Origin of the sequence: Stutzerimonas kunmingensis (assembly GCF_014764705.1) — a bacterium.
GTDB lineage: Bacteria > Pseudomonadota > Gammaproteobacteria > Pseudomonadales > Pseudomonadaceae > Stutzerimonas.
In genome coordinates this window covers 1-115343 of sequence record NZ_JACXXG010000007.1, presented here as the reverse complement: position 1 = coordinate 115343, position 115343 = coordinate 1, and the positions used below count along the sequence as shown (strand labels likewise).

At 63.0% G+C, this 115343-nt stretch carries 94 protein-coding genes (1 of these 94 running past the window's edge); 42 read left to right on the top strand and 52 right to left on the bottom strand.

Annotated features, from left to right (window positions below):
• The 4 genes from IEG05_RS08530 to nudC all read left to right on the top strand — a co-directional run.
• Nucleotides 1-537, top strand: the 3' end of a protein-coding gene (locus IEG05_RS08530; protein WP_046618963.1) for an Orn/Lys/Arg family decarboxylase. 1716 nt of this gene lie to the left of the window's left edge; only the last 537 of its 2253 coding nucleotides appear in the window; the start codon falls outside the window, past its left edge; its stop codon occupies nucleotides 535-537.
• 180 nt (nucleotides 538-717) lie between these two features.
• On the top strand, nucleotides 718-1530 hold the full coding sequence (locus tag IEG05_RS08525) for a crotonase/enoyl-CoA hydratase family protein (protein WP_046618965.1): 813 nt from the start codon (nucleotides 718-720) through the stop codon (nucleotides 1528-1530).
• Between the two features lie 37 nt (nucleotides 1531-1567).
• Nucleotides 1568-3250 carry a FimL-related protein gene (locus tag IEG05_RS08520; RefSeq protein WP_046618967.1) on the top strand — a complete coding sequence of 561 codons (1683 nt, stop codon included), beginning with the start codon at nucleotides 1568-1570 and terminating at the stop codon, nucleotides 3248-3250.
• Nucleotides 3250-4080 (top strand): NAD(+) diphosphatase, encoded by an 831-nt coding sequence (gene nudC, locus IEG05_RS08515; protein WP_046618970.1) that lies wholly within the window; start codon nucleotides 3250-3252, stop codon nucleotides 4078-4080. The genes IEG05_RS08520 and nudC overlap by 1 nt, the downstream gene beginning before the upstream one ends.
• Here the strand turns inward: nudC and IEG05_RS08510 are convergent.
• Nucleotides 4048-4833, bottom strand: a complete 786-nt coding sequence (locus tag IEG05_RS08510; RefSeq protein WP_046618972.1) for a TSUP family transporter — start codon at nucleotides 4831-4833, stop codon at nucleotides 4048-4050. The genes nudC and IEG05_RS08510 overlap by 33 nt on opposite strands.
• A 194-nt stretch (nucleotides 4834-5027) precedes the next feature.
• On the opposite strand from IEG05_RS08510, the gene IEG05_RS08505 reads away from it, so the two are divergent.
• The gene (locus tag IEG05_RS08505; RefSeq protein ID WP_044315965.1) at nucleotides 5028-5675 is read left to right on the top strand and encodes a hypothetical protein; all 648 of its coding nucleotides are present in this window, start codon (nucleotides 5028-5030) and stop codon (nucleotides 5673-5675) included.
• Nucleotides 5676-5733: 58 nt separating this feature from the next.
• Here the strand turns inward: IEG05_RS08505 and IEG05_RS08500 are convergent, their stop codons facing one another.
• The 4 genes from IEG05_RS08500 to IEG05_RS08485 all read right to left on the bottom strand — a co-directional run bounded on the left by IEG05_RS08500 (nucleotide 5734) and on the right by IEG05_RS08485 (nucleotide 8904).
• Complete coding sequence (locus IEG05_RS08500) at nucleotides 5734-6501, bottom strand: SDR family oxidoreductase (protein ID WP_023445295.1); 768 nt, start codon at nucleotides 6499-6501, stop codon at nucleotides 5734-5736.
• Nucleotides 6502-6556: 55 nt separating this feature from the next.
• Nucleotides 6557-7624: a phosphotransferase family protein gene (locus IEG05_RS08495; RefSeq protein ID WP_046618973.1), complete on the bottom strand. Its 1068-nt coding sequence runs from the start codon at nucleotides 7622-7624 to the stop codon at nucleotides 6557-6559.
• 207 nt (nucleotides 7625-7831) lie between these two features.
• Nucleotides 7832-8146, bottom strand: a complete 315-nt coding sequence (locus IEG05_RS08490) for an SCP2 sterol-binding domain-containing protein (RefSeq protein ID WP_014820131.1) — start codon at nucleotides 8144-8146, stop codon at nucleotides 7832-7834.
• Between the two features lie 59 nt (nucleotides 8147-8205).
• Nucleotides 8206-8904: a histidine phosphatase family protein gene (locus tag IEG05_RS08485; protein ID WP_041013727.1), complete on the bottom strand. Its 699-nt coding sequence runs from the start codon at nucleotides 8902-8904 to the stop codon at nucleotides 8206-8208.
• A 179-nt stretch (nucleotides 8905-9083) separates the two neighbouring features.
• On the opposite strand from IEG05_RS08485, the gene sohB reads away from it, so the two are divergent.
• Nucleotides 9084-10106, top strand: coding sequence for a protease SohB (sohB, locus tag IEG05_RS08480; protein ID WP_041013728.1), 1023 nt, complete (start codon nucleotides 9084-9086; stop codon nucleotides 10104-10106).
• A 13-nt stretch (nucleotides 10107-10119) separates the two neighbouring features.
• A complete protein-coding gene (locus tag IEG05_RS08475) occupies nucleotides 10120-11112 on the top strand; it encodes a YhdH/YhfP family quinone oxidoreductase (protein ID WP_014820134.1) in 993 nt (330 codons plus the stop codon).
• Nucleotides 11113-11381: 269 nt separating this feature from the next.
• Here the strand turns inward: IEG05_RS08475 and IEG05_RS08470 are convergent, their stop codons facing one another.
• The 7 genes from IEG05_RS08470 to IEG05_RS08440 form a co-directional block, all read right to left on the bottom strand.
• The gene (locus tag IEG05_RS08470) at nucleotides 11382-11882 is read right to left on the bottom strand and encodes a DUF934 domain-containing protein (protein WP_041013729.1); all 501 of its coding nucleotides are present in this window, start codon (nucleotides 11880-11882) and stop codon (nucleotides 11382-11384) included.
• Nucleotides 11866-13524, bottom strand: coding sequence for a nitrite/sulfite reductase (locus tag IEG05_RS08465; RefSeq protein WP_023445300.1), 1659 nt, complete (start codon nucleotides 13522-13524; stop codon nucleotides 11866-11868). Before IEG05_RS08465 ends, IEG05_RS08470 begins: the two co-directional genes overlap by 17 nt.
• Before the next feature lie 345 nt (nucleotides 13525-13869).
• On the bottom strand, nucleotides 13870-14085 hold the full coding sequence (locus IEG05_RS08460) for a DUF2970 domain-containing protein (protein ID WP_023445301.1): 216 nt from the start codon (nucleotides 14083-14085) through the stop codon (nucleotides 13870-13872).
• 90 nt (nucleotides 14086-14175) lie between these two features.
• Nucleotides 14176-14625 (bottom strand): 3-phosphoshikimate 1-carboxyvinyltransferase, encoded by a 450-nt coding sequence (locus IEG05_RS08455; RefSeq protein ID WP_046618974.1) that lies wholly within the window; start codon nucleotides 14623-14625, stop codon nucleotides 14176-14178.
• A 24-nt stretch (nucleotides 14626-14649) separates the two neighbouring features.
• On the bottom strand, nucleotides 14650-15966 hold the full coding sequence (locus tag IEG05_RS08450; protein ID WP_046618976.1) for a leucine-rich repeat-containing protein kinase family protein: 1317 nt from the start codon (nucleotides 15964-15966) through the stop codon (nucleotides 14650-14652).
• Between the two features lie 81 nt (nucleotides 15967-16047).
• Nucleotides 16048-17088, bottom strand: coding sequence for an RNA methyltransferase (locus IEG05_RS08445; protein WP_046618978.1), 1041 nt, complete (start codon nucleotides 17086-17088; stop codon nucleotides 16048-16050).
• A gap of 22 nt (nucleotides 17089-17110) precedes the next feature.
• Nucleotides 17111-18259 (bottom strand): MFS transporter, encoded by a 1149-nt coding sequence (locus IEG05_RS08440; protein WP_046618980.1) that lies wholly within the window; start codon nucleotides 18257-18259, stop codon nucleotides 17111-17113.
• A 332-nt stretch (nucleotides 18260-18591) separates the two neighbouring features.
• Between IEG05_RS08440 and IEG05_RS08435 the strand changes: the two genes are divergently transcribed.
• Together IEG05_RS08435 and IEG05_RS08430 are read left to right on the top strand one after the other, a co-directional pair.
• The gene (locus tag IEG05_RS08435) at nucleotides 18592-18891 is read left to right on the top strand and encodes a DUF1883 domain-containing protein (protein WP_003279791.1); all 300 of its coding nucleotides are present in this window, start codon (nucleotides 18592-18594) and stop codon (nucleotides 18889-18891) included.
• 42 nt (nucleotides 18892-18933) lie between these two features.
• Nucleotides 18934-19908, top strand: coding sequence for a DMT family transporter (locus IEG05_RS08430; protein WP_046618983.1), 975 nt, complete (start codon nucleotides 18934-18936; stop codon nucleotides 19906-19908).
• A 13-nt stretch (nucleotides 19909-19921) separates the two neighbouring features.
• Here IEG05_RS08430 and IEG05_RS08425 read toward each other — a convergent pair whose 3' ends face one another.
• The 5 genes from IEG05_RS08425 to metH form a co-directional block, all read right to left on the bottom strand.
• A complete protein-coding gene (locus IEG05_RS08425) occupies nucleotides 19922-20446 on the bottom strand; it encodes an AAA family ATPase (protein ID WP_046618985.1) in 525 nt (174 codons plus the stop codon).
• Nucleotides 20443-21006 carry a nicotinamide riboside transporter PnuC gene (gene pnuC / locus IEG05_RS08420; RefSeq protein WP_191121922.1) on the bottom strand — a complete coding sequence of 188 codons (564 nt, stop codon included), beginning with the start codon at nucleotides 21004-21006 and terminating at the stop codon, nucleotides 20443-20445. Before pnuC ends, IEG05_RS08425 begins: the two co-directional genes overlap by 4 nt.
• 564 nt (nucleotides 21007-21570) lie before the next feature.
• Nucleotides 21571-22662, bottom strand: a complete 1092-nt coding sequence (locus IEG05_RS08415) for an IS5-like element ISPa8 family transposase (RefSeq protein ID WP_023445144.1) — start codon at nucleotides 22660-22662, stop codon at nucleotides 21571-21573.
• A gap of 100 nt (nucleotides 22663-22762) precedes the next feature.
• Nucleotides 22763-23083: a DUF5629 family protein gene (locus tag IEG05_RS08410; RefSeq protein ID WP_014820147.1), complete on the bottom strand. Its 321-nt coding sequence runs from the start codon at nucleotides 23081-23083 to the stop codon at nucleotides 22763-22765.
• A 56-nt stretch (nucleotides 23084-23139) separates the two neighbouring features.
• Entirely contained in the window at nucleotides 23140-26832 is a 3693-nt protein-coding gene (gene metH / locus IEG05_RS08405; RefSeq protein ID WP_191121921.1) for a methionine synthase, read from the bottom strand.
• 162 nt (nucleotides 26833-26994) lie between these two features.
• Between metH and IEG05_RS08400 the strand changes: the two genes are divergently transcribed.
• From IEG05_RS08400 to IEG05_RS08385, 4 genes are all read left to right on the top strand, one after another.
• Nucleotides 26995-29274 (top strand): fatty acid cis/trans isomerase, encoded by a 2280-nt coding sequence (locus IEG05_RS08400; RefSeq protein WP_191121920.1) that lies wholly within the window; start codon nucleotides 26995-26997, stop codon nucleotides 29272-29274.
• Nucleotides 29275-29393: 119 nt separating this feature from the next.
• On the top strand, nucleotides 29394-29978 hold the full coding sequence (gene nfuA / locus IEG05_RS08395) for a Fe-S biogenesis protein NfuA (protein WP_003300421.1): 585 nt from the start codon (nucleotides 29394-29396) through the stop codon (nucleotides 29976-29978).
• Nucleotides 29979-30129: 151 nt separating this feature from the next.
• Nucleotides 30130-31113: a response regulator gene (locus tag IEG05_RS08390; RefSeq protein WP_023445313.1), complete on the top strand. Its 984-nt coding sequence runs from the start codon at nucleotides 30130-30132 to the stop codon at nucleotides 31111-31113.
• 2 nt (nucleotides 31114-31115) lie between these two features.
• A complete protein-coding gene (locus tag IEG05_RS08385; protein ID WP_191121919.1) occupies nucleotides 31116-32072 on the top strand; it encodes a sensor domain-containing diguanylate cyclase in 957 nt (318 codons plus the stop codon).
• A 4-nt stretch (nucleotides 32073-32076) separates the two neighbouring features.
• On the opposite strand, the gene IEG05_RS08380 is transcribed toward IEG05_RS08385, so the two are convergent.
• The 6 genes from IEG05_RS08380 to IEG05_RS08355 all read right to left on the bottom strand — a co-directional run bounded on the left by IEG05_RS08380 (nucleotide 32077) and on the right by IEG05_RS08355 (nucleotide 37000).
• Nucleotides 32077-33177, bottom strand: coding sequence for a DNA topoisomerase IB (locus IEG05_RS08380; protein ID WP_041013739.1), 1101 nt, complete (start codon nucleotides 33175-33177; stop codon nucleotides 32077-32079).
• Between the two features lie 60 nt (nucleotides 33178-33237).
• On the bottom strand, nucleotides 33238-33402 hold the full coding sequence (locus IEG05_RS08375) for a hypothetical protein (protein ID WP_003300414.1): 165 nt from the start codon (nucleotides 33400-33402) through the stop codon (nucleotides 33238-33240).
• A 102-nt stretch (nucleotides 33403-33504) separates the two neighbouring features.
• Nucleotides 33505-34197, bottom strand: a complete 693-nt coding sequence (locus IEG05_RS08370) for a DUF421 domain-containing protein (RefSeq protein WP_191121918.1) — start codon at nucleotides 34195-34197, stop codon at nucleotides 33505-33507.
• 74 nt (nucleotides 34198-34271) lie between these two features.
• Entirely contained in the window at nucleotides 34272-34553 is a 282-nt protein-coding gene (locus IEG05_RS08365; protein WP_014820154.1) for a hypothetical protein, read from the bottom strand.
• Nucleotides 34554-34693: 140 nt separating this feature from the next.
• Nucleotides 34694-34963, bottom strand: coding sequence for a hypothetical protein (locus tag IEG05_RS08360; protein ID WP_003300411.1), 270 nt, complete (start codon nucleotides 34961-34963; stop codon nucleotides 34694-34696).
• Between the two features lie 402 nt (nucleotides 34964-35365).
• On the bottom strand, nucleotides 35366-37000 hold the full coding sequence (locus IEG05_RS08355; RefSeq protein WP_191121917.1) for a methyl-accepting chemotaxis protein: 1635 nt from the start codon (nucleotides 36998-37000) through the stop codon (nucleotides 35366-35368).
• Between the two features lie 262 nt (nucleotides 37001-37262).
• Between IEG05_RS08355 and IEG05_RS08350 the strand changes: the two genes are divergently transcribed.
• A complete protein-coding gene (locus IEG05_RS08350) occupies nucleotides 37263-38093 on the top strand; it encodes an undecaprenyl-diphosphate phosphatase (protein WP_023445318.1) in 831 nt (276 codons plus the stop codon).
• A 93-nt stretch (nucleotides 38094-38186) separates the two neighbouring features.
• Entirely contained in the window at nucleotides 38187-39143 is a 957-nt protein-coding gene (locus tag IEG05_RS08345; protein ID WP_191121916.1) for an alpha/beta fold hydrolase, read from the top strand.
• A gap of 90 nt (nucleotides 39144-39233) precedes the next feature.
• Here IEG05_RS08345 and IEG05_RS08340 read toward each other — a convergent pair whose 3' ends face one another.
• Both IEG05_RS08340 and IEG05_RS08335 read right to left on the bottom strand, forming a co-directional pair.
• On the bottom strand, nucleotides 39234-40823 hold the full coding sequence (locus IEG05_RS08340; RefSeq protein WP_191121915.1) for an ABC-F family ATPase: 1590 nt from the start codon (nucleotides 40821-40823) through the stop codon (nucleotides 39234-39236).
• 28 nt (nucleotides 40824-40851) lie between these two features.
• Entirely contained in the window at nucleotides 40852-41502 is a 651-nt protein-coding gene (locus tag IEG05_RS08335) for a tyrosine-type recombinase/integrase (RefSeq protein WP_224742745.1), read from the bottom strand.
• A gap of 237 nt (nucleotides 41503-41739) precedes the next feature.
• Between IEG05_RS08335 and IEG05_RS08330 the strand changes: the two genes are divergently transcribed.
• The 3 genes from IEG05_RS08330 to IEG05_RS08320 all read left to right on the top strand — a co-directional run bounded on the left by IEG05_RS08330 (nucleotide 41740) and on the right by IEG05_RS08320 (nucleotide 42921).
• Complete coding sequence (locus IEG05_RS08330) at nucleotides 41740-42108, top strand: hypothetical protein (RefSeq protein ID WP_191121914.1); 369 nt, start codon at nucleotides 41740-41742, stop codon at nucleotides 42106-42108.
• Between the two features lie 97 nt (nucleotides 42109-42205).
• Nucleotides 42206-42682, top strand: a complete 477-nt coding sequence (locus IEG05_RS08325; RefSeq protein WP_191121913.1) for a hypothetical protein — start codon at nucleotides 42206-42208, stop codon at nucleotides 42680-42682.
• On the top strand, nucleotides 42682-42921 hold the full coding sequence (locus IEG05_RS08320; RefSeq protein WP_191121912.1) for a hypothetical protein: 240 nt from the start codon (nucleotides 42682-42684) through the stop codon (nucleotides 42919-42921). The genes IEG05_RS08325 and IEG05_RS08320 overlap by 1 nt, the downstream gene beginning before the upstream one ends.
• A 294-nt stretch (nucleotides 42922-43215) precedes the next feature.
• Here the strand turns inward: IEG05_RS08320 and IEG05_RS08315 are convergent, their stop codons facing one another.
• The 3 genes from IEG05_RS08315 to IEG05_RS08305 all read right to left on the bottom strand — a co-directional run bounded on the left by IEG05_RS08315 (nucleotide 43216) and on the right by IEG05_RS08305 (nucleotide 45893).
• Nucleotides 43216-44196: a TAXI family TRAP transporter solute-binding subunit gene (locus tag IEG05_RS08315; protein WP_191121911.1), complete on the bottom strand. Its 981-nt coding sequence runs from the start codon at nucleotides 44194-44196 to the stop codon at nucleotides 43216-43218.
• Nucleotides 44197-44273: 77 nt separating this feature from the next.
• The gene (locus tag IEG05_RS08310) at nucleotides 44274-44627 is read right to left on the bottom strand and encodes a RidA family protein (RefSeq protein ID WP_014820160.1); all 354 of its coding nucleotides are present in this window, start codon (nucleotides 44625-44627) and stop codon (nucleotides 44274-44276) included.
• Between the two features lie 21 nt (nucleotides 44628-44648).
• A complete protein-coding gene (locus tag IEG05_RS08305; protein ID WP_191121910.1) occupies nucleotides 44649-45893 on the bottom strand; it encodes a D-amino acid dehydrogenase in 1245 nt (414 codons plus the stop codon).
• Between the two features lie 121 nt (nucleotides 45894-46014).
• On the opposite strand from IEG05_RS08305, the gene IEG05_RS08300 reads away from it, so the two are divergent.
• Together IEG05_RS08300 and zapE are read left to right on the top strand one after the other, a co-directional pair.
• Nucleotides 46015-46926 (top strand): LysR family transcriptional regulator, encoded by a 912-nt coding sequence (locus IEG05_RS08300; protein WP_191121909.1) that lies wholly within the window; start codon nucleotides 46015-46017, stop codon nucleotides 46924-46926.
• A 41-nt stretch (nucleotides 46927-46967) separates the two neighbouring features.
• The gene (zapE, locus tag IEG05_RS08295; RefSeq protein WP_191121908.1) at nucleotides 46968-48077 is read left to right on the top strand and encodes a cell division protein ZapE; all 1110 of its coding nucleotides are present in this window, start codon (nucleotides 46968-46970) and stop codon (nucleotides 48075-48077) included.
• An 8-nt stretch (nucleotides 48078-48085) separates the two neighbouring features.
• On the opposite strand, the gene IEG05_RS08290 is transcribed toward zapE, so the two are convergent.
• Complete coding sequence (locus IEG05_RS08290; protein WP_106158655.1) at nucleotides 48086-48364, bottom strand: peptidylprolyl isomerase; 279 nt, start codon at nucleotides 48362-48364, stop codon at nucleotides 48086-48088.
• A gap of 175 nt (nucleotides 48365-48539) precedes the next feature.
• Here IEG05_RS08290 and IEG05_RS08285 point away from each other — a divergent pair, with 175 nt between their 5' ends.
• The 4 genes from IEG05_RS08285 (at nucleotide 48540) to gntR (ending at nucleotide 53155) form a co-directional block, all read left to right on the top strand.
• A complete protein-coding gene (locus IEG05_RS08285) occupies nucleotides 48540-49670 on the top strand; it encodes a gluconokinase, GntK/IdnK-type (RefSeq protein WP_191121907.1) in 1131 nt (376 codons plus the stop codon).
• Nucleotides 49671-49721: 51 nt separating this feature from the next.
• Nucleotides 49722-50999, top strand: a complete 1278-nt coding sequence (locus tag IEG05_RS08280) for a TRAP transporter large permease (protein ID WP_191121906.1) — start codon at nucleotides 49722-49724, stop codon at nucleotides 50997-50999.
• Between the two features lie 61 nt (nucleotides 51000-51060).
• Nucleotides 51061-52077, top strand: coding sequence for a TRAP transporter substrate-binding protein (locus tag IEG05_RS08275; RefSeq protein WP_191121905.1), 1017 nt, complete (start codon nucleotides 51061-51063; stop codon nucleotides 52075-52077).
• Between the two features lie 58 nt (nucleotides 52078-52135).
• Nucleotides 52136-53155, top strand: coding sequence for an HTH-type transcriptional regulator GntR (gene gntR, locus IEG05_RS08270; RefSeq protein WP_014596756.1), 1020 nt, complete (start codon nucleotides 52136-52138; stop codon nucleotides 53153-53155).
• 24 nt (nucleotides 53156-53179) lie between these two features.
• Here the strand turns inward: gntR and IEG05_RS08265 are convergent, their stop codons facing one another.
• Nucleotides 53180-54091: a LysR family transcriptional regulator gene (locus IEG05_RS08265; protein WP_191121904.1), complete on the bottom strand. Its 912-nt coding sequence runs from the start codon at nucleotides 54089-54091 to the stop codon at nucleotides 53180-53182.
• A 146-nt stretch (nucleotides 54092-54237) separates the two neighbouring features.
• Here IEG05_RS08265 and IEG05_RS08260 point away from each other — a divergent pair, with 146 nt between their 5' ends.
• Nucleotides 54238-55464, top strand: a complete 1227-nt coding sequence (locus IEG05_RS08260; RefSeq protein WP_191121903.1) for an acyl-CoA dehydrogenase — start codon at nucleotides 54238-54240, stop codon at nucleotides 55462-55464.
• A gap of 100 nt (nucleotides 55465-55564) precedes the next feature.
• Here IEG05_RS08260 and xylB read toward each other — a convergent pair whose 3' ends face one another.
• The 10 genes from xylB to xthA form a co-directional block, all read right to left on the bottom strand.
• Nucleotides 55565-57088, bottom strand: a complete 1524-nt coding sequence (xylB, locus tag IEG05_RS08255) for a xylulokinase (RefSeq protein ID WP_191121902.1) — start codon at nucleotides 57086-57088, stop codon at nucleotides 55565-55567.
• Nucleotides 57089-57099: 11 nt separating this feature from the next.
• The gene (locus IEG05_RS08250; protein WP_191121901.1) at nucleotides 57100-58578 is read right to left on the bottom strand and encodes a mannitol dehydrogenase family protein; all 1479 of its coding nucleotides are present in this window, start codon (nucleotides 58576-58578) and stop codon (nucleotides 57100-57102) included.
• Between the two features lie 106 nt (nucleotides 58579-58684).
• Nucleotides 58685-59788, bottom strand: a complete 1104-nt coding sequence (locus IEG05_RS08245; protein ID WP_191121900.1) for an ABC transporter ATP-binding protein — start codon at nucleotides 59786-59788, stop codon at nucleotides 58685-58687.
• Nucleotides 59789-59826: 38 nt separating this feature from the next.
• Nucleotides 59827-60660, bottom strand: a complete 834-nt coding sequence (locus tag IEG05_RS08240) for a carbohydrate ABC transporter permease (protein WP_191121899.1) — start codon at nucleotides 60658-60660, stop codon at nucleotides 59827-59829.
• Nucleotides 60661-60670: 10 nt separating this feature from the next.
• A complete protein-coding gene (locus IEG05_RS08235) occupies nucleotides 60671-61615 on the bottom strand; it encodes a carbohydrate ABC transporter permease (RefSeq protein WP_017244559.1) in 945 nt (314 codons plus the stop codon).
• Nucleotides 61616-61697: 82 nt separating this feature from the next.
• On the bottom strand, nucleotides 61698-63005 hold the full coding sequence (locus IEG05_RS08230; protein ID WP_191121898.1) for an ABC transporter substrate-binding protein: 1308 nt from the start codon (nucleotides 63003-63005) through the stop codon (nucleotides 61698-61700).
• Between the two features lie 298 nt (nucleotides 63006-63303).
• Nucleotides 63304-64209 (bottom strand): AraC family transcriptional regulator, encoded by a 906-nt coding sequence (locus IEG05_RS08225; protein WP_191121897.1) that lies wholly within the window; start codon nucleotides 64207-64209, stop codon nucleotides 63304-63306.
• 66 nt (nucleotides 64210-64275) lie between these two features.
• Nucleotides 64276-65208 (bottom strand): carbohydrate kinase family protein, encoded by a 933-nt coding sequence (locus IEG05_RS08220; protein ID WP_191121896.1) that lies wholly within the window; start codon nucleotides 65206-65208, stop codon nucleotides 64276-64278.
• Nucleotides 65209-65307: 99 nt separating this feature from the next.
• A complete protein-coding gene (locus IEG05_RS08215; protein ID WP_191121895.1) occupies nucleotides 65308-66663 on the bottom strand; it encodes a substrate-binding domain-containing protein in 1356 nt (451 codons plus the stop codon).
• A 95-nt stretch (nucleotides 66664-66758) separates the two neighbouring features.
• A complete protein-coding gene (gene xthA, locus IEG05_RS08210; protein ID WP_191121894.1) occupies nucleotides 66759-67571 on the bottom strand; it encodes an exodeoxyribonuclease III in 813 nt (270 codons plus the stop codon).
• Between the two features lie 252 nt (nucleotides 67572-67823).
• On the opposite strand from xthA, the gene IEG05_RS08205 reads away from it, so the two are divergent.
• The 6 genes from IEG05_RS08205 to IEG05_RS08180 all read left to right on the top strand — a co-directional run bounded on the left by IEG05_RS08205 (nucleotide 67824) and on the right by IEG05_RS08180 (nucleotide 78000).
• Entirely contained in the window at nucleotides 67824-68459 is a 636-nt protein-coding gene (locus IEG05_RS08205; protein ID WP_191121893.1) for a GNAT family N-acetyltransferase, read from the top strand.
• Nucleotides 68460-68654: 195 nt separating this feature from the next.
• Nucleotides 68655-70337: an autotransporter assembly complex protein TamA gene (locus IEG05_RS08200; protein ID WP_172602809.1), complete on the top strand. Its 1683-nt coding sequence runs from the start codon at nucleotides 68655-68657 to the stop codon at nucleotides 70335-70337.
• A complete protein-coding gene (locus IEG05_RS08195; protein ID WP_191121892.1) occupies nucleotides 70337-74014 on the top strand; it encodes a translocation/assembly module TamB domain-containing protein in 3678 nt (1225 codons plus the stop codon). The genes IEG05_RS08200 and IEG05_RS08195 overlap by 1 nt, the downstream gene beginning before the upstream one ends.
• A gap of 502 nt (nucleotides 74015-74516) precedes the next feature.
• Nucleotides 74517-75860: an alanine/glycine:cation symporter family protein gene (locus tag IEG05_RS08190; RefSeq protein WP_191121891.1), complete on the top strand. Its 1344-nt coding sequence runs from the start codon at nucleotides 74517-74519 to the stop codon at nucleotides 75858-75860.
• Between the two features lie 139 nt (nucleotides 75861-75999).
• Nucleotides 76000-76500: a thiol peroxidase gene (gene tpx, locus IEG05_RS08185; protein WP_045667133.1), complete on the top strand. Its 501-nt coding sequence runs from the start codon at nucleotides 76000-76002 to the stop codon at nucleotides 76498-76500.
• Nucleotides 76501-76812: 312 nt separating this feature from the next.
• A complete protein-coding gene (locus tag IEG05_RS08180) occupies nucleotides 76813-78000 on the top strand; it encodes an NAD(P)-dependent oxidoreductase (RefSeq protein WP_042928202.1) in 1188 nt (395 codons plus the stop codon).
• 103 nt (nucleotides 78001-78103) lie between these two features.
• On the opposite strand, the gene IEG05_RS08175 is transcribed toward IEG05_RS08180, so the two are convergent.
• Complete coding sequence (locus IEG05_RS08175; protein WP_191121890.1) at nucleotides 78104-79570, bottom strand: lipid II flippase MurJ; 1467 nt, start codon at nucleotides 79568-79570, stop codon at nucleotides 78104-78106.
• 281 nt (nucleotides 79571-79851) lie between these two features.
• Between IEG05_RS08175 and IEG05_RS08170 the strand changes: the two genes are divergently transcribed.
• The 4 genes from IEG05_RS08170 to IEG05_RS08155 are packed head-to-tail and all read left to right on the top strand — an operon-like array spanning nucleotide 79852 to nucleotide 88793.
• Nucleotides 79852-81093 carry an MdtA/MuxA family multidrug efflux RND transporter periplasmic adaptor subunit gene (locus tag IEG05_RS08170; protein WP_191121889.1) on the top strand — a complete coding sequence of 414 codons (1242 nt, stop codon included), beginning with the start codon at nucleotides 79852-79854 and terminating at the stop codon, nucleotides 81091-81093.
• The gene (locus IEG05_RS08165) at nucleotides 81090-84170 is read left to right on the top strand and encodes an MdtB/MuxB family multidrug efflux RND transporter permease subunit (protein WP_191121888.1); all 3081 of its coding nucleotides are present in this window, start codon (nucleotides 81090-81092) and stop codon (nucleotides 84168-84170) included. Before IEG05_RS08170 ends, IEG05_RS08165 begins: the two co-directional genes overlap by 4 nt.
• A 28-nt stretch (nucleotides 84171-84198) precedes the next feature.
• On the top strand, nucleotides 84199-87303 hold the full coding sequence (locus IEG05_RS08160; RefSeq protein WP_191121887.1) for an efflux RND transporter permease subunit: 3105 nt from the start codon (nucleotides 84199-84201) through the stop codon (nucleotides 87301-87303).
• Nucleotides 87300-88793 carry an efflux transporter outer membrane subunit gene (locus IEG05_RS08155; protein ID WP_191121886.1) on the top strand — a complete coding sequence of 498 codons (1494 nt, stop codon included), beginning with the start codon at nucleotides 87300-87302 and terminating at the stop codon, nucleotides 88791-88793. The genes IEG05_RS08160 and IEG05_RS08155 overlap by 4 nt, the downstream gene beginning before the upstream one ends.
• Nucleotides 88794-88877: 84 nt before the next feature.
• On the opposite strand, the gene IEG05_RS08150 is transcribed toward IEG05_RS08155, so the two are convergent.
• The 5 genes from IEG05_RS08150 to IEG05_RS08130 form a co-directional block, all read right to left on the bottom strand.
• On the bottom strand, nucleotides 88878-89870 hold the full coding sequence (locus tag IEG05_RS08150) for a TRAP transporter substrate-binding protein (RefSeq protein WP_023445352.1): 993 nt from the start codon (nucleotides 89868-89870) through the stop codon (nucleotides 88878-88880).
• Nucleotides 89871-90017: 147 nt separating this feature from the next.
• Nucleotides 90018-91466 (bottom strand): efflux transporter outer membrane subunit, encoded by a 1449-nt coding sequence (locus tag IEG05_RS08145; protein ID WP_191121885.1) that lies wholly within the window; start codon nucleotides 91464-91466, stop codon nucleotides 90018-90020.
• Nucleotides 91463-94633 (bottom strand): efflux RND transporter permease subunit, encoded by a 3171-nt coding sequence (locus IEG05_RS08140; protein WP_191121884.1) that lies wholly within the window; start codon nucleotides 94631-94633, stop codon nucleotides 91463-91465. The genes IEG05_RS08145 and IEG05_RS08140 overlap by 4 nt, the downstream gene beginning before the upstream one ends.
• 97 nt (nucleotides 94634-94730) lie before the next feature.
• Nucleotides 94731-95960, bottom strand: coding sequence for a multidrug efflux RND transporter periplasmic adaptor subunit MexE (gene mexE, locus IEG05_RS08135; protein WP_191121883.1), 1230 nt, complete (start codon nucleotides 95958-95960; stop codon nucleotides 94731-94733).
• A gap of 313 nt (nucleotides 95961-96273) precedes the next feature.
• Complete coding sequence (locus IEG05_RS08130; protein ID WP_014820192.1) at nucleotides 96274-97191, bottom strand: LysR substrate-binding domain-containing protein; 918 nt, start codon at nucleotides 97189-97191, stop codon at nucleotides 96274-96276.
• Nucleotides 97192-97454: 263 nt separating this feature from the next.
• On the opposite strand from IEG05_RS08130, the gene IEG05_RS08125 reads away from it, so the two are divergent.
• The 4 genes from IEG05_RS08125 (at nucleotide 97455) to ligD (ending at nucleotide 101373) form a co-directional block, all read left to right on the top strand.
• Nucleotides 97455-98471 (top strand): zinc-dependent alcohol dehydrogenase family protein, encoded by a 1017-nt coding sequence (locus IEG05_RS08125; RefSeq protein WP_191121882.1) that lies wholly within the window; start codon nucleotides 97455-97457, stop codon nucleotides 98469-98471.
• A 106-nt stretch (nucleotides 98472-98577) separates the two neighbouring features.
• The gene (locus IEG05_RS08120; RefSeq protein ID WP_191121881.1) at nucleotides 98578-99435 is read left to right on the top strand and encodes an SDR family oxidoreductase; all 858 of its coding nucleotides are present in this window, start codon (nucleotides 98578-98580) and stop codon (nucleotides 99433-99435) included.
• Nucleotides 99436-99489: 54 nt separating this feature from the next.
• Nucleotides 99490-100440, top strand: coding sequence for a non-homologous end joining protein Ku (gene ku, locus IEG05_RS08115; protein ID WP_191121880.1), 951 nt, complete (start codon nucleotides 99490-99492; stop codon nucleotides 100438-100440).
• A gap of 12 nt (nucleotides 100441-100452) precedes the next feature.
• Nucleotides 100453-101373 (top strand): non-homologous end-joining DNA ligase, encoded by a 921-nt coding sequence (gene ligD, locus IEG05_RS08110; protein WP_191121879.1) that lies wholly within the window; start codon nucleotides 100453-100455, stop codon nucleotides 101371-101373.
• A 23-nt stretch (nucleotides 101374-101396) separates the two neighbouring features.
• Here ligD and IEG05_RS08105 read toward each other — a convergent pair whose 3' ends face one another.
• Nucleotides 101397-101561: a hypothetical protein gene (locus IEG05_RS08105; RefSeq protein ID WP_003285031.1), complete on the bottom strand. Its 165-nt coding sequence runs from the start codon at nucleotides 101559-101561 to the stop codon at nucleotides 101397-101399.
• A gap of 356 nt (nucleotides 101562-101917) precedes the next feature.
• Here IEG05_RS08105 and IEG05_RS08100 point away from each other — a divergent pair, with 356 nt between their 5' ends.
• The 3 genes from IEG05_RS08100 (at nucleotide 101918) to glgB (ending at nucleotide 109599) form a co-directional block, all read left to right on the top strand.
• Complete coding sequence (locus IEG05_RS08100) at nucleotides 101918-103930, top strand: alpha-1,4-glucan--maltose-1-phosphate maltosyltransferase (RefSeq protein WP_191121878.1); 2013 nt, start codon at nucleotides 101918-101920, stop codon at nucleotides 103928-103930.
• A gap of 136 nt (nucleotides 103931-104066) precedes the next feature.
• The gene (gene treS, locus IEG05_RS08095) at nucleotides 104067-107393 is read left to right on the top strand and encodes a maltose alpha-D-glucosyltransferase (RefSeq protein WP_023445361.1); all 3327 of its coding nucleotides are present in this window, start codon (nucleotides 104067-104069) and stop codon (nucleotides 107391-107393) included.
• Nucleotides 107386-109599: a 1,4-alpha-glucan branching protein GlgB gene (gene glgB / locus IEG05_RS08090; protein WP_191121877.1), complete on the top strand. Its 2214-nt coding sequence runs from the start codon at nucleotides 107386-107388 to the stop codon at nucleotides 109597-109599. The genes treS and glgB overlap by 8 nt, the downstream gene beginning before the upstream one ends.
• 378 nt (nucleotides 109600-109977) lie before the next feature.
• Here glgB and IEG05_RS08085 read toward each other — a convergent pair whose 3' ends face one another.
• From IEG05_RS08085 to IEG05_RS08065, 5 genes are all read right to left on the bottom strand, one after another.
• Nucleotides 109978-110985 carry a lysylphosphatidylglycerol synthase domain-containing protein gene (locus IEG05_RS08085; RefSeq protein WP_191121876.1) on the bottom strand — a complete coding sequence of 336 codons (1008 nt, stop codon included), beginning with the start codon at nucleotides 110983-110985 and terminating at the stop codon, nucleotides 109978-109980.
• Nucleotides 110982-112226, bottom strand: a complete 1245-nt coding sequence (gene clsB, locus IEG05_RS08080) for a cardiolipin synthase ClsB (RefSeq protein WP_191121875.1) — start codon at nucleotides 112224-112226, stop codon at nucleotides 110982-110984. Before clsB ends, IEG05_RS08085 begins: the two co-directional genes overlap by 4 nt.
• Nucleotides 112223-113026, bottom strand: coding sequence for an endonuclease/exonuclease/phosphatase family protein (locus IEG05_RS08075; protein ID WP_102820131.1), 804 nt, complete (start codon nucleotides 113024-113026; stop codon nucleotides 112223-112225). The genes clsB and IEG05_RS08075 overlap by 4 nt, the downstream gene beginning before the upstream one ends.
• Entirely contained in the window at nucleotides 113023-113868 is an 846-nt protein-coding gene (locus tag IEG05_RS08070) for a DUF72 domain-containing protein (protein WP_414717747.1), read from the bottom strand. Before IEG05_RS08070 ends, IEG05_RS08075 begins: the two co-directional genes overlap by 4 nt.
• Before the next feature lie 370 nt (nucleotides 113869-114238).
• Nucleotides 114239-115159, bottom strand: coding sequence for a LysR family transcriptional regulator (locus IEG05_RS08065; protein WP_191121874.1), 921 nt, complete (start codon nucleotides 115157-115159; stop codon nucleotides 114239-114241).
• Nucleotides 115160-115343 lie beyond the last annotated feature (184 nt).

Sequence of the window (115343 nt, the reverse complement as noted above, 5' to 3'; positions counted from 1 at the left end):
TCCATGGGCATCACCAAGGGCAAGTGGAGCACTCTGCTGACCGAGTTGCTGGAGTTCAAGCGTCACTACGACGCCAATATCCCGCTGGTCGATGCCCTGCCATCGATTGCGCGCGCCGGTGCAGCGGCCTATACGGGTATGGGGCTGCGTGATCTCTGCGATGAGCTGCATGCCTGTTATTGCGAAAACGCCACGGCGCGGGCCATGCGCAGGATGTACACGGCGTTGCCGGAGCCTGCGATGACTCCGGCCCAGGCCTATGACAAGCTGGTTCGCGGCGAGGTCGAAGCGGTGCCGATCGAGGCACTGCAGGGCCGAATCGCGGCGGTCATGCTGGTGCCGTATCCGCCGGGTATCCCGTTGATCATGCCGGGCGAGCGCTTTACCGAAGAGACTCGCTCGATTCTCGATTACCTTCGTTTCGCCCGTGATTTCGCCGAGCGTTTCCCCGGGTTCGATGCCGACGTTCATGGCCTGCAACATGAGGCAGGCGCGGATGGATGTGTGTACACCGTCGACTGTATCCGCGAAGAATGATGCGTCGATGCTCGCCACCGTCTACAACGGCATGAACAGGTCGTCTGGCGGCGTGGTCTGTATCACATCGTCTGCATCGACATTCACTCGTCGTGGTGGCAGTTGTTATAGTTGCCCGCCGTCGTACGGGTTTGCCCGCCACGGCGCTCCCCATGCGCCCTTGCTGTCGAGGATGATAGCGTGACCGAATACAAAGCCTTCCGCGTAGAGTTGGCAGACAAGATTGCCCGCGTCGTGATCAATCGGCCTGAAAAGATCAATGCGATGGACGCTGCGTTCTGGTCGGAAATCATTGATATCTTCAACTGGATCGATGCAACCGACGAAGTGCGCGTAGTCGTCCTCAGTGGCGCCGGTGACCACTTCTCTTCCGGTATAGACCTGCAGATGCTGGCTTCGGTCGGCAGCCAGCTTGGCAACGACGTCGGCCGCAATGCCGAGCAGCTGCGGCGCAAGATCCTCTCTCTGCAGGCATCGTTCAATGCCGTTGACAACTGCCGCAAGCCGGTCATCGCCGCGATCCAGGGTTACTGTCTGGGCGGCGCCATCGATCTGATCTCCGCTTGCGACATGCGTTACAGCACGGCGGACGCGAAATTCTCGATCAAGGAAATCGACATGGGTATGGCGGCCGATGTCGGCACCTTGCAGCGCCTACCTCGCATCATCGGCGATGGCATGATGCGCGAACTGGCCTTTACCGGCCGCACCATCAGCGGCGAGGAAGCGCGCAGCATCGGGCTGGTAAATCGCACCTATGCCGATCAGCAGATGCTGATGGACGCCGTGCTGGAGCTGGCCGGTGACATCGCCAGCAAATCACCGCTCGCCATTCGCGGCACCAAGGAGATGATCCGTTACATGCGCGATCACCGGGTCGACGATGGTCTCGAGTACATCGCCACCTGGAATGCGGCCATGCTGCAGTCGGCCGACATCAAGGTCGCCATCGCCGCTCATATGAGCAAACAGAAGCCGGACTTTGCCGACTGATGCGTCACCACACGTTTGCGCGGGAGGCGCACTAGGCATGGTTACTGGAGCTACTTCACTCGGTCTGGTACGTGACGAACTGTTCGCCACCATGGAAGAAGCCGAGCAGAGCCTCGAGCATTTCATCATCGATCGCAACAACGGCGGCCTGTTGCAGCAGGCCGTGGAGAACCTCAAGCAGGTGCGCGGCACACTCAACCTCATCGAGCTGACCGGCGCCGAGTTGCTCGCGCAAGAAATACTGCAGCTGGCTACCGACATCCCGGTCGGCGCCGGCGAGGACCGCGACGTGCAACTCGCCGCGCTGAGCAACGCGCTCTACGTGCTGCGGCGTTATCTGGAAAGCGTCGATGCCAGCCGCCAGGAAATCCCCGAGCTGCTGCTTCCAGCCATCAACGCGCTGCGCCAAGCATGCGCGCAGCCGCCGTTGCCGGAAAGTTTCTTTTTCAGCGTCCGGCTCGACCATGCCCGTCCTGCGTTGGACGTGCCGGTTCGTTCGGGAGCCGCGCCAGTTGCCGAGGCCCGGCGGCTGCGTCAGATGTATCAGGTCGGGTTGCTCGGCTTCATTCGTGAAGAGAATCTGCCAGCCAGCCTGAAACTCATGGGCCGCGCTTTGACGCGGCTGGATCATCTCTTCGTCGAGTCGCCAGGAGGTCGGCTGTGCTGGATCGGCAGCGCCGCTGTCGAATCGCAACTGGACGGCCAGCTATTGCCGCGCAAGTCGCGCAAGCAGCTGTTTTCCCGTCTGGACCGGGAACTCAAGCAGGTCATTGGCAACCCTGCATACGAGGCGCCACGCAGCCTGCTCAAAGAGCTGCTATACGTCGTCGCGCTGGCGGACACCCATGGGCCTATCGCCAGCCAGGTCCGTCAGGTGTTCTCGCTGGGTTCGCTGCCGTTCACCGACCACATGCTGGAAGATGAATCCCAGCGCCTGGCCGGCCCGGGCCAGGCCGTCATGCGTTCGCTGTCCTCGGCGATCCGTGAGGAACTGGCGAGCCTGAAGGATCTGCTGGATCTGATCGAGCGAGGTACCGCCCAGGCGGAAGCCTACTCGAACCTGCATAACCTGCTCGGGAAGATGGCCAAGACCCTCGGCATGGTTGGCCTTTCATCTGCGGCCAGCACGCTGCAGGCGCAGCTGGGCGACGTGTCTGGCTGGAGCCTGGAGCATGCGCCGGAACCGCATGTCATCCAGCGTCTCGCCGATGCCGTGCTGTATGTGGAGAGCATGGTCGCCAGCCTCGAGCGCGGCGATCGACGCGATAGCAAGCCTCAGGTCGCCCGACCCGGAATGGAAGCGGAAGCCTTTGCCAATCACCAGCTCACCGAAGCGTGCATCGTGGTAATCGATGAGGCGACCGCAGGCCTGGCGCTGGCCAAGCGGGCGATCACCGCTTATCTCGAGTCCAACGGGGAGAAATTGCACCTGGCCAACGTGCCGTTCAGCCTGCAGGCCGTGCGCGGCGGTCTGCGTTTTCTTGAGCAGGAGCGCGCGGCGGACCTGATCGGCGCCTGCGCTGATTTCATTCAAAAGCACATGCTCGAATCGAACCAGATGCCCCCCGAGCAACTGCTGGAAACTCTGGCCGATGCGCTGACCAGCCTGGAGTACTACCTTGAAGGTGGTGCGGTATTGCGACGTGACGACTCGCGCGTGAGCGTGCTTGATCTGGCCAGCGAGAGCGTGCGCGCGCTGGGCATGCCGGTAGCCGCCTGATGAGCTTGCGCTGGCAGGCGGCGCTGCTCGATCCCTCGATGGCAGGAGGCTGTGCGGTGGTGCATTGTCGACAGCAGTTTCTGCTCGATGGCAACGGTGCGCTCTTTCCGCGGGACTGGCTCAAGCGCCTGGATCTGCCGCTGCTCAGCGAACAGGGTCTGGGGCACTTCGACGGAGAGCCGGTGTTTCTTTTCGAACTGGACTTTCCGGCCGATGTACCAGGCGCGCGCTGGCAGGGCCTGCGCCAGTTCATGCAGGAGAACGATCGCGATCTGTTCCGGCTCCTCGGCTATGCCACGCAGATCGGTACCTGGGTCAGCCAGCATCGTTTCTGTGGCAGCTGTGGCTCGCCCATGCAGGCGCGAGCCGGTGAGCGTGCCATGTACTGTCCAGCCTGTGGAGTTCAGCACTACCCGCGGCTTTCACCGAGCATGATCGTCCTGGTCACCCGTGGAGACGAACTGTTGCTGGCGCGCTCACCGCGTTTCGCGCCTGGTGTCTACAGCACGCTGGCCGGTTATGTTGAGCCGGGTGAGTCGGTGGAGCAGTGCGTCGCACGCGAGGTAAGAGAAGAAGTCGGTGTGGCCATTCATGCGCCGCAGTACATCGCCAGCCAGGGCTGGCCGTTTCCCCATTCCCTCATGCTCGGGTTCCACGCGGAATATGCCGGTGGCGATATCGTGCTGCAGCCCGAGGAAATCGAGGATGCCCGTTGGTTCGCCATCGACAACCTGCCGGCGTTGCCCGCGCGCCAATCCATCGCCCGCTATCTGATCGAGCTTTATCTGGCCCGTCGGCTAGGCCACCCCGAACCAGTGTTGCCAGGCTAGCCGCAGACTCATCGCCAGTACTACCAGAATGAATACCGGACGGATGAACCGCGAGCCACCGCGGATCGCCGTGCGCGCGCCGAAGTAGGCGCCTGCCATCAAGGCCAGCCCCATCCCAATGCCCAGCACCCAGGCGACGTGACCGCCGATTATGAATACTGCAAGCGCCATGGCATTGCTGACGAAATTCATCGTCCGCGCCACGCCGCTCGCTCTCAGCAGGTCGAGCGGGTAGAGCAGCATGCTGCTGACCGTCCAGAAGGCGCCGGTTCCCGGGCCGGCTACGCCGTCGTAAAAGCCCAGTGAAAGGCTCTGTGGCCATTGGCGTCTGCGGCCGATGAGCACTGCATCGCTGGCTGATTTGGCCGGCATATGGCTGAAGAGCAGATAGACCCCGCAGGCAGAAACCACTAGCGGCAATAGCTGGTTAAGCCAGCTTGCCGGCATGAATTGCGCGACTACTGCGCCAACTGCGGCGCCGATCGCCGTGCCCGTGAGCGCTCGTCGCCACAGGCCCGGCTCGAATAGTCGGCGGCGATAGAAGGTGTAGCTGGCAGTGGCCGAGCCGAATGTGGCGCACAGCTTGTTGGTGCCCAGCACGAGATGCGGTGGTAGGCCGGCAGTCAGCAGGGCAGGAATGGTCAACAACCCGCCGCCCCCGGCGATGGCGTCGATGAACCCGGCAGTGAAAGCTACGGCGACCAGAATCACCAACGTGGCAGGATCGAGCGCGAGCTCAAGTGCGAAGGGCATGCGGGCCTCAATAGGCAGAACGGCAGCGGAGGATAATGCGACTGGCCACGTCGGCGAAAGAGCTTGCTCGTATGACCGATATCCACGTCCTGATAGACAAGAGTGTCAGCGCGTGATGGCCGTCCCATGCAGATGCTGGCTGCTCTGATTGCTCCTGCGGATAATGTCGCACCCAATTGAAAGGACGCATGGTTATGCAATATCTCGGGCTTGCGATCGTGATCGCACTGCTGGCTGTGATCGTATTGCTGGTCGCGCTGCGCTTGCTACTGGGGGGGCACTGGCTGATGGGATGGTTGCGCGGGACTTGCGGCTTTTTGGTCCTGCTGTTCGCCGGATTGATTGGCCTGATTGGCTACGACGTCAGCACCTACGCTGCGCTGCCTGACAAGAAGCCGCTGGTCACTGTGAGTTTCCACGCCCAGGGTCCGCAGCGTTACGAAGTCAGCCTGGAACAGGGCAACGAGACGCGAACGGTGATGCTGGAAGGTGATCTATGGCAGCTCGATCTCCATCTGCTTCGCTGGAAGAGCCTGGCTGAGCTGATAGGTCTGGAGTCAGGGTATCGACTGGAGCGGCTTTCCGGACGATATCTCGCCGTGGAGCAACAGAACATCGCCCGCCATGGTCGCGTTGTACTGAGCGAGAACCCTCTGGGCGTGGATATATGGGACGCGCTTCAGCTCGAACGCCGCGATCTGCACTTCCTAGAACCGCAAGTGCTGCGTGTCGAGTACATGCCAATCGCCGATGGGGCCGTCTATGCCGTGGACCTGACGCCTACGGGGCTACTGGCGAAACCGGTGAATGCCGCTGCGACCGAGGCACTGAAGAACTGGTGAGCGAGCGCAAACAAAAAAAGGAAGCCGCTTGGCTCCCTTTTTTGTGCGGCGGGAACGATCAGGCCAGATAACCACCGTCGACGTTCAGTGACACACCGGTGGTGTAGCTGGACGCGTCGCTGGCCAGGTAGAGCACCGCACCGGCCATTTCGCTCGGCTGGGCGACCCTGCTCAACGGGATGTGCTGCAGTGCCATCTCCAGGATGGACTCGTTCTTGACCAGTGCTGAGGCGAATTTGGTATCGGTCAGGCCTGGCAGCAGCGCATTGCAGCGAATCCCGAACTGCGCGCATTCCTTGGCGAAGGCCTTGGTCATGTTTATCACGGCGCCCTTGGTGATCGAGTAGATGCCCTGGAAGTTGCCGGGTGTCACACCGTTGATGGAAGCGACGTTGATGATGCTGCCGCCGCCGTGCTCGCGCATCAGCTTGCCGGCTTCGATGGACATGTAGAAGTAGCCGCGGATATTCACGTCGACGGTTTTCTGGAAGGCCGAAACATCGGTATCCAGCACGTGGCAGAACTGGGGATTGGTCGCCGCATTGTTGACCAGGATATCGAGGCGGCCGAACTGTTCGCGGATCTGGGCAAACACTGACTGGATCTGTTCCATCTCGCCGATGTGGCAGGCGACCGGGGTCGCCTTGCCGCCTTCAGCGATGATCGCGTCGGCTACCGCCTGGCAGCCTTCGATCTTGCGGCTGGATACGATTACATGGGCGCCTTGCTGCGCGAGCAGTTTGGCGATGGCTTCGCCGATACCGCGGCTGGCGCCGGAAACGAAGGCGATCTTGCCGTCTAGGTCGAACAGGGTGGTCTTGGACATGGTCGTTCCTCTTTTCTTGTTCGGTCCTGTGGCGTGCCACAGGGTTAGGATAGCTTCAGAGCGTCGATTGCCCGATCACTTGCAGCGCCTTGTGTTCGAGCAACTTGTTCATGTGGATGAATGAGGCGAAACGCTGGTCCTGGGTCTGACCGTGATAGAAGCGGTAGTAGATCTGCTGAACGATTCCAGCCAGGCGAAACAGGCCATAGGTGTAGTAGAAATCGATGCAGGGAATCTCGATGCCGGCTCGTTGCGCGTAGTAATCGACGAAGCCCTGCCGGGTATGCATGCCGGGCAGATGACTCGGTTGGCGACGCATTGCCTGCATTGGCTGGGGATCAGCGGCTTCGATCCAGTAGGCCAGCGTATTGCCCAGATCCATCAGCGGATCGCCGATGGTGGTCATTTCCCAATCCAGTACGCCGATGATCTCCATCGGGTTGTCCGGGTTGAGGATGACGTTGTCGAAACGGTAGTCGTTGTGAATGATTCCCGGCTTAGGGTGATCCGCCGGCATCTTGTCCTTCAGCCAGGCCTTCACCGCCTCCCAGGCGGGCGCATCGGGGGTGATGGCGCGCTCGTAGCGCTCGCTCCAACCCTCGATCTGGCGCTTCACGTAACCTTCAGGCTTGCCCAGGTCGCCAAGGCCGCAGGCCTGATAGTCGACATTGTGCAGGTCGACGAACTTGTCGATGAAGCTCTCGCAGAGGGCACGGGTCTGGTCTTCATCGAGGCTCAGTTCCGGCGGCAGCTCCGAGCGCAGGATGATGCCGTTGACGCGCTCCATCACGTAGAACTCCGCGCCTATCACTGAATCATCGGTGCAGTACACGTACGCCTTCGGGCAGTAGGGAAAGCCTTCGTTGAGCTGATTGAGAATTCGAAATTCGCGGCCCATGTCGTGGGCTGATTTGGCTTTGTGTCCGAAGGGAGGGCGGCGCAAGACCAGATCGCGATCGGGGTACTGCAGCAGGTAGGTCAGATTCGATGCGCCGCCGGGAAACTGGGAAATCTGCGGTGTACCGTTCAGGCCAGGGATATGCGCCTTCAAGTATTGGTCGATGATATCGACCGGCAACTCCTCGCCTGCACGGACGCGGGTGGTTTGATCTGTAAGCGCCATTGTTATCCCTTCTACTTATGTTCGGTGCCCAAGATGATTCAGTAATCTAATGCTCAAGGTTGCGTAGACCAAGCGATGCGCGCTGTTATTGGCCGGAGTGTTGCTGGTTAATCAAGCTCCCTGATTCGTCCGCGTATGAATCGCTGGCATAAAAAAACCGAAGTCTGAGACTTCGGTTCCTTTGCATCTCAGCAATCAGCTTTCGCCTCAGGCTGGGAACAGTTCGCTGAGCTTCATGGCCAGCATCATGTCGCCTTCGGCGCGCAGCTTGCCGGCCATGAAGGCCTGCATGCCGTCGGTTTCGCCGCTAACGATGCCCTGCATGGTTTCGCTGTCCATGATCAGAGTGACGTTGGCGTCGCTGGAATCGCCCTGCTGCAGATCGCAGGTACCATCCTTGACCACCAGGTAGTAGTTTTCGGCATCAGTGATGTTGAACTGGAAGACCAGATCCAGGCCGGCAGCGGCGCTGGGGTTGAACTTCGACTGCATGCCTTTGAAAGTCTCGGCGACGTTGCTCATGAGGGTTTCCTTTTTGGTCGTTATGGGTACACGCAGCTTTTGGCCGCTTGGGGCTGGGCTCATCTATGGGTGACGAGCTCCGGATTCTTCAGGAGTTGCAGGTGCGCATGGCTGTTGAACGAAGCCAGCGCGACATCCCGATCACGAAATTTCAACAGGCTGAGCGAGGTGTTGACGATCTGCCAGTTCATCTCGAACGCCTTGATCGGCGGCACGCCTATGATCAGTTGCAGCAGCGCGGTGATAGTTCCACCGGAGGTGAAGATGGCGATACGGTCGCGTTTGCCGGCTTGATCGAGAACGCGCTCAAGACCACCACGTACACGGTCGAGAAAGTGCTGCCAGCTCTCCAGGTCGTCCTTCTCATGTTCACCGGATATCCAGCGATGCACTACATGGGTGAACAGGCGCTGAAAGTCGGCACGATGATCGGCGGCGTTGCGCAGGATGTGCATCGCATTCGGCTCCACCTGGAGCAGGTCGGGAAGATGCGCGCGGATAACCGCATCGGCGTGAAACTCATTGAAGGCAGCATCGACTTCAAGCTCAGGCTGAGCGCCTAGCCTCGCCAGCGTGGCGCGGGCGGTATTCTGCTGGCGTTCCAGCTCGCCGCTCAGGCATCTATCGAAAGACACATCGAGTTGCGCCAGGTAGTCACCCAAGGCTTCGGACTGGCGATATCCCAGCGGGGACAGCACGTCGTAGTTTTCTGCGCCGAAAGACGCCTGACCATGCCTGATCAGGTAGATACTGCCCATGCTGCTGCTCCGGCCGGCACTGTTTTTCGCGAGGGTAGGGACATCGTTCGGGAGTGTCAACGATAATTCGAACGTTTGTTTGAATCGCTCGCGCTGGCTCAGGTACAGGCCCGCCGGTATGCTGGCGGCATGCCGCCGAAGGTAGTTTGTCGGCGATCGGAACTCATCGAGGGGGATACGTGGAATTTCTTGTCGACTATGCCAGCTTCCTGGCAAAGACCGTCACGTTGGTCGTGGCGATCGTGATCGTGCTCATCGCGCTGGCTTCGATGCGGCGGGGGCGCAGCAAACAGAGTGGTGGGCACCTCGAGGTGCACAAGCTCAACGAATTCTACAAATCCATGCGTGAGCGCCTGGAGCAGGCCGTAATGGAGAAGGACGCGTTCAAGGCATTGCGCAAGCGCGAAGCGAAGGCGGCCAAGCAGAACAGGAAGGCCGAGTCTCCAGCTCGAGTCTTCGTTCTCGATTTCGATGGCGATATTCGCGCGTCTGCAGTAGACAACCTGCGCCACGAGATCACCGCGCTGCTGACCATGGCGACGCCGCAGGATGAGGTGGTGTTGCGCCTGGAAAGTGGTGGCGGCATGGTCCATGGCTATGGCCTGGCTGCCTCGCAGCTGGTGCGCATTCGAGATGCCGGCGTGCCTCTGACCGTCTGTGTCGACAAGGTCGCAGCCAGCGGCGGCTACATGATGGCCTGTATCGGCAATCGCATTCTCACCGCACCGTTCGCCATTCTCGGTTCCATTGGCGTGGTGGCACAGCTGCCGAATGTGCATCGACTGCTGAAGAAGCACGATGTCGATTTCGAAGTGCTGACCGCTGGCGAGTACAAGCGCACGTTGACCGTGTTCGGCGAGAACACCGAGAAGGGCCGCGAGAAGTTCCAGGAAGACCTGGAGACGACCCACGAGCTGTTCAAGAACTTCGTCGCGCGTTACCGGCAGAACCTGTCGATAGATGACGTGGCGACGGGAGAGGTGTGGCTGGGCATTGCCGCGTTGGGCAAGCATCTGGCGGACGAACTCAAGACCAGCGATCAGTATCTCGCCGAGCGCGCTCAGGAAGCGGAACTGTTCCAGTTGCATTACATACAGAAGAAAAGCCTGCCCGAGCGCTTCGGCATGGCGGCCAGTACGGTTATGGAGCACGGCTTGCTGAAAGGCTGGAGCCGGCTGAACGAACAACGTTTTTGGCAATGACAAGGGGAACCGCATGAGCAGCTTCAAGGCACTACAAGTCAGCGAGACGACCGAGGGTCGTTTCGAAACCCGTATCGTCGAACGTACTACCGACGAGCTGCCAGCCGGTGAGGTACTCATTCGGGTGCATTACTCCTCGCTGAACTTCAAGGATGCGCTATCGGCGAGCGGCAATCGCGGCGTGACCCGCTCATTTCCCCATACGCCAGGCATCGACGCCGCGGGTGTCGTGGCTTCGTCCAGCGTCGGTGAGTTCGCCGAAGGCGATGAGGTGATTGTCACGGGCTACGACCTGGGCATGAACACCGCCGGTGGCTTCGGCCAGTACATCCGCGTTCCGGCGGCCTGGGTGATCAAGCGCCCGCAGGGGCTTTCGTTGCGCGAGGCTATGATCCTCGGCACGGCCGGGCTGACCGCGGCCCTCTGCGTCGACAAGCTGGAACAGGCGGGTCTTGAGCCAGGCGAAGCGCCCGTGCTGGTCACTGGCGCGACGGGTGGCGTTGGCAGCATAGCGGTGGCGCTATTGGCCAGTCTTGGCTACAAGGTTGCGGCGGTCACGGGCAAGGCTGATCAGGCGGACTTCCTTACTCGCCTGGGGGCTAGCCAGATCGTCGAGCGCGCCGCACTGCAGGCTGGTGTGGAGAAAGCGTTGCTCAAGGAACAATGGGGCGGGGCGGTGGACACCGTTGGCGGAGACATCCTGTTCAACGTGGTGAAGTCGCTACAGCGCGGTGCCAGCGTGGCCTGTTGCGGCCTTACCGCCGGGACGCATTTCCAGGCCAGCGTGCTTCCGTTCATTCTTCGCGGCGTGAATCTGCTGGGTGTTGATTCGGTGGAGATCCCGCTGGTAGTCAAGGCTTCCATGTGGGACAAGCTATCGCTGCAGTGGAAGCTGGCCAATCTGGACGACCTCTCGCAGGAGGTCGGGCTGGAGGAGTTACCGACGGCGATCGAGCGCATTCTGGCCGGCGGCCAGGTGGGTCGAGTGCTGGTCCGCGTGGACTGAATTCCACACGTGCTGGCTTATCGCCGCGATAGTGGCAATGAATTTCCTCGGCAGCGGTAATTGGCGGAATCTAGCGCCACTCCTGATCGCAACCGAGGAAATGTCTCATGAAGAAGCTCGCCGAGAAGATCAAACAGATCGCTGCCGGAAAAAAGGCCGATGTAGTCACCACGCCGGTCGAACACCCCAACTTCTGGATGTATCAATGAAGCAATGAAAAGCCCGCCAATAGGCGGGCTTTTTATTTGTCGCAATCGACCGGGCTGGTATCAGCTCTGGCGACGGCGGAACAGCGGGCGCTCATCGTCGGCCGCGGCCTGATAGGTCACCGAAAAGTCCTTCAAGCCTTCCAGCGCGTCGACCGGGTCCCGATCGGCGCGAATGGCGAACGCATCGAAGCCGCAGCGACGCATGTAGAACAGCTGGTCCCGCAGCACATCGCCGATGGCGCGGATCTCGCCTTTGTAGCCGTAGCGCTCGCGCAAAAGGCGGGCACTGGAGTAGTGGCGGCCGTCGGTGAAGCTGGGGAAATTCAGCGCGATGACCTGGAAGTGCGCCAGGTCGTCTGCGATGTCCTCGATCTGCTCGTTGGCATCGAGCCAGACCCCGAGGCCGCCGTCGCGGGCTTTCAGCGCATGGGCATGGTCCAGCCAGAGATGCAGCGGCACGATCAGATCGTCGCTATTGCACAGGTCGTCGAGCGTCTGTTCCTTGGGCAGCAGATGCCAGGTCTCGTCGACCAGTTGATCGTTCTTAATGATTCGCTGCATAGACGCGCTCCTTGAAGGGATCAATGCCGATGCGGCGGTAAGTGTCGATGAACTGTTCATCTTCGGTACGCTGCTCCACGTAAACGTTGATGATCTTTTCGATCACATCTGGCATCGAGTCCTGGGCGAAGGATGGGCCGAGGATCTGGCCGAGGCTCGCGTCACGGCCGGAACTGCCGCCCAGCGAAACCTGGTAGAACTCCGCGCCCTTCTTGTCCACGCCCAGAATGCCAATATGGCCGACATGGTGGTGACCGCAGGCGTTCATGCAGCCTGAGATGTTCAGGTCGATGTTGCCCAGGTCGAACAGGTAATCGAGGTTATCGAAGCGACGCTGGATGGATTCGGCGATTGGGATCGACTTGGCGTTGGCCAGCGAGCAGAAGTCGCCGCCAGGGCAGCAGATGATGTCGGTCAGCAGGCCGATGTTCGGCGTGGCCAGACCCAATTCGCGCAGTTCATGCCACAGCTCGAACAGCTTGGCCTGCTCGACATCGGCCAGAATCATGTTCTGCTCGTGGGAGTTGCGCACCTCGCCGAAGCTGTAGCGATCGGCCAGATCGGCGATGGCATCGAGCTGCTTGTCGGTGACGTCGCCGGGCGCCACGCCAGTGCTCTTCAGCGAGAGGGTGACTGCCGCGTAGCCGGGCTTCTTGTGTGCGACCACGTTGCGCTGGCGCCAGCGGGCAAAGCCTGGATGCTCTGCGTCCAGCTGGGCGAGCGCAGCGCTCTGGTCTTCCAGGGCTTTGTACTCCGGATCGACGAAAAACTTGCTGACACGCTGAACTTCAGCTTCGGTCAGCGTCGTCGGGCCGTCCTTGAGATGCGCCCATTCGGCATCGACGCGCTCGGCAAACACTTCTGGCGTGAGCGCCTTGACCAAAATCTTGATGCGTGCCTTGAACTTGTTGTCACGACGGCCATAGCGGTTATAGACCCGCAGGATGGCGTCGAGATAGCTCAACAGGTGCTGCCAAGGCAGAAATTCGTTGATGAAGCTGCCGACGATCGGGGTCCGGCCGAGGCCGCCACCGACCGAAACGCGGAAGCCCAGGTCGCCGGCCTCGTTCTTCACCGCTTCCAGGCCGATATCGTGCACCTCGATGGCGGCCCGGTCGCTGACCGCGCCGTTGACGGCGATCTTGAACTTGCGCGGCAGGAAGGCGAATTCGGGGTGGAAGGTCGACCACTGGCGAATGATCTCGCACCACGGGCGGGGATCGATCAGCTCGTCCTTGGCGACACCGGCGAACTGGTCGGTGGTGGTGTTGCGGATGCAGTTGCCGCTGGTCTGGATGGCGTGCATCTGCACGGTGGCCAGCTCGGCAAGAATTTCCGGCACGTCTTCCAGCTCGGGCCAATTGAACTGCACGTTGGTCCGGGTACTGATGTGCGCGTATCCCTTGTCGTAATGACGTGCGATCTCGGCCAGCTTGCGTACCTGGGTGGAGGACAGCAGCCCGTAAGGCACGGCTACGCGCAGCATCGGCGCGTAGCGCTGGATGTACAGGCCATTCTGCAGGCGCAGCGGGCGGAATTCTTCATCAGCGAGTTCGCCAGCCAGGAAGCGGCGAGTCTGGTCGCGGAACTGCCGGACCCGATCCTCGATGATGTGTTGGTCGTACTGATCGTAAACGTACATAAATGTCCTGTTTTCAGGCTGTCTACAGCATTCGCGCGCACGGCCGCGCACCCATTAAGGGAGGGCGGCACGATACCAGCTCGTGGTTATACGCAAAAGTGATGTTTGGGAATATGTTTAGAACCAAACCAAGCCAAATGGACTTATAACCCGCTGCCCTTGAGCAACGCACAACAGTGGTCTTAACTGCCTCAAAGAAGCTGTCGATATCATCGAACCGCTAGAGGAGAACTTCCGTGAGAAACGAACAGCGCGACAGTGTGGTGGACGCCGCGGCTATCTTCAGTCTGATCATGCTCGCGGTGGGCACCGCGATCTTCTGGGTCAGCCATCAGTAGTAAAAGCTCAGCTCCCAACCAGATAGAGCACCAGTTTCACCAACCCCAGGATCACCAGCACGAACAGAACGGTGAAACCCACGCCGAGAATGATGAAGTGGCTGGGTTTTCCATGGCTGAAATCCCGGGCTCTGTTCTTGCCGCTCTGTACGCCCAGTGCCGCAGCCAGAACGCTGCTCAGCATTTCGCGAAGCGTCAGAGTCTTTTCCTGATCGTCTTTCATTGGTGTCTCGGACATGACTGCCTCCAATCGCGGCTTCTCCGGAGTCTAGTCGAGCGGTACATTCTCGCCGCACGTTGTGGCGGGCTTCATCTAGAGACTCTCTTTGAGCCAGTCCCAAAGTCCCAACGAGAATCCCGGGAAAAGATTGATCCCCAGCGCTGACTTGAGCACGTACAGGATCACCAGCCCTACCAATGCAGAAAACAGCAGGAACAAGGTCGCCAATGCAGCCTTGGCCACCAGCGAGAGATTTTGCTGGGGACGGGTCAGGTTTCGCTTGTTGCGACCGGCGACGATTGCGAAGTAATAGCGGTCGCGCCACACCTTCACCGTCCCGCGCAGATCGACGCGGTGCTTGACCCATGACCGCGCGCCGAACACCCCACGCAGGGCATCGAGCTGCTCTTCGCTGAAGGATTCACGCAAGTGCTCGGGCAGGCGCTGTTTCAAACCACGGATGAACGGGTCCTGATCGACCGCCGCATCCGAGTAGGGTTTAGGGTAGGGCGTATGTTCTTCGTCTGCTTTGGGTGAGTTCATTGCGGGGTCGCTCCGGAAAGCGCGTCAGAGCGCGGCGAGAGTGGTGTGCAACTGACTGAAGTTTGGACGGCCTTCTGGCTGCTCTGACATGCACTGATTCTGTAGCTCGAACAGAGTGTGCCGATGCGAATCGTTTTCGAGGTCTGGGCAGCGTTGCAGCAACTCTTCCAGCAGACAACCGAAAGCGCGCGATTCGATGCGTTGCAGCGCTTGGCCAGTGGCACTCTCCGGCTCGAAGAACGAGGCAGCGCCGAAATCGCTGAGCAGGCATTCGCCCGTTGGATCGACCAGCAGATTATGGGCGTACAGATCGCCATGCAGGATGCCGCGCTGATGCAGGTGAGCGACCGCCGAGGCGGTGCCGCGGGCGATGCGCAGCGCCTGCTCCACGGTAAAGGTTCGATCCTCGGCGTAGCAATCGCGTGTGCAACTGACCAGCGACGGCGGACCAGCCAGCGGCAGGAAGGCCGACTCGACCAGATCCATCAGCAGACCCGGCGTTTGGCCCGGCTGATCAGCCAGCGGCCCGGCAACATCGATCAGATTTGGATGGGCGCCAGCGGATACGCAGGCTGCCATCTCGCTGTGGGGCAGGCCGTCGCTGGTGACATGGCCCTTGAACAGCTTGGCGGCCATTTGCTTGGGCGACTGTCCGCTCGGCTGCCATGCGGCACGGTAGATGATGCCCGACGCACCCTGGCCCAGTTGCTCGTGCAAAACGACTTGTTCGCGCGGGATCGCCGGCAGCGAATGACGAGCGAGCCTCATCGCTTCGCTGGTGTCGCTGAAGGGGTTGCCGGCAGCGGCCAGCCAGCTGAGTCGCGGCAGTGTCAGCACCCAGTCGGGCAGCGCTGGCAGGCGGTTGGCGGCGATGCGCAGCAATTCCAGGTTGACGCAATTGGCCAGCGAATCCGGCAGCGAAGACAGCTGGTTGCCAGCGAGCATCAGTTTCTGCAAGTGGCGGCAATTGCCGATCTCGTCAGGCAATGCCTGCAGCCGGTTGTCGGTGAGGATCAGCCAGCGCAACGCCGATGGCAACGCGGCGGCGGGCAGATGGCGAATCTGATTGGCTTTGAAGCCGATCATCTCCAACTGCTCGCAGTCGCCGAGGCAGTCCGGCACCCCGGTGAAGAGGTTGTCCGAGCAGAACAGAATGCGCAGCTTGCGCAGACGGGACAGGTCGGACGGCAGGCTCTTGAGGCGGTTGCCGGAGAGATTCAGCACTTCCAGCGTATCGGCGAGGGCGAAGATCGCCTCCGGGAAGCTCTGCAGGTCGGCCGAGAGATCGAGGCGGCGTATTCCGGCCAGCTCGCCACGTTCCAGTTGTTCCAATGTGTGCATGCGACTTGCGCTTTCCTTGCTGAGATGGGCGGTGTGGGCGGCGTGAGTATTGCGCTGGGACAGTGACGGGGGCTTGTGGGTTCAGGCCCCACGATCAACGCGTCGCTTGCGATCGAGCACCTGCTCGGCGCGGGCGCGGAGCTGGCCGCACCCGCCGTCGATGTCCTGGCCGGCCGAGTTGCGTACCTTGGTCAGCACGCCGCGACTGTGCAGGTAACGCACGATCTGCACGATGCGCTCGCCATCGGGACGCTGATATTCGTCATCTTCCAGACTGTTGTAAGGGATCAGGTTCATCACCGCGTACTTGCCCTTGAGCAGGCGCAGGATGCCATCCATCTCATCCTGGTTGTCGTTGATGCCCTTGAGCAGTGTCCACTGGTACTGGATCGGGAATCCGGTCGCGCGGGCGTAGGCCTCGCCGAGGTCGACCAGTTCGTCGGGTGCGATCTGTGGCGCGCGCGGCAGCAGGGCCTGACGCAGCGCCGCATCGGTACTGTGCAGGGACAGGGCCAGCGCCGGCTTGACCCGCTGCTGCGGCAGACGCTCGAACACGCGCATGTCGCCGACGGTGGAGAACACCAGATTCTTGTGGCCGATGCCGCCGTCCGTGCCGAGCAGGTCGATGGCTTCGAGCACGTTGTCGAGATTGTGTGCGGGCTCGCCCATGCCCATGAACACCACCTTCTTTACCGGGCGGAAGCGTCGGGCGAGGGCGACCTGGGCAACAATCTCGGCACTGCCCAGCTGACGCAGCAGTCCGCTCTTGCCAGTCATGCAGAACACGCAGCCAACGGCGCAGCCGACCTGACTGGACACGCACAGGCCGTCTCGCGGCAGCAGGACACTTTCCACCATCTGCCCATCGGTCAGCTCCACCAGCAGGCGCGCCGAACCGTCGGCCGCCGGGTGTTCGGAACGCAGCCGCGCCAGTCCGTCGATCTCGGCGCTCAGCGCCGGCAGCCCTGCGCGCACGCTCAGCGGCAGGAAGTCCTCGGCCTGTTGCTGGCGCCGGCCGACATCGAGCGGCAGGCCCTTGAGCCAGGCACGGGTCATTCGCCCGATATGACGGGGCTTGGCGCCGATGTCGGCGAGGCGTTGCTGCAGGTCTGGGATTCGCATAGGGCGCGCATTCTATCCGGGGTCACGCGGTGAAGCGACGGCTGAACGGCACGATGCCGACCAGCAGGACGGCGAGCAGCGCGAAGGCCATGCCCAGCGAGCTGAAATGCGCGACCACGCCCATCATGGCAGGGCCGGCGAGGACTCCGGCGAAACCGATGGTGGTCGCCACGGTAACGGCCAGCTGCACCGGCATACCATCCTGCCGGCTCAGGGACGAAATCAGCACCGGCGAGACGTTGGCGCAGCCCAGCCCGCACAATCCGTAGCCGATCAGCGCCACGGCCCAGTGCTCGGCGGCCAGGCTCAGGCCGATGCCGAACGCAGCGAGCAACCCGCCAAAGGCGATGACGCGGGCCGTGCCGAGTGCATTTACCAGCGGGCCGCCAGCGAAGCGCGCGATGGTCACCATGAGGGCGAAGGCTGCGTAACCCAGGCCGCCCTTGGCCACTTCGAGGCCTTTCTCACCGGTCAGGTAAAGCGCGCTCCAGTCCAGCACGGCGCCTTCGGCCAGATAGACGACAAAGCACATCAGGCCTACGAGTAACACCACGCCTGTGGGGCGCACGAAGGCGAAGCCGCCGCCCGGCGCACGATTCGGCAGAAAGCCGCGGGCCAGGCCGAGGTTCGCCGCAACGATCAGCCCGATCATCAGAAAGCTGCCGATCTCCGGCGCCAGACCGAGGGTCAGCAAGCCCGTGAGCAACAGTGCGCCGCTGATGGCGCCGAGGCTGTACATGCCGTGGAAGTTCGACATCAGCCGGCGGCCGACCGCGGTCTCCACCAGCACCGCCTGAATGTTCATGATCACGTCGATGACGCCCAGGCTGCCGCCGAAGCAGAACAGTGACAGGGCCAGCAACAGCATCGAGTCGGTCAGGGCCATGCCGGCCAGCGCCAACGCCAGAAGCACGACGCTGCACAGCTGCACCGGGCGAATGCCCCAGCGGCTTACCAGCACGCCGGACAGTGGCATCCAGGTCAGCGAGCCGACGCCGATGCAGAGCAGCAAAAGGCCGAACACTGCATCTGTCATCTCTATGCGTTCGCGTACATAGGGCACCAGCGGCGCCCAGACGGACAGGCCGAAGCCGGCCATGAAAAAACCGCAACGGGTTGCGTTGCGCACGATAGGGGCGTCGATCTGAACGGTGTTACGGACCGCAAGCATGGGCGGAATTCCTCGATGAACTGGATTGGCGATGGGTTGAGTGCGCGGCGAGCCGCGTTTCACCACAGGGCCAGCAATCCGGTATCGAAGAGAAACAGCAGTCGGCTTCCCGCGGGCAGGCTTGAAGAGCAGGGGAGTGACGTGCTGGACATGGAAGGAGGGTAGCAGTTGGATAGGTGCACAGAGGATACACAACCCGAGCTACTGAACAACCCGTGCGTAGGCCTGCGCACCATGGTGCGCCTCCCGCGTGGCTCACAACCGGTCCGATTCGACGGGTGTGCATGCTATCGTTGGCCGCTTTGCCGCCATGTGCGCTGTCGGAGCAGTCGATGAAGTTCATACACCAGCGCGAGCACCTCAACGAGGACGACATCGTCGTCATCGAATGCTCGCAGACCTGCAACATCCGCCTGATGAACGATGCCAATTTCCGCAGTTTCAAGAACGGCGGCCGGCACACCTACCATGGTGGGGCGTTCGATAAGTTCCCGGCGAAAATCGTCGTGCCGAGCACCGGCTTCTGGAACATCACCATCGATACGGTCACCCGGCGCCCGATCAGCGTGACGCGCAAACCGAACCTCAGTCACTCGATCAGGGTCATTCGACGGTCCCCCTCGCGTCTGTAATCGCCCCAATGGGCTGCGAGGCAATTCAACGGGAGCGAGCTTTTGAACCGCAGCCACCATCCGCACGCCATCAACACCAGCCTTGGCAACCGCACGCCGGAGACGCGCATGAGCGATAGCCGTGGCGGAACCACCCGCGCGCATCTGGGCATGCTGCTCTGGGCGCTATTTGTCGGGTTGTCGTTCCCCGCGGTGGGTTTGCTCACTGACGGGTTGCCGCCACTGCTGCTGACAGCCATGCGCTTCAGCATTGCGGCATTGGTCCTGGCGCCGCTGGCCTGGAGCCAGAGCGAAGGGCGACCGAGTTGGCGCACGCTGTTGCTATACGCCGCCATGGGGCTATGCCTGGCGGGCTTTTTCGGCACCATGTTCTGGGCGGCCCATCGGGTCAGTGCATTGTCGATGGCGACGCTGTTCGTCAGCGTACCGCTGCTGGCTTACTGCCTGGGCCGCGGGCTTGGTGTCGAGCAGCGAGCCGGCCGTCTGTTGGCTATCCTGGCGCTTGGTGCGAGCGGGGCGCTTGGGCTGGCATGGGCCGAGAACGGCGGCGATTTCTCCGGCATGCAGCTTGGCCTGGGCGAGCTGGGCTTCTTCTTCGGTTGTGTCGCCTCGGCGTTGTACCCGGTGCTCAGCAAATGGGGATTGGCGAACGGCACTTTGCCGCGGCAGGCGGGTTTGCGCACCTTCTGGAGCCTAATCGCCGGCGCGCTGCTGATCGGCCTGATGGGCTTTGTCTGGGAGCAACCGGCGTCGCTGCTGCGCATGAATCTGCTGGATCTGCTGCTGGTGACCTACCTCGGTGTTTTTTCCAGCGCCATGACCTTCTTCCTGCAGCAGCGAGCGACATCCGTTCTCACGCCCGGTGCGGTTACGGCCTACAGTTACCTGGTGCCCTTTGTTTCGATGTTGCTGCTGTTCTTCGATCAGCCGGCGCGCATGGGTGTGCACTGGTTGCCGGGTAGCCTGTTGGTCGTGCTTGCCATCGGCCTGTTGTTACGTCGTGACCGCCAGCCATAGGGCTTGCGGCCAGTCATTCGCCTAGCAGAGCGCGGGTGTGGGCGATCGCCTGCCGCTCGCGGTCGGTCCAGCTGCCACCGAGCTCGACGAAGGGCCGATCCCGCTGCACCAGCCAGCTGCGGCATGCCTCGAAGAACTCCAGTCTTTCGCTGATATCCGGCTGGCAGCGCTGGCCGTCGGCATGCCATTCGATACCCTCGGGCGAGAGCAGCAGGTGCTGGTGGTAATCCCGCGCCAGCAGCTCGTCCTCGAGCCAGGCGGGGCAATCGCCGAACAGCGTATGACTCCAGAGCATGTTGCTCAGCAGATGGGTATCGAGAATCAGCAGAGGCGGTGCCTGAATTCTCGCGGCGTCTTCCCAGTCCAGCTGGCCACGGGCAATCGCTGGAATGTCGGCAAGCGTCGTGTCGCGTTGCGTCTGCTCGATGTAATGGCGAACGTATTCGCCCACCATCACTCCGCCGAATGTGCGCAGCAGCCGCTGTGCAAGCCAGCTTTTGCCGGTGGACTCCGGACCGGTGAGCACCAGCACCTTCATCGCGTCGCCACCCGTGCAGTGCGCCACTCTCGCAGCCCCATGATCGCGAGCCCGGTGAACAGCGCGTAGAGGCCGGCCGTCAGCCAGTAGCCCTGATAGCTGAAGAAGCCAATGAACAGCACATCCACGACGATCCACAGGAGCCAGCACTGCAGGCGCTTGAGGGCCATCCACAGCTGTGCGAGCAGGCTGAATGCGGTGAGGGTGGCGTCGATCCAGGGAAAGGCGGCCTCGGTGAAGCTCGCCATGGCGCTGCCGAGCAGCAGGCTGCCGAGCGCTGCACAGGCAATGCCTATGGCCACCTCACGCGGGCTGGCGCCGGTCACGGGCCTACCGTGTTCGCCTGCGGCACCTCGCGTCCAGGCCCACCAGCCGTAGAGCTGCATCCCAGCGAAAACGCTATGCTGCAATACCTGTGAATACAGCTTGGCGTCGAAGAAGAACCAGGCATACAGCGATACCATGCCCAGCCCGATCGGCCAGCACCACGGGTTCTGACGCACCGTCAGCCATACGGCGATCACGCCGAGTAGCGAGGCGATCAGTTCGAGTGAAGACATGGCGTAAGACCGGCTTTGTGAAAGAGGGGCGCGATCATAGCGGACGTCTCCGCCAATGGCTGCATGTTGTGAGGCGCGCCAGGATTGAACGACGCCGGTATCGGCTGCTCATGGTTGAGGCGAGGGCGCAGCGGGAGGCTGGCCAGGTGTTGAACAATGCCCCGAGGTAATGGAATCGATCCTGAGTGACCCAGGCAATGGCTGGTAGTCGTGGTGGCTTGCGAATATCGGACTGCTTATGAGTGATGCCGGAGCGCGGCACGGCAAGAATCGCAATATTCAATTTCTCCGTGGGCTGGCGATCCTGATGGTGCTTGCTATATCGAACGGCCGCTGATGGAGGGTGCGAACAGTGGCAGCCGCCGGAGAGGGGACGACTGCGAGTTCAATAGCCGTCGCCCGCGCAGGGCGAGGCGGCTAGCAGCCTGTTGAAATTCGCTGTGATGACTGCGAGCACTGCGTTGTAGCGGCAGTGCTCGCGGCCACGCGCTCTTGCTCAGGGCGTCGAGCAGGTGAAGTAGCCCGATTTCACAGGTGCCGGGCGCACCTTCCCCGTCAACGCGCTCATGCCATTGAGCCTGTAGCCAGCAGCTTCGGCAGGCGCACCAGGTTGCTTGCCGCCATGGCCAGCTGGAACAGCGCGTCGACACGCTCAAGTCCGCGTTGCTTCACCTGGCGCAGCCCGGCCGCCGCCTTGAGCCAGCCGAAGTGGGTTTCGATCCAGGCGCGAATCTTCAGGCTCAGACCATAGCCGGCGTGGCGCGTGGTACGGCCATCGATGGCGCTGCGCCGACCATTGGTGTTCTGCGCAACATGGGGTGTCACGCCGAGGGCACGACAGGCGGCCACGAAGTCTGCCGTGTCGTAAGCCTTGTCCGCGGCCAGGGTGCGTCGACGGCGACCACCCAGCTTGCTCAGCATCGCCAGCGCGGCTTCGCGTTCGCCATGGCCACCGGCCAGAGTCACATGAGCACTGCGCACCAGGCCACTGCGGTGTTCCATCAGCACATGCCCCATGTAACTCAGCTGCGCGCCGGTGTTGTGGCTCTTGCGGTACAGCCGGGCATCCGGATCGCTGGTCGAGGCGTGGGTGTCGTTGCTGCGCTTGTGCCCCTTGAAGTCCGGCTGGGCATTGCGCGGGCCGGGGCCCGGGTCGTCTGGCGTATCGTCCTTGGGACGGAAACTCTTCTGAGAGGCCCAGGCTTGCAGCAATGTGCCGTCAACCGAGAAGTGCTCATCCGAGATCAGCCCCTGCTTCTCCGCCAGGCGCACCACCTCGTTCAGAAACTCGGCGGCCACTGCCTGGGCATTGAGGCGGTCACGATTCTTCGAGAAGACCGAGTGATCCCACACCGGATCATCAATGGCCAGGCCGACGAACCAGCGGAACAGCAGGTTGTAGCCCAGCTGTTCCATCAGCATCCGCTCGCTGCGCAGCGAGTAGAACAACTGCAGCAACTGCGCCCGCATCAGCTTCTCGGGGGCGATCGAGGCGCGGCCGGTGTCGGCATACAAGGTGTCGAACAGGGCGCTCATCCGCTGCAGAGCGGTGTCTGCCAGCTTGCGGATGGCGCGCAGGGGGTGAGTCGCTGGCACGAAGTCATCGAGCTTGGCGACAGTGAACAAGGATTCCTGAGTGATATCGGCGCCACGCATGGAAATCGGGGTTCCCGGCAGATTGGAGCCGATATCGTAAACCTTACGCCGCAAAGCCAGACAGGGCGTAGGCGAATTTCAACAGGCTGCTAGAGGTGCGTTACTCGTCCTCGCCGCCGATGGCACTGAGGCACTGCAGTCGATGTGGGCCTTCCAGTAGCCAGCTTTCGCCATCGGGCTGGCGCTGGGCTTCCATGATCTGGTTGTAGCTGAACTGCCACTGGCGGCGTGTGCGGCCGTCGACCAGATCGATCGTCAGCAGGATGTCTTCGCTGGCGAATGGCTGATTGGCTTCAGCCGCGGCGTCGGCATCGTCGAGCAGCGCCTCGTTCAGCGCGAATTGCCAGGCATGCAGGTCGTCGATGATCAGCATGTCGGCGGTTTCGAGTTCGTCGATCAGCAGCGGTGTTTCGGATGACATGGTGCAAGCTCCATTGAGCGGAACGACGGCGGGCGCTCGCGGCGCCCGCCGCGGGATCAGTTGTCGTAACCCAGGTTCGGCATCAGCCAGCGTTCGCTGACGGCGATGTCTTCGCCTTTACGCTGGCTGTAGCTTTCCACCTGATCCTTGTCGATCTTGCCGACGGCAAAGTATTGCGCCTCCGGATGGGCGAAGTACCAGCCGCTGACCGCTGCGGTCGGCAGCATGGCGTAGTGCTCGGTGAGGGTGACCTGGCTGATGCCGTCGGCATCCAGCAGCTGGAACAGCGTGCCTTTCTCGGTATGGTCCGGGCAGGCCGGATAGCCCGGGGCAGGGCGGATGCCCTTGTACTGCTCACGGATCAGCTCCTCGTTGCTCAGTTGCTCATCCTTGGCGTAGCCCCAGTACTGCTTGCGCACCTGTTCGTGCAGCCATTCGGCGCAGGCCTCGGCGAGACGATCGGCGAGCGCCTTGACCATGATCGAGTTGTAGTCGTCGCCCTTGTCCTGATAGGCCTTGGCCAGCTCCTCGGCGCCAATGCCGGCGGTACAGATGAAGCCGCCTACATAGTCGGTGATGCCGCTGTCTTTCGGCGCGACGAAGTCGGCCAGGGACAGGTTCGGCTTGGCGTCCGGCTTGATGTTCTGCTGGCGCAGGTGGTGCAGGGTGGCCAGCTTTTCGCCGCCGTCGCCGTACACTTCCAGGTCATCGTCCTGCACCTGGTTGGCTGGCCAGAAGCCGAACACGGCACGGGCACGAATCAGCTTCTCGTCGATCAGCTTGTTCAGCATGGCCTGGGCATCGCTGAACAGCGCGGTGGCCGCTTCGCCGACCACTTCGTCCTCGAGAATGCGCGGGTATTTGCCGGCCAGGTCCCAGGCGATGAAGAACGGCGTCCAGTCGATGTACTCGGCCAGCGTGCGCAGGTCGATATCTTCCAGCAACTGGCGGCCGGTGAAGCTCGGCCTGACCGGCGTGTAGCTGGCCCAGTCGAACTGCGGCTTGTTAGCGACAGCCTGGGCATAGCTCAGGCGCTCGGTGCGCGCACTGCGGTTGGCGGTGCGCTCGCGGATCATGGCGTACTCTTCGCGGGTCTTGTCGACGAACGCCGGCTTGAGTTCCTTGGACAGCAAAGTAGTGGCGACGCCCACCGCGCGCGAAGCGTCGGTGACGTAGACCACTGCATCGTTGTGGTACTGCGGGTCGATCTTCACCGCGGTGTGCGCCTTGGACGTGGTGGCGCCGCCGATCATCAGCGGCAGGCTGAAGCCCTGGCGCTGCATTTCCTTGGCGACGTGGACCATCTCGTCCAGCGAAGGCGTGATCAGGCCGGAGAGGCCGATGATGTCGCACTTCTCGGCGATGGCGGTCTGCAGAATCTTCTCCGCCGGCACCATCACGCCCATGTCGACCACGTCGTAACCGTTACAGCCGAGCACCACGCCGACGATGTTCTTGCCGATGTCGTGCACGTCGCCTTTCACTGTGGCCATGAGGATCTTGCCCTTGGCTTCCGGCTTGTCGCCTTTTTCCGCTTCGATGAAGGGAATCAGATGGGCGACGGCCTGCTTCATCACACGGGCGGATTTGACCACCTGTGGCAGGAACATCTTGCCGGCGCCGAACAGGTCGCCAACCACGTTCATACCGCTCATCAGCGGGCCTTCGATGACTTCGATGGGGCGCTTGCACTGCTGGCGGCATTCCTCGGTGTCTTCGACGATAAAGGCGGTGATGCCCTTGACCAGTGCATGCTCGAGGCGCTTGTCCACCGGCAGGCTGCGCCACTCTTCGGTTTCAGCCTCCTTCACGGAGCCGTCGCCCTTGTATTTGTCAGCAAGCTCCAGCAAGCCTTCGGTGCCGTTGGCGCTGCGGTTGAGTACCACGTCCTCGACCGCGTCGCGCAGCTCCTTGGGAATCTCGTCGTAGATCTCCAGCTGACCAGCGTTGACGATGCCCATGGTCAGGCCCGCCTTGATCGCATGGAACAGGAATACCGAGTGGATCGCTTCGCGCACCGGGTTGTTGCCGCGGAAGGAGAACGACACGTTGGATACGCCGCCGGAGGTCAGCGCGTAGGGCAGGTTGTCGCGAATGAAAGCGCAGGCCTCGATGAAGTCGACTGCGTAGTTGTTGTGTTCCTCGATGCCGGTGGCGATGGCAAAGATGTTCGGGTCGAAGATGATGTCTTCCGGCGGAAAGCCGACTTCATTGACCAGAATGTCGTAGCTGCGCTGGCAGATCTCGCGCTTGCGTGCGGCGGTATCGGCCTGACCGGCTTCGTCGAAGGCCATTACGACCACGGCGGCACCGTAGCGCTTGCACAGGTGGGCCTGCTGCTTGAACTGCTCGACGCCTTCCTTCATGGAGATCGAGTTGACGATGCCCTTGCCCTGAATGCACTTCAGACCCGCCTCGATCACTTCCCACTTGGAGGAGTCGATCATGATCGGCACGCGCGAGATGTCCGGCTCGCCGGCGATCAGGTTGAGGAAGGTGACCATGGCCGCCTTCGAATCCAGCATGCCCTCGTCCATGTTGATGTCGATCACCTGGGCGCCGGCTTCCACCTGCTGCAGGGCGACTTCCAAAGCCTCGGTGTAGTTTTCCTCGCGGATCAGACGGGCAAACTTGGCGGAACCGGTGATGTTGGTGCGCTCACCGACGTTGACGAACAGCGAGCTGCGGTCGATGGTGAACGGCTCCAGGCCGGACAGGCGGCAGGCCTTGGGGATGTCTGGAATTGCTCGCGGCGGGTATTTGCTGACAGCCTCGGCAATCGCCTGGATGTGAGCAGGCGTGGTACCGCAGCAGCCGCCGATGATGTTGAGAAAGCCGGAGGAGGCGAATTCCTCGACCACCGCGGCCATTTCCGCCGGGCTTTCATCGTATTCGCCGAAGGCGTTCGGCAGGCCGGCGTTGGGATGCGCGGAAACGAAGGTTTCGGCCTTGCTGGAGAGCTCTTCCAGGTATGGGCGCAGGTCCTTGGCGCCCAGAGCGCAGTTCAGGCCCACGGAGATCGGCTTGGCGTGACGCACCGAGTTCCAGAATGCCTCGGTGGTCTGCCCGGACAGGGTGCGGCCGGAGGCATCGGTGATGGTGCCGGAGATCATGATCGGCAGTTCGACGCCTTCGTCTTCGAACACCTGCTGCACGGCGAAGATGGCCGCCTTGGCATTGAGCGTGTCGAAGATGGTTTCGATCAGGATCAGGTCGGCGCCGCCCTCGATCAGGCCGCGCGTGGCCTCGACGTAGTTCTCCACCAGCAGGTCGAAGGTGACGTTGCGATAGCCGGGGTTGTTGACGTCCGGGGAGATCGAGCAGGTGCGGCTGGTCGGGCCGAGTACGCCTGCGACGAAGCGCGGACGGTCCGGCGTTTCGGCGGTCTTGGCGTCGGCCATTTCACGCGCCAGGCGTGCGCCTTCGACGTTCAGCTCATACACCAGCGATTCCATGCCGTAGTCGGCCTGAGAAACCTGGGTAGCGTTGAAGGTGTTGGTTTCGAGGATGTCGGCGCCGGCGTCGAGGTAGGCCTTTTCAATGGCCTGGATGATATCGGGGCGGCTCAGCAGCAAGAGGTCATTGTTGCCTTTGACGTCTTGCGGCCAGTCGGCGAAGCGCGCGCCGCGGTAGTCTTCCTCTTCCAGCTTGTAGCTCTGGATCATGGTTCCCATGCCGCCGTCGAGAATCAGGATGCGCTCTTTGAGCGCTTGCTGAAGGGCCTGAAGACGGGAGCTGCGAGTGGACATGGGGACTACCTGAAAAGCTGGGACAAAAGAGCGCGAATGATAGCAAAGCTGCATGCTTTTTTAGCCTTCGCGCTTTTGCATGAAGATTATTCAGGTTGGCAGGCGTTGGCCGTAACCGGCAGAGGCGAATAGAATGCGCACTCATCTCAAGGCGTTCGATGCATGTCATTTCGTTTCTGGCTCGCTTGCCTTCTATTCCTCTCGTTCACCGCTGCGCGCGCCGAAGCCCTCTCTTATCAGCGTGATATCCAGCCGATATTCACCGCCAAGTGCGTCGCTTGCCACGCCTGTTATGACTCGCCCTGCCAGCTCAATCTCGGCAGTGGTGAGGGTGCATCCCGCGGCGCGAACAAGCTGCCGGTCTACAACGGCGTACGGGTAAAGGCCCAGGAGCCCACGCGCCTGTTTCTCGACGCCGATCACGACGCCGCGTGGCGGCGCAAGGGCTTCAATTCGGTACTCGATGGCGGGAGCAACCAGGCTGCGCTGATGGCACGAATGCTCGAGCTCGGTCGCAGCCAGCCGTTGACGCCCAATGCCAAGCTGCCGTCGGCGCTGGAGATCGGCATCGGCCGGGAAAACACCTGCCCGCTGCCGGATGAGTTCGACCGCTACGCCCGGCGCAACATGCATGGTGGCATGCCTTTCGCCGTAACCGGGCTGAGCGATACGGAGTACGCACTCCTGCAGCGGTGGCTGGAGCAGGGCGCGGCAGTCGAAGCGAGTTCGCCGCCCGAGCCTTCGGCGACCGAGTCCTTGCAGATCGACGAGTGGGAACGCTTGCTCAACACGCCCGGTGCACGCGGCAATCTGGTTGGCCGCTGGTTGTATGAGCACCTTTTCATCGCGCATCTGTACTTCGAAGGGGAGGGAGGCGGTCGTTTCTATCAGCTGGTGCGTTCGCGCACGCCCAGTGGCGAGCCGGTCGACGCCATTGCGACGCGACGGCCGAACGATGATCCGGGTACCCGGTTCAGCTATCGCCTGCGACCGATTACCGACGTGATCGTGCACAAGACGCACATCACCTATCCACTCAGCGCTGCGAAGCTGGCGCGGGTCCGTTCGCTGTTCTTCAGCGGTGACTCGACGGTGGATGCCATCCCCGGTTACGGCGCAGATCACAGAGCCAATCCGTTCAAGACTTTCCAGGCTATTCCTGCCGAGGCGCGGTACCAGTTCATGCTGGATAACGCCGAGTATTTCGTCCGCACCTTTATCCGCGGGCCGGTGTGCCGCGGGCAGATCGCCACGGACGTGATTCGCGACAACTTCTGGGTGTTCTTCCAGGACCCGCAGCACGATCTGTACATTACCGACCGGCGCTATCGCGAACAGACCACGCCGCTGCTGGCGATGCCCGGGCAGTTCGATGAAATGGGCGACCTGCTTGCGTTCTGGAAGAGCTACCGGGTCAAGCGCAACCAGTACGAACAGCTGCGCATGAATGCCTATGCGGGCAAGCCCGCGCAGTGGAAGCAGATCTGGTCCGGCAATGACAATGCATTGCTGAGCATCTTCCGCCAGCATGACAGCGCCTCGGTGCGCAAAGGGCTGATCGGCGAGATTCCGCAGACGCTCTGGTGGATGGACTATCCGCTGCTCGAGCGCACCTACTACCAACTCGTGGTCAATTTCGACGTGTTCGGCAACGTCTCCCATCAGGGCCAGACACGGCTTTACTTCGACCTGATTCGCAACGGCGCGGAGCTGAACTTCCTTCGGCTGCTGCCGGCCGCCTCACGCCACGCCCTCCTCGATGGCTGGTACGAGCAGGGTGGGCAGCTGAAGCTGCTCTTGGCCTACACCTCCATCGACGATTCGACACCCTCGCTGCTGACGCTGAACAGGGCTGATCCGAAGCGCGCGTTCGCTCGAGAGATGCTGGCAAGGTACGCCGGCATCAACGCAGCCCCCGATCCGATCAACCGTTGCCAGGGTACCCAGTGCTACCGCGCAAGGCAGCCCGCGAGCCTGCAAGGGGCCGAGCAGGCGCTCAGTCGTCTGACCAACCGACTCGCCGGAGGCTTGCCGGCGATCCAGTATCTGCCGGAGGCCACGCTGCTGCGCATCGAGTACGGCGGCGATCGGCGTGAGATATACAGCCTGCTGCGCAACCGCGCCCACAGCAACGTCGCCTTCATGTACGGCGAGTCGCTGCGCTGGCAGCCGAGGTTGGACACCCTGACGGTGTATCCAGGGGTTCTCAGTAGCTATCCGAATTTCCTCTTCAATGTGCCTGCCGCCGAGGTGCCGGCATTTGTCGCAGCACTGGAGGAGGTCAGGGCGAGTGATCACCTGGGGCGCCTGGTCGACCGCTGGGGCGTGCGGCGCAGCCATCCGCGTTTCTGGGATTACTTCAACGATCTGACCCGCTATCTCGAAGAAACCGAGCCGCTGGAGGCGGGCGTGCTGGATATGAATCGCTACGAAAACCTCTGATTCGTCGCGAGCGGCAGCTGCGGTCGGAACTCGACCACGGTTAACCCGACTAAAATACTAGGACTTAACCGCGGCAGTGGTTTGGCGTACACTGCGGCGCATGTCTGCGAGGAGTTCCCATGAGCGCGATCACCATTACCGAAGCTGCACACGATTATCTGGCCGACCTGCTCGAGAAGCAGAACACCACCGGCATCGGCATTCGCATCTTCATTACCCAGCCGGGCACCCCGTATGCTGAAACCTGCATCGCCTACTGCAAACCGGGCGAGGAGAAGCCTGACGACATTGCACTGGCGCTGAAGAGCTTCACGGCCTGGATCGATGGCACCAGCGAACCCTTCCTCGAGGATGCACTGGTCGACTACGCGACCGATCGGATGGGTGGCCAGCTGACCATCAAGGCGCCGAATGCCAAGGTGCCGATGGTCAATGAAGACAGCCCGATGAACGAGCGCATCAACTATTACCTGCAGACCGAGATCAATCCGGGCCTGGCCAGCCATGGCGGGCAGGTCACGCTGATCGATGTGGTCGAGGAGGGCATCGCAGTGCTGCAGTTCGGCGGTGGTTGTCAGGGCTGCGGACAGGCGGACGTCACCCTCAAGGAAGGCATCGAGAAGACTCTGCTGGCCCGGATTCCGGAGCTCAAGGGTGTGCGCGACGTGACCGACCACACCAATCGCGAGAACGCCTACTACTGAGCCGAGACAGCCCGACGGAGCAGCACCGCCGGGCCGTTCGGCAGTTTTTAAGGTGAAATGCCACTATTTTGCCTTCATGGTGCGCACAGCGCGCCTTTCCTGCGATAAGCTCTCGTGCCAAGGTTAATCGGGCAACGAGAGCTCGTACCACATGTCTGCCATTTCCCTCTTGATCTGCGATGACTCCGCGCTGGCGCGCAAGCAGCTTCTGCAAGCGCTGCCCGCCGGTTGGCCGGTCGACGTCAGTCAGGCGGCCACCGGCCTCGAGGCGTTGGAGCAGGTTCGCGAGGGTGGCGTCGACGTCCTCTTGCTCGACCTCACCATGCCCGAGCTGGATGGTTATCAGGTCCTCGCGCAGCTGCGCGAAGAACGGCTGCAGTGCAAGACCATCGTGATCTCCGCTGACATTCAGGATGAGGCCGTGCGCCGTGTCCTGGCCCTCGGCGCGCTGGCCTTCATCAAGAAGCCCGCCGATCCGGTGCACCTGCACCAGACGCTGGCGAGCCTTGGCCTGCTGGATGATGTCTCGCCTCTGATCGCTAGGGTCGCCGGGGAAAAGATCGGTTTTCGCGATACCTTTCGTGAGGTGGTCAACATCGCCATGGGGCGGGCTGCCGCACTCCTGGCGCGAGTGCTGGGTGTCTTCATCCAGTTGCCGATTCCCAATGTAAATATTCTCGAAGTCGGCGAGCTGCATATGGCGCTGGCCGATGCGGCGCGCGGCGAGAAGTTGACTGCCGTCTGCCAGGGCTACATCGGTGGCGGTATCGCAGGCGAGGCGCTGCTGCTGTTCCATGACTCCGAAGTGGCCGACATGGCACGTCTGATGCGGCGGCAGGACTACCTGGAGATGGAGATGCTCCTGGATCTGTCGAGCCTGCTGATCAGCGCATGCCTCAGCGGAATCGCCGAGCAGATCGAAGTGGTGTTTTCCCAGGGGCACCCGCAGGTGCTGGGGCAGCACGCATCGATCGACGAGCTGATCCGGCTCAATAGTGCCCGATGGAAGAAGACCCTGGCGGTGGAAATCAGCTACAGCCTGGAAGGGCACGATATCCACTTTGACCTGCTGCTGTTGTTCACGGAAGATTCGGTCGAGCTGCTGACGCGCAAGCTTGCCCACCTGATGGATTGAGCATGAGCAATTCTGCCGAGTTGAACGAGCTTTACTGGTTGCTGGCGATCGTCCAGAGCATCGACGTGGGCGTCGTCGTGCTGGACCGCGACTACCGTGTCGAGGTCTGGAACACCTTCATGGAAAACCGTTCCGGCTTGCAGCCGGAGAATGCGCGCAATCGGTCGTTCTTCACGCTGTTTCCCGAAGTCGATGAAGACTGGTTCCGCCGGAAGGTGGAAAGCGTGATGACCCTCGGTACGCCATCTTTCACCATCTGGGAGCAGCGCCCTTATCTGCTGCGCTTCAAGAACTACCAGCCGATCACCGGGCTGGAAGACTTCATGTACCAGAACACCACGCTGCTGCCTCTCAAGGGCGTCAACGGCAGCATCGACCAGGTGTGCCTGATCATCTATGACGTCACCGATGTCGCCGTGAACCGCCGCCAGTTGCAGGCGGCGAATGCCGAGTTGCAGCGCCTGTCCAGCACTGACCGGCTGACTGGGCTCTACAACCGCGGACACTGGGAAGAGATGCTCCGCCTGGATTACGCCCGTCATCGCCGCTATGACAGCCAGGCGGCTTTGGTCATGTTCGATATCGACCACTTCAAGGCGATCAACGATACCTATGGACATCAGGTAGGCGATACCGTGATTCAACAGGTCGCGGAGCTGATTCGCGAGAATCTGCGTGATTCGGACGTGGCTGGCCGCTACGGCGGTGAAGAGTTCGTGGTACTGCTACCGGATACCGACAAACAGGGTGCGATGACCTTTGCGGAACGCTTGCGGCATGCGGTAGAGAGCCGCGAGGTTCAGCACGAGCAGCACCGCATTCGCTTCACCATCAGTCTGGGTGTTGCGGACCTCAGCGTCCCCACCCACAGTCATGCGCAACTGATCGAATGGGCCGATTCGGCGCTCTATGCCTCGAAGGCGGCCGGTCGCAATCGCGTCACCCTGCATCAGCACTAGCGCTTCAGCCCGCCGCTTTGCGGAGAAAAGCCAGCAACGCGACCTCTTCGGAGCTGAGCCACTTGCGTTTGCGCGCGGCGCGCACATCAGCCAGCTCGCCTGCGCTGAAGGCTTGCAGAATCGCCGGGTGGATGTAGCACTGGCGGCAGACCGCAGGGGTGTTGCCCAGCTGGCTGGCGACCTGCTTCACCGTCTCGACCAGATTCTGCTTGGCGACGGCTTCCGTGGATGCGTCCAGCTTGCGTAGCCGTTCCAGTGCCAGCGCGCTTCCGGCCCAGGTGCGATAGTCCTTGGCAGTGAAGTCGCGGCCGGTCATCTCGCGAAGATAAAGGTTCACGTCGTTGGAGCTGACCGCGCGGCGCTGACCATCTTCATCCAGGTACTGAAACAGCTGCTGGCCCGGCAGCTCCATGCAGCTGCGCATCAGCCTGGCCAGCCGACGGTCGCGCAGGGTGACTTCGTGCTCCACGCCGCTCTTGCCTCGAAAGTGGAAGCGGATCGAGGTTCCTTTGACATCCACGTGACGCGTACGCAGGGTCGTCAGCCCGTAGGATCGGTTGTCCCTCGCATAGCGCGAGTTGCCGATCCGGATCAGGGTCGACTCCAGCAACATGACCACCAGGGCCATGACCTTCTCACGCGCCATGCCGGGTCTAGCCAGGTGTTTTTCCAGATCGCGGCGCAGTTTCGGCAAGGCTTCACCGAACTCGAGCATTCGTTCGTACTTGTCGCTGTCGCGAATCTCTCTCCAACGCGTGTGATAGCGGTATTGCTTGCGTCCACGGGCGTCGCGCCCGGTCGCCTGAAGATGCCCTTGAGCATCCGGGCATATCCATACGTCACGATAAGCGGGTGGAATCGCCAGCTTGTTGATGCGACGAATTTCCTCCTCGTCGCGAATGCGCTCGCCGTTCGGCTCGAAGTAGACGAACTTGCCGCGCAGTCGCCTGCGGCGGATGCCTGGCTGGGAATCATCGACGTAATGCAGGTCCGGCGGCAGTGTTGGGCACAGCAGCGTACCGGTGTCGCCGGTCTCATCGGCAGGAACGGGGCGAGTGCCCTCGGCCAGGGGCACCGGGTCGTCCATCAGGGTGTCGTTGCGCATGTATGACCGTTCCCGCTATGGCCTCGCCGGGGTAGCTACCGGCGAGGCTTTTGGATGGGCTCAACTGTCCTTTTCGTTGCTGTTTCGCATCAGCAATCGAATGGCTGCAACCAGCTCGTCGATGGCTTCGCGATAGAGCTCGGGTTTGGCTTCGGTTTCAGCCTGATCGGCATGTTTGCGCGCGGTGTCGAGGTGATCGTTGATCGATGAATAGTCGCCAAGCATGGTGTGCTCCTGCAGCAGTGAGTAGAAAAGGCGTATCCAGGAAGCGAATTCCGGCGCCTCTAACAACTGACCGGCCAGCAGGATGGCGGTTCTGACCGTGTATCAGCGCGATCTCTGTGTGGAAAGCGCCTTGGACCAGGTTGGATTGGAACACCGCGGGCATTGTTGGCTTTGCTGGCTCTCCAGCGCCTGGGGAAAACCGCAGCGGCTGCAGGCGTACATACCGGCCGCCGGAACCTGGCGGAAGACCGGTCGGTATTCCGGCGGGAGGACGGACAATCCAGGGCGTACCGCGTGGTCCTCATGGAAGAACAGGCTGACGTTGCCATCGTTCTCGAGAATGCCGAGCCTTACCTGGCCGAGGTGCTCGACCCCTTGCTGGCGCAGCTCCATGAAGAACTCATCGGCAGAAATGTTCAGGCTATCGAGGCTACGCAGCTCATAGATGCCATCGCGAATAATGGTGACGGGACGGCCTTCGAGCCAGGCTTCGAATCGCGGGCTGCGATTCATGAAGAACACTGTGAGGCGGTACAGCGCCAGCAGGGTGGCGAACACCGCTGCGACCGGCAGCAACGGCACGTCTTCGTAGAATGAAACGTCGCCCGCGGCGGAGCCGAGGGTCAGGATAATCACCAGCTCGAACACCGAAAGCTGGCGAATGCCGCGACGGCCGCTGACCTTGAGAAAGACGAACACGGCGACGAAGGCCAGCAATGCCCGCAACGCCACTTTGGCGACGAACATCAAGGGAAATTCGTGCAGAAGCATGCGCTGCATGTCAAAGGGGGTCATCTTGAATCGTCCTTCCAGGCGCTCGGTGCGATTTCTTCAAGCTCGGCTTTAGCTGACGCCGACGTCCACCAGGGTCAGCGCGCGGCTGCTATCTCGAATTCCAGGTTAATTCCGTCACCGCTGCCGTCGCCCACCACCGAGCCGGTTGCGGGCTTGTGACTGACGGCTCGACCGTCATAGAAATCGCTCAGGTGTCGCTGTGCGATTTCGCCTATATGCGTGATCAGGCCCGGCATCTGAGCATCTCGCGGCACGATGAAGTGCAGTATCACGGTATGGGCGCCGGGGTCTTGCGGAAGGTCTGCGAGGCCGCAGCTTTGCCATTGATCGTTGACGTACGCTTCTGCACCTTTCATGAGCTTCTCCTGTTTCACGTGTTGCTGTTAAGACCGTCAAACACGCGAATGGATCAGTAGAGCAGTTGGCGTAGCCGAATTCGGGACATGAACAAAGGCCTGGGGCACCGCCGCAGGCCTTTGTTCGTTGCAAGCCATGGTTACTCTGGCATGTGCCAGGGCGACAGATGCGCGCCGTCGCGGCTCAGCTGCGCGCGAGTCTGTTCCAGGGTTTCGCCGAGCTTCACGGGATCGGTGAACACGCTGCTAGACATCTTGCAGCGGCCTAGCAGACGGGCCTCGTCGCGGTCGACGACGGTGATGCTGACTTCACCGTTGCCTTCGGGCAGCGTCCAGGCAACGCACTGGAAGGGCTTGAACGCGCGGTCGGTGATCAAAAGGGCTTCATTGATACGCAGCGGGGTGTGCATGGGGCATGTCTCTCTGTGTGATACCCAAAATACCTGCAGCCAAGCTCGTTGGCGTTGGCCTTACATTGCAGTTGATGTACCCAGAGGACTGACGAGTCACATGCGAGTTCGAAAAAATTTGAAGGGCTTTGCAATTAGCCAAAAGTATAACGTTGACGCCTGGCCGAGGCGGCTTAGTACGTTTGAGCTAACTCCCTGTAAATATTGAAAAACTTCGCAACGCCATGCACAGCGTGAGGGAATCGGCGCGGGACGCAAAAAAATTCCGTGCGACAACCTGTCGCGACGGGAAATGTATCGAATCTCTAAGGGCGTGCTCCGCGATGGAGCATGGGGCGGGGCGCCTGCTTCGTCGAAGTGCCTGCGGCCTGCTCATCTGGCGGGCCGCAGGCAAAGGGTTTATCAGACCTTGAACTGGCTCAGCAGACGATTCAGCTGATCGGCGAGTTCGCCAAGGCGCTTACCAGCTTCACTGGACTGCTCGGCAGCCAGGGTGCTTTCCTGCGCCAGCCCGGCCGCCTGGGTCACGTTCTGGTTGATGTCCTCGACCACGTGGGACTGTTGCAGCGTGGCACTGGCGATGGATGCGTTCAGGCCTGAGAGGTTGCGCAGCGCCTGGGCAATTTCGCCAAGGCTCTCGCCGGCCTGGCTGGCTTGCTCTACGGTGAGCTGGGAGGCGCGATTGCTTTCCATGATCACGTTTACCGCAGCGCCGGAGTTCTTCTGCAGGCGTTCGATCATGCTATGTATCTCGGCAGTCGATTGCTGCGTACGCTGCGCCAGCAGACGAACTTCGTCGGCCACCACGGCGAAACCGCGGCCCTGTTCACCGGCTCGGGCAGCTTCGATCGCGGCATTGAGCGCGAGCAGGTTGGTCTGCTCGGCGATCGAGCCGATCACTTCCAGTACCGAACCGATCTTGGTGGTTTGATCAGCCAGTGACTGAATCACGTCGACGGCCTGGCCGATGGTCGCGGAAAGCTCGTCGATCTGCTGCAGGCTCGTTTCGATATTGCGCTGACCCTGGCCCGCCTGATTTTCGGCGTTGCCGACTTCGCTGGAGGCATGCTCGGCGTTCTTCGCGACTTCCTGTACGGCGTAGGTGACTTCGTTGACGGCGGTGGCGACCTGCTCCATTTGCAGCATCTGCTGCTGGCTCTGCTCATGGGCCTGACCGGAAAGCTGGCTCAGCGAACGGGAGGATTGGTCCAGCGCGCCGGCTGTCTCGAACAGCTGACCGACCACGGTGCGCAGTTTTTGGGTGAAGCGGTTGAAGTCACGGCCAAGGGTGCTCAGCTCGTCGTTGCCGGATACGTCCAGAGTACGCGTCAGATCGGCTTCGCCACTGGCGATATTCGCCATCGCCGACATGGTGTGGCGCAGGGGACGCACGATGCTGCGGATCAGGATCGCCACCAGCACGGCCATGATTGCCGAGATAAACAGGCCGATCAGGGAGAAACGAGTCAGATAGTTCCAGAATTCCTGTTCGACATCGTCCACGTAGATGCCCGAGCCGATGATCCAGCCCCAAGGCTTGAACAACTGCACGTAGGAGATCTTCGGCACCGGATCTGCCTCACCGGGCTTGGCCCACATGTAGTCGACCAGACCAGCCCCGTCCCGCTGGGCGATCTTGACCATCTCGTTGAACAGTTCCTTGCCTTCCGGATCCTTGATCTTCGACAGATCCTGGCCGTCCAGCTTCGGCTGCATCGGATGCATGATCATGGTCGGGCCGAGGTCGTTGATCCAGTAATAGTCCTGACCGTCGTAGCGCAGCAGGCGGATCTGCTCCATGGCCGCCTTCTGTGCTTCGCTCGTGGTCATGGCGCCACTGGTCTCCTGTGCCCGGTAGTACTCGAGCACGCCGGATGCAGCCTCGACTATGTTCCGAGTTGCGTCCTGCTTGCCACGATACAAGTCGGAGCGGACCTGCTGAATCATCAGCATGCCGAGGATGAACAGCATGACGACGGCGACCACGGGGATCAGCCAGAGGCGCTTGCTAATGGGAACGTTGCGCAGCAGATTCATGAATAGGGCTCCTGATGGACTTTCTTATCGTTTTGTTCTGGCTGATCGGTGGGTCTGTCGCGCCGCTGTCGACCTTCTGAATGCGGTCGTTTCGCGGCACCCTGTGTAGCTTTTCGGCCGCCCGTGGCTAAAAATGAGCCCCGTTTCGTTTGCAGAGGAATTTAGTTCTCTCGAACGAGTCAGAACAGCCGGCCAGATGGCTTTCTGACATATACCTTGGTTGCATTGAGTCGCGATGGGCTGCATCGCTTTAGGGGAATAGATGGATCTTTGGGTTGCGATTCAGGCGTTGATTCTGGGCGTGGTCGAGGGTGTAACCGAGTTTCTGCCGGTATCCAGTACCGGTCACCAGATCATTGTTGCTGACCTGATCGGTTTTGGTGGCGAGCGGGCGCTGGCCTTCAACATCATCATTCAGCTCGGGGCAATTCTCGCGGTGATCTGGGAGTATCGGCGCAAGATCCTGGACGTAGTGATTGGCCTGCCCAAGGAGTCTCAGGCACAGAAGTTCACCTTGAACCTGCTGATCGCCTTCATGCCTGCAGTTGTCCTCGGTGTCGCTTTTGCCGACCTGATCCACGAATACCTGTTCAACCCCATCACCGTAGCCACCGCGCTAGTGATCGGCGGTGTCGTGATGCTCTGGGCCGAACGGCGTGATCACACCATTCGTGCCGAAACCGTTGATGACATGAACTGGGCGCTGGCGCTGAAAGTCGGCTTCGCTCAGTGCCTGGCACTGGTGCCCGGCACATCGCGGTCAGGCTCGACCATCATTGGCGGCCTGCTGTTCGGCCTGTCGCGTAAGGCGGCTACCGAGTTCTCGTTCTTTCTGGCTATGCCGACCATGGTCGGTGCGGCGGTCTACTCCGGATACAAGTACCGCGAGCTCTTTCAGCCGGGCGATTTCGCCGTGTTCGCGGTCGGATTCGTCACCTCGTTCATCTTCGCGATGCTTGCCGTGCGGGCGCTGCTCAAGTTCATCGGCAATCACAGCTACGCCGCATTCGCCTGGTACCGGATCGGCTTCGGCCTGCTGATTCTGGCTACCTGGCAGTTCGGGCTGATCGACTGGGCCAGCGCCCAGGGCTGATCAATCGGCGCGATGTCGCGGCCTTCGCCTTACTGATACAGCGCACGCGCGCGCCTGGCTTTGCCATAGTGAGGCCTCCAGTCAGGAGGCCTCATGAACAGTACTGCGGACCATTTCCAGCTCGACCTGAACGGTATATCCCTCAGCCTTTATAGCGCCGGACCCGAAGAGGGCAGGCCTGTTTGGCTGCTGCATGGCTTCCCCGAGTGTTGGTATTCCTGGCGCAATCAGATCGATTCACTGGTGGCGGCTGGTTATCGCGTGTTCGTTCCCGAGATGCGTGGCTACGGGCTCAGCGGCGCGCCAGTGGACGTCTCGGCCTACGATGTGCTGACGCTGTGTGAGGACGTTCGTGCGGCCATGGATCATTTCGGTCACCGGCAGGTGGCGCTAATCGGGCACGACTGGGGCGCAATGGTCGCCTGGCATCTCGCGTTGCTGGAGCCGGAGCGGGTCACCGCGCTGGTGACCATGTCGGTGCCCTTCGCCGGAAGACCGCGGCGGCCCGCGACCGAAATTATGCGCGAAGCCAGCGGTGATCGATTCAACTACATCCTCTATTTCCAGCAGCCCGGTCGCGCCGAGCGTGAACTGGATGCCGACATTGATCGTACCCTGCGCCTGTTGATGTATTACCAGGAAAGGAACCTGTTGCTGCAGAACAAGCCTGCCGACGGCACCTTGTTCGAGGACGACATGCAACCGGGACCGTTGCCCGACTGGTGCTCAGAAGACGATCTGGCGGTGTATCGGCAGACGTTCGCCGAGCACGGTTTTCGCGGTGCGCTGAACTGGTATCGCAACTTCGAACGCAACTGGCAGGTTACCGAGCCGCTGCAGGGGCGCAAGATCACGCAGCCGACCATGTTTTTGATCGGCGATCATGACCCGGTTGGTGAGCTCGAGGCCTACACGCTGAAGAAGATGCCGGAATGGGTGCCGGATCTGGAACGGCACGAACTGGCGCCGTGCGGCCACTGGATTCAGAACGAGCAGGCGGGGAGGGTGAACGCGCTGCTGCTGGACTTTCTCGGCATGCGCTTTACCTAGCTGAAGCACCGCGCCGCGCGTTACCGGGAGTTGCCTATGAATCTGCAGCGCCCTCGATGAAGGCGCTGCGATACGCGGGCAGGGTGAGGATCAGACGATTACGCCCTGGCTGCGCAGGTAGTCGTCGTAGCTGCCGCTGAAGTCGGTCACGCCGTTCTCCGACAGCTCGATGATGCGGGTCGCCAGCGAGCTGACGAATTCACGGTCGTGGCTGACGAAGATCAGCGTGCCCGGGTAGTTCTCCAGCGCCAGGTTCAGTGCCTCGATGGATTCCATGTCGAGGTGGTTGGTCGGTTCGTCCATCACCAGCACGTTGGGCTTCTGCAGGATCAGCTTGCCGAACAGCATGCGGCCCTGTTCGCCACCCGAGATGACCTTCACCGACTTGAGGATCTCGTCGTTGGAGAACAGCATGCGGCCGAGGGTGCCGCGCACCAGCTGCTCGCCGCCTTGGGTCCACTGACCCATCCAGTCGAACAGACTGACGTCATCCTCGAAGTCATGGGCATGGTCCTGGGCGTAATAGCCGTATTCGGCGCTTTCGGTCCATTTGACGCTGCCGCTGTCCGGGGTCAGTTCGCCAACCAGGGTGCGCAGCAGGGTGGTCTTGCCGATGCCGTTCGGGCCGATGATCGCCACGCGCTCGCCGGCCTCGACGGTGAAGCTGAAGTTCTTGAACAGTTCCTTGTCGTCGAAGCCCTTGGACAGGCGCTCGACAGTCACTGCCTGGCGGTGCAGTTTCTTGGTCTGCTCAAAGCGAATGAACGGGCTGATACGGCTGGACGGTTTGACCTCGGCCAGCTGGATCTTGTCGATCTGCTTGGCGCGGCTGGTAGCCTGCTTGGCCTTGGAGGCGTTGGCCGAGAAGCGGCTGACGAAGGTCTGCAGTTCGGCGATCTGCGCCTTCTTCTTGGCGTTGTCCGACAGCAGCTGCTCGCGCGACTGGGTCGCCGCGGTCATGTACTCGTCGTAGTTACCTGGGAACAGGCGCAGCTCGCCGTAATCCAGGTCCGCCATGTGGGTGCAGACCGAGTTCAGGAAGTGGCGGTCGTGGGAAATGATGATCATGGTGCTGTTACGCGCCGTGAGGATCGTTTCCAGCCAGCGGATGGTGTTGATGTCCAGGTGGTTGGTCGGTTCGTCCAGCAGCAGCACATCCGGATCGGAAAACAGCGCCTGGGCCAGCAGCACACGCAGCTTCCAGCCGGGAGCGACTTCGCTCATCGGGCCGAAGTGCTGTTCCAGCGGAATACCCAGGCCAAGCAGCAGTTCTCCGGCACGAGATTCGGCGGTGTAGCCGTCCATTTCGGCGAACTCACCTTCGAGTTCGCCGACTTTCATTCCATCCTCTTCGCTCATTTCCGGCAGCGAATAGATGCGGTCGCGCTCAGCCTTGACCTTCCACAGCTCTTCGTGGCCCATGATCACGGTGTCGATCACGTTGAATTCTTCGTAAGCGAACTGATCCTGGCGCAGCTTGCCCAGGCGCAAGTTCGGCTCGAGCATCACCTGGCCGGCGGACGGTTCCAGATCGCCACCGAGGATCTTCATGAAGGTCGACTTGCCGCAGCCATTGGCGCCGATCAGACCGTAGCGGTTGCCACCGCCGAACTTGACGGAAACGTTTTCGAACAGCGGCTTGGCACCAAACTGCATGGTGATGTTGGCGGTAGAAATCAAGGTGCTCTATCTCGGGGGTTTCAGAGGGTTAGGTTTCGCTTCGGGCCAATTTCGGGGCAATTTTCAATTTTCCCATCTCGTTCCAATCCCCTTCGCCATCGATCCAGCGAGCGTACCGAGAGAGGAGAATTTGTAACGAGTGACCCAGCTGTTTGGCGATGAAGGCAGGGGTCATCCCGGCCATCAGGCACATGGTTGCGTACGTGTGGCGCGCATTGTACGGAGGACGGTAACGAATACCCAGCGCCTTCAGACTCGGACGCCACTGATGATGCAGGTCACTCGTCTGTTGGATGAACTGCTGACCTTTGCTGGGAGGGAAGCAGAAGGGAAACTCTTTGATGCGTCCTGTCTTGCTACTGACTCGCAGTTCGGCGTATGCCTTGGCAAACTCCAGGGCATGCACAGCCCGGTCATTGAGCAGCACGTACCGATCCTTCTTGAGGGCAACCGTACGACGAACCAGCACACGACGCTTCTCCAGCTCGACGGAACCCCACTGCAGTGCAGCGATCTCGCCCAGGCGCATGCCTGTGTAGAAAGCGAACTCGAAGAAGGCAGCGTAAATACCGCTTGGCCAGTGTTCGGTGGCATACAGCTTGTCGATGATCAGATCAGCCTCTTCCTGAGTGAATGGATCGATGGTCTTTTCCTTGGGACGGGGAATGTCCAGATCCATCAGAGAGTTTCATCGATAGTTGTCAGCTACAGCCGATTCCAAGATGGAGTTCAGCTTGTTCATGGCGTAGAGCTTGAAGCTTCCCCGCTATTAAGCTCTGACGAAGAATTTATCTGAGGGTAGATGTCAAAGTAATGGCCATCAGCTACGCTATGCGCCTTGAACTGCCAAGGAGATGATGGCATGCGGTGGATAGCGTTGGTGCTGGGAGTAGGGCTTCTGTCTGGATGTGGCTCGATGATGCAGTCGAACCTCAACGAGAATGGGTATATCCAGACAGCAGCACTGCAGGTTAGTGCTGAAGAGTGCAGCAAGGCAGGACTGGTTGATAACCAGACTGCTGCAGCGGCTTATTACTTCGCTCGAAGCAATACAGCCGGGGTAAATTATGACCAAGCAAAGTTAGATGCTTATACGAACAAGGCTCGCCGGGAGATTATTGCGTCTGAGTCCATTTGCCAGACGCTCGCCCAAGCAGTAGAGGTTCGCAAGATGGAGGAGCAGCGCTTCCGTCAGAATGTTCAGCGAACTTCACCACCAAGTAATGTTCCTGTACAGACGAACTGCAGTACTTATTTCGGACAGACGCACTGTACAACGTACTAAGGCTTCTTTAAACGGCCCCCTAGTTGGGGCCTTTTCTTTTGGTTGCTTATAACTTCCAGCTTAAACTGCGCCAGTTCCCATCCTCCGAGGATTAAATATGGACTGGTTTAACGCACTGAAGAATATTGCAGTTCCGTCTAGCCCCCCAGCACAAACCACCGATTTCTCCACATTGGCCCCTGTTGAGTGGCAACAGCAGGTAGCGAACTCTGCTGGATTCAATCCCCTTGCTTCTGGTGGTGGGGGTGTTCCGTCAACAATGACAACTGACCCTTCGTTCATGCAAAGCATGTTGGGTTATACCAATAAGGACACTGGTGCCCATCAGCAAGGATGGGGTGGTATGGCTATTAGTGGCTTGAGCGCACTCAGTAATTCCTACATGGGCATGAAGCAGTACGGCCTGGCCAAAGAACAGTTCGCCGAAAGCAAACGTCAGTACAACCAGAACTATGCCGCACAACGAACGCTGACCAACTCTCAGTTGGAAGATCGGCAGCGTGCGCGTGTGGCTTCGAATGCCGGTGCGTATGAGTCGGTGGGCAGCTACATTAACCGTAACGGAGTCAAATAATGGCGATCACCTGGCGCAATGTGGATGCACCCAACTTCACCGGGGCAAACCTCCTGATGCGTGATGCGGGCGACCGTATCGGTACAGGCTTCGACGGCTTTCGCAAAGTGTTCGATGAGAACACTCAGAACCAACAGAAGGCCCTGGAGCAAACCAAGAACTACAACACCGGTCAGTTCCTGGATCGCCTGGCTGGCTATCAAGATTTGGCTGCATTGAAAGCAACTATTAAAAACTGATAAGTAAGTCAGTTCCGTCAGCGGTCTGGAGGATGATCCATCTGGACCTAGTACGTAACGCCAGCGATCTGCGTGGTTGTTCTAATGTTAGGAAAGTTGCGGGAGCGTATCGCCTGCGAGAGCACTGCTCGCGTTTCATCAAGAGTAGAAGATGGACGCTTCTTACCTACTACGAGCGCTCCTACAGCAATGTCTGGGTCATGCCGGGTGAGCCGCGCAACCTGAGCGTAAGTCTGTCCGTGGAGCTCTGAATCTGTACATCAGCGGGCGCTGTCGCCCGCTGATGGCAGTGTCTTACAGCCAGCGCTTCTCCTTGTAATAACGCTCGGCGCCCTCGTGCAGCGGCGCAGTCAGCCCGACGCGAATCATGTCTTCGGCCTTTAGATCGGCAAAGGCTGGATGCAGGCGCTTGAACCTGTCGAGGTTGTCGAATACCGACTTGACCAGCTGATAGACCACCTCCGGGTCGGTCTTGCTGGTGGTCGCCAGCACGGCCTTGCCGCCGATCGATGGAATGGCGCCTTCCACGCCCGGGTAGAGCCCTGCGGGGATTTCCACGGCGCTGTAGTAATCGGCCTTGGCCAGCAGGCTGTCGATCTCGGCGCCCTGCACGGGAATGATCCTGGCCTTTACATTGGTCAAGGCTTCCTGGATCGCACCGCTCGGATGGCCGACCACATAGGTGATGGCGTCAAGGTTGTTGTCACCCAAGGCGGAAGCCATTTCCGCCGGTTTGAGTTCCGCGGCCAGGGCGAAGCTGGCGTTAGTCCAGCCCTTGGCCTGCATGACCTCCTCGAAAGTGTCGCGACTGCCCGAGCCGGGCACGCCGATGTTCACCCGCTTGCCTTCGAGTCCGGCCAGATCGGTGATGCCGCTGTCGTTGCGAACGACCACGGTGAGAATCTCCGACTGCAATGAGAACACCGCGCGCAGTTCGACGGCGCCCTCCTTGTCGAAGGGCGCCAGGCCCTGCAGCGCCTTGTGCTGATGGTCGGACTGGATGAAGCCGAAGTCGTACTCGCCTTTGTGCAACGACACGATGTTGGTCACGCTGCCCGCAGTCGAGGGTGCGTTGCATTTGATGGCGGGCTTCACCTCGGCACGATTGAGGAAGCGGCACACCGACTGGCCGGCGGTGTAATACACGCCGGTCTGCCCGCCGGTGCCGATGGTGACGAAGCGCTCCTGCGCCAGCACGCTGGTGCTTGCCAATGCGCTGGCGAGTGCGCCGGCCAGGGTGATGCCCAGCAGGCTGTTACGGATCTGATGGTTCATTGCGGTTCCCTCTTTTGTTCGTATTTTGGGTAGTTGCACTGCGGTGTCGCCGGCGCAGGAACGATAGACCGCTGTAGTCAGGCGCGCGCGGCGATCACCATGATCTCGACCAGCACCTCGGGGGAGGCCAGGCGCGCCTGTACCGTCGCCCGTGCCGGTGCGCAGCCTGCTGGCAGCCAGTCGCTCCAGACCTCGTTCATGGCGGCGAAGTCGGCGTCGATGTCCTTCAGCCAGATCTGCGCGCTGAGCAGGTTTTCGCGACTGGAGCCGGCGGCGGCCAGCAGCCGGTCGATCTTCGCCAGCACCTCGCGGCTCTGTCCTGCGGCATCCAGGCTGCGGTCGTCCGGCACCTGGCCGGCGAGGAACACAAGGTCTGCATGAACGACTGCGGCGGACATTCGCGGATTGCTCTCGATGCGTTGAACGGGCATATCGGTTTCCTCTTTGAGTGGTCAGGCGGGCAGGCTCAAGCCGTCCAGGGAGACAGCGGGTGGTGATCCGGCGATTACGCTGGCGAGCAGGTCGGCGCTGCCACAGGCCAGGGTGAAGCCGAGGCTGCCGTGGCCGACGTTGAGCCAGAGATTGTCGAAATTGCTGCGGCCAAGCAGTGGCGTGCCCTGGGGCGTGGCTGGGCGCAGGCCCGCCCACTGCCGCGCGTGTTGGTAGTCGCCGGCCCCGGGGAAGGTCGCGCCAGCCAGACGTTGCAGGGTGGCGATGCGCTGCTGGTCGAGCCCCGCGTCCCAGCCGGCGATATCCACCATCGCCGCGACGCGCAGCTGGTCATCGAGGCGGGCGTAGACGACCTTGTTGTCGTAGTCGGTGACGTTGGTTTGCGGCACGCGGTCCTGGTCGGCCAGCGCAACGGTCAGGCTGTAGCCCTTGAGCGGGTAGATCGGCAGGTCGATACCCAGTGGCCGAAGCAGCCCGACGCTGCCGGTGCCGGCCGCCACTACCAGATGGTCGATGGCGACTTCATCGCGCCCGAGCATGACCGCGCGGACCCGCTTGCCTTCGGTGCGCAATGCGCTTACCGATTGGCCGGTATGCAGGAGAAACGCAGGCGATGCCCGCAGTCGCCGCAGCAGTTCGGTGCAGAACAGATGGCAGTCGGCAACCTCGTCGCCGGGCGAATAGATGCCGCCGTGCAGCGATGACGCCAACGGCGTCAGCGCCGGCTCGACGTCGACGCATTGCGCGGCGTCCAGCAGCCGCTGCCCTGATTCGTCGTCGATGGCCGCTGCGCCCTTGTGCAGGCTGTGTTGATCGCGATAGATCACCAGTTTGCCGTTGGCGCGCCAGGCGAAGCCGTCCAGCTGGTCCTGCTCGCGCCAGCTGCGCAGGATCTGCTGGCTGTGCAGGGCGAGCCGCAGCAAGTGAGCCGCGTTGCGCCGGTTGACCGAACGCCGGCACGCCAGCAGGAACTGCAGGCACCAGCGCCACTGATGCAGGCTCGCCTGCGGTCGGAAACGCAACGGGGCATCGGCTCCGCGCAGCATCCAGCCAATCGCCTGCAGCGGCACGCCGGTATCGGCCAGGGGCGAAACGTAGCGATAGCTGAGCTGCCCGCCATTGGCGAAGCTGGTTTCCAAGGCGACATCGTCGCGCCCTTCGATCAGCTCGACACAGTGCCCCTGGCGCACCAGTGAATAGGCTGTGGCAAGCCCGATAACGCCTGCGCCGATGACTGCTACCCGCATGCAACTGCTCCTCCGACTCGATCAGCGCAGCCTAGGCCGCGTGCCAGCGAGGCGGCCAATGAAAGGATGGAGCGCTCCCATAACCTGCGGTTATGCTCGATCGACTGAAGGAGGGACATGCATGCGGCTGCGTCATATCGAACTGTTCCAGGCGATCCTGCAAACTGGCAGCCTGACGGCCGCGGCCGAGCTGCTGCATATCTCCCAGCCGGCGGCGAGCAAGATTCTCAAGCATGCCGAGCAGCAACTGGGCTTTGCGCTGTTCGACCGGGTGCGGGGCAAGCTGCAGCCCACTGCCGAGGCGCGGGTGCTGCAGCAGCAGACCGAACGCCTGGCTATCGACCTGCAGAATCTGCGGCGGCTTGCAGACAGCCTCGGCCGGGGCGAGGAGTGCGCGTTGCGCCTGATCTGCACGCCGGCGCTGGCTCAGGCGCTGCTGCCACAGGCGTTGCGCACCTGGCGCGAGCGATTTCCACGTACGGTCTGTCAGCTCGCGACGCAGCACACGGCGGAAATCGTCGAAGCGCTGTTGCTGCGTGAAGCCGATCTCGGGCTGACGTCACAGGCGGTGGAGCATCCGGGACTGAGCAGCCGGCTATTGTCCGAGGGACGCATGCACGTGATCGCGCCGCCTGGTTGGTGGCAGCCGGATGAACTGCACCGCCCGCTGCGCCTGCAGGCCTTGGCGGGTAAAGCGCTGATCGGCATCGACGCCCGCGATGCGCTGGGCAGCCTGTTGCGCGGCCACATCGAGGAGCTCGATCCGCCGCCGCGCGTCGTTACCTGGGTACAGACCTATCAGCTAGCGCGACAGCTGGTGTCCGCGGGGCAGGGCGTGGCGCTGGTCGACCCGTTCACCGCGCTGGCGGCTACTGGCGGCGAGGTACAGGCTCGTCTGCTCGAGCCGGCCATCAGCGTGCCGGTCTATGCGTTGACCCGTGTTCACGAGCAGCTGCTACCGGCGCAGGCGATGCTGCTCGAGCAGCTCGGTGCCCAGGCCGAGCGACTGCTGCTGCATGATGGGCACAACTGAGCGGTCGCGCGCTACCATGGCGGCTTTTGCGCCGGACGATCATGCACGCCGACTCGCCCCTTGAACGTTATCAGCAGGCCATCGTGCAAGACGGTTTCTTGCCCGACGCGGCTCAACAGCGCGCCGTTGCACGGCTTCAGGCCTGTTATGAGGCGCTTGTTTCAGGTGCGGACCTCCCGCTCGGCGTCTACCTATGGGGACCGGTCGGGCGTGGCAAGACCTGGCTGATGGACCTGTTTCACGCAAGCCTGACGGCTCCGTCGCGGCGGCAGCATTTCCATCACTTCATGCGCTGGGTGCATATCCGGCTGTTCCAGCTCAACGGCACGGCCGATCCGTTGCAGGCCCTGGCCAGAGAACTTTCACAAGAGATTCGCGTGCTCTGCTTCGACGAGCTTTTCGTCGGTGATATCGGCGACGCAATCATCCTGGGACGCCTGTTCCAGGTGCTCTTCGAGCATGACGTGGTGATCGTCGCCACCTCCAACCAGCCGCCGGAGCAGCTGTACGCCGACGGCTTCAATCGCGAGCGTTTTCTGCCGGCCATCGATGCCATCGTGGAGCACATGCATGTGGTTGATGTGGATGGTGGCGCCGATCACCGCCTGCGTCCCGGCGCTGCGCTGCAGCGCTACTGGATCGCCCCGTTCGACGGCGCCAGTGCGTTAGCCGCAACGTTCGAGGCGCTGGCCGATGGTGCGTTCAGCACCGAGCCACTCGCCCTCAGCCGTCGCCAGCTCGACGTCGTGCGGCGTAGCGAATCGGTGCTCTGGTGCCGCTTCGCCGACCTCTGCGAGCAGCCGTTCTCGGCGCTGGACTTCATCGAACTGTGCGACCGTTTCGCAGCGATCCTGATTGGTGCTGTGCCCAGACTCGGCGGCACGCAGCGCGATGGGCGCATTGCCCGCGGCACCGAGGATGGAGCCGCGCGGGTGGCGGCGGGTGATCGCCAGTTGCCCAGGCTCGCCGCGCGGGATGATGCCGTGCGCCGCTTCATCGCGCTGGTGGACGAGTGCTACGACCGGCGGATTCCTCTCTATATCGAAGCCGAGGTGGCACTGGACGAGCTGTATACCGAGGGCTATCTGGCATTCCCGTTCCGCCGCACGCTCAGCCGTCTGCGGGAGATGCAGCTGCAGCGCTTTGGCTGAGCGCTGGCTCAGTCGCGGTAGAACACCTGCACCAGGTGGTAGCCGAACTGGCTCTTTATCGGGCCGTGCACTTCGCGCAGCGGCTTCTTGAAAATCACCTGATCGATGCTGCGCACCATCTGCCCCGGGCGCACTTCGCCGAGGTCGCCACCTTTCTTGCCGGACGGGCAGGTCGAGTATTTGCGCGCCAGCACGTCGAATGCTTCGCCATTGGCGATGCGCTTTTTCAGCTGCGCGGCTTCGGCCTCAGTCTTGACCAGAATGTGGCGGCACATGGCTTTGGGCATGCTCGGTGTCCTCGATTACAAGGGACGCGATTGTAGTCGTACCGCCGCGAAAGTCGATCTCAATGCCGTGCGAAAACAGCTGTTTCGTGACCGTATGGTCGACGAGCGGTAGTTCTATCGAGATGCGTGATAGCGCTAACATCAGGCCAAACAAGCAAAACAATGGATTCCTCGCATGCCTTCAGTGCATACCTCAAAGGCTTCCGCGCTTCCGGTTCTGGTCGTCATGGGCGTCAGCGGTTCCGGCAAGACGGACACCAGCCACGCCGTAGCCGATGCGCTCGGCCTGCCGCATATCGAAGCGGACAACTTTCACCCGGCAGAGAACGTGGCGCGCATGCGTGCCGGCACGCCGCTGTCCGACGCCGATCGCGTGGAGTGGCTGCACGCGCTGATCGCCGAAATGCAGCGCACCCTGGCGGCGGGCAGCGGCTTCGTGCTGGCTTGCTCGGCGCTCAAGCGCAGCTACCGGGAGTTGCTGCGCAGTGCGGTTCCGGAGCTGCGTTTCGCCCATCTGGCCATCGATTACGAAACCGCCATACAGCGAGTCGGTGGCAGGGCGGGGCATTTCATGCCGATCTCCCTGGTCGACAGCCAATTCGCCACCCTCGAATCACCCGAGGGCGAACCGGGCGTATTGACGGTGGATGCCAGTCAACCGCGCGAGGTCGTCTTGCGCCAGATCGTCGAATGGATGCAGGGCGCCGGTCTGGATGAGCTGATCGAAACCCGGGTCGATCTTTCCTCGCGCCCGTTTGATAGCGCTACCACGGCGCCACCTTTGACCAACGAGCCGATCTACAGCGGCACGGTCGCTCAGCAATTCGACCGCCTGACCGACTGGCTGATGGCCGCGTTGATGGCCTTCATGGTCATCGTGGTGTTCTCCAGCGTGGTGCTGCGCTATGCCTTCGGCACTGGCTGGACCGGCGCCGAGGAGCTGTCGCGGCTGGCATTCGTCTGGCTGGTATTTGTTGGCGTCGCTTCGAGCATGCGCCGCGGCGAGCTGATGAGCTTTTCCATGCTGCGCGACCGCTTCCCGCGGCTGTTCCGCCGCGTCGTCGACTCTCTCAGCTGGCTGCTGGTGGCAGCTGCGAGCTCCCTGGCGGCCTGGGGTGGTTGGAATCAGATGCAGTTCGGCTGGACCATCAACAGCCCGGTAGTCGGCTACCCGCTGGGCCTGGCGATGTTGCCCGTGGCCGCCAGCATGGTCGCGCTGGCGGTATTGGCGCTGGTGCAGCTGGTCAATGTCTGGCGGCGCGATCAGCCATCGGCCACCGCCGCTGCGAATGTCACCGCGGACTGAAGCGACGCCGCATTCAGAACAATACGGGCACTGCCCAACCGAGGACCTTGTATGACCGTCGTCGTCTTCCTTTCATCGCTGCTGGGCTTCATGACGCTTGGCATGCCCATCGCCTTCGCGCTGCTGCTCACCGGCTCGGTACTGATGTGGTACCTGGATTTCTGGGACGTGCAGCTGCTGGCTCAGAACCTTCAGGCCGGCGCTGACAGCTTCCCGCTGCTGGCGGTGCCGTTCTTCATCCTGGCCGGCGAACTGATGAATGCCGGCGGCATCTCGCGGCGCATCATCGCCATGGCGCAGGCCTATTTCGGCCACAAGCGTGGCGGCCTGGGTTACGTGGCGATTGCCGCTTCGGTGCTGCTGGCCAGCATGTCCGGCTCGGCATTGGCCGATACCGCCGCGCTGGCGACGCTGCTGCTGCCAATGATGCGCGAGCGCGGCTACCCGTTGAGTTCCTCATCGGGCCTGGTAGCGGCGGGCGGGATCATCGCGCCGATCATTCCGCCGTCGATGCCGTTCGTGATCTACGGCGTGGTCACTGGCACTTCGATCAGCCAGCTGTTTCTCGCCGGCATGGTGCCGGGGCTGATCATGGGCATGGGCCTGATCGTGGCCTGGACGCTGATCGCCCGGCGGATCGACGAACCGAAGCAGGAAAAGGCCAGCACTGCAGAGCGCCGTCGCGTGCTGGTCGACGGTGCTGCCGCGCTGATGCTGCCAGTGATCATCGTCGGCGGGCTGCGTGGCGGCCTGTTCACCCCGACCGAAGCGGCGGTGGTCGCCGCCGTCTATGCCCTGGCCGTTTCGACCCTGCTGTACCGCGAGCTGAACTGGGCCGGGCTGGTCGAGGTGCTGACCCGTGCCAGCCGCACCACGGCCTCTGTGATGTTCCTTTGCGCCGCCGCGACGGTGTCGGCGTACATGATCACCCTGGCGCAGCTGCCCGACGAGATCGCTGCAATGCTCGGCCCGCTGGCGCAGGACCCGAAACTGCTGATGATCGCCATCATGCTGCTGATGATCGCCGTCGGCATGGTGCTGGACCTGACGCCGACCATCCTGATCCTCGGTCCGGTGCTGGCGCCGATCGCGATCAAGGCCGGCATCGATCCGGTGTACTTCGGTGTGATGTTCGTGCTGATCGGGTCCATCGGGCTGATCACGCCGCCGGTGGGCACGGTGCTCAACGTGGTCGGCGGCATCGGCCGACTGCGCATGGAAACCCTGGTGCGCGGCGTCATGCCGTTCTTCCTTATCTATCTGGTGATCGTCGGGCTTCTTATCGCCGTGCCCTCGATCATCACCGTACCCCTGGCCTGGCTGCGGTAACGCCGGTCGTGCAACCAAGCGCTCAACAACCCAACGTCCAACAACAAGAAGGTAACGCGACATGAAACGACTTCTCATCAGCACCCTGGCCGCCGCCGTGCTCGGCAGCACGCTCAGCCTCGGTTACGCGCAGGCGGCGGACGACATCCGCCCACGCATGATCCGCTTCGGTTACGGCCTCAACGAAGACAGCAACCAGGGCAGGGCGGCCAAGCTGCTGGCTGAGGAAGTGGCCAAGGCCTCCGGCGGCAAGCTGAAGGTGCGTACCTTCGCCTCCGCCAGCCTCGGTTCCGATGACCAGATGCAGAACGCGCTGATCGGCGGCGCGCAGGAGATGATGGTCGGCTCGACCGCGACGCTGGTCGGCATCAGCAAGGAGATGGCGGTGTGGGATACGCCGTTCCTGTTCACCGATCCGCGCCAGGCCGATCAGGTACTGGACGGGCCGGTAGGTCGGCAGGTGATGGACAAGCTCGAGGAGAAAGGCCTGGTTGGGCTGGTGTACTGGGAGAACGGTTTTCGTAACGTGACCAACAGTGCGCGGCCGATCGAGAAGCTCGAGGACTTCAATGGCGTCAAGCTGCGCGTGATGCCCAATCCGGTGTTTATCGACACCTTCAAGCGCATGGGCGCCAATGCGGTGCCGCTGCCGTTCTCCGAGCTTTTCACTGCGCTGGAAACCAAGGCGGTCGACGGCCAGGAAAACCCCTACAACACCATCCTGTCCTCCAAGTTCTATGAAGTGCAGAAGTTCCTCAGCGTGACCAATCACGTCTACAGCCCCTGGATCGTCACGGCGTCCAAGCGCTGGTGGGACGGGCTCTCGGAAACCGAGCAGGGCATCATCATGGCGGCGGCCCAGAAGGCGCGTGATGCCGAGCGCGAGGACACCCGTCGCGAGGCGAGCCAGGCCCTGGCGGCGCTGAAGGAGCACGGCATGCAGATCAACGAGGTCAGCCCGGAGGAGATCCAGCGCATGCGCGAACAGGCGCAGCCGGCGATCCAGACGGTGATCGACGCCGTCGGCCAGGAGCTGTTCGACCGGGTCCAGGCCGAAGTCGAAAAGGCCGCGCGCTAGGAGCCGATCGTCACCTGCCCGCTGCTAGAATCCGCCGCTTTCGACCCATGGATTGCGCATGACCACACGCCGTCGCCGCTCCGCCGAGCGGGTAACCCTGTCCGATGTCGCACGCAACGCCGGCTGCTCGCTGATGTCGGCATCCCGCGCGCTGTCACAACCGGAGCTGGTTTCCGATGCACTGCGTGAGCGTGTCGAGCAGGCGGTCAAGGCGCTTGGCTATGTGCCGCACCCCGCGGCGCGTAGCCTGGCCAGTTCGCGCTCCAATCTGGTGGCGGTAATCATCCCCTCGCTGTCCAACGCGGTGTTCGTCGATACCGTCGAGGCCATCCAGCGGGTGCTGATGCCGGCGGGCTACGAAATGATGATTGGCGTCAGCCACTATCGGCCCGAGGAGGATGAACGCCTGCTGCGCGCGTACCTGGCCCATCAGCCGGCCGGACTGCTGCTCACCGGTTTCGAGCGCAGCGAGGCGGCGCGGGCAGTGCTGGCCAGCTACACGGCACCACGGGTCACGCTGATGGAGCTGAGCGATCAGGCGGACAGCTATTGCGTCGGCTTCTCGCAATTGCAGGCCGGCGCGGCGATGACCCGCACGCTGCTCGAGCGCGGCTATCGTCACGTTGCGTTCGCCGCGGCGCAGCTGGACCCGCGCACCCTGCAGCGCGCCGAGGGCTATCGCCAGGCAATGCGCGAGGCCGGGCGTTATGAGCCGACCCTGGAGCTGCTGACGCCGCAGCTGTCATCCATCGGTCTGGGTGCCGAGCTGCTGGATCGGCTGCTGGCACAGCATCCGCAGATCGACGCGGTGTTCTTCAACAACGACGACCTGGCCCTCGGTGCGCTGTTTCGTGCCCATCAGCTGGGGCTCGAAGTACCGGGGCGGCTGGCGATCGCCGGCTTCAACGACCTGCCGGCGGCGGCCTGGATGCATCCGGCGCTGAGTACCGTACGCACCCGGCGTGGCGAGATCGGCGAGCTGGCGGCGCAGATGCTGCTGAGCCTGATGCGAGGTCAGCAGCCTGCCGAGCGTTGTATCGACGTGGGTTTCGAAGTGGTGATGCGCGACAGCGCCTGAGGCGGGCTTTCACCCGCCAGCGCGTCAAAGATCCTGCTGCGCGGTGACCTGCTGGGCGATCTCGATCATCTGCTCGCGCATCCAGCGGTTGGCCGGGTCCTGATCGGTGCTTTCATGCCAATAGATGTGGGTTTCCAGCGGCATGATGTCTACCGGCAGATCGACCTGGTGCAGGTAGTGGCGCCGGGCGAAACGCTCGGGAACGGTCACCGCCATGTCGGTCTGGTCGATCACCTGGGTCGCCATCAGGTAGTGCTGTGAGCGCAGGGCGATCTTGCGCTGCAGCCCCATCTTGCCCAACGCCAGATCCACCAGACCGAGCCCGCTGCGGCGGCTGGAAATATGGATGTGCGACAGCGACAGGTACTGCTCCAGGGTGAGCTTGTCCTTGGCCAGCGGGTGGCCGCGGCGCATGGCGCAGATGTAACGGTCTTCCAGCAGCTTGACGTGACGCACCTGCGGGTCGGTGTTGAGTGGCGCGTCCATGGCGAAGTCCAGGCGGCCGGCGGCCAGTTCCTTGGTTGTCTCGCGGCGCTTGGCCAGCATGCTCTCGATCTTCACGTTCGGTGCCAGGCGGCGCAGGCGCTGGAACAGCGGCGGCAGCATCACCGCCTCGGTGAGGTCGGTCATGCTGATGCGGAACGTCTTGTTTGCCTGCGCCGGGCTGAAGGTGCGGCTTTCCTGCACCGATACCCGCAGCAGCTGCAGCGCATTGCGCACCGGGCCGATGATGTTCTGCGCCATCGGCGTCGGCACCATGCCCTGGGCGGTGCGCACGAACAGCGGATCGTTGAACGTCTCGCGCAAGCGGGCAAGGGCGTTGGAAACCGCGGGCTGGGTGATGCCGACGATCTGCCCGGCGCGTGTCAGATTCGCTTCGGTGTAGATGGCGTCGAAGACGATGAATAGATTCAGATCGACCTTGTTCAGGTTCATTGTTGTGCTCTCCGGCGTGTATCGGAATTCGCCGATCATATATCGGTGATGAATGTTTATACACGAGGAAAATAGCTTAGATAAATCACCAGGCCTCCTCTAGCATTCAAAACTACAAAACATTACCTGCCAGAAGGTTGTCGCCCATGAATTTCGCCTACTCCCCGAAGGTTCAAGAGCTGAGAGAGCGCGTGCAAGCGTTCATGGATGCTCACGTCTATCCCGCCGAAAAGGTGTTCCACCAGCAGGTCGCCGAGGGTGATCGCTGGCAGCCGACCGCCATCGTCGAGGAGCTCAAGGCCAAGGCCAAGGCAGAAGGGCTGTGGAACCTGTTTCTGCCGGAATCGGAACTGGGCGCCGGCCTGACCAACACCGAATACGCGCCGCTGGCCGAAATCATGGGTAGCTCGGGCCTCGGCCCGGAAGCCTTCAACTGCTCGGCGCCGGACACCGGCAACATGGAAGTGCTGGTGCGCTACGGCAGCGAGGCGCAGAAGCGCGAGTGGCTGGAACCGTTGCTGCGCGGCGAAATCCGTTCGGCCTTCGGCATGACCGAGCCGGGCGTGGCTTCGTCCGACGCCACCAACATGGAAGCCCGCGCGGTGCGCGAGGGTGACGAGTGGGTCATCAACGGACGCAAGTGGTGGACCTCCGGTGCCTGCGACCCGCGCTGCAAGATCATGATCTTCATGGGCCTGACCAACCCGGACGCGCCGCGCCATGCCCAGCACTCGATGATCCTGGTGCCGATGGATACCCCCGGCGTCAAGGTGCTGCGCCCGCTGCCGGTGTTCGGCTACGACGATGCCCCGCATGGCCACGCGGAAGTGTTGCTGGAAAACGTACGAGTGCCCTACGAGAACGTCCTGCTCGGTGAAGGCCGCGGCTTCGAGATCGCCCAGGGCCGTCTTGGCCCAGGGCGCATCCACCACTGCATGCGCTCGATCGGCGTTGCTGAACGTGCACTGAAGCTGATGTGCGAACGCGCCGTCAGCCGCACCGCCTTCGGCAAGCCGCTGGCCCGGCTGGGTGCCAACTTCGATTACATCGCCGAGTGCCGCATCGAGATCAACATGGCGCGCCTGCTGACGCTGAACGCCGCCTACATGATGGATACCGTGGGCAACAAGATCGCCGCCAGCGAGATCGCGCAGATCAAGGTGGTCGCACCCAACGTCGCGCTGAAGGTCATCGACCGCGCCATCCAGATCCACGGCGGCGCCGGGGTTTCCGAGGACTTCCCGCTGGCGCACTGGTGGGCGATGCAGCGCACGCTGCGCCTGGCCGATGGCCCGGACGAGGTGCATCGGGTGGCCATTGCTCGTCACGAGCTGGGCAAGTACGTGCCGCGCGAGGCGCTGCGCAGCCGCTGAGGCATCGTCCCAGGCGCGCAGGACCAAAGGCAAAGCCACACGCCGTGGCTTTGCCTTTTTTATGAGCTATTTGCCCTGCCTACCGACCGAGCGCTGCGCCTCAGGAGGCGACCGGCGTCAGGTCCGGTGGCGTCTGCTGACCGTAGATGCTGGCTACCAGTTGCCGATAACGCCGATAGGCCTGCTCGTAGGCCAGAACCGCGGCGGTGTCAGGCGCGACCGCCGTGGTCTCGTCGAGGCTGACACAGCGCTGGCACAGCTCAGCGAGGCTCGCCGCGGGGTCGCGCTGTCTGGCTTGGCACCACGCCGCCTGGATCGCCCCGCCCAGCGCCGCGGCTTCGCTGTGGCGGGTGCAGACCACCGGCGTGGCCATCATGTCGGCGACGATCTGCCGCCAAAGCGGGTTCTTCGCGCCGCCGCCAATCAGCTGGATTCTTTCGCTGCGAATGCCGCTTTCGCGCAGCAGGTCCAGGCCATAGCGCAGGCCGAAGGTCACGCCTTCGAGCACGGCGCGGCAGAGGTTGGCGCGGCTCAGGTTGTCGGCGGTCAGGCCGTGCACGCTGGCGCTGGCGTGGGGCAGGGCGGGGACGCGCTCGCCGTTTAGAAAGGGCAGCATGGTGACACCCTCGCAGCCGATCGGCGCTTGCGCCACCAGCGCGTTGAACGCCTCCAGGTCCAGCTCCAGCAGGCCGCGCATCGCCGCGTTGGCATTGGTCAGGTTCATGGTGCAGATCAGCGGCAGCCAGCCCCCGCTGGACGAGCAGAAGGTGGCCACCGCCGGCTGTGGGCTGATACGGGGCTCGCCGGAAAAGGCGTAGAGCGTGCCGGATGTGCCCAGGCTCATGGTGATGGCGCCGGGGCGGATATTGCCGGTGCCGATGGCGCCCATCATGTTGTCGCCACCGCCGCTCGCCACCATGGCCTGCGGATTGAGCCCCAGCCGGGCAGCCAGTTCGGACCGGATGCGGCCGACCGGCTGGTGGGACTCGATCAGCTCGGGCAGCGCGGCCTCCAGACGGCCGTCGGCATCGATATGACGCAGGATGTCGGGTGCCCATTGCCGCGCGCGCACGTCGAAATAGCCGGTGCCGGAGGCATCGCCGTATTCGCTCGCGCACCGTCCGGTCAGCCAGTAGTTGAGGTAGTCGTGGGGCAGCAGGATATGGGCGATGCGTGCGAACAGCGCGGGGTGCTGCTCCTTCATCCACAGCAGCTTGGAAACCGTGTAGCCCGGCGCGATGACGATACCGAGGCGCTGCAGCGAACCCTGTTCACCGCCCAGCCAGTCGAGCAGGCGCTGATTCTCCGTAGTCGACTCCGTGTCGCACCAGAGCTTGGCCGGGCGCAACACGCGGCCCGCGGCATCGAGCGTAACCAAGCCATGCTGCTGCCCGGACACACCAATGCCCAGCACGGCATCGCCGTCGACTCCGGCCTCGGCCAGTGCCGCGGCGGTAGCACTGGCGAAGGCGGCAGACCACTGCTCGGTGTCCTGCTCGCGCCGGCCATTGGGCCCGCTGATGAGATCGTGGCCGGCCGAGCCCTGGCCGAGCACGCGCCCGTTGCTGGCGTCGAGCAACAGCGCCTTGGTGCCCTGGGTGCCGCAATCGATCCCGAGAAACATGCCGCACCCCGTCACTGCGTCAGCAACAGATCAAGGGTGCCGCTGACCCCGAGCGTGCGCAGCCGCAGCAGGTTGCGCTCGAAGGCTTCGCGGAAGGCGAGCGAACGCGGAATCTGCGTGCCGAAGATCTCCTCGCGCCCGAGCAGACGTTCGGCGAGACCGTCGTCCTCCGCAACAAGGGACTGGCAGAAATCTGCGCGCGGATCGGGGATGCGGTACTGCTCGCCGTTTTCATCGACGCCCCGCAGATACAGCGCCCAGGCGGCGACCACCAAGGCGGCCCGGTCCAGGCCAGCGTTATCGGCGATCAGGCGGTCGATGGTCGGCACGCTGAACTTGGGAAACTTCGACGAGCCATCGGAGCACACCCGTTCCAGCTGATCGGCGATGGCACGGTTGGAGAAGCGCTCGATCAGCGTCTGCTTGTAGCGAGCGAGATCGATGCCGGGCACGGGAGCCAGTTGTGGGGTGACGTCCTCGTTCATGTAGCGTCGGATGTACTCGACGAACAGCGGATCGGCCATGGTTTCGTTGACGAAGCGATAACCGCGCAGGAAGCCGAGGTAGGTCAGCGCGAGGTGGCTGCCGTTGAGCAGCTTGATCTTCATCTCCTCGTAGGGCGAAACGTTGTTGGTGAACTGCACGCCGACCTTTTCCCAGGCCGGACGGCCGGCGACGAAGCGGTCTTCCAGTACCCATTGCACGAAGGGTTCGCAGACCACCGGCCAGGCGTCATCGAGGCCGTGCTGACGCTCCAGGTCCTGGCGATGGGCTGCGCTGGTCATGGGCGTGATGCGGTCGACCATGGCGTTGGGGAAGCTGACGTTGCGCTCGATCCAGCCGGCCAGGTCGGGGTCGACCAGGCTGGCGAAGGCCAGCGTGGCTTTGCGGGTCACGTCGCCGTTGTGGGGGAGGTTGTCGCAGGACATCACCGTGAAGGGCCCGACGCCGTCGCCGCGGCGCTTGGCCAGGGCCGCGCAGAGCAGGCCAAAAACGCTAACCGGGCTGCGCGGGTGCTGCAGGTCATGTTGGATTTGTGGCAGTTGCGCATTGAACTGGCCGGTGCTGTCGTCCAGGCAATAGCCGCCCTCGGTGATGGTCAGCGAGATGATGCGAATCGCCGGATCGGCCAGGCGGGCAACCACCGCCTCGGAACCATCCTCGCCCACCAGCAGCATGTCGCGAATGCTGCCGATCACCCGGACCTCGGTGTCGGGCCGGTCGTCGAGCTCGACCAGGGTGTAGAGGTAGTCCTGCGCGGCCAGTGCGTCGCGCATAGCGCGCTCCTCGGCGCGTGTGCCGATGCCGCAGATGCCCCACTCCAGCCCCTCGCCGGTGTTCATCAGTGCATCGGTGTAGGCCGCCTGGTGGGCGCGGTGAAAACCGCCCACGCCGATGTGGGCGATGCCGGTGGTGATCTCGGCCAGGTGGTAGTCGGGGCGCGCGATAGGGCCCGGCAGCTGTGGCAGATTCGCTTCGTTCAACTTCATCTCGGGCCTCGCTGGGCTTGAATGTGGAAAAGCCGGGGGCGGGATCGCTGCCATTGCGGGCGCAGCGATCTGCCGGTAAGTCAGGGCTCGGGTGGCTATGGGTCGGTCAGGCCGCCTGCTGTAGCGACTGGCCGACTGCAACGCCATTGCTGTCGAAGAGGTGGCAATGGTCGGCTTCCAATGTCAGCGACAGCGACTCGCCATAGCGCGGGGTGAAGTCACCGCGGATGCGCATGGTCAGCTGCTCGCCGTTGCCGGTGACCACGTGGCAGTAGGTGTCGCTGCCCAGCCGCTCGCTGACGTCGGCCTTCACGGTCAACTGGCAGTTGCCTTCGCTGCCACGGTTGAGGTGTTCCGGGCGGATGCCGAGGGTGACCGGATCGCCCGTCTTCAGTGTGGCGCCGCTCACCGGCAGGAACAGACGGCAACCGGCGTCGAGCTCGACTTCGCAGCTGCTGGCTTCGACACGGCTTGCGCGGCCCTTGAGAAAGCCCATCTTCGGTGTGCCGAGAAAGCCTGCGACGAAGAGGTTGGCCGGCTGGTGATAAAGCTCCATGGGCGAGCCGACCTGCTCGATTCGCCCGCCGTTGAGCACCACCACCTTGTCGGCCAGGGTCATGGCCTCGACCTGGTCATGGGTCACGTAGATCATCGTCGCCTGCAGTTCCTGGTGCAGGCGCGACAGCTCCAGACGCATCTGCACGCGCAGCGCGGCATCGAGGTTCGACAGGGGCTCATCGAACAGGAATACCTTGGGGTTGCGCACGATGGCGCGGCCAATGGCGACGCGCTGGCGCTGGCCGCCGGACAGTTGTCGTGGCTTGCGTTCGAGCAGCGGTTCCAGCTCCAGGGTGCGCGCGGCGGCTTCGATCTTGCGCGCCACCTCCTGCTTGTCCGCCCCGGCGAGATCCAGGGCGAACGACATGTTCTTGCGCACCGTCATGTGCGGATACAGCGCGTAGGTCTGGAACACCATGGCCAGGTCGCGTTTGGCCGGGCTGACATCGGTGATGTCGCGCCCGTCCAGTTCGATCCGCCCGCTGCTGACCTCCTCGAGCCCGGCGATCAGGCGCAGCAGGGTGGACTTGCCACAGCCGGACGGCCCGACGAAGACCACGAATTCGCGGTCGCGGATGTCCAGGTCGATGCCCTTGATGATCTCGTTGCCGTCGAAGCCTTTCTTCAGGTTGTGGACTTTCAGGTCTGCCATGTTCGAATCCTCAGTTGTTCTTGGTTGTCAGGCGGCGCTCATTTCACGGCGCCGAACGACAGGCCGCGCACCAGCTGCTTCTGGCTGATCCAGCCGAAGATCAGGATGGGGGCGCAGGCGAGGGTGGAGACGGCCGAGAGCTTGGCCCAGAACAGGCCTTCGGGACTGGAGTAGGAGGCGATCAGCGCGGTCAGCGGCGCGGCGTTGGACGAGGTCAGGTTCAGCGACCAGAAGGCTTCGTTCCAGCACAGGATCAGCGACAGCAACATGGTCGAGGCCAGCCCGCCCTTACTGATCGGCAGAAGCACGCGAAGCATCTCCTGCAGCAGCGTGGCGCCGTCCATGCGCGCCGCTTCGAGGATGTCGCGCGGGATGTCCTTGAAGTAGGTGTAGATCATCCACACCAGGATCGGCAGGTTGATCAGCGTGTAGATGATGATCAGCACTGCGCGGCTGTCGAGCAGGCCGAACTGCTTGGCCAGCAGGTAGATCGGCACCAGCACGCCCACCGGCGGCAGCATCTTGGTCGAGAGCATCCAGAGCAGCGTGCCCTTGGTGCGCTTCGTCTCGTAGAAGGCCATCGAGTACGCGGCGGGAATGGCGATCAGCATGCCCAGCGCGGTCGCGCCGAAGGAAATGGTCACCGAATTCCACGCGTACTTGAAGTAGCCGCTGCGGTCCTGGATGTGCAGGTAGTTTTCCAGCGTGGGCGTGAAGATGAACTGCGGCGGCGTGGCGAAGGCGTCGATCTCGGTCTTCAGGCTGGTCATCAGCATCCAGAAGATGGGGAAGAACAGCAGCAGCGCCACGGCCCAGGCGAACAGCCCGACCACCAGGGTGTTGAGGCGGCGACTTTGTTTGAGCGTCAGCATCGGTCTGTCCTCAATATTTTTCGGTGAGATTCTTGCCGAGCATCCGCACCAGGATGATCGCCGCGATGTTGGCGATCACCACCGCAATCAGGCCGCCGGCCGAGGCCATGCCGACATCGAACTGCAGCAGCGCCTGGTTGTAGATCAGGTAGGCGAGGTTGGTGGATGCGTAGCCGGGACCACCGCTGGTGGTGGTGAAGATCTCGGCGAATACCGAAAGCAGGAAAATGGTCTCTATCATCACCACCACGGCGATGGGCCGGGCCAGGTGGGGCAAGGTCAGATGCCAGAAGATCGCGATGGGGCCGGCACCATCGAGGCGGGCGGCTTCCTTCTGCTCCTGATCCAGGGACTGCATGGCGGTCATCAGGATCAGGATCGCGAAGGGCAGCCACTGCCAGGACACGATGATCACGATGGACGCCAGCGGATGCTGTGCGAGCCAGTCCACCGGCTGTGCGCCGAAGAACTTCCATACTGCCGCGAGAATGCCCGAGACCGGGTGATAGATGAGGTTCTTCCAGACCAGCGCGCTGACGGTCGGCATGATGAAGAACGGCGAGATCAGCAGCACGCGGACGATCCCGCGCCCCGCGAAGTCCGCTGCCTCCAGCAATGCCGAGATGAGCACGCCGAGTACCACGCTGATCAGCAGCACGCTGCCGACCAGGATCAGGGTGTTGGTCATGCCCGGGATGAAGCCGGCATCGGTCAGGAAGTAGTGGAAGTTCTCCAGCCCGACGAAATCCTTTTCGCCCGGATAGAGCAGGTTGTAGCGAACGAGCGAGAAGTACAGGGTCATCGCCAGTGGTACCAGCATCCACAGCAGCAACAGCGCGACCGAAGGGCTGACCAGGAACCAGCTCGGGGCCAACCTCGGCCGGCGGCGCTCGGCAGGTTGCGGTGATGCGTTGCTCGCAGGGGCCTTGGGCAAGGCAGTCGTAGTGGTCGCCATGATGATGCTCCGGCTGAAGAGGGGCCGATGAGGGCTCGCGGAGCCCTCGCGGGTTTACGCCTTCACGGGACGTGCGCCTGGTCTACTTGGGATAACCGGCGCGTTTCATTTCGCGGGTGGTCGACTGCTGCACCGCGGTAAGCATCTGCTCGACCGGCATCTGCCCGGTCAGCGCGGCGGAGAACATCTTGCCGACCTGGGTACCGATGGCCTGGAACTCAGGGATGGTGACCAGCTGGATACCGACGTAGGGCACCGGCTTGGCCGAAGGTGAGGCGGGATCGGCCTGCTTGAGCGACTCCAGGGTGATCTCCGCGAACGGCGCGGCCGCCATGTATTGCTCGTTGTAGGTGGACTCGCGCGTGCCCGGCGGCACGTTGGCGACGCCATCGGTCTCGGCGACGAGCTTGGCGTAGTCCTTGGAGGTCGCCCAGGCGGTGAAGGTCTTGGCGGCGTCCTTCTGCTGGGAGCTGGTCGGGATCGCCAGTGCCCAGGAGTACAGCCAGGCCGAGCCCTTGTCGGTGGTCTCCTGCGGTGCGAAGGTGAAACCGACCTTGTCGGCGACCTTGCTCTGCGATTCATCGGTCACGAAGGAGCCGGCAACGGTCGCATCGACCCACATGGCGCATTTGCCGCTGTTGAACAGCGCCAGGTTTTCGTTGAAGCCATTGCTGGAGGCGCCGGGCGGGCCGTACTGGCTGAGCAGGTCGACATAGAACCTAGCGGCCTTGGTCCATTCGGGGCCGTCGAATTCGGGTTGCCACTTCTCGTCGAACCAGCGCGCGCCGAAGGCGTTGGCGACGGTGGTGACCAGCGCCATGTTCTCGCCCCAGCCGGCCTTGCCGCGCAGGCAGATGCCGTACTGGTCCTCGCCAGGCTTGTGCAGCTTCTCGGCGAGCTCGGCCATCTGGGTCCAGGTGGGGTGTTCGGGCATTTGCAGGCCGGCCTGTTCGAACAGGTCGGTGCGGTAGTAGGTCATCGAGCTTTCGGCATAGAAGGGCAGCGCGTAGAGGGTGCCATCGACCGAAAGGCCTTCGCGAACCGAGGGGAATACGTCGTCCAGGTCGTAGTCGTCAGGGAGGTCGGTCATCGGAGCGAGCCAACCCTTGTCGCCCCACAGCGAGGCTTCGTACATGCCGATGGTCAGCACGTCGAACTGCCCACCGTTGGTGGCGATGTCGGTGGTCAGGCGCTGACGCAGGACGTTTTCCTCCAGCACCACCCAGTTGAGCTTGATGTCGGGGTGCTGCCGTTCGAAGGTCTTGGAGAGGCGCTGCATGCGGATCATGTCCGCGTTGTTGACGGTGGCGACGGTGAGGGTTTCGGCGGCCTGGGCCAGCGCAATCGAGGCCATGCAGGCGGTACCGAGCAGCAAGTTGAATGCTTTCATTCGTGGACTCCTCTTCCAGATCGGGGCCTGGAAGCACTTATTGTTTTTGTTGTTACCCGCGTACTGCGCTACGAGCGTCTGGCAGGCATTACAGCGCCGGCTGTGGCTGTGCGACAAAGCCGTGACTGCACTTCTACCGATACGTTTTTGCACTCCTTGGACTGAGGGCGACCGCCCACGGTGCCGCTACCCAGACGCCTTCAAGAGGCTCAAGAACAAGGCTTTGCCATGACCTTAGAGAGGTGTGCGGAGCAACGGGCGAGGAAGAGGTCGTCGAATTCGGCTGGCTGGAAGCGTATCAGCCGGCCAGGTTCTGCTCGGTCAGCCGTTGTTCGACCAGGCGGCGATAGCAGGACGGCGTCATGCCCTTGAGCTGCTGAAAGCGGCGATTGAAATTGGACAGGTTGTTGAAGCCCGACTCGAAGCAGACGTCGGTAACCGGCTTGTCCTGATCGAGCAACAGCTCGCAGGACTTGCTGATGCGCAGGCTGTTGACGAACTCGACATAGCAGCGGCCGGTGGCGCGCTTGAAGAAGCGCGAGAAGTAGGTGGGTTTCATCCCGAGATGGCTGGCGACTTCTTCCAGCGGCAGTTCACGCATGTAGTGCTCGAAGATGTAGTTGACCGCCATGTTGGTGCGATCGGCATGGTGTTCGTCGCTCAGCTGTGCCGAGGTGGCGCCGGAGAGCAGCTGGTAGTCGTCGCACCGCGCCAGCAGCTCGAGCATGATCAGAAAGTAGCCGAGGCGAGTGGCGCCGCGGCTGTCGGCGATCCGCTGCATCAGCTCGCCGGCCTGGTCGATGGTGCTGGGGCATCGAAATTCGATGCCGTAACGCGAGCGTTCGAGCATCGGCGTGAAACTGCGCAGCTCGGAGAACACGCTGTGGCCGGCATCCAGCATTTCGTCGGTGAAGTTGACCAGCATGTCGCGCTTGGCCACGACTTCGCCTTCCTCGACCTGGCTGATCCAGTTGTGCGGCAGATGCGGACCGGTGAGAAACAGGCTGTTCGGCCCGAAATTGCCCACGTAGTCGCCGACGAAAACCTTGCCCGAGCTGGCGACGATCAGATGCAGCTCGTACTCCTTGTGGTTGTGCCAGCGCACCAGAGGGCAGGGGAAACCGTGCTCGCGGTAGATCAGTGAGTTGCCGTGGTGATCGTCCATGAGTTCGTAGGACGGGTCGGAGATCTTCAACGCTCTCATGCAGGGTCCGTTGTCGAGAAAGGCATCGAAGCGTTATAGCCGCTCTGGCGACGATGGCAAAATCGCTCAGGCTATTTCGTATCGGTAAGGCAGCTCCGGACCACGTCTGGAACAGGTGATGGCTGCCGCCTTGCTGGCGAATTCGAGCATGGCCTGCAGCTGTGCCGGCGACATCTGTGCGAGCCCCGCTGGGGTGTCCAGCCGTTGTTCGGTCAGGTAGGCCAGCAGGGCGGCCTGGAACGTGTCGCCAGCGCCTACGCTGTCGCACACCGTCACTGGTTGCGCTGCGACATCGAGCTGGCCGTGCTGCCGGCTGAACAGCTGCGCGCCATCGCCACCCCGCGTGATCACCACCAGCTCTGCGTGATGGTCCAGCCAGCGCTGGGCGATGCTCGCTGGCGCAACGCCCGGATAGAGCAGGGCCAGGTCCTCGTCGCTGACCTTGATGAGATGTGCGCGTTCGGCGAACGCCTCGACCCGCTCGCGCCAACGTTCGAGGCTGGGTTCGACGTTGAGGCGAATGTTCGGATCGAGTGAAATCAGGCGCTGGGCATGCTCGCGATGCAGCAAGGCCAGCAGCGTATCGGCAATCGGCGGCGTCACCAGCGAATAGGAACCGAAATGGATGCCGCGAATGCCAGCAGGCAGCGGCTGCAGCTGTTCGGTATGCAACAGGCGATCGGCACAACCTTCGCCGCGAAAGCTGTAGACCGGACTGCCATCGGCGCCGATGGCGACCATCGCCAGGGTGGTCGGCGCATCGAAGATGGCGAGATGTTCGGTGGCAACGCCTTCTTCCTGCAGAAGCTCTAGCAGGCGCTGACCGAAATGATCGCGGGAGAGCCCACCGAGCATCGCGACTTGCGTGCCCAACCGGGCCAGCCCGACGGCAACGTTGAACGGCGAGCCACCTGCAACGGCTTCCAGATGCAGACGACTGCGGCTGTCGGTCGAGGCCGCGAACACATCGAAAAGCGCTTCACCACAGACGAGGTACATGGACGATTCCTGCTGGCGGAAATCGCCCGAGCTTAAACCCGACGCCTGCACCGGGACAGTACGCCCGCGGCTGGCAGCCGATACGATCTTGCACTCGTTTCAGTACACCCAGACTTCGACACGGCGATTTTTGATGCGGCCAGCTTCGCTGTTAGATGCCACTGGAAGTTGATCGCCCAAGCCGTTGATTTCCTTTACAAGGATGCCGCCACGCGCCAGTTCGCGACGCACCGCCATGGCGCGCAGCTTGGACAGCAATGCAGTCCGCGCGGGATCGTTGCGGGCGTCGCCGAAGCCGACCAGCACCGCCGCGTTCATCTGCTTGTCGTGGCTGTTGAGATAGTCGATCAAACGCTGCACATCGCGCTGGGCCTTGTTGTCCAGTTGCGCGCTGCCTTCGGCGAAGCGAAAGTTGACGGTCAGCCGTTGCGCTTCGCGTGCCAATTGCTGGTAGGCAGCGGGCATCGCCGCCTGCGCGGGCAGCCTGATCGGCGCGATGGCCTGGGCCACGTAGCCGGATTTCTCGACGATGGCTTGCCCCGCAGGACTATGCACGAACGTCAGGAATTCGCGGGTCCATTTCGATTGCTTCTGTGGATCGGCGTAGAGGAACAGGCGCCGCGACAGGGGATAGTCTTCGGTGGCGACCAGGGCCGTGGTCGGTGGCATGGGCTGGGAATCGCCGTCGGTGATTGCCAGCGCCTTCGACTTGCCGACAGAGGCGAGACCGACAAAGCCGATGGCCCCGCTACGGCGGCTGACGGCCAGGGACAAGGCGTCGTTGGACTCGTAACGGGTTGCATTGGTAGCCAGCGTTTTGCCCTGGCTGCCCAGGACCAGTTCCTTGAAGGTGTCGTAGGTACCGGACTGGTCATCGCGAGCGTGCAACTCGACGGCTGCATTGGCACCGCCGAGCTCACGCCAGTTGACGATCTCGCCTGAGAAGAGGCGTGCGACCTGTTCTACGCTGAGCGACTGCACCGGGTTATCGGGATGGACGATCACCGCCAGGCCATCGATGGCTATGACCTGTTCGCTCTCAGCGCTGCGCAGGTCGCCCAGGGCGGAGAGGCTCTGCGCTTCGCTCTGCTTGATCGGTCGCGAAGCAGCGGCGAGGTCGGCAGTGCCGTCTTTCAGCCCGGCGAATCCGGTACCGGTGCCATGGGCTGCGACCAGCGCCTGGATGGTCTTGCCCCGCTCGTCGAGGGCATTGACGCGCTGCTCGTTCTCCTTGCCGGCCGGGGCGATGCGGACCGACTGCAGGCCCTTGGCCTCGAACAGGCCGGCCACCAGCATCGGTGCCAGCTTGGCACCCACGGTGTTGGAGCCGTGGATGCGCAGTATGGTCGTTCCGTCTGGCGGGGCGGCGAGGCTGTTGCCGGAGGCGCTGCCCAGCGTAATCAACAGCAGTGGCAATGCCCGATTCCAGAACCGTCCAAACACTCGTGGCGTCATCTCGCGACCTCCTTGTAGAAGGCCGCGAGATTAAGACGGTTCGGTTACCAATAAATGACAGCGCGGACGGCGCTGCCGGAATTGCGCAGCGGTCGTCAGCGCAGCTCGATCCACACCGGGCAGTGGTCCGAAGGCTTCTCCATCGCGCGAATGTCGTAGTCGACGCCACAATCGACCACGCGCTGGTGCAGCGCTGCGGTGGTGAGGATGTAGTCGATGCGCAGGCCGCGACGCGGGTCGTCCTCGAAACCGCGACTGCGATAGTCGAACCAGCTGAAGCGATCGACGACTTCCGGGTTTAGGGTACGAAAGCTGTCCTGCAGCCCCCAGCCCTTCAGGCGTTCGAGCCACTCGCGCTCCTCGGGGAGAAAGCTGCACTTGCCGGTGCGCAGCCAACGCTTGGCGTTCACTTCGCCGATGCCGATGTCGCAGTCCTGCGGGGAGATATTGAAGTCGCCCATCAGCGCGAGCGATTCCTCGGGGCGGAACTGCTGTTCGAGCAACGCCTGCAGGTCGGCGTAGAACTTGGTCTTGGCGGGAAACTTCACCGGATGGGCGCGGCTTTCGCCCTGGGGGAAGTAGCCGTTCATCACGGTAACCTGCTGGCCACCGGCATCGGCGAAGCGGCCCCAGATGAAGCGCTTCTGCGACTCCTCGCCATCGCTGGGAAAGCCCTTGTGGATCTCAAGCGGTGCCTGGCGCGAGAGCAGGGCGACGCCGTAGTGGCCCTTCTGCCCGTGATAGTGGACGTGGTAGCCGAGCGCCTCGATCTCCGCCTGGGGAAACTGTTCGTCAGAAACCTTGGTTTCCTGAAGGCCGATGACGTCTGGCTGATGCTTTTCAATGACTGCAGAAAGCTGGTGAGGTCTTGCGCGTAATCCATTGATATTGAAGGAAACGATTTTCATGGGATTCCGTGAGGCTGGCTGAGGCTCAAGGGGGAAGAACACCCGGCGCGGCGCTGCCGATGCCGATCTGTCGTGGGCAAAGAACGCCGATTCTAGAGCCGCGGCGCCGTGCTTACCAAGTTTCGAGCTGAAACGGACAGCAACGGCATTGTCTTTGGAGCAGCATGAACGGCAGCAGCTCCGGCGGCGTGGCGGGGCGGGCGAAGCGCTGCTAAGTTGCAAGCATCCCTCTGGAAAAAGCCGAGAGTTGCCATGCCGATGTCTGCCGAGGTTCGCACGCTCGATAGTGGTTATGACCGCGAAACCCGTTCGCTGCTATATCACGCATACCGTCACGAACCGACCTTTGCCTACCTGTTCGAGGCGGACCGGCCCGGCTATCTGCAGCGCGTGCGCGCGACCGTACGGGAGCTGGTAAACCAGCATTTCCTGCAGCAGCAACCAGCACTCGGGCTGTTGCTGGACGATCGGCTGATAGCCGTCGCGCTGATTGCGCCGCCGCAACGGCGGCTGGATGTCACCGAAAGCTGGGCCTGGCGCGCGCGCATGCTGCTGACCGCCGGGTTCCGCTGCACCAGGCGCTATCTGGACTACCACGCGGCGGTACTGGCGTGTCTGCCGACCGGCGCGGTGCATCTGCTGCCGTTGCTCGGTGTGCATCCGCAGTTTCAGGGGCAGCAATATGGTGAGCAGCTGCTGCAGGCGGTGCACGAGTGGTGCGCCGAGGATGAAACCTCCCAGGGGCTGGTGATCGATACCGGCAACCCACGCTACCTGAACTTCTACCAGCGGCAGGGCTACGAGGAGATCGGCCAGATCGCCGTCGGCCCGGTGGTCGAACACATCTTCTTTCATCCGGCGCCCAGGCGGATGGAAGCGGCGCGTTAGGTGTGGCCGAATTTTATCCGGGCGGGCCAGTCTGACTGGTCTGAAGCCACGCGATGTCAGCCGATGCCCGCCCCGCCGCAAGATCGCCTTACACACTGTCTAGCCCGCACGTTCGGGCTTGCTCGGAAACACGTGCTAGCATCGCTGGCCATGTGCAAATCGAACCGAATCGGCCCGCTGGTAGCCGCACTCGTGATGTTGAGCGGCATCCATGCCAGCGCCGCTGAACTCGACGTTCGCATCGAGCCCGAGAACCGGGCGCTCCGGGAAAATATCGAGAACTACATTGGCGACTTGGGCGACCGTGACGCGCGCGAGCTGCTGCGCTACAGCCGGGTCGCGCAGAGTCAGGCGGAAAAGGCGTTGCAAGCGCTGGGTTACTACCGCAGCCGCATCCGCACCGATGTGCGTGAGGGCGAGGAACCCGCGCTGGTGTTGCGTGTGCGAACCGGTGAGCCGGTGAAGCTGCGCAACATCACCGTCCGGCTGGACGGGCCTGCCGCTGAGTTCTCCGGCTTTCGCGTCGCCGAACGCACCCTGCGTCAGGGCGATGTGCTGAACCACGGACGGTACGAAGAGGTGAAGCAGCAGTTTCTCAACCAGGCCTCGCGCTTCGGCTATTTCGATGGCCGCTTCACCCAGCAGCGGCTGGCCGTCGATCCGCGGGAGAACGTCGCCGACGTCGAGCTGGTGTTCGACAGCGGGCCGCGCTACCGCCTGGGCGACGTGCGCTTCGAGGGGGATTCGCCATTCGATGACGACCTGCTCGCGCGCATGGTGCCGTTCGAGACGGATACACCGTACGACTCCGAACTGATCGCCGAACTCAGCCAGGCGCTGCAGTCGAGCGGCTATTTCGAGGGCGTGCGCGTCGATGCCAACCCGAGCGGCGCCAACCAGCAGCGCATCCCGGTTTCGGTCGCGCTCACCACGCGCAAGCCGCGCACCTTTGGCTTCGGCCTTGGTTATTCCACCGACGTCGGCCCGCGGGTCCGGCTGGACTGGACACGCCACTGGGTCAACCCGCAAGGCCATAGCTACGGGGCCGAGGCGGAACTGTCGGCGCCGCGGCAGAACGTCGGGTTCTGGTACGACATCCCGCTGGACCCGCCACTGACCGACAAGCTGCGCTTCGTCGGCGGCTACCAGTATGAAGAGATCGCCGGCACCGACAGCCTCAGCCGCCTGCTCAAGGTCGGGCCGGAATGGCACAGCCAGCTGCCCAGCGGCTGGTTGCGCGTGCTGTCGCTGAAGTGGCAGCACGAGGAATATCGCCTCGGGGACGATTCAGGAACCAGCACCTTGCTCATGCCCGGCGTCGCCTACAGCTACCTGCGTAGCGACAACCGTATCGATCCGAGCCGCGGCTATCGCTTGCAGTTCGAAGTGGCCGCGGCGAAGGCCGGGGTGCTTTCCGACGCCGACCTGGTCCACGCCAACGTGCAGCTGCGGGGGCTGACCACCCTGGCCCAGCGGCATCGCTTTCTCGGTCGCGTGCAGCTTGGCGGCAACTGGACCGATGAATACGTCAACGTGCCGCCGTCACTGCGCTATTTCGCCGGTGGTGATCAGAGCGTGCGTGGCTACGATTACCAGAGCCTGTCACCGACCAACTCCGATGGCGACAAGATCGGCGGCCGCTATCAGTTCGCGGTCAGCGCCGAGTATCAGTATTCGATTGCCGAGAAATGGCGTGTCGCGACCTTCGTTGATCAGGGCAACGCCTTCAACTCACTGGAAATTCCCACGCTGAAAAGTGCCGTTGGCGTCGGTGTGCGCTGGGTATCGCCGGTCGGCCCAATTCGCGTCGATGTCGCTCATCCGCTGGACGGCGACGGTGGCGTCCGCCTGCATTTCTCCATGGGGCCGGAACTGTGATGCGGGTACTGCGTGGGCTTGGCTGGACGCTGCTTGGGCTGATACTGCTCGTGCTCATCGTCACCGCCGTGCTGCTCGGCACCGCCAGCGGCAGCCGCTGGCTGCTGGGGCAGGTGCCGGGGCTGACGGTCGAAGCGTTCGAGGGCCGACTCGGCCAACGCTGGCAGGCCGAGCGGCTGATCTGGGAGCAGGGCGGCAGTCGTGTCGAAGTGCAACAGCCCCGTCTTGTCTGGTCACCGGCGTGCCTGCTAAAGCGCACGCTGTGCATCGACGAGCTGGTCACCGGCGACATCGACCTCAGCTTCCCGCCCAGCGAGCCTGACCCGGCGGCGGAGCCCTTCAGCTTGCCTGAGCTCGATCTACCGCTGGCGCTGCAAGTCGAACGCATCGAAATCGGCCGGGTGACGCTCAATGAAAGCGAGCAGGTGCGAAACCTGTCTCTGCAGGCAAATTGGCGTGCGGATGGCCTGGATATCCAGCGCCTCGACCTGCGCAGGGCGGATGTGGACCTGTCAGTGACTGGCCGGCTGCAGCCCAGCGGTGATTGGCCGTTGACGCTGGACGGGCAGGCAGCGTTGCAGTCGCCGGACGAGCAGCCGTGGGCGCTGATGATCGCCGTGGATGGCGCCCTGCGCGAGCAGCTGCAGGTGCAGGTGAAAAGCCAGGGCTATCTCGACGGCACCCTCAGCGGGCAGCTGCGGGCCCTCGATGAGCAATTGCCGGCGACGCTCCGGCTGAGCGCCGACGGGTTCAAGCCGCTGCCCGATCTGCCGGACACCCTGCGCCTGAACGATCTGCAGCTGACAGCGAGTGGCAACCTGCAGGACGGCTACCGGCTGCTCGGTACCACAGAACTGCCGGGCGAGGGCGGCGCAGTGCGGCTGGCGCTGGAGGGCGTCGTCAGTCCGAGCGGAGCGCAGATCGAGATGCTCGAGCTGGATGCGGGGCAGCAGCGCGATGTGCGGCTGAGTGGCGATGTCGACTGGCAGGACGGCCTGACCGCGAATGCCGATCTGCTCTGGCGCAATTTTCCCTGGCGACGGCTCTACCCGGCGATCGAAGAGCCGCCGGTGACGCTGCGCGAGCTCAAGGCGCAGATTCAGTACGACGACGGCAGCTATCTCGGCAATTTCGAATCGGCCATGACGGGCCCGGCCGGGGATTTCACACTGAACAGCCCGGTCAGCGGCAATCTCGAAGCGGTGCATCTGCCGCAACTGCAGCTGCAAGCCGGGCAGGGCAGTGCGACGGGTTCGTTGAGCGTCGGCTTCGCCGCGGGCATCGACTGGAAAGCCGACCTGACGCTGAGCGAACTCGATCCGGCGTACTGGCTGGCCGAACTGCCGGGCAATCTCGGCGGTTCGCTGAAGAGCCAGGGCGCCTTGCGTGACGAGCAGCTGCAGGCCGAGGCGAGCCTCGACCTCGCCGGGCGCCTGCGCGGGCAGAATACCCGTCTGCAGCTGCAAGCCAACGGCGAGGGCGAGCGCTGGGATCTGCCGGTCATCGACCTGCGCATGGGCGATAACCGCGTACAGGGCAACGGCACCTGGGCACAGACGCTGGATGGTCGACTGCAATTGGAACTGGGCCGCCTGGCGCAGCTGTGGCCCGGTCTCAGGGGGCGAGTGAACGGTGAGGTCACGCTGGCGGGAACCGCAGCGGCGCCGAGCGCGCAGCTCGAGCTAAACGGTCGCAACCTCGCTTATCAGGACAATCGGCTGCGTCGCCTCAACGTGCAGGGTCAGCTATCCGATGGAGAACGTGGTCGGCTGGCGCTGAACGCCGAGCGAATCCGCGCAGGCGAGACGGACCTCGGCGCACTGCGGATCAGTGCCGAAGGCGCGGCGGAACGGCATCAGGCCGAGCTGCAGCTGCAAGGTCCGTTGCTCGACCTGGCGCTGGCTTTCGATGGTGGATTGCGCGGTGAGGATTGGCTTGGCCGGCTGACGCGCGGCGAGCTCAGCGCGCAGCAGCAAGACTGGGCCCTGCAACGGCCGGCCACACTGCAGCGTTTCGCCGATGGCCGACTGGAGTTCGGTGCGCATTGCTGGCGTTCCGGGCCCGCCAGCCTCTGCGCGGAGAATCAGCGTCTGCTGCCGGAACCGCAGATTCGCTATCGCCTGCGCGATTTCTCACTGCAGACCCTGGTCGACTATCTGCCCGAAGATTTCCGCTGGCAGGGCGAACTGAATGCCGATATCGAACTGGATCTTCCCGCTGGCGGGCCCAATGGCCGGGTTCGGGTCGACGCCGGCCCCGGCGTGCTGCGCATTCGCGATGTGGACGAGTGGCACGATTTCCCCTATCAGACCCTGGTGCTGAACAGCCGACTGCTGCCGGAGCGGATCGACAGCCAGCTGCGCTTTCTGGGCGGCGAGCTGGGCGAGCTTGACGTGCAGCTGCAGATCGATCCGCGGCCCGCGGCCAAGCCGATTGATGGCGAGTTTCGCCTGAGTGGTCTCGATCTGTCGGTGGCGCGCCCATTCGTGCCGATGGTCGAGCGTTTGCGCGGCGAACTGAACGGCAGTGGCCAGTTGGCCGGCACCCTGCAGCAGCCGTCACTCAACGGCCAACTGCTGTTGAGTGACGGTGAGATCGCCGGCAGCGAGTTGCCGACGACGTTCGAAGACCTGCGGGTGCGCATGCTGATCGAGGGTGAGCGGCTGGACATCGACGGCAACTGGCGTGCCGGCGAGCAGGGACGCGGCAGTCTGGCCGGCTCGCTGGACTGGCGGAACGAACTGGATCTGGATCTGGCGATCAAGGGCAGTCGCCTGCCGGTGGTGGTCGAGCCTTACGCCGACCTGGAAGTCGAGCCCGACCTGCGCATCGTGCTTAGCGGGCAAGACCTGGCGGTCAGCGGTCGGGTCGAAGTACCGCGAGGAGCGATCACGGTTCGCGAGCTACCGCCGGCGACAGTCAAGGTCTCTGAGGACACGGTGATCATCGGCCGCGAAGCCGAGGAGCCGGCGACCCCGCTGGCAGTGAAGATGGACATTGATGTCGAGGTGGGCCAGGACCGCCTGCGCTTCTCCGGCTTCGGCCTGACCGCCGATCTCGCCGGCTATCTGCACATTGGCGACAACCTGGATGCACGTGGCGAGCTACAGCTGAAGAACGGCCGATACCGAGCCTACGGCCAGCGACTGACCATCCGCCGCGCCGAGTTGCTGTTCACTGGCGTGATCAGCCAGCCGTTCCTCAACATTGAGGCGATTCGCCGTATCGATGCGGAGAATGTGATCGCCGGCCTGCGCATCACCGGCAGCGCCGAGCAGCCACGCATCGACGTGTTTTCCGAGCCTGCCATGAGTCAGGAGCAGGCACTGGCGTATCTGGTGCTGGGGCGACCGCTGGGTGCCGATACCGGGGACAGCAACCTGCTGGCACAGGCGGCGCTGGGCCTTGGCCTGGCGGGTAGCTCGTCCATCACCGGTGGCCTGGCGCAGCGCCTGGGCATACAGGACTTCCAGCTAGACACCGAAGGCACCGGCGTTGGCACCAGCGTGGTCGCTACCGGGCGGCTGACGGAACGGCTGGCATTGCGCTATGGCGTCGGCGTGTTCGAGCCGTCGAATACCATTGCGCTGCGCTATCAGCTGACGCGGCGAATCTTCCTCGAAGCCGCCAGCGGATTGGCCAGCTCGTTGGACCTGTTCTATCGCCGCGACTTCTGATCGATTGCGCGGCGCCGGAACACCGCTGGTGCGCCATGATCGAGGAGGCGCAGAGGCATGACGAAGCATTCGCGCTCTCATCGGTCGGGCGCACCAAACTGCATCAATCCGCACTGGCGGGCGCACCAGACTGGGCTACGCTGATTTCGCTTTCCATGCCATTCCTGGCTCGGCTGAGTCGAGCTGTCGGGGTCTGACCGTTCGGTCTGGTTTTCGCGTCGATTCGATCATCGAATCTGGCGCGATTGCCCCGAGCCCAATGGGCGAATGCAGTGGTAGCATCCACGCTTCCGAACGTCGCGGTCATAACCGCGCAACGCTCTAGCACGAGTCTTGCAAAGCGCTCGCGGACCTCAGCGCAGCGCAAGCTCCAGAGGCGTATCGGAATCGCCGTTACCTAGTCGCTGAAAAACCACCGCCACAAGCGTCATGTTTTTCAACGGCTCCACGGTAGCGCGACCCTAACGCGAGGGAACTCGCCTATAAGAAATAAGGTGCTCGAATGGAATTTCTGAATAACCTCGTCAATAGCGTCAACGGCCTCGTCTGGGGCCCACCCATGCTGGTGCTGATCCTTGGTACCGGTCTGTTCCTGATGATCTTCCTCAAGTTCATGCCGCTGACCCGCATCCCGACCGGCTTTGCGCTGATGTGGCGCGGACGCACCAAGGGTGACGAAGCAACTGGCGAAATCAGCCCTTTCCAGGCGCTGATGACCTCGCTGGCGGCGACCGTGGGTACCGGCAACATCGCAGGCGTGGCCACGGCCATCTTCCTCGGCGGGCCGGGTGCGCTGTTCTGGATGTGGTGCACCGCGCTGGTGGGTATGGCCACCAAGTACTGCGAAGTCGTACTGGCGGTCCACTACCGTGAGAAGGACGACCGCGGCGAGCACGTTGGCGGCCCCATGTATGCCATCAAGAACGGGCTGGGCAAGAAGTGGGTCTGGCTTGGCACTGCGTTCGCCATCTTCGGCGGGCTGGCCGGCTTCGGCATTGGCAACATGGTGCAGGTCAACAGCATGGCCCACGCGCTGGAAACCACCTTCTCGGTACCGCTGTGGGCGACCGGCCTGATCACAATGGTGATCGTCGGCCTGGTGATTCTCGGCGGTATTCGCCGCATCGGTGTGGTCGCCGCGTCGCTCGTACCGTTCATGTGCCTGGCGTACCTGATCGCCGCTGCCGTGGTGCTGGTAGTCAATGCCTCGGCCATTCCGGCGGCATTCGACCTGATCTTCACCCACGCCTTCACGCCGATCGCCGCAACCGGTGGCTTCGCCGGCGCTGCGGTCATGGCGGCGATTCGCTTCGGTGTTGCCCGCGGCATCTTCTCCAACGAGGCGGGCCTTGGTACCGCTGGTATCGCTCAGGCGGCCGGAACCACCACCAGCTCGGTGCGCTCGGGCATGATCGGCATGCTGGGTACATTCATCGACACCATCATCGTCTGCTCGATGACCGGCCTGGCGATCATCTGCACCGGGGTCTGGACCAGCGGCGAAAGCGGTGCGGCGCTGTCCGCGGCAGCCTTCGAGTCGGCCATGCCGGGTATCGGTGGCATCATCCTGACTCTCGCGCTGGTGGTCTTCGCCTTTACCACAATCCTTGGCTGGAGCTATTTCGGCGAGAAGTGCTGGGAGTTCCTGGTCGGCACGCGAGCCATCTGGCCGTTCCGCGTGATCTGGGTTCTGGCAGTGCCGTTCGGCGCCATTGCCCAGCTCGACTTCGCCTGGTTGTTGGCCGATACCCTCAACGGCCTGATGGCGATCCCCAACCTGGTTTCGCTGTTGCTGCTGAGTCCGGTAGTGGTCAAGCTGACCAAGGAATATTTCGCACGTAGCTGATGTCCGATAGCGACCGGTGCGGGCAGCCAGCGCTGCATCGGTCGTGCAACAGGAACAAGCCCGTGTCGACCACCCAGGTCGTGGAGCTGCGCGTTCCACGACCTTTTTTATTGCCTATTCATATCGAGGAGCGAAGCAAATGACTGAAATCACCCTGAAAGGCACACCGATCCAAGTGGCCGGTGACTTCCCCCAGGCCGGCCAGCAGGCCAAGGCGTTCCGCCTGGTGGGCGCTGACCTTTCCGATGTCGAGCTGTCGAGCCTTGCCGGCAAGCGCAAGATTCTCAACATCTTCCCGAGCATCGATACACCGACCTGCGCCACCTCGGTGCGCAAGTTCAATGCTCAGGCCAATGCCCTGGAAAACACCGTGGTGCTGTGCATCTCCGCCGACCTGCCGTTCGCGCAGAAGCGCTTCTGCGGCGCCGAGGGGCTGGAGAATGTCATCAACCTGTCCACCATGCGCGGTGCCGAGTTCCTCGAGGATTACGGCGTAGCGATTGCCAGCGGCCCGCTGGCCGGGGTCGCAGCTCGCGCGGTAGTCGTGCTCGACGAACAGAATCGCGTCCTGCACAGCGAGCTGGTCAACGAGATCGGCAGTGAACCGAACTACGAGGCAGCCATCGCCTCGCTTGGCTGATCTGCCTTGCTGGGACGAAACGGCGAGTGGCTTTCAATAGCACTCGCCGTTTCGTTTTCTGGCGACAGAAATCCATCGGTTGGTGCGAAACCGCCCGTCGTCGTCAATTAGCGTGAACCCTCCGAGACAACTACTTTCAGGCATGCCGCCCGGCTTCAGCGTCGCGGGTGTGGAGAAGTCTGCAAAAGTGACAAATAGGCAGCTTTTCAAAAATCTTTTCGCTCAGCTGCTGTCATAGCGCTGATGCCCATTGAATGGATTCAGTTTATGCCTACCTCAGAGATCAAGAAAATCGGTGTTTCCGGAACCGGAATGATCGCCCGCGGCTTCGTGCGGTTAATCAAGAAACACTATCCGGACATGGAAATCTCGCGCGTCCTGACACGCCGACCGCTCTCAACGATGGCTGACTTCCCGTTGGCAGACGTCCTCACCAACTCGCTGGACGAGCTGATCGATCATTCCGATCTGATTGTCGAGTGCAGCGGTGACGTGTTCCATGGGACTTCAGTCATCGAGCGCGCTTTCGAAGCGGGCTTGCAGGTGGTGACGGTCAACGCCGAACTGCAGGTGACCACGGGCTCCTTCCTGGCTGGCAGGGGTTTCCTCACCGAAGCCGAAGGCGACCAGCCAGGTTCGCTTGCGGCCCTGCATGAAGACGCGCTGCAGATGGGCTTTCAGCCGCTGGTGTACGGCAACATGAAGGGCTATCTGAACCATGATCCGTCGCCGGAAGACATGGCCTACTGGGCCAATCGACAGGGGATCAGCGTCGATCAGACCACGTCCTTCACCGACGGCACCAAGGTGCAGATCGAGCAGGTGATCATCGGTAACGGCCTGGGCGCCACCATTACCCGTCAGGGCATGGAGGGGCTGGCCTCGACCAACCTGGACGACAGCGCCAGCCTGCTCGGCATGATGGCCGAGCGAGCAGGGCAGCCAATCGTCGACTACGTCATTCCTTCCGGCTACCCGGCCGGCGGCGTGTTCCTGGTGGGCAGGCACGACGAGGATCAGGCGCAGGCAATCGAGTACTTCAAGCTGGGCCGCGGGCCGTTCTACACGCTGGTGCGTCCGTTCCACCTCTGCTCGCTGGAAGTGGGCAAGACCGTGCGCCGCGTGCTGAATGGCGGTGGTGTGCTGCTCAACAACTCGACCGAACCGACCCTCGGCGTTGCGGCCATCGCCAAGCGTGCCATGAAGCCGGGTGAGTTGATCGAGCGCGGCATCGGCGGTTTCCAGTTCCGTGGCGAGGCGATCAAGCTGGCCGAGCACCCGGATCACGTGCCGATCGGTCTGCTGCGCAAGACTGCGCTCAAACGCGCCGTCGAGCCTGGCCAGATCATCACCTTTGACGACATCGACATTTTGCCGAGTCGCGCGCTGGATATCGTGCTGGAGCAGCGCAAGCCGCGCATGACCCAGGTCGAGAGCAAAGGGTCAGACTGGACCGCACCAGGCATCAGCACCATGGGAATGCTCGCCTTCGGTGGTTGAACGACGCTCAAACAAAAAGGCCGCTGTCTGATGTCAGCGGCCTTTTTGTTTCTGTTGTCGGTGATGATCGAAAGAGCGGCGATGCAGGACCGCCGCGTTGCCGTCAGGCCTTGCGCATGGACCAGTAGCGTGGCTTGAACAGGTCGCGCTCGCCGAGCAAGGTCACGCCGGCGGCGAAACCGATCAGCACCAGGCCGATATAGACGCAGAGTTCGATAAAGCCTTGTGGCTGAGGCACGAAGTGCAGCGCGGCGGCCAACACCGCAGCTGTCGCGGCCCAGCGCGCGAGCACAGCCACACCGGCGCCCTTGGGCGAGGCGCGATAGACGAACAACCCCATGAACAGCGCCTGCAGCGTGACACCGCTGGAGAAGGCCAGTGCCAGGCCTGCGGCGCCATAGTGCTTGTAAAGCGCGGCATCCAGGGCGATGGTCATGGCCGAGCTGATCAGGGTGATCACCAGAAACAGGCGAACCTGGTGCTGGGCGAGCAGGGCGCGGCCCCAGAGCAGGGCGAGCCCCATCGACGGCAGACCAAGCGCGTAGATGACCATCAGCGAGGCGGTTGCCTGGGTTTGCGTGGCGCCGAACTCGCCGCGCTCGAGCAGTACCGCGACCACCGCTTCCGGGAAGGAGCAAAGCACGACGGTGGCCGGCACCAGGAACAGCAACGTCGCCAGCAGCCCCTTGCGAATCACCGCGGCATGAGCGCTGTGATCCTGCTCGTTCCAGCTGGAGGAGAACTGCGGAAAGAGCACGGAAAGCACCGACATCGCGTACAGCGTCAGCGGGATGGTGACGATGCGGAAGGCGAACGACAGCATGGTGATGCTGCCTTCCTCGAGGAACGAGGCGAACATCCGCTCGGCCAGGATGCACGCCTGCTGGGCACCGGCGGCCAGCAGTACCGGGGCGAATGCCAGGCCGAACTGACTGCCGTGGCCTTTTTCCAGCGGTTGCGCTTCTCCTCGCAGGTAACGAATGCGGCGGTGCTGCACGACGATCAGGGCCAGCTGCGGCAACAGCATGCCGAGGAAGATCACCATGCCGCTGGGTTCGAACAGCAGAATCCCGATGATTGCTCCGGCATTGAGCAGCAGGGTTCGTGTCATCGGCATGACGAACACGTTGTCCATGTTGAGCAACGCGCCCTGGCAGTACAGCGCGGCCTGTACGCCGATCAGTAGTGCACCGATGCAGAAGACCAGTTGTCCGTTGGCGACCTGTTCCGGTGTCCAGCCCGGCGCCAGGGCGTTCAGCACCCAGTAGCTGGTCAGCAGTATCAGCAGGCAGGCCGCGCCACCGAGCAGCATGATGCGCCAGTACAGCCAGCGCGCGACCGCCTCGAACAGCGATTGCGACTGGCTGCGCAGCTTCTGCAGGTACGGGATCATGGCGTCGCGCAAGGCGAGACCGAGGAAGTTCTCGAAGAACAGCGGCAGGATCAGGGCGACGAAGATGAGGTCCGCTTCCCAGCTGAGGCCGAAAGAGCGGGCGATGAACAGATCGCGAAGAAACCCGAGAAGAAAACTGGCGACGGTCAACGCCAGAATGACCAGCGATACATTCATTCCTTGATCCTTGCTGGCCATCGATGATGGCCCGTTAGCGACACGACAATGTCCGATTCGACGTGCTGGCAGACCATACGGCCTGCTTACAGCTCTTCCCCTCGCAGCCCGGTGCCCGAGAAGAACGCTAAATAGACTTAAGACCCGGCACATGGTTCCGACGCGCACAGGTCGGTCTGGGGCTCTTCATACATGCCGATACGTAAAAATGCCGTAAAGGCACTTTGCGAGCGGTTCGCGACTGCTTATGGTTCACGCTCCTTTTCAAGCGAACCCCGTTCATGACCGTGGCTCATCCTTCTTCCGCGCGTTCCAGCCTTCGTTGGCTGCTCATCATCCTCGCCGTAGCTGCCATCGGGCTGCTGGTCTGGTGGCTGTGGCCTGCACCTCAGGAAACCCCTCAGCGGCCGGGCGGGCGTCCGGGCTTCGGCGCGTTTGGCGGGCCTGTGCCCGTGCGCGTGGCCAAGGTGGAACAGGGTGAATTCGAGGTCTTCAACAAGGCGCTCGGCAGCGTGACGCCGTTGAATACCGTCAATCTGCGCAGCCGGGTCGGTGGCGAGCTGGTCGAGCTGCGTTTCGAAGAGGGGCAGCGTGTCAAGAAGGGCGATCTGCTGGCGGTGATCGACCCACGTCCATACAAGGTCGCGCTGCAGCAGGCGGAGGGCACCCTGCAGCAGAACCGCGCGCAGCTGAAGAACGCGCAAGTGGATTTCGAGCGTTACCGCGGTCTCTACGCCGATGACAGCATCGCCAAGCAGACCCTGGATACCCAGGAAGCGCTGGTCAGCCAGTACCAGGGCACGCTGGCCGCCAATCAGGCGTCGGTCAACGAGGCGCGCCTGAATCTCGAGTTCACCCAGATTCGCTCGCCCATCGATGGTCGGGTCGGCCTGCGCCAGCTCGATGTGGGCAATCTGGTCGCTGCCAACGACACCACGCCGCTGGTGGTGATCACCCAGACTCAGCCGATGTCCATCAGCTTCACCCTGCCCGAAGGCGAGTTGCTGCCGGTGCTGACGCGCTATCGCCAGGGCGATGAGCTTGCAGTGCAGATCTGGGATCGCGGTGAAAAGATCCAGTTTGGCGAGGGCGTGCTGGAGAGCATCGATAACCAGATTGATGCGACTACCGGCACGCTGCGCCTGAAGGCGCGTTTCGACAATGAAGCAGAGCTGCTGATCCCCAACCAGTTCGTCAACGTGCGCCTGCGGGTGGAGACCCTGCGTGACGCCGTGTTGATTCCGTCTGCGGCGCTGCAGTTCGGCTCGCGCGGCACCTTCGCCTATGTCGTCGGCGACGACAACAAGGTTGAGCTACGGACGTTGCAGGCCGGGCCTACCAACGGCGCGACCACGGTGGTGCTCGAGGGCTTGAAGGTGGGCGAGCGGGTGGTGATGGAAGGCACCGACCGCCTGCGCGATGGCGCTGAAGTGGAGGTCGTCAGCAGCCAGCGCATGGCCGAGCAGGCTGCGGAAAATCCGGTGCTCGGGGGCGGTGAGGCTGCGGAGCGCGAAGAGCGATGAACATCTCGCGGTTGTTCATCCTGCGACCGGTTGCGACCACGCTGAGCATGATCGCAATCCTGCTGGCAGGACTGATCGCCTACAAGCTGTTGCCAGTGGCGGCATTGCCACAGGTGGACTACCCGACGATCCGTGTGATGACGCTGTATCCCGGGGCCAGCCCCGAAGTCATGACCAGCGCCGTTACCGCACCGCTGGAGCGCCAGTTCGGGCAGATGCCGGGGCTCGAGCAGCTGTCATCCACCAGCTCCGGCGGCGCTTCGGTGATTACCCTGCGTTTCTCGCTGGACGTGGCGCTGGATGTGGCCGAGCAGGAAGTGCAGGCCGCGATCAACGCGGCGAACAACCTGCTGCCCAACGATCTTCCAGCGCCGCCGGTGTACAACAAGGTCAACCCGGCCGACACGCCGGTGCTGACCCTGGCCGTGACGTCCGAATCGCTGCCGCTGCCCAAACTGCATGATCTGGTCGACACGCGTATGGCGCAGAAACTGGCGCAGATCAACGGCGTCGGCATGGTCAGTATCGCCGGTGGCCAGCGCCCGGCGGTGCGTATCCGCACCAACCCGGAAGCACTTGCCGCGTACGGCCTTTCGCTGGCCGACGTGCGCTCGCTGATCACCAGCTCCAACGTCAACCAGCCCAAAGGCAACTTCGACGGCCCGACCCGGGTGTCGATGCTCGATGCCAACGACCAGCTGAAGACGCCGGAGGAATATGCCGAGCTGATCCTCACCTACGAGGATGGCGCCGCGCTGCGGCTTAAGGATGTCGCCGACATCATCGACGGCGCCGAGAACGAGCGCCTCGCGGCCTGGGCCAACGACAGCCAGGCGGTGCTGCTCAACGTCCAGCGCCAGCCCGGTGCCAATGTCATCGACGTGGTCGAACGCATCCAGGCGCTGCTGCCGGAAGTGACGGCCAGCATGCCGGCCGGCCTGGATGTGGTGGTGCTCACCGACCGTACCCAGACCATCCGCGCCGCCGTAACCGATGTGCAGCATGAGTTGATGCTCGCCACCTTCCTGGTGGTGATGGTCACCTTCGTCTTTCTCAAGAAGCTCTCGGCCACGGTGATCCCGTCAATTGCCGTGCCGCTGTCACTGGTCGGCACCTTCGCGGTGATGTACGTCTGCGGTTTCTCCCTGAACAACCTGACCTTGATGGCGCTGACGATTGCCACCGGCTTCGTGGTGGACGATGCAATCGTCATGCTGGAGAACATCGCGCGGCATCTGGAGGAGGGCGAGACACCGCTCAACGCCGCGCTGAAGGGCGCGAAACAGATCGGTTTCACCCTGATCTCACTGACTTTCTCGTTGATCGCCGTGCTGATTCCGCTGCTGTTCATGCAGGACGTGGTCGGCCGGCTGTTCCGCGAGTTCGCTATCACCCTGGCGGTGGCGATTCTGATCTCGCTGGTGGTTTCGCTGACGCTGACGCCGATGATGTGCGCCAAGCTGCTCAAGCCGCAGACGGCCGCCGAGGCCAAGCCTGACTGGGTCGAGCGCCTGATCGGCGGTTACTCGCGCTGGCTGACCTGGGTATTGCGCCACCAGACGCTGACCCTTCTGGTCGCGGTTGCGACGCTTGGCCTTACCGTCGTGCTCTATCTCGCCGTGCCCAAGGGCTTCTTCCCGGTGCAGGACACCGGCGTGATCCAGGGCATCAGCGAGGCGCCGCAGTCGATCTCCTTCCGCGCCATGAGCGAGCGCCAGCAGGCACTGTCGCGGGTGATTCTTGCCGATCCGGCGGTGGACAGCCTGTCGTCCTACATCGGCGTGGATGGCGACAACGTCACGCTCAACAGCGGCCGCCTGCTGATCAATCTCAAGCCCCACGGCGAGCGAGACCTGACTGCCAGCCAGATCATCGACCGGCTGCGACCGGAGCTGGCCAAGGTGCCAGGTATCGAGCTGTACCTGCAGCCGGTGCAGGATCTGTCCATCGAGGACCGGATCAGCCGCACGCAATTCCAGTTCAGCCTCGAGACGCCGGACGGCGAGCTGCTGCAGGAGTGGACGCCGCGGCTGGTCGAGGCGCTGCGCGAGCGGCCGGAGCTGACCGATGTGGCCAGCGACCTGCAAAGCAGCGGCCTGCAGATCTATCTGGACATCGACCGCGACGCCGCGGCGCGCCTGGGCATCCAGGTCGCGGATATCACCGATGCGCTGTACGACGCCTTCGGCCAACGGCAGATTTCCACCATCTTCACCCAGGCCAGTCAGTACCGCGTGGTGCTGGAGGCAGAGGCGGGCAACCGCCTCGGCCCGCAGGCGCTGGAGCAACTGTTCGTGCAGAGCGAAGGTGGCACGCCGGTGCGATTGTCGAGCCTGGCGACGCTGGAACAACGCAACGCGCCCTTGCTGATCAACCATATCGGCCAGTTCCCGGCGGTGACCCTGTCGTTCAACCTGGCTAGCGGCGTGTCGCTCGGCAAGGCGGTGGAAGTGATCGAAGCGGTGGAGCAGGAGATCGGCCTGCCGGCCGGTATCCAGACGCGCTTCCAGGGTGCGGCCGAGGCGTTCCGCGCCTCGCTGTCGAGCACGCTGCTGCTGATCCTCGCCGCGGTGGTGACGATGTACATCGTGCTCGGCGTGCTCTACGAGAGCTATATCCACCCGATTACCATCCTCTCCACGCTGCCCTCGGCGGCGGTCGGCGCCTTGCTAGCCTTGTTGCTGACCGGTAACGACCTCGGGCTGATCGCGATCATCGGCATCATCCTCCTGATCGGCATCGTCAAGAAGAACGCGATCATGATGATCGACTTCGCCCTGGAGGCCGAACGGCAGCAGGGCATGAGTCCGCAGGATGCGATCTATCGCGCGGCGCTGCTGCGTTTCCGGCCGATCCTGATGACCACGCTGGCGGCGCTGTTCGGTGCGATTCCACTGATGCTGGCATCCGGCTCCGGTGCCGAGCTACGCCAGCCGCTCGGCCTGGTGCTGGTCGGCGGTCTGCTGCTCAGCCAGCTGCTGACGCTGTTCACCACACCGGTGATCTACCTGTTCTTCGACCGCCTCGGCCAGCGCTTCGGGCGTCGCCGCGAGCCGCTGGTGGAGGCTGAAGCGTGAGCGGGCCTGCGATCGTGCGGGGGCGGGCATGAACCTTTCCGCGCCTTTTATCGCCCGTCCCGTGGCGACCATGTTGCTCAGTCTGGCGATCCTGTTGCTGGGTGGCGTCAGCTTCGGCCTGCTGCCGGTATCGCCGCTGCCGAACATGGATTTCCCGGTAATCACCGTGCAGGCCAGCCTACCCGGCGCCAGCCCGGAGATCATGGCCTCCAGCGTCGCGACCCCACTGGAGCGCTCGCTGGGCAGCATCGCCGGCGTCAGCCAGATGACCAGTCGCAGCAGCCAGGGCTCGACGCGGATCATCATCCAGTTCGACCTGGACCGCGAAATCAATGGCGCCGCCCGCGACGTGCAGGCGGCCATCAACGCCGCGCGCAACCTGCTGCCAAGCGGCATGCGCAGCATGCCCACCTACCGCAAGATCAATCCGTCCCAGGCACCGATCATGGTGCTCTCGCTGACCTCGGACGTGCTGGACAAGGCCGAGCTGTACGACATCGGCTCGACCATCCTGGCGCAGAAGCTGTCGCAGGTGTCCGGCGTCGGCGAAATCCAGGTCGGCGGCAGCTCCCTGCCCGCCGTGCGCATCGAGCTGCAGCCGCAGCAGCTGGAGCAGTACGGCGTGTCGCTGGACGAAGTGCGCCAGACCATCGCCAACGGCAACGTGCGCCGACCCAAGGGCATGGTCGAGGACGCGGACCGCCACTGGCAGGTTCGCGCCAACGATCAGCTGCACGAGGCGGCTGACTACACACCGCTGATCATCCGCTACCAAGACGGTGCAGCGCTGCGCCTGGGCGATGTCGCAAAGGTGCGCGATTCGGTGGAGGACCGCTACAACAGCGGCTTCTTCAACAACGAGCAGGCCGTGCTGCTGATCGTCAATCGCCAGGCCGGCGCCAACATCATCGAAACCATCGAGGGCATCCGCCGCGAACTGCCGGCGCTGCAGGCGATCATGCCCGGCAGCGTCGATCTGAACATCGCCATGGACCGCTCGCCGGTGATCCGCGCCACGCTGCACGAGGCCGAACGCACGCTGCTGATCGCGGTGGCGCTGGTCATCGTGCTGGTGTTCCTGTTCCTCGGCAGCCTGCGTACTGCATTGATCCCGGCGCTGGCAGTGCCGGTGTCGCTGGTCGGTACCTTTGCCGTGATGTACCTGTTCGGCTTCTCGCTGAACATCCTCTCGCTGATGGCGCTGATCCTGGCCGCCGGCCTGGTGGTGGATGACGCCATCGTGGTGCTGGAGAACATCGCCCGGCATATCGACGACGGCATGCCGCCGTTGAAGGCCGCCTACGTCGGCACCCGCGAAGTCGGTTTCACGTTGCTGTCGATGAACCTCTCACTGGTGGTGGTATTCGTCTCCATCCTCTACATGGGCGGCATCGTCGAGCGGCTGTTCCGCGAGTTTTCCATCACCCTGGCGGCGGCGATCCTGGTCTCCCTGCTGGTTTCGCTGACGCTGACACCGATGCTCTGCGCGCGCTGGCTCAAACCGCATCAGCCCGCGCAGGAAGGGCGCCTGCAGCGCTGGAGCCACCAGGCCCACCAGTGGCTGCTGCGTCACTACGACCGGTCGCTGAGCTGGGTACTGCGGCACCGTCGCATCACGCTGCTGAGCCTGCTGGCGACCATCGCGCTGAACGTGGTGCTCTACGTGCAGGTGCCCAAGACCTTCCTGCCACAGCAGGACACCGGCCAGCTGACCGGCTTTATCCGCGGTGATGACGGTCTCTCCTTCCAGGTCATGCAGCCTAAGATGGAAGTCTTCCGCAAGGCGGTGCTGGCGGATCCGGCGGTGGAGAGCGTGGCGGGCTTCATCGGCGGGCAGGGCGGCATCAACAACGCCTTCATGATCGTGCGCCTCAAACCGCTGAGCGAGCGGAAGATCTCGGCGCAGAAGGTCATCGAGCGCATCCGCAAGAACCAGCCCAAGGTGCCTGGCGGGCGCATGTTCCTCATGGCCGATCAGGACCTGCAGTTCGGCGGTGGCCGGCAGAGCAGCTCGGCCTATTCCTACACGCTGCTGGCAAGCGACCTGAACGACCTGCGCACCTGGGTGCCGCGGGTCACCCAGGCACTGTCGGCGCTGCCGGAACTGACCAGCATCGACGCCAATGACGGCGAGGGCGCGCAGCAGATCAGCCTGAAGATCGATCGCGATGCGGCCAAGCGTCTGGGCATCGACATGAGTACGGTGACCACGCTACTCAACAACGCCTTCAGCCAGCGGCAGATTTCCACCATCTACGAATCGCTCAACCAGTACCAGGTCGTGATGGAGATCGACCCCAGCTACGCGCAGTACCCCGAGGTGCTGGAGCAGATCCACATCATCACCGAGGATGGCCGACGCGTGCCGCTCGCCGCGTTCGCCCGCTACGAACGCAGCCTAGAGGAGGATCGGGTCAGCCACGACGGGCAGTTCGCTGCGGAGAACATCGATTTCGACCTCGCGCCTGACGTCAGCCTCGATCAGGCGACCCTGGCCATCGAGCGCGCGGTAGCCGCCATCGGCATGCCGAGTGAGGTGCAAGGACGCCTTGGCGGCACCGGCAGCGCCTTCGAGAGCACTCAGCAAGGCCAGCCACTGATGATTCTCGGCGCCTTGCTGCTGGTCTACATCGTGCTGGGCATCCTCTACGAAAGCTACATCCATCCGCTGACCATTCTCTCGACACTGCCATCGGCCGGGGTCGGCGCGCTGCTGGCGATCATCCTTACCGGCGACCAGTTCAGCCTGATCTCGCTGCTCGGGCTGTTCCTGCTGATCGGCGTGGTGAAGAAGAACGCGATCCTGATGATCGACCTGGCCCTGCAGTTCGAGCGCAACGACAGGCTGTCGCCCGCCGATTCGATCCATCGCGCCTGCCTGCTGCGTTTCCGGCCGATCCTGATGACCACCATGGCTGCCATTCTCGGCGCGCTGCCGCTGCTGCTCGGCGGCGCGGAGGGCGCCGAGATGCGCCAGCCGTTGGGTCTGACCATCATCGGCGGTCTGCTGCTGAGCCAGATCCTGACCCTCTACACCACGCCGGTGGTCTATCTGTACCTCGACCGCCTGCGTCATCGTTTCAACAGCTGGCGCGGTGTTCGCACCGATGCCGCCCTGGAAAACCCGCTATGAATCCGTCGTCGCTGAACCCCTCATCGCTGAAGCATGCCCTGCGGCCCCTCGCAGCTGCCGTGCTGGCCCTGTCGTTGGGCGCCTGTACCCTGGGGCCGGACTATCAACGTCCGGAGCTGCCCGTGGCTACCGAATTCAAACAGGCCGAAGGCTGGAAAGCCGCGGCGCCGGCCGATGTGCTGGAGCGTGGCGAGTGGTGGCGACTTTATGGCGATGCCGAGTTGGATGCCCTGGTCGCCCGGCTGAATGTCGACAATCAGAACCTGGCCGCGGCCGAGGCGCAGTTCCGTCAGGCCCGGGCACTGGTACGTGGTGCACGCTCGCAGCTGTTCCCGATCCTTTCCGGCAGCGCCGGCGTGACCCGTTCGGCGCAGGGCAGTGGTAGCTCGGACACCAGCGGCGGCTCGTTCGGCAGTGGCGTCAGCGAAAGCTACGAAGCGGGCCTGAGTGCGTCCTGGGAGGCGGATATCTGGGGCCGACTGCGGCGCAATCTGGAAGCGAACCGCGCCAGCATGCAGGCCAGCGCCGCAGACCTGGCCGCAGTGCGACTGAGCCTGCAAGCCGAGCTGGTGCAGACTTACCTGCAACTGCGGGTGATCGACGAACATCAACGCCTGCTCGATCAGACCGTCGCGGCCTACGTGCGCTCGCTGCGTCTGACCGAGAACCAGTATCGGGCCGGTATCGTGCCGAAATCCGACGTCGCCCAGGCGCAGACGCAACTCAGGAGCACCCAGGCCCAAGCCATCGATCTGCGCTGGCAGCGGGCACAGATGGAGCACGCGATCGCCGTGCTCATCGGCGTTGCACCCTCGGAACTGGACATCGCGGTGCGCGAGGATATCCCGGCGCTGCCAGGCGTGCCGCTGGCTGTGCCGTCGCAGCTGCTGGAGCGCCGCCCCGATATCGCCGCCGCCGAGCGCCAGGTCATGGCGGCCAATGCCAACATCGGCGTTGCCGAAGCGGCCTGGTACCCGGACCTGACGCTCTCCGCCAGCGGTGGCTACCGCAACAGCAGCTTCAGCGACCTGTTCAGCGTGCCCAACCGCTTCTGGTCGCTCGGCCCGCAACTGGCGCTGACGCTGCTCGACTTCGGCAGCCGCCGCGCCGAACTGGAGCGTGCCGAAGCCAGTTACGACCAGACCGTGGCCACTTACCGGCAGACCGTGCTCGACAGCTTCCGCGAGGTGGAGGATTACCTGGTGCAGTTACGGGTGCTGGAAGAGGAGGCGGTGGTGCAGCGCGAGGCGCTGGAGGCGGCCCAGGAGTCCCTGCGTCTGATCGAGAACCAGTACCGGGCAGGCACTGTCGATTTCCTCAGCGTTGCCACGGTGCAGACCACCGCGCTGAACAACGAGCGCACCAACCTGACCCTGCTGGGCGATCGGCTGACCGCCAGTGTGCTGCTGATCGCCGCGCTCGGCGGTGGCTGGGATAGCCAGCAGCTGGATCAGCCACCGGCGGTTGCGACTTCGCCGGACGCGCCCTGATTCCGGCCGCGAAGCCAGCACCCCAAAAAAAGCCCCGCCGGATCGGCGGGGCTTTTGCGTCTTATGCGGCGTCGCTTTCGGCGGTCAATTGCGCTGCTTGCGATTGACGGTCTGGGCTGCCTTGATGATGTCCGCGCCGATCACCGGCTCGAACTGCTGCCAAACCGGACGCATCGCTTCGCGCCAGCGCTCGCGCTCTTCTGGGGTCAGGCTGACGATCTCGGTCGTTCCCGCCTGACGAATGCGTTCACGATCGGCCTGATTCAGCTCTTCGGCCTCGCGGTTCACCATGTAGCTCACCTCGTCGAGGATGGCTTCCAGCTCGAAACGGATCTTGTGCGGCATGCCCATCCAGAAACGGGTGTTGCTGACCACCATGTAATCGAGAACACCGTGGTCGCTCTCGATGATGTAGGGCTGCACGGTATGTATCTTCTTGCTGTAGATGTTCGACCAGGGATTCTCTGCGCCCTGTACGGTGCCGGTACGCAGGGCGTCGTAGACATCGGCGAAGGCGATCTTCTGGGTCGATGCGCCGACAGCACCGAACTGCGCCTCGAGCACGGCCGACGGTTGAATACGGAAGCTCAGCCCCGAGGCATCGCTCGGCAGGCGTAGCATGCGGGTCGCCGAGAGCTGCTTCATGCCGTTGTGCCAGTAGGCCAGGCCGGTGATGTTCTGGTCTTCCATCGAGCGCAGCAGCTGCTTGCCCTTGGTGCGCTTCTGGAAGCGATTTACCGCGTCGATATCGTCGAACAGGAAGGGCAGGTCGAATACCTGCAGCTGTTTGGTGTATTGCTCGAACTTCGCCAGTGACGGTGCCAGCAGCTGCACTTCGTTGTTGCGCAATGCCTCCAGCTCCGTGGCATCACCGAACAGCGTCGAATTCGGGTAGACCTCGACGCTTACCTGGCCGGGCAGCCGCTCTTCGGCCAGGCGTTTGAACATCAGCGCACCCTTGCCCTTGGGCGTGTCTTCGGCCACTACGTGAGAAAACTTGATGACGATGGGCTCCGCCTGGGCGAATGCGCTGGTGACCGCCAGCACAAGCCCGGCAAGGGTAATGATCGGCTTCATGAAAGACTCTTTATTCTGGTTGGTTGGCAGTGCATCCAGGCGGACCGACCGCGAGGACGCTTCTAGGCTTTCAGCCGCTCCTTATGCCAAAGATAGGTGACGACTGAAAGCGCTTTCCCCAACCAACCCGGCGGGAGCGGCACCGTGTCACATTTCTGCGCGACCTCCCTCGGACTGCAACTGCTCTGCCGCGGCCGTTCGCGGCGTCTGCTCGGGGACTTCCCAGCCACCGCCAAGGGCCTTGTACAGCGCCACCACCCCGCGATAGAGCTCCACTTCGGCTTGCGCCTGAGCGTCTTCGGCCGTCAGGCGCTCGCGCTCGGCATCGAGCAGCACGAGGAAATCGGCAGTGCCTTCGCGATAGCGGATCTCCGCCTGCTGCGCGGCGGCGCGGCTGGCTGTCGACTGGCGGACCAAAGAAAGCAGGCGCTGCTGGGCGTTGGCGTAGTCGCTGAAGGCGTTCTCTGACTCTTCCAGTGCCAGCAATACTTGTTGCTCATAGCCGGCCAGCGCCGCATCGGCGTCGGCTTCGGCACCACGCAGGCGGGCCCGCACGCTGCCCAGGTCGAATGCTGCCCAGCTGATGCTCGGCGCCACGCCCCAGGCCCGCGCCGCGCTGGAACCGATCTGCGAGCCGCGCCCGGCAACGAAGCCGAGAAAGCCCGACAGACTCACGCGCGGAAACAGGTCGGCCGTCGCCACGCCGACATCGGCAGTGGCCGCAGCCAGCTGACGCTCGGCTGCACGAATGTCCGGGCGCCGGCGCAGCAGCTCGCCGGGATCGCCAATCGGTAGCGGCTTGGCGATTGCCGGCAGCTCGCGGGGCGAGAGGTCGACGCTGAGCTGATCGGCGCGCTGGCCGAGCAGGGTGGCGATGCGGTTGCGCGCACGCGCCTGCTGCGCCCTGAGCTGCGGCAGGCTGGCCTCGGTGGCCGCCAGACGGGCATCGGCGCGCAGCACGTCGAGCTCGCTGCCGACGCCCGCTTCGCGCAGCTGTTCGGTCAGCTCATGGGAATTGCGCTGGTTGGCCAGGTTGTCGCGGGCGATGCGCTCCCGCAGCTGGGCACCGCGCAGCTGACCGTAGGCATCCACCAGCTCGGCAATCAGGCTGACCTGCAGCTGGTAGAGCTCGGCCTCGACGGCATCAGCCTGCGCCTCGCTGGATTCCAGGCGGCGCTGGATTCGGCCGAACAGGTCCAGCTCCCAGGCCATGTCCAGCCCGAGGTCGTAGCGTTCGGCATTCACGCGCTGTTCGGTCACGCCGGGTTGTTGGGCCTTGCCGATATCGGCGCTGGCGCCCGCGGTGACGGTGGGCAGACGATCATTGCTGACGTCATCGCGAATAGCCCGTGCCGCCCGTAGGCGGGCATAGGCGATGCGCAGTTCGCGGTTCTCGGCCAGGGCTTCGCCGACCAGGGCGTCCAGCGTCGGGTCGTCGAACTGCTGCCACCAGGCCGCTTCGAAGCGTGAGTGGTTGTATTCGCCAGCCGAAGCGCTGTCGATACGCGCCGGTTCCGGCTGCGGTGCCCGGTAATCGGGGCCTACCGCACAGGCGCTCAGTGCCAGTGTGAGCAGGGAAAGGGCGAAGAACTTCATGCGCGGGCCTCCTTGTAAACCGCTTTGCGGGCTTCGCGTTTCTCGACGAAGGCACGAATCACCAGATAGAACACCGGGGTCAGCAGCAGGCCGAAGAAGGTGACGCCGAGCATGCCGCTGAACACCGCGACGCCCATGGCATGACGCATCTCGGCACCGGCCCCGCTGGAAAGCACCAGCGGCACCACGCCCATGATGAAGGCGAAGCTGGTCATCAGGATCGGCCGCAGACGCAGGCGGCAGGCTTCGAGGATTGCGGCCAGCCGGTCCATGCCTTCCTCCTGCTTGTCCTTGGCGAACTCGACGATGAGGATGGCGTTCTTGCATGCCAGGCCCACCAGCACGATCAGGCCGATCTGGGTGAACACGTTGTTGTCGCTACCGGCGAGGATCACCCCGGTGATCGCCGAGAGCAGCGTCATCGGCACGATCAGGATCACCGCCAGCGGCAGGCTCCAGCTCTCGTATTGCGCTGCCAGCACCAGGAAGGCCAGTAGCACGCAGAGCGGGAAGACGAATATCGCGGTGTTGCCGGCGAGGATCTGCTGGTAGGTCAGCTCGGTCCATTCGTAGCTCATGCCATTCGGCAACTCAGCCTTGAGCAGACGCTCCATGGCCGCCTCGGCCTGACCGGAGCTGTAGCCCGGCGCGGCCGCGCCGTTGATCTCGGCGGTGAGGAAGCCGTTGTAGTGCATCACCCGATCCGGGCCGGCGCTGTCGGTGACGTTGACGAAGGTCGACAGCGGGACCATCTCGCCGCGGTTGTTGCGCACCTTCAGCTGACCGATCTGCTCCGGTGCGAGGCGGAACTTCTGGTCGGCCTGGACGTTGACCTGATAGGTGCGGCCGAAGCGGTTGAAGTCGTTGGCGTATAGCGAGCCGAGGTAGACCTGCATGGTGTCGAAGATCTCGTCGATCGGCACGCCGTGGGTCTTGGCTTTTTCCCGGTCGATGTCGGCATCCACCTGCGGCACGTTCACCTGATAGCTGGTGAACAGGCCGGCCAGCTCCGGATAGTCCGCGCTCTTGGCGATGACGTTCTGCACCTGGCTGTACAGCTCCTCATAGCCGAGGTTGCCGCGGTCCTGCACCTGCACGCGGAAGCCGCCGATGGTGCCCAAGCCCTGCACGGGCGGCGGCGGGAAGATAGCGATAAAGGCGTCCTGGATCTGCGCGAACTGGCCGTTCAGATCTGCCGCGATGGCATTGGCCGAGAGTGACGGATCCTTGCGCTCATCGAAGGGCTTGAGCGGAGTAAAGACGATGCCGCTGTTCGGGCTGTTGGTGAAGCCGTTGATCGACAAGCCCGGGAAGGCCACGGTGTTCTCCACGCCCGGGTGCTTGCCGGCGATTTCCGACATGCGCTTGATCACGTCCTCGGTGCGGTCCAGGGTGGCGGCGTCCGGCAGCTGGGCGAAGGCGACCAGGTACTGCTTGTCCTGCGGTGGCACGAAACCGGCCGGCGTGCTGGCGAAGCCCATGTAACCGAGGCCGACCAGTCCGACATAGACCACCAGCGCAATGCCGCTGCCGCGCAGGATGCGCCGCACCAGGCCGACGTAGCCGTGGCTGGCGCGGTCGAACATGCGGTTGAATGGGGCGAACAGCCAGCCGCCAAAGATCCGATCGAGCAGACGCGAGAAGCCGTCCTTTGGTGCGTCGTGCGACCTGAGGAGTGCGGCGGCCAGTGCCGGCGACAGGGTCAGCGAGTTGAACGCCGAGATCACCGTGGAAATGGCGATCGTCAGCGCGAACTGCTGGTAGAACTGCCCGGTGAGGCCGGAAATGAACGCCGTCGGGATAAACACCGCGCACAGCACCAGCGCCGTGGCGATGATCGGCCCGGTCACTTCCTTCATGGCCTGACGGGTCGCTTCCTCAGGCGACTTGCCGAGGCCGATGTTGCGCTCGACGTTTTCCACCACGACGATGGCGTCGTCCACCACGATGCCGATGGCCAACACCAGGCCGAACAGCGACAGCGCGTTGAGCGAGAAACCGAGCAGGTGCATGACCGCGAAGGTGCCGATCAGCGACACCGGCACCGCGGCCAGTGGAATGATCGAGGCGCGCCAGGTCTGCAGGAACAGGATCACCACCAGCACCACCAGCACGATGGCCTCGAGCAGCGTATGCACCACTGCCTCGATGGAGCCGCGCACGAAGATGGTCGGGTCGTAGACGATCTCGTAGTCCACGCCTTCCGGGAAGTCGCGTTTCAGCTCGGCCATGCGTGCGCGCACCGAGTCGGAGATCTCGATGGCGTTCGAACCCGGGCGCTGGAATACCGGAATGGCGACGGCGGGCTGGTTGTTCAGCAGCGAACGCAGCGCGTACTGGCTGGAGCCCAGTTCGACACGGGCGATGTCCCGCAGGCGGGTGATCGAACCGTCTTCGCCGGCGCGGATGATGATGTTCTCGAATTCTTCCTCGGTGACCAGACGGCCCTGGGTGTTGATCGACAGCTGGAAGTCCGTCGCGCCCGGTGCCGGCGGTGCGCCCAGAGAACCTGCAGCGACCTGGCGGTTCTGCTCGCGAATCGCGTTGACCACGTCCGATGCGGTGAGGTTGCGCGAGGCGACCTTCTCCGGGTCGAGCCAGACGCGCAGGGAGTAATCGCCCATGCCGAACAGCTGCACGTCACCGATGCCATCCAGCCGCGCCAGCTCGTCCTTGACGTTGAGTGCGGCGTAGTTGGACAGGTAGAGCATGTCGTAGCGCTGATCCGGCGAGGTCAGGTGCACCACCATGGTCAGGTCCGGCGAGGCCTTGTCCACGGTCACGCCGAGGCGCTGCACCTCGGTGGGCAAGGTCGGCATGGTGCGCGTGACGCGGTTCTGCACCTGCACCTGGGCGTTGTCCAGATCAGTGCCCAGGCCAAAGGTGATGGTCAGGGTCAGCTTGCCGTCGGCGGTCGCCTGGGACGACATGTAGAGCATGCCCTCGACGCCGGTGATGGCCTGCTCCAGCGGGGATGCGACGGTTTCGCCAATCACCTTGGGGTTGGCGCCAGGGAAGTTGGCACGTACCACCACGGTGGGTGGGACGACTTCGGGGTATTCGCTGATCGGCAACTGGAACAGCGAGATGGCCCCGCCGATGAGGATCACCAGCGACAGCACGGCGGCGAAAATCGGCCGCTTGATGAAGAATTGCGAGAAATTCATGGCGCACTCCGGGGTAGGGCGCGCGTCTGGCACCCTGGCGGATCGATCGGATTGGCGCGGCAGGCGCGCCGGAGTTCAGGTCAGTTGCGGGAGGTGCTCAGCTGCTAGGACGCTGAGCCAGGCTGCGCTCGACGACCTGCGGTTTCATCGCCTCGCTGATCGCACGGTTCTGTTGGCGCAGGGTGGCCAGCGTTTCGGCGTCGGCCATCGGCACTGATTCCGGCTGCACCTGGCTGCCCGGCCGTACCCGCTGAAGGCCATTGACCACGATGCTTTCGCCCTTGGCCAGGCCACTGCGGACGATGCGCAGCCCTTCGAGCTTGGGACCGAGCTCGACCGGGCGGTAGGCGACAGTGCCGTCTTCGGCCAGCACCAGTACGAATTTCTTGCCCAGATCCGTACCGACGGCGACGTCCTTGATCAGCACGGCGTCGTAGGTCGCGCTGCCGACCAGCTTCAGGCGTGCATACAGGCCGGGGGTGAAGCTGCCGTCACGGTTGTCGAACACGGCGCGACCGCGGATGGTGCCGGTGCGCGGGTCGACCTGGTTGTCGACGAAGTCCATGTGGCCCAGGTGCGGGTGACCGTCCTCGCTGGACAGGCCTAGGTAGACCGGGGTCGCCTCGCCACGGTCGCCGTTGCGGGCCAGCTCGCGGTACTTGAGGTAGGTACGCTCATCGGCCTCGAAATAGGCATAGACCTTGTCGGTGGAGACCAGCGTGGTCAGCAGCGCCTCGCCAGCGTTGACCAGGTTGCCGGCGGTGATCAGCGCCCGGCCGACGCGGCCGTCGATGGGCGCGGTCACGCGGGTGAAGGAGAGATCCAGCTGCGCGCGGTCCAGTTGCGCCTGAATCGCCGCGGTTGCCGAGCGGGCTTCGCTGGCGGCACTGACGCGGGCGTCGGCGAGCTCGTCGGAAATCGCGTTCTTCTTGCGCAGGCGCTCACCGCGTTCGGCTTCGGCGACGGTGCGTTGCTGGTTGGCGCGAGCCTGTTGCAGCTGCGCCTGCAGGCGCTTGACCTCAGCCTGGAACGGGCGCGGGTCGATCTGGAACAAGAGGTCGCCTTTCTTCACCAGCGCGCCTTCCTCGAAGGCCACCTTGTCGATGAAACCGGACACGCGCGGGCGGATCTCCACCGACTCCGGCGCTTCCAGGCGGCCAGTGAGTTCATCCCACTCGGTCACCTGTTGCTCGATGACTTCCGCGACGCTGACGGCGGGCGGCGGCATGCCCGACTGGGTGGCCTCCGGTGCCTTGCCACAAGCGGCGGTGATCAGCAACGTCAGGGCGATAAGGGGAAAACGCAAGGCGTTGAACGAACGTTCCATGCTTGACTCCGCAAGTCGGATTTGTTGATGGCAGGAGTCTGCGTGGTCAAGCCGTTCAGCAAAAATCGAACGAGGCGAAGGTGAATATCATTGGCGGTGATGGTTGCGCATTCGTTATCAGCGAAGCGCGAGGATATTGCTCACCTTTGCGTGGGAGCGGTATTGGCCGCGAATGAACCCTGCCGCCGCCGAAGCCTCGACGCGGCATTCCCGAGCGACCACGCTTGAAACCACGAAAAACGGTTAGCGCATCACTGGCGGGAGCAGTCCTGTCTACCCGGCACGCGCTGCGAAGCCCCAGGCGTCGGGCCTGTCAGAGACTATCCGGATCGCCGACGAACATCTGGATGCGCGAGCGCAGCCAGCGCTCGGCGGGGTCGTTGTCCTGCGCGCCGCGCCAGGCCATGGACAGCTCGAAATCCTGGCTGGTCTGAAAGGGCAGCGGTTCGGCGCGCACGCCACCGTTGGCCGCCAGCGCCGCGGCGGCGTAGTCCGGGACGGTGGCGATGATGTCGGTGCCGGCAAGCAGGCTGGCCAGGCCGTTGAACTGCGGCACCGCCAGGACCACCTTGCGCTTGCAGCCGTGCAGCGCCAGTTCTTCGTCGATATAGCCGTTGAGATCGCCGGCAAAGGAGACCATCGCATGCGGACGGCTGCAGTAGTCCTCCATGCTCAGCCGGCCGGGAATGCTGTCGGCACGCAGCAGCATCGGCTTGGGCCGGCGCAGTACCTTGCGTTTGGCATTGGCCGGCAGCTCCTCGGTGTAGCAGACGCCCACCGAGATCTCACCGGACGCCAGCAGGCCGGGCATCAACAGATAGTTGGCGCGGCGCACCACCAGCACCACGTCCGGCGCTTCGGCGCGCAGGCGGCGCAGCAGCGGCGGTAGCAGGGCGAACTCGACTTCATCGGTCAGGCCGATGCGAAACACCTGGGTACTGGTTGCCGGGTCGAAGGTCGAGGCGCGGCTAACGGCGGTGGAGATCGAGTCCAGCGCCGGTGAAAGCAGCTGGGCGATCTCCAGCGCGCGGGCGGTCGGCTCCATGCTGCGGCCAGTACGGACGAAGAGCGGATCGTCGAACAGCGTGCGCAGTCGTGCCAGGGCGGCACTGATCGCCGGCTGGCCGAGAAACAGCTTTTCCGCTGCGCGGGTCACGCTGCGCTCGTGCATCAGCGTTTCGAAGACGATCAGCAGATTGAGGTCAACACGGCGAAGGTCGTTGCGATTCATACCTGGTTCACGTCGAGCCTGCAGCCGGACCAGGAGGCGTCCGGCTCTGGAGGGTGGTCTGCATTCTAGACAGCTTCGGCTGCCAACGGCATGCCCGATCCCGCTTTCGAAATGCACAAAGCTGCAATGCGCCGGCAAGCATACATACGTAGTTCCATCATTACTGCGCATGGGAACTATCGATGGGAATCCACGCCGTTCACTGGAGTTGTGACGATACTGACGATAGAGTCCGTTCGCACAGTAGTAAGTGAGGGGTCGAAATGTCCCGCATCATCCGTTTTCATCAGTTCGGCCCGGCCGACGTGTTGCGCCACGAGGAACGCGCGATGCCGGTTGCCGGCCCAGGCGAGGTGCTGATTGGCGTGCGCGCCATCGGCGTCAGCTGGAATGACGTGCTCTGGCGCCAGGACCTCGCGCCACGACACGCGCGTCTGCCTGCCGGGCTCGGCAGCGAGGTGGCGGGCGAGGTGCTGGCGGTGGGTGAGGGCGTTCAGGGCTTCAGTGTCGGCGATCATGTTGCCGGCTTCCCGGCCCACGATCTCAATCAGTATCCGCTCTACGCCGAGCATGCGCTGTTGCCGCAGCAGGCGCTGGTGCGTTACCCGGACATGCTCAGCGCCAGTGAGGCGGCGATCCACTACACGCCGATGCTGGTCAGCTATTTCGCGCTGGTCGAGCTGGCCCAGCTGGAACCCGGCCAGTACGTGCTGATCAACCAGGCGGCTCATTGCACTGGGCCGGCAGCCGTACAGCTGGCCAAGGCGCTGGGCGGCCGGGTGATCGCCACTTGTGACACCAGCGAGGACCGCGACTACCTGCGCGAGCTGGGCGCGGAGACGGTGATCGTCACCGAAGAGGAAGACCTGGTCGGCCGTCTGCAAAAGGTGACCGAAGGCCGCGGCGTCGACGTGGTGCTGGATGCCTGTGGCGGTTCGCAGATGAAACTGCTCGGGGATGTCATGGCGCCACTGGGCAAGCTGATCCTCTATGGCATGAACGGCGGCAACGAAACGGCCCTGCCGGTGTGTGCGGCCTTCAAGAAGAACTTCAAGTTCTTCCTGCACTGCCTGTGCGACTTCACCGGGCAGCCGGAGCTGGGCATCGAGCAGAACCGTGAAGCCGTGGAGCGTGCGCTGCAGCATATCAACCAGCTCACCGTGGCCCGGCTGATCTGGCCGCAGCTCGACCGCCAGTTCCCGTTCGCGCAGGCAGTCGAAGCCCACCAGTATGTCGAAAGCGGCGTACCCCGCGGCCGCGTCGTGCTGACGCTGAACTGACCATCCGAGGGCCCTGTACAGGGCCCTCTCATCGCCCCGTAGAAACTTTTCTTGCGCCGTTCAAGTCCTCCGAAGACAGGCTCATAACCTTGACGGAGGATTTTCCATGGCTGAAGACAATCAGACCCTACCGCCGCAGGAGCAGCCCGAGCCTGGCAAGGAAGGGCTGATGAACCCGCGCCCGGAATACCGCGGCGAAGACTACAAGGCGGCGGGCAAGCTCGAAGGCAAGGTGGCGATCATCACCGGTGGTGACAGCGGCATCGGCCGCTCGGTGGCCGTGCTCTACGCCCGTGAGGGCGCCGACGTGGCAATTTTCTACCTCGACCAGCATCAGGACGCTGAGGAAACCCGCACTGTGGTCGAACAGTACGGCCGTCGCTGCCTGACCTTCACCGGTGACGTGGCCGATCGCGAGGTCTGCCGCAAGGTCATCGACGAAACCCTCGCCGCGTTCGGCAAGCTCGACATCGTGGTCAACAACGCCGCCGAGCAGCACCCGCAGGAAAAGCTCGAAGACATCAGCGAAGAGCAGTGGGAGAAGACCTTTCGCACCAACATCTTCGGCATGTTTCAGATGACCAAGGCGGCGCTACCGCATCTCGGCAAGGGCGCTTCGATCATCAACACCACATCGGTGACCGCCTACAAGGGCAGCCCGCAACTGCTGGACTATTCGGCCACCAAGGGCGCGATCACGGCCTTCACCCGTTCGCTGTCGATGAACCTCGCCGATCGCGGTATTCGCGTCAACGGCGTCGCGCCGGGGCCGATCTGGACACCGTTGATTCCGTCGACCTTCGATGCCGACGAGGTCGCCGAATTCGGCTCCAACACGCCGATGAAGCGCCCCGGCCAGCCCGATGAAGTGGCGCCGGCGTATGTCTACCTGGCCAGCAGCGATGCAGCCTACGTGAGCGGCCAGGTGATCCACGTCAACGGCGGCACCGTGGTCAACGGCTGACCCATTGCCGAGCCAATGAATTGGCTCGGCCACATCAACGCTTGGAGAACGACCATGCCACGCACGATCTGGAAAGGCGCAGTCAGTTTCGGACTGGTACACATCCCGGTGGCGCTGGTACCGGCCACCAACCGCCAGGGCATCGATTTCGACTGGCTGGACAAACGCAGCATGGACCGGGTCGGCTACAAGCGCATCAACAAGACCACCGGCGAGGACATCGACAGCGAGAACATCGTCAAGGGCGTCGAGTACGAGAAGGGCCACTACGTCGTGATCAGCGATGACGAGATCAAAGGCGCGCACCCCAAGGCGACCCAGACCGTGGATATCGTCGCTTTCGTCGATGCCAAGGACATTTCCTTTCTCTACATCGACACGCCGTACTACCTGACGCCGGATCGCCGCGGCGAAAAGGTCTACGCCTTGCTGCGCGAAACGCTGATCCAGACCGGCAAGGTCGGTATCGCCAACGTGGTGCTGCGCAACAAGCAGCACCTGGCGGTGGTAATGCCGCTGGGCAAGGCGCTGGTGATGAACACCCTGCGCTGGGCCGACGAGGTGCGCGGCGTCGAGTACCTGGAGCTGAAGGACGAAGCGCTCGATCCGGACCTGGCCGAGCGTGAGCTGGACATGGCCAAGCGCCTGGTCGAGGACATGACCGAGAAGTGGAAGCCGGAACAGTACAAGGACACCTTCCAGGACCAGATCATGGAGCTGGTGGAGAAGAAGGCCCGCGAAGGCAAGCTGGAAGCGGTCGGCGGGCCGGAGGAAGCGGTGGATCGTCGTTCGGCGGATGTCATCGATCTTACCGAACTGCTCAAACGCAGCCTCGCTGCCAAGCCAGGCAAGGTCAGCAAAGAGGACGACCACGAGGAGGAGGAAAAGGCGCCGGCTAAGCCCAAGACTGCGAGCAAGGCCAAAACGAGCAAATCTTCCTCGGCGGCTTCGCGCACGCGCAAGGCGCCAGCGGCGGGCAGCAAATCCAGCAAAAAGGCGAGCTGATCGAGGTAGCCCATGCCAGAGCAGCGCAAGAGCGCCGGCCGCCCGCTGGTGGGCGGCGTCGGCATCAGCAATCCACAGCGAGTGATCGACAAGGCCAGTGGCGCGACCAAGCTTGCGCTGGCCGAGTACTACCTGGCGGTCGCCGACCGATTGGTGCCGCAATTGGCTGGCAGGCCACTGTCCATCGTTCGTGCACCTGAAGGCGTCGACGACGAAAGCTTTTTCCAGCGCCATTGCGGTCGGCTGAAGATGCCGCACATGCGCGCACTGCCGAAAAACCTCGATCCCGAGCATGCGCGGCTGATCCAGGCGGACAACATCACCGCGGTCATCGAGGCCGTGCAGATGGGTACCGTCGAGTTCCACACCTGGAACGCGCGCAGTGACCGCGTCGAGCGGCCCGATCGAGTCATTTTCGATCTCGACCCCGATCCCGCGTTGCCCTGGTCGAGCATGGTGGAGGCGACCGAGCTGACGCTGCGGCTGCTGGACGACCTGGGATTGCAGGCCTTCCTCAAGACCAGCGGAGGCCGCGGCATGCATGTCGTGATGCCGCTCGATCGTCGGCACGACTGGGACCTGGCCCGGCAGTTCGCTCGCTCGGTCACCGAGCGGCTGGCGCGCGAGGCGCCGGAGCTGATCGTCGACAAGATGGGCCCGCAGAATCGGGTCGGGCGAATTTTCGTGGACTACCTGCGCAACCAGCGCGGGGCGAGCACCGTTGCCGCCTATTCGGCCAGGGCGCGTCCGGGTTTGGCGGTATCCGTGCCTGTCGAGCGTGAGGAGTTGGCGCAGCTGGAGAGAGCCGATCGCTGGAACATCGGCAACCTAGATGACCGGTTGCAGACATTACGCAGCGACCCGTGGGCCCGCTACGGCGCCGTTCGCCAAGGGCTGACGCAGGCACTGCTCAAGCGCCTGGAGAAGGGTTGAGACAATGGCGTGGCGGCGAGCGATCAGGTCGTCTGGGGATCGTCGGTATCCGCCACGGTCTGGTTTCCGTATGGCGCGCCGGGCTTGTGTTCGTCCAGCTCCTCGGCACAAGGCACCTGCGGCACATCGCCCGGTTTGTCATGCACGATCGGGTCGGGTTGCGGCACATCGGGTCGCACGTGAGTCATGGTCGTTCTCCTGGTGTTCGCCAGCGTAGCCTTGGCGGCCGTTCTGCATTGATCGGTCCTCATGGGCGAGGTTCCGGCCAATCGTCGCTGTTCGCGGCGCTGGCGACAGTCGGCGTAGGCGGGTAGGGCAGCCGCTCACGGGGCTTGAAACCGGCAACTGCCGTATTGCGCTCCACCAGGCTCGACCGGTCGCCGGACGGGCTGGCTAACGGCCGCCCGGGGCTGAACTTTCCAGGGTCCCTTGGCTCGGAAGAAAGAGCCGACGAAAACCGTACCGGTCGCCTCCCGAACCGCACGATGACGCGTCCAGAGGCGGCTCGGGCAACCCGAACCCATGCGCCCCAGGAGCCCGTTCGATGAGCGATGCACAGCCTAACGCGACGATTCACCCTCGACTCGAAGAAGCCTTGCAGATGCCGCGCATCGCCATCGAATCCACCTTGCCGGTGCTGGATGAGGGGCGCTTTGCCGCCAAGGCGGTCATCGGCCAGCCAGTGGTCGTGACCAGCAAGATTTTCGCCGACGGCCACGACCAGCTGGCCGCCGCCGTGTGCTGGCGTGAAAAAGGCGAAACCAGCTGGCGGCGGGCACGACTGAAGTTGCTCGGCAACGACGCCTGGCAAGGCCAGTTCACGCCCACTCAGGTCGCCGAGCATGAGTTCGTCATCGAAGCCTGGTGGGATGTGTTCGAGAGCTATCGCTACGAGCTGTCGAAGAAGCACACGGCCGGCGTGCCGGTGCATCTGGAGCTGGAAGAAGGGCGTCTGCTGCTGGAGAAGGCCACCGCCCGCGCTCAGAGCGAGAACCGCGCGATGCTTGACGATCTGATGCACCGCCTCGGCATGGCGCATACCGATGACGAGCGCGTGTCACTGCTGCTCGCACCGGAGACGGCCGTGGCGATGGCTGCCGCCGACCCACGCGAGCACTGCAGCCGCAGCCGTGTCTATCCGCTGGACGTGGAACGCCCGTTGGCGCAGTTCGCCAGCTGGTACGAGCTGTTCCCGCGCTCGGAGACCGAAGATCCGAATCGCCACGGCACCTTCCGCGATGTGCACAAGCGTCTGCCGGCGATTCGCGACATGGGCTTCGACGTGCTGTATTTCCCGCCGATCCACCCGATCGGTCGCCAGCACCGCAAGGGCCCGAACAACAGTCTGCAGGCCGGGCCGAACGATCCCGGCAGCCCCTATGCCATCGGCAGCGAAGAGGGCGGCCACGACGCCATCCATCCCGAGCTGGGCACGCTGGATGATTTCCGTGAGCTGGTCGCAGCGGCTCGCGAGCATGGCCTTGAGATCGCCCTGGATTTCGCCATCCAGTGCTCGCAGGACCACCCCTGGCTGAAAGAGCACCCAGGCTGGTTCTCCTGGCGCCCGGACGGCACGATCAAATACGCCGAAAACCCCCCGAAGAAGTATCAGGACATCGTCAACGTCGACTTCTATGCCGAAGATGCCATGCCCGACCTCTGGCTGGCACTGCGTGACGTGGTCTGGCACTGGGTGGAGCAGGGCGTGAAGGTGTTCCGGGTCGACAACCCGCACACCAAGCCGCTGCCGTTTTGGGAATGGCTGATCGCCGATATCCGCGAGCGCGACCGCGACGTGATGTTCCTCTCCGAGGCGTTCACACGCCCCGGCATGATGGCGCGTCTGGGCAAGATCGGTTACAGCCAGAGCTACACCTACTTCACCTGGCGCAACACCAAGGCGGAACTGAGCGAGTACCTCTCCGAGCTGAACGAGCCCCCGCTGCGCGACTGCTACCGGCCCAACTTCTTCGTCAACACGCCGGACATCAATCCGTTCTTCCTGCAGGACTCCGGCCGCGCCGGGTTCCTGATCCGCGCCGCGCTGGCGACCATGGGGTCCGGGCTGTGGGGCATGTACTCGGGCTTCGAGCTATGCGAGTCGGCGGCGATTCCGGGCAAGGAAGAGTATCTGGACTCGGAGAAGTACCAGATTCGCGTCCGCGACTACCACGCACCGGGCAACATCATCGCCGAGATCGCCCAGCTCAACCGCATCCGACGGCAGAACCCGGCACTGCAGACGCACTTGGGTTTCAAGGCCTACATGGCCTGGAACGACAACATCCTCTACTTCGGCAAGCGCACACCAGACCTGTCGAACTTCATTCTGGTGGCCATCAGTCTCGATCCGCACAACGCTCAGGAAGCGAATTTCGAGTTGCCGCTGTGGGAGCTCGGCCTGCCGGATGACGCCCATACCCAGGGCGAGGACCTGATGAATGGCCATCGCTGGACCTGGTACGGCAAGACCCAGTGGATGCGCATCGAACCCTGGCATCTGCCGTTCGGCATCTGGCGCCTGACCGCACAGGAGCCGGACCCGGACCTCAAGTAATTTCTCGGGCGCAGCTGTTAATTCATTTGAATCATACGTTTATGACGCTTTGTTGATGTGAATTCAGCTGTTGCTCTGCCGTTGCCTAATGCGCCGATCCGGCCTGGGCCTTCACACCGCGACAGGAATGAAGAACATGGCAAAACCGCGCAAACCCGCCGCTTTTATCAAGGACCCGCTCTGGTACAAGGACGCGGTGGTGTATCAGGTGCACCTGAAGTCCTTCTACGACTCGAACAACGACGGCGTCGGTGACTTCCCCGGCCTGATCGAGAAGCTGGATTACATCGCCGATCTTGGGGTGAACACCATCTGGCTGCTGCCGTTCTATCCGTCGCCGCGGCGTGACGATGGTTACGACATCGCTGATTACCGCGGCGTGCATCCGGAATACGGCAGCATGGCCGACGCCCGGCGCTTCATCGCCGAGGCGCACAAGCGCGGGTTGCGGGTGATCACCGAACTGGTCATCAACCACACGTCCGACCAGCACCCCTGGTTCCAGCGCGCGCGCAAGGCGAAGAAGGGCTCGGCAGCGCGGGATTTCTACGTCTGGTCGGATACCGACAAGAAGTACGACGGCACACGGATCATCTTTCTCGACACCGAGAAATCCAACTGGACGTGGGACCCAGTGGCCAAGCAGTACTTCTGGCACCGCTTCTATTCGCACCAGCCGGACCTCAACTTCGACAACCCGCAGGTGATGAAGGCCGTGCTGGCGGTGATGCGCTACTGGCTGGACATGGGCATCGACGGTCTGCGCCTGGACGCGATTCCCTACCTGGTCGAGCGCGACGGCACCAACAACGAGAACCTGCCGGAAACTCACGCGGTGCTCAAGGCGATCCGCGCCGAGATCGACGCCAACTATCCCGACCGCATGCTGCTGGCCGAAGCCAACCAGTGGCCGGAAGACACCCAGCTGTATTTCGGCGGCGAAGACGGCGGCCCGGGTGACGAATGCCACATGGCCTTCCACTTCCCGCTGATGCCACGCATGTACATGGCCATCGCCCAGGAGGACCGCTTCCCGATCACCGACATCCTGCGCCAGACCCCGGACATCCCGGAGAACTGCCAGTGGGCGATCTTCCTGCGCAACCACGATGAGCTGACACTGGAGATGGTGACCGACAAGGAGCGCGACTACCTCTGGAACTACTACGCCTCGGACAAGCGCGCACGGATCAACCTGGGCATACGCCGGCGCCTGGCGCCGCTGCTGGAGCGTGACCGCCGGCGGATCGAGTTGCTCAACAGCCTGCTGCTCTCCATGCCCGGCACGCCGGTGATCTACTACGGCGACGAGATCGGCATGGGCGACAACATCTTCCTCGGCGACCGCGACGGCGTACGCACGCCGATGCAGTGGTCGGTGGACCGCAACGGCGGCTTCTCCCGCGCCGACCCACCGAACCTGGTGCTGCCACCGGTGATGGACCCGCTCTACGGCTACTACACGATCAACGTCGAGGCCCAGCAGCGCGATCCGCATTCGCTGCTCAACTGGACGCGGCGGATGCTGACCATCCGCAAGCAGTTCAAGGCCTTCGGCCGCGGCACCCTGAAGATGCTCGCGCCGAGCAACCGCCGCATCCTCGCCTACATGCGCGAATTCACCGGAGCGAACGGCGAAACCGAGATCATTTTCTGCGTCGCCAACGTCTCGCGCTCGGCCCAGGCCGCGGAGCTGGAAATGTCGCAGTACGCCGGCATGGTGCCGGTGGAGATGGTCGGCGGCAGTGCCTTCCCGCCCATCGGTCAGCTGCCGTATCTGCTGACCTTGCCGCCATACGGCTTCTACTGGTTCCAGCTCGCGCTGACCAACCAGATGCCGAGCTGGCACCAAGAGCCGGTGGACACCATGCCGGACTTCCAGACGCTGGTACTCAAGCGCCTGGATACCCTGACCGCCGCCAACCGGCGCATTCTGGAAACCGAAGCGCTACCAGCCTATCTGCCGAAACGGCGCTGGTTTGCCGCCAAGGACGTGGCGATCGAGTCGGTCCGCATCAGCTACTGCGTGCCATTCGGCGACCCAAATCGCCCGGTGCTGCTCAGCGAGCTTTGCGTGGAATCCGCCGGGCGCAGCGATCTGTACCAGCTGCCGCTGGGTTTTCTGGCCGAGACCGAATTCGAGGTCGCATTGCCGCAGCAACTGGCCCTGGCGCGGGTACGCCGCGGGCCGCAGGTCGGCCTGATGACCGATGCCTTCGCCCTCGAGCAGTTCAGCGCCGCAGTCATTCAGGGCCTGCGCGACGAGCTGGTACTGCCTTGCAACGACGGTGAGATCCGCTTCGTGCCGATGCCGCAACTGGCCGACCTGCAATTGCCGGGGCACCCCGAGGTGCGCTTTATCTCTGCGGAGCAGTCGAACAGCTCGGCGATCATCGACAACAAGGTGATGATCAAATTGCTCCGTCGCGTGGCACCGGGCGTCCACCCTGAACTGGAAATGGGCGGTTTCCTCACTGAACGCGGTTTCGCTCATATCTCCGGCATGCTCGGTCAGGTCAGCCGCATCAACAAGCAGGGCGAGCCGGTTGCCCTGATGGTGATCCAGCACTTCCTCGACAGCCAGGGCGATGCCTGGGTGTGGACGCTGAACAACCTCGACCGCGCGGTGCGTGACGAAATCGCGGGCGGCGTGTCGATGCACGAGAACCAGTTCAGCGCCCTCGACGAACTGCAGGCCTTCAACCGCCTGCTCGGCCAGCGGCTCGGCGAGATGCACATGGCGCTCGCCACGCAGACCGAAGATCCGGCCTTCGCCTACGAAAGCACCAGCAAAGCCGACGCCAAGCAGTGGGAGCAGAGCGTCAGCGCGCAGCTGGAGCAGGCGCTGCAGCGCCTCGAGGAACATCGCTCGAGCTTCGATCGCAAGGAGGCCACCGCGCTCGGCCAACTGCTGGCGCGGCGCGACGAACTGCTCGAACAAGTGCAACGTCTGGCTGCTAGAACCGTTGGTGGCGTGCGGACCCGTGTCCACGGCGATCTGCACCTCGGCCAGGTGCTGGTGGTGCAGGGCGATGCCTACTTCATCGACTTCGAAGGGGAGCCGGCCCGCTCGCTGGATGAGCGGCGCGCCAAACATAGTCCGTTCAAGGATGTCTCAGGCCTGCTGCGTTCGTTCGAGTACGCCGCGGCCATGACCATCCGCGGTGCGCAGATCAGCGACAGCACGCCCGAGGCCGATCAGGCACGGCAACGTATCGCGGCGAGTTACCAGGGCAGTGCGCAGGCGGCCTTCCTCGAAGCCTACCGCGAGGCCACCGCCGAGTTGCCGCACGACTGGCGCGACGCGGATGGCGCGAATGCTGCACTGCTGCTGTTCAGCCTGGAAAAATGCGCTTACGAGATCGTTTACGAAGCGGAGAACCGACCAACCTGGTTGCCCGTCCCGCTACAGGGATTGCTGGCCCTGGCACAACAGCTTTTCGATGGAGGCTCCAATGACTGATCGTCCGGTTCTGACCATGCCAGGGGAAACCCTGATGCCCAGCGACGCCGATGTAGACGCCCTGGTGCGAGCCGAGCATGGCAACCCGTTTTCCATTCTCGGGCCGCATCCTGACGGCGGGGGAATCGTGATTCGCGCCTACCTGCCCAATGCCCTGGGTGCCGAAGTGCTCGACCGCGATGAGCAACTGCTTGCCGTGATGGAGCAGGGGCAGGTGCCCGGATTCTTCTTTATCCGCCTGCCACATCAGCAACCCTACCTGCTGAAGATTCGCTGGGCCGGCGGCGAGCAGATTACCGAAGACCCCTACAGCTTCGGTCCGCAACTGGGCGAGCTGGACATGCACTTGTTTTCCGAAGGCAATCACCGGCAGATCGGCCGGGTATTCGGCTCGCAGGTGCTGGAAGTCGACGGTGTGCAGGGCGTGCGTTTCGCCGTCTGGGCGCCCAATGCTCGGCGCGTGTCGGTGGTCGGCAGCTTCAACGGCTGGGACGGCCGCCGTCATCCGATGCGGCTGCGCTTTCCGTCCGGCGTCTGGGAGCTGTTCATTCCGCGCTTGCAGCCTGGTGACACCTACAAGTACGAGATTCTCGGGCCGAACGGCATCCTGCCGCTCAAAGCCGACCCGATCGCCCTGGCAACCGAGCATCCGCCGGGAACCGCTTCGGTCATCGCCCGTCCGCTGGATTACCAATGGAAGGACCATGGCTGGCTGCAGCAGCGCGCGGCGCGTCAGTCGATCAAGGCACCGATGAGCATCTATGAGCTGCATGCGGGCTCCTGGCGACGTGACGGCGGTGACGATGGCCGCCTGTATGACTGGCACGAGCTGGCCGAGCGGCTGATCCCCTACGTGGTGGACATGGGCTTCACCCACATCGAGCTGATGCCGATCATGGAGCATCCGTTCGGCGGTTCCTGGGGTTACCAGCTGCTTTCGCAGTTCGCACCGAGCGCGCGCTACGGCAACGCCCATGATTTCGCCGAGTTCGTCGACGCCTGCCATAACGCCGGCATCGGTGTGATCCTCGACTGGGTGCCGGCGCACTTTCCCACCGACGCCCATGGCCTGGGCGAATTCGACGGCACCGCGCTGTACGAATACGCGCACCCGTTCGAGGGCTTCCATCAGGACTGGGATACCTACATCTACAACCTCGGCCGCACCGAGGTGCACGGTTTCATGCTCGCTTCGGCGCTGCACTGGCTGCGCGAATTCCACGTCGATGCCCTGCGTGTCGATGCGGTGGCATCGATGCTCTATCGCGACTACTCGCGCAAGGACGGCGAGTGGATTCCGAACCGCCATGGCGGGCGTGAGAACCTCGAGGCGATCGACTTCCTCCGCCATCTGAACGACGTGGTGGCTACGGAAACCCCTGGCGCGCTGGTGATCGCCGAGGAATCGACAGCCTTTCCGGGGGTCAGCAAGCCCACCAGCGAAGGTGGCCTCGGCTTTTCCTACAAGTGGAACATGGGCTGGATGCATGACTCGCTGAAGTACATCCAGGAAGACCCGATCAATCGGCAGTACCACCACGACAAGATGACCTTCAGCATGGTCTACGCCTATTCCGAGCACTTCGTCCTGCCGATTTCCCACGACGAAGTGGTCCACGGCAAAGGCTCGCTGGTCGACAAGATGCCCGGGGATCGCTGGCAGAAGTTCGCCAACCTGCGCGCCTACTTGTCGTTCATGTGGACGCACCCGGGCAAGAAGCTGCTGTTCATGGGCAGCGAGTTCGGCCAGTGGCGCGAGTGGAACCATGACCGCGAGCTGGACTGGCATCTGCTCGAAGAGGCCGATCACCGTGGCGTGCAGAACCTGGTGCGCGATCTGAACCGGCTGTACAGCCAGGAACCGGCGTTGCACGAATTGGACAGCGACCCGCAGGGCTTTCAGTGGCTGATCGGCGATGATCGCGCCAACAGCGTGTTCGCCTGGCTGCGCAAGAGCTCGACCGGGCATCCGCTGCTGGTGGTTGCCAACTTCACGCCGGTGGTACGTGAGGCCTACCGCATCGGCGTTCCGGTGGACGCCAAGTGGCTGGAGGTCTTCAACAGCGACGCGGCCTGCTACGGCGGCTCGAACACCGGCAACGGCGGCGGCATGCTCGCCGAGCCGATCGAGAACCACGGTGAGAAGGTCTCGCTGTCACTGACCCTGCCGCCGCTCGGCGTGCTGGTACTGCGGCCGCAGGTGTAAGGCTGCCGCACTGAAGAGCGCCGCTCGGGACAACCTGAGCGGCGTTTTTTTTGCGGGTAGGGCATCCGCTTTATCGCGGCTTGTGCGCTCTAAGGCACTTGCAGAGCGATGCGCTAGGCTGCACCGCGATGGTCACGGTCTAGCACTCATTGAGTGTGCCTTGGAGGACGCGTTGCGGATTCCAACTAGCGGTCAAGCCCACTGCCACTGCCACGGACGCTGCGGTCGAGCCTGTCGTAGATAGAGCTGCTGACAGAACCGACCGGTGAGGCTGTTCCCCTTGGCTCCGTTCAGGTATCCGCATTTATGGCTGAGACCCTGGCCGCGAACGGAGCACGTCTCGAATCGCGATCTTCCAGGAAATCGCCTCGCTGACCCTCAGCCCGTTTCCTGGGAGACGGTCTGCTGGTCGCCGGCCTTGTTGCTGCTGCGCAGCTTCTTCGCCCGGGCTTCGAGCACCACATAGACGAGGGTGGCGAACAGCAGGGGGATCAGGAAGTAGATGACCCGGTAGCCGATCAGACCGCCGACGATGGCGCCTTTGCTCATCTCGTCGGCGAGCATTGCCACGAATACCGCCTCGATGACGCCGAGCCCGGCCGGGATGTGGGTGACCACGCCGGCGATGCTGCTGATCATCAGGATACCCAGCACTTCGGGATAGGCGGCCTTCTGGGAAAGCATGAAGTACACCACCAGCGCCATCAGCGACCAGTTGGCGGCGCCCAGCACCAGCTGGATCAGCGCCAGGCGCAGCGAAGGCAGTTGAATCTCGTGGCCGCGTATGGTCCACGAGCGGCGCTTGGAGAAGCCGCACAGCCACAGATACACCACACACGCCACCAGCAGGCCGGCGCCAAGCACCCGCAGGGCCGTGAAGCCGATTTCCCAGCTGGCCGGTGGCTGGATCCAGCCCATGGAGAAGATCATCCCGGCCAGCCACATGTAGCCCAGCCAATTGGTCAGGATGCTCATGGTGAACACCCGGGTGATCTGCGAGGGTTTCAGCCCCAGGCGCGAATACAGTCGGAAACGCAAGGCGATGCCGCCGACCCAGGCGCTCAGGTTGAGATTGAAGGCGTAACAGACGAAGGTGACCGGCAGGATCTGTCGGATCGGCAGGTCGTGCCGTGCGTAGCCTTTACCGAGCACGTCGAAGAAGCAGTACACGAGGTAGCTGCCAAAAGCGGCCGCGCCGGCCATCCATAGCGTCTGCGCCTGGTAGTTGCGCAGGGTCTTGTAGACCTCTGCCCAGTCGAGGTTGCGCGCAAGGCCGATCAGCAGGCCTACGATCAGGGCGAAGAATACGTAGGTGAGGATCTTCTTGATCAGCGGCCAGCGCCGGCGCCAGCCGCTTTTTGCCTCGGCCTGGTTGGTCTGGCTCATTGGTGGTCTCGCTGCAGGGGAGAAGGCACAGGATCTAGTGGGCGGGTGGTGTCCGGATCGATCAGCTCCAGGCGTGGCTTGTGCTCGGGGAAAAGGCTTACCAACCCCGGGAAGTGCCGCAGGAAGTGGAAGATCAGAAACGCCAAGGGCGCTCGCCACCAGAAGCCACGAATGATTCGCTCCAGAGGAATGCGTTTGCAGTCGGCCTGCAGAAGGTGGTCAAGCCGCTCATGCAGCTGGCGGTTGAACACGTGGTCGCGAATGATCAGGTTCGCTTCCAGATTAAGTGACAGGCTCAGCGGATCGAGGTTGCTCGAACCGACAGTCGACCACTCGTAATCGGTCAGTGCGACCTTGCCGTGCAGCGGTCGGCGGCAGTATTCGTGAATCTCCACTCCGTCGCGCATCAGATAGTTGTAAAGCATTCGCGCACCGAACTTGGCGATGGGCATGTCCGGCTCGCCCTGGAGGATCAGCCGCACCCGTACGCCACGCCGCGCGGCGTTGCGGATTTCCCGCAATACACGATAACCGGGGAAGAAATAGGCGTTTGCAATCAACAACCTGGAGCGAGCATCTCGAATCGCTTGCAGGTAGTGCTGCTCGATATCGTTGCGGTGCTGGTCGTTGTCGCGGGTGACGAACAATGCTCGTGCCTCGCCGCGGCTGATGCCGCCGTAGCCAGGTGTTTGCTGGCGCAGCCGGCGACGCCACCAGCGATGCGTCGGTTTGTCCGGCGCGATCTGGCTCAGGGCGAAATGATGGATATCCCGCACCACGGGACCTTCCACCTGCAGCGCATAGTCCTGCTTGGCGGCCGGGCCGAAGTCGCCCAGGTGATCGGCGGAAAAGTTGATGCCGCCAATGAAGGCAGTCTCGCCATCGACGACCACGATCTTGCGATGCATGCGGCGGAACACATTGAGCCGCCGCCCCAGCAGACGCTTGCCTGGGTCGAACATGTGAATGCGTACGCCGACCTGGGTCATGGCGGTAACGAAGTCGCCGGACAGGTCCGCCGAGCCATAACCATCGACAGTGACGTCGACGCTGGCACCGTTTTCGGCGGCCGCGATCAACGCCTTCTGCAGTTCGGTGCCTACCTTGTCCTGATACAGGATGAAGGTTTCCAGCAGCACCTCTTTCTTGGCCTGGGCGATGACCTCGAACACTCGAGGAAAGAACTCTTCGCCGTTTTCCAGTAACTGAAGGCGATTACCGTCTCTCCAGTGGTAACTCATATATGTATCTCCACCGCTAGGGGCAGATGATCGGACAAGTGTGTCCAGGGTTTGTTACCAAGTATTTGTGGATTGTGGCTGCTGGCATTGCGCACATAAATTCGGTCCAGACGTAGCATTGGCCAACGCGCCGGGAAGGTTTTGGCCACCTGGCCGTGGGACACGGCGAACACTTCGTGCAGCCCTGCACAGCGATCCAGCGTTTGGGTGGCTTTCAGCCGCCAGTCGTTGAAATCACCGGCGACCACCACAGGCGCACCTTTTGGTAGCGAGTCCAGCAGATCGCAAAGTAGCGCCAGCTGCTGCTGGCGATGCGCCTCGCGCAGGCCGAGATGCACGCAGATGGCGTGAAATTCATCGTGCCCGGGCACTTGCAGCACGCTGTGCAGCAGCCCGCGCCGTTCCGGTCCGGCGATGGAGATGTCGAGGTTCTCATAGCGAATGATCGGGAATTTGGATAGCAGGGCGTTGCCGTGGTCGCCGTCGGGGTAGACCGCATTACGACCGTAGGCGAAATCGGTCCAGATGCTGTCCGCCAGAAACTCGTATTGCGGTGTGGAGGGCCAGTTATGAAAGCGCATCGCGTGCTTGTCGTGGGTGCCAAGTACCTCCTGCAGGAACACCACGTCCGCTGAAACGCTACGCACGGCTTCACGCAGTTCCGGCAAAATGAACCGGCGGTTCAGGGCCGTGAAACCCTTGTGGGTGTTTACGGTGAGGAGGCGGATCGAGTTGACCGCCGTAGCCATGTGGGCATCGAGATCGGCACTTTCGATTGGGTGGTCTTTGTCCAGAGTCAAACTTCAGCTCCTTCTAGTTGGCCGGGCGTGGCCTGCAGGTGTTCATCCAGGCCGAGCCGGTGCAGCAGTTGCCGCGCGTCATAAGGTGCGCGGACCTTCACGTCGTTATCGAAATAGCAGTACACCTCACGGGAGCGGCGCGCCCGTGGTGTTTTCTTGCTGATCAGACGGGCATCGTCAGGCTGACGGCCTTCGCTCCAAAGCTGGATGCGATGGCTCCAGCTGGCCAAAGCCTCGTCGGTGTAACCGCTGGTATAGAGCTCCTCGGCGCCATGCAGGCGGATGTAGATGAAATCGCTGGTGAGGTCTTCATAGTTGGGCCACTTGCCGGCGGTATCGGCCACCACCAGTGCGACCCGATACTTGCGCAGCAGGGCGATGAATTCGGGGTCGACGAAGCTTGTGTTGCGTATTTCGACGGCGTGGCGCATGCGCCGCTTGCGGTCGATGGACAGATAACTGCGGCCTTCCATGCGTGGCTCGCACTGTTTGGCGATTGCCAGCGCTGCTTCGGTGTCGTGGGGCAGCTGACGGAGAAACGTCTCGAACAGTTCTGCATCGAACTTGAACGACGGCGGAAACTGCCAGAGGATCGGGCCGAGCTTTTCCTTGAGCTGGAAAATGCCCGAGGCGAAGAAATTGGCGAGTGCTTTTTCAACCTCCTGGAGCCTTCGCACGTGGGTGATGTAGCGCGGTCCCTTGATGCTGAAGACAAAGCCTCTGGGCGTGTCGGCATACCAGTCGGCATAGCGCTCGGGCGTTTGCAGCGAGTAGAACGAGCCATTGATCTCTATGCTGCTCACCGCCCGCGAGGCAAAGATGCCGATATGAATGCTCGCCATACTGCCGCCCTACGTGAGGATCTGGTGGGTGAAGAGGGCGCTCGCCGCTGCGCCTTTTTCTTCGAGAAAAACGAGGTTGACCGCGTTCATAAACACTCCTAAACGCCGCTGCGCGCATGAAAAACTCCGACGCGCGAAGCGGCAGTGCGACCGGTGATGCACCGGTGTCCGGGCATCAATCAGAACGTCCCGTGAATAACGGAAGCTCGATAAAGCGCGGCAACAATGCCTACGCGCCCATCTGTTCCGACTTTTGCGCGCAGCAGCGGTTCATCTTTTCTCGGGAGGCTGGGGGAGATTCGGCACGGCAGGCGCGAGTGCGATGGTGATCAGTAGGGCGCTGAACGTGCCCTGCAGGCGAAGGGCAAAGCTAGTCTGCTGTCAGGCTCCACGGCAGGTCGCCAGAAAATGCATCGACCAGATAATCGATCATTACCCGAACCTTGGCTGGTGGACGGCGATCGGGTGGGTAGACCACGTGAATCCCGCCGAGCTCGACGCAAGGCTGGTCCAGTTCAAGGGCAACCAGCTCACCACTGCGCAGGGCTTTGGCGACAATGAACTGCGGCTTGTAGATCACGCCCTGGCCTCCGACCGCGGCGGCCACCAGGGCTTCACCGTTATTGGCCACCAGGTCGCCGCTGACTGCGATCCGCACCTCGCCGTTGCGGCCAAACGGCCAGACCTTGCCTGCGGCGAGATTCGGCAGGCTATAACCCAGGCAGTTGTGCTGCCCCAGATCGGCGACGCTGCGCGGCACTCCACGTTCGTCCAGGTAGCGCGGCGAGGCACAGACCAGCAACGGGCAGTCTGCAAGCCGCCGTGCCTGCATGGAGCTGTCCTGCAGCTGGCCGATACGAACGGCCATGTCCCAGCCGCCGTCGATCAGGTCGACCCGGCTGTCGGTTAGGCCTAGCTCCACTTTCACTGCCGGATGGCGGCGGCTGAACTCCGGAATGAGTGGGGCGATGAAGTGCGTGCCGAACGTCAGCGGCACATTCATTCGCAGCAGCCCGGTGGCCTCGATCCGCTGCGACGCAACGCTGGCCTCGGCTTCCTCTATCTCCGGGAGGATGCGCTGGCAGGCCTCCAGATAGTTGCTGCCGGCCTCGGTCAGGCTCAGGCGGCGGGTGCTGCGGTGGAACAACTTGACCCCGAGACGGGCCTCCAGCGCATCGACATGCTTGCTGGCCATTGCTGGCGACATTTCCAGATGGCGCGCCGCCGCCGAGAGGCTGCCAGCCGTGGCAGCGCGGGCGAATACGCGCATGCCAGTGATTCTGTCGAGCATCGCGGCTCCTACTCTTGGTTAAAACTGTCTGTGCTTTTTAGCAGGTTCTCTCACTAGCAGGCCGTTGAAAAACTCGGCTTCAACTGCCCCAACCCGTCCGGTTTGGCGCTTTTTCAAGCGCTTTGGCCTAACGGAGTCCACACAAGGCCTGACTTCAGGCCTTTTTGACAGGTTTCAGCACCAC

What these genes read in the sequence shown, in the direction of transcription:
- IEG05_RS08315 (WP_191121911.1), bottom strand. Translation starts at nt 44,196, where the DNA reads ATGAACCATCAGATCCGTAACAGCCTGCTGGGCATCACCCTGGCCGGC.
- IEG05_RS08240 (WP_191121899.1), bottom strand. Translation starts at nt 60,660, where the DNA reads ATGCTGACGCTCAAACAAAGTCGCCGCCTCAACACCCTGGTGGTCGGG.
- IEG05_RS08170 (WP_191121889.1), top strand. Translation starts at nt 79,852, where the DNA reads ATGACCGTGGCTCATCCTTCTTCCGCGCGTTCCAGCCTTCGTTGGCTG.
- treS (WP_023445361.1), top strand. Translation starts at nt 104,067, where the DNA reads ATGGCAAAACCGCGCAAACCCGCCGCTTTTATCAAGGACCCGCTCTGG.
- IEG05_RS08215 (WP_191121895.1), bottom strand. Translation starts at nt 66,663, where the DNA reads ATGACGCCACGAGTGTTTGGACGGTTCTGGAATCGGGCATTGCCACTG.
- IEG05_RS08305 (WP_191121910.1), bottom strand. Translation starts at nt 45,893, where the DNA reads ATGCGGGTAGCAGTCATCGGCGCAGGCGTTATCGGGCTTGCCACAGCC.
- IEG05_RS08275 (WP_191121905.1), top strand. Translation starts at nt 51,061, where the DNA reads ATGAAACGACTTCTCATCAGCACCCTGGCCGCCGCCGTGCTCGGCAGC.
- IEG05_RS08195 (WP_191121892.1), top strand. Translation starts at nt 70,337, where the DNA reads ATGCGGGTACTGCGTGGGCTTGGCTGGACGCTGCTTGGGCTGATACTG.
- IEG05_RS08265 (WP_191121904.1), bottom strand. Translation starts at nt 54,091, where the DNA reads ATGAACCTGAACAAGGTCGATCTGAATCTATTCATCGTCTTCGACGCC.
- IEG05_RS08460 (WP_023445301.1), bottom strand. Translation starts at nt 14,085, where the DNA reads ATGAAAGACGATCAGGAAAAGACTCTGACGCTTCGCGAAATGCTGAGC.
- nfuA (WP_003300421.1), top strand. Translation starts at nt 29,394, where the DNA reads ATGAGCGCGATCACCATTACCGAAGCTGCACACGATTATCTGGCCGAC.
- IEG05_RS08335 (WP_224742745.1), bottom strand. Translation starts at nt 41,502, where the DNA reads ATGGATCTGGACATTCCCCGTCCCAAGGAAAAGACCATCGATCCATTC.
- IEG05_RS08125 (WP_191121882.1), top strand. Translation starts at nt 97,455, where the DNA reads ATGTCCCGCATCATCCGTTTTCATCAGTTCGGCCCGGCCGACGTGTTG.
- IEG05_RS08180 (WP_042928202.1), top strand. Translation starts at nt 76,813, where the DNA reads ATGATCGCCCGCGGCTTCGTGCGGTTAATCAAGAAACACTATCCGGAC.
- IEG05_RS08490 (WP_014820131.1), bottom strand. Translation starts at nt 8,146, where the DNA reads ATGAGCAACGTCGCCGAGACTTTCAAAGGCATGCAGTCGAAGTTCAAC.
- IEG05_RS08440 (WP_046618980.1), bottom strand. Translation starts at nt 18,259, where the DNA reads ATGCTTGCGGTCCGTAACACCGTTCAGATCGACGCCCCTATCGTGCGC.
- IEG05_RS08410 (WP_014820147.1), bottom strand. Translation starts at nt 23,083, where the DNA reads ATGTCATCCGAAACACCGCTGCTGATCGACGAACTCGAAACCGCCGAC.
- mexE (WP_191121883.1), bottom strand. Translation starts at nt 95,960, where the DNA reads ATGGAACGTTCGTTCAACGCCTTGCGTTTTCCCCTTATCGCCCTGACG.
- clsB (WP_191121875.1), bottom strand. Translation starts at nt 112,226, where the DNA reads ATGAGTTACCACTGGAGAGACGGTAATCGCCTTCAGTTACTGGAAAAC.
- IEG05_RS08370 (WP_191121918.1), bottom strand. Translation starts at nt 34,197, where the DNA reads ATGACCCCCTTTGACATGCAGCGCATGCTTCTGCACGAATTTCCCTTG.
- IEG05_RS08165 (WP_191121888.1), top strand. Translation starts at nt 81,090, where the DNA reads ATGAACATCTCGCGGTTGTTCATCCTGCGACCGGTTGCGACCACGCTG.
- xthA (WP_191121894.1), bottom strand. Translation starts at nt 67,571, where the DNA reads ATGAAAATCGTTTCCTTCAATATCAATGGATTACGCGCAAGACCTCAC.
- IEG05_RS08175 (WP_191121890.1), bottom strand. Translation starts at nt 79,570, where the DNA reads ATGAATGTATCGCTGGTCATTCTGGCGTTGACCGTCGCCAGTTTTCTT.
- IEG05_RS08085 (WP_191121876.1), bottom strand. Translation starts at nt 110,985, where the DNA reads ATGAGCCAGACCAACCAGGCCGAGGCAAAAAGCGGCTGGCGCCGGCGC.
- IEG05_RS08450 (WP_046618976.1), bottom strand. Translation starts at nt 15,966, where the DNA reads ATGCACACATTGGAACAACTGGAACGTGGCGAGCTGGCCGGAATACGC.
- IEG05_RS08205 (WP_191121893.1), top strand. Translation starts at nt 67,824, where the DNA reads ATGCCGATGTCTGCCGAGGTTCGCACGCTCGATAGTGGTTATGACCGC.
- IEG05_RS08510 (WP_046618972.1), bottom strand. Translation starts at nt 4,833, where the DNA reads ATGCCCTTCGCACTTGAGCTCGCGCTCGATCCTGCCACGTTGGTGATT.
- IEG05_RS08245 (WP_191121900.1), bottom strand. Translation starts at nt 59,788, where the DNA reads ATGGCAGACCTGAAAGTCCACAACCTGAAGAAAGGCTTCGACGGCAAC.
- IEG05_RS08385 (WP_191121919.1), top strand. Translation starts at nt 31,116, where the DNA reads ATGAGCAATTCTGCCGAGTTGAACGAGCTTTACTGGTTGCTGGCGATC.
- IEG05_RS08105 (WP_003285031.1), bottom strand. Translation starts at nt 101,561, where the DNA reads ATGACTCACGTGCGACCCGATGTGCCGCAACCCGACCCGATCGTGCAT.
- IEG05_RS08250 (WP_191121901.1), bottom strand. Translation starts at nt 58,578, where the DNA reads ATGAAGTTGAACGAAGCGAATCTGCCACAGCTGCCGGGCCCTATCGCG.
- IEG05_RS08470 (WP_041013729.1), bottom strand. Translation starts at nt 11,882, where the DNA reads ATGCAGCGAATCATTAAGAACGATCAACTGGTCGACGAGACCTGGCAT.
- IEG05_RS08200 (WP_172602809.1), top strand. Translation starts at nt 68,655, where the DNA reads ATGTTGAGCGGCATCCATGCCAGCGCCGCTGAACTCGACGTTCGCATC.
- IEG05_RS08425 (WP_046618985.1), bottom strand. Translation starts at nt 20,446, where the DNA reads ATGAAGGTGCTGGTGCTCACCGGTCCGGAGTCCACCGGCAAAAGCTGG.
- IEG05_RS08500 (WP_023445295.1), bottom strand. Translation starts at nt 6,501, where the DNA reads ATGTCCAAGACCACCCTGTTCGACCTAGACGGCAAGATCGCCTTCGTT.
- IEG05_RS08380 (WP_041013739.1), bottom strand. Translation starts at nt 33,177, where the DNA reads ATGCGCAACGACACCCTGATGGACGACCCGGTGCCCCTGGCCGAGGGC.
- IEG05_RS08310 (WP_014820160.1), bottom strand. Translation starts at nt 44,627, where the DNA reads ATGCCCGTTCAACGCATCGAGAGCAATCCGCGAATGTCCGCCGCAGTC.
- IEG05_RS08100 (WP_191121878.1), top strand. Translation starts at nt 101,918, where the DNA reads ATGAGCGATGCACAGCCTAACGCGACGATTCACCCTCGACTCGAAGAA.
- IEG05_RS08400 (WP_191121920.1), top strand. Translation starts at nt 26,995, where the DNA reads ATGTCATTTCGTTTCTGGCTCGCTTGCCTTCTATTCCTCTCGTTCACC.
- IEG05_RS08330 (WP_191121914.1), top strand. Translation starts at nt 41,740, where the DNA reads ATGATGCAGTCGAACCTCAACGAGAATGGGTATATCCAGACAGCAGCA.
- pnuC (WP_191121922.1), bottom strand. Translation starts at nt 21,006, where the DNA reads ATGTCTTCACTCGAACTGATCGCCTCGCTACTCGGCGTGATCGCCGTA.
- gntR (WP_014596756.1), top strand. Translation starts at nt 52,136, where the DNA reads ATGACCACACGCCGTCGCCGCTCCGCCGAGCGGGTAACCCTGTCCGAT.
- IEG05_RS08290 (WP_106158655.1), bottom strand. Translation starts at nt 48,364, where the DNA reads ATGCCCAAAGCCATGTGCCGCCACATTCTGGTCAAGACTGAGGCCGAA.
- IEG05_RS08235 (WP_017244559.1), bottom strand. Translation starts at nt 61,615, where the DNA reads ATGGCGACCACTACGACTGCCTTGCCCAAGGCCCCTGCGAGCAACGCA.
- metH (WP_191121921.1), bottom strand. Translation starts at nt 26,832, where the DNA reads ATGTCCACTCGCAGCTCCCGTCTTCAGGCCCTTCAGCAAGCGCTCAAA.
- IEG05_RS08345 (WP_191121916.1), top strand. Translation starts at nt 38,187, where the DNA reads ATGAACAGTACTGCGGACCATTTCCAGCTCGACCTGAACGGTATATCC.
- IEG05_RS08220 (WP_191121896.1), bottom strand. Translation starts at nt 65,208, where the DNA reads ATGTACCTCGTCTGTGGTGAAGCGCTTTTCGATGTGTTCGCGGCCTCG.
- IEG05_RS08435 (WP_003279791.1), top strand. Translation starts at nt 18,592, where the DNA reads ATGAAGTTCATACACCAGCGCGAGCACCTCAACGAGGACGACATCGTC.
- IEG05_RS08325 (WP_191121913.1), top strand. Translation starts at nt 42,206, where the DNA reads ATGGACTGGTTTAACGCACTGAAGAATATTGCAGTTCCGTCTAGCCCC.
- IEG05_RS08495 (WP_046618973.1), bottom strand. Translation starts at nt 7,624, where the DNA reads ATGGCGCTTACAGATCAAACCACCCGCGTCCGTGCAGGCGAGGAGTTG.
- IEG05_RS08445 (WP_046618978.1), bottom strand. Translation starts at nt 17,088, where the DNA reads ATGCGAATCCCAGACCTGCAGCAACGCCTCGCCGACATCGGCGCCAAG.
- IEG05_RS08350 (WP_023445318.1), top strand. Translation starts at nt 37,263, where the DNA reads ATGGATCTTTGGGTTGCGATTCAGGCGTTGATTCTGGGCGTGGTCGAG.
- tpx (WP_045667133.1), top strand. Translation starts at nt 76,000, where the DNA reads ATGACTGAAATCACCCTGAAAGGCACACCGATCCAAGTGGCCGGTGAC.
- IEG05_RS08120 (WP_191121881.1), top strand. Translation starts at nt 98,578, where the DNA reads ATGGCTGAAGACAATCAGACCCTACCGCCGCAGGAGCAGCCCGAGCCT.
- IEG05_RS08415 (WP_023445144.1), bottom strand. Translation starts at nt 22,662, where the DNA reads ATGCGTGGCGCCGATATCACTCAGGAATCCTTGTTCACTGTCGCCAAG.
- IEG05_RS08230 (WP_191121898.1), bottom strand. Translation starts at nt 63,005, where the DNA reads ATGAAAGCATTCAACTTGCTGCTCGGTACCGCCTGCATGGCCTCGATT.
- IEG05_RS08475 (WP_014820134.1), top strand. Translation starts at nt 10,120, where the DNA reads ATGAGCAGCTTCAAGGCACTACAAGTCAGCGAGACGACCGAGGGTCGT.
- IEG05_RS08150 (WP_023445352.1), bottom strand. Translation starts at nt 89,870, where the DNA reads ATGAAGCCGATCATTACCCTTGCCGGGCTTGTGCTGGCGGTCACCAGC.
- IEG05_RS08145 (WP_191121885.1), bottom strand. Translation starts at nt 91,466, where the DNA reads ATGAAGTTCTTCGCCCTTTCCCTGCTCACACTGGCACTGAGCGCCTGT.
- nudC (WP_046618970.1), top strand. Translation starts at nt 3,250, where the DNA reads ATGAGCTTGCGCTGGCAGGCGGCGCTGCTCGATCCCTCGATGGCAGGA.
- xylB (WP_191121902.1), bottom strand. Translation starts at nt 57,088, where the DNA reads ATGTTTCTCGGGATCGATTGCGGCACCCAGGGCACCAAGGCGCTGTTG.
- glgB (WP_191121877.1), top strand. Translation starts at nt 107,386, where the DNA reads ATGACTGATCGTCCGGTTCTGACCATGCCAGGGGAAACCCTGATGCCC.
- IEG05_RS08130 (WP_014820192.1), bottom strand. Translation starts at nt 97,191, where the DNA reads ATGAATCGCAACGACCTTCGCCGTGTTGACCTCAATCTGCTGATCGTC.
- IEG05_RS08455 (WP_046618974.1), bottom strand. Translation starts at nt 14,625, where the DNA reads ATGAACTCACCCAAAGCAGACGAAGAACATACGCCCTACCCTAAACCC.
- IEG05_RS08300 (WP_191121909.1), top strand. Translation starts at nt 46,015, where the DNA reads ATGCGGCTGCGTCATATCGAACTGTTCCAGGCGATCCTGCAAACTGGC.
- IEG05_RS08390 (WP_023445313.1), top strand. Translation starts at nt 30,130, where the DNA reads ATGTCTGCCATTTCCCTCTTGATCTGCGATGACTCCGCGCTGGCGCGC.
- IEG05_RS08280 (WP_191121906.1), top strand. Translation starts at nt 49,722, where the DNA reads ATGACCGTCGTCGTCTTCCTTTCATCGCTGCTGGGCTTCATGACGCTT.
- ligD (WP_191121879.1), top strand. Translation starts at nt 100,453, where the DNA reads ATGCCAGAGCAGCGCAAGAGCGCCGGCCGCCCGCTGGTGGGCGGCGTC.
- IEG05_RS08485 (WP_041013727.1), bottom strand. Translation starts at nt 8,904, where the DNA reads ATGGGCAGTATCTACCTGATCAGGCATGGTCAGGCGTCTTTCGGCGCA.
- IEG05_RS08065 (WP_191121874.1), bottom strand. Translation starts at nt 115,159, where the DNA reads ATGCTCGACAGAATCACTGGCATGCGCGTATTCGCCCGCGCTGCCACG.
- IEG05_RS08070 (WP_414717747.1), bottom strand. Translation starts at nt 113,868, where the DNA reads ATGGCGAGCATTCATATCGGCATCTTTGCCTCGCGGGCGGTGAGCAGC.
- IEG05_RS08260 (WP_191121903.1), top strand. Translation starts at nt 54,238, where the DNA reads ATGAATTTCGCCTACTCCCCGAAGGTTCAAGAGCTGAGAGAGCGCGTG.
- IEG05_RS08285 (WP_191121907.1), top strand. Translation starts at nt 48,540, where the DNA reads ATGCCTTCAGTGCATACCTCAAAGGCTTCCGCGCTTCCGGTTCTGGTC.
- ku (WP_191121880.1), top strand. Translation starts at nt 99,490, where the DNA reads ATGCCACGCACGATCTGGAAAGGCGCAGTCAGTTTCGGACTGGTACAC.
- IEG05_RS08505 (WP_044315965.1), top strand. Translation starts at nt 5,028, where the DNA reads ATGCAATATCTCGGGCTTGCGATCGTGATCGCACTGCTGGCTGTGATC.
- IEG05_RS08360 (WP_003300411.1), bottom strand. Translation starts at nt 34,963, where the DNA reads ATGCACACCCCGCTGCGTATCAATGAAGCCCTTTTGATCACCGACCGC.
- IEG05_RS08355 (WP_191121917.1), bottom strand. Translation starts at nt 37,000, where the DNA reads ATGAATCTGCTGCGCAACGTTCCCATTAGCAAGCGCCTCTGGCTGATC.
- IEG05_RS08375 (WP_003300414.1), bottom strand. Translation starts at nt 33,402, where the DNA reads ATGCTTGGCGACTATTCATCGATCAACGATCACCTCGACACCGCGCGC.
- IEG05_RS08465 (WP_023445300.1), bottom strand. Translation starts at nt 13,524, where the DNA reads ATGTACGTTTACGATCAGTACGACCAACACATCATCGAGGATCGGGTC.
- IEG05_RS08320 (WP_191121912.1), top strand. Translation starts at nt 42,682, where the DNA reads ATGGCGATCACCTGGCGCAATGTGGATGCACCCAACTTCACCGGGGCA.
- IEG05_RS08160 (WP_191121887.1), top strand. Translation starts at nt 84,199, where the DNA reads ATGAACCTTTCCGCGCCTTTTATCGCCCGTCCCGTGGCGACCATGTTG.
- IEG05_RS08365 (WP_014820154.1), bottom strand. Translation starts at nt 34,553, where the DNA reads ATGAAAGGTGCAGAAGCGTACGTCAACGATCAATGGCAAAGCTGCGGC.
- IEG05_RS08155 (WP_191121886.1), top strand. Translation starts at nt 87,300, where the DNA reads ATGAATCCGTCGTCGCTGAACCCCTCATCGCTGAAGCATGCCCTGCGG.
- IEG05_RS08520 (WP_046618967.1), top strand. Translation starts at nt 1,568, where the DNA reads ATGGTTACTGGAGCTACTTCACTCGGTCTGGTACGTGACGAACTGTTC.
- IEG05_RS08225 (WP_191121897.1), bottom strand. Translation starts at nt 64,209, where the DNA reads ATGAGAGCGTTGAAGATCTCCGACCCGTCCTACGAACTCATGGACGAT.
- zapE (WP_191121908.1), top strand. Translation starts at nt 46,968, where the DNA reads ATGCACGCCGACTCGCCCCTTGAACGTTATCAGCAGGCCATCGTGCAA.
- IEG05_RS08140 (WP_191121884.1), bottom strand. Translation starts at nt 94,633, where the DNA reads ATGAATTTCTCGCAATTCTTCATCAAGCGGCCGATTTTCGCCGCCGTG.
- IEG05_RS08190 (WP_191121891.1), top strand. Translation starts at nt 74,517, where the DNA reads ATGGAATTTCTGAATAACCTCGTCAATAGCGTCAACGGCCTCGTCTGG.